106 protein-coding genes (2 of these 106 cut by a window edge) are annotated in these 114,043 nt (G+C 59.0%); 49 read left to right on the top strand and 57 right to left on the bottom strand.

Annotated features, from left to right (window positions below; genetic code table 11):
* The 6 genes from dut to argA form a co-directional block, all read left to right on the top strand.
* On the top strand, positions 1-71 hold the 3' portion of the coding sequence (dut, locus tag QPL98_RS07335; protein WP_014422832.1) for a dUTP diphosphatase. Its footprint begins 391 nt before the window's first position; the window shows 71 of its 462 coding nt (coding positions 392-462); its start codon lies beyond the left edge, outside the window; the stop codon is at positions 69-71.
* 96 nt (positions 72-167) lie between these two features.
* On the top strand, positions 168-2,813 hold the full coding sequence (locus QPL98_RS07330) for a phosphomannomutase/phosphoglucomutase (RefSeq protein WP_303292990.1): 2,646 nt from the start codon (positions 168-170) through the stop codon (positions 2,811-2,813).
* Positions 2,814-2,847: 34 nt separating this feature from the next.
* Positions 2,848-3,744, top strand: coding sequence for an acetylglutamate kinase (argB, locus tag QPL98_RS07325; RefSeq protein WP_014422830.1), 897 nt, complete (start codon positions 2,848-2,850; stop codon positions 3,742-3,744).
* 23 nt (positions 3,745-3,767) lie between these two features.
* A complete protein-coding gene (locus QPL98_RS07320) occupies positions 3,768-5,009 on the top strand; it encodes an acetylornithine deacetylase (protein WP_303292989.1) in 1,242 nt (413 codons plus the stop codon).
* A gap of 21 nt (positions 5,010-5,030) precedes the next feature.
* On the top strand, positions 5,031-6,194 hold the full coding sequence (gene argE / locus QPL98_RS07315) for an acetylornithine deacetylase (RefSeq protein ID WP_303292988.1): 1,164 nt from the start codon (positions 5,031-5,033) through the stop codon (positions 6,192-6,194).
* Between the two features lie 84 nt (positions 6,195-6,278).
* The gene (argA, locus tag QPL98_RS07310; protein WP_303292987.1) at positions 6,279-7,592 is read left to right on the top strand and encodes an amino-acid N-acetyltransferase; all 1,314 of its coding nucleotides are present in this window, start codon (positions 6,279-6,281) and stop codon (positions 7,590-7,592) included.
* Here argA and QPL98_RS07305 read toward each other — a convergent pair.
* Positions 7,560-8,630 carry an aminopeptidase gene (locus tag QPL98_RS07305; protein WP_303292986.1) on the bottom strand — a complete coding sequence of 357 codons (1,071 nt, stop codon included), beginning with the start codon at positions 8,628-8,630 and terminating at the stop codon, positions 7,560-7,562. The genes argA and QPL98_RS07305 overlap by 33 nt on opposite strands.
* A 186-nt stretch (positions 8,631-8,816) precedes the next feature.
* Here QPL98_RS07305 and QPL98_RS07300 point away from each other — a divergent pair, with 186 nt between their 5' ends.
* Entirely contained in the window at positions 8,817-12,566 is a 3,750-nt protein-coding gene (locus tag QPL98_RS07300) for a DUF1631 family protein (RefSeq protein ID WP_303292985.1), read from the top strand.
* Positions 12,567-12,592: 26 nt separating this feature from the next.
* Entirely contained in the window at positions 12,593-13,459 is an 867-nt protein-coding gene (locus tag QPL98_RS07295) for a phosphoribulokinase (protein ID WP_303292984.1), read from the top strand.
* Here QPL98_RS07295 and QPL98_RS07290 read toward each other — a convergent pair whose 3' ends face one another.
* The 3 genes from QPL98_RS07290 to QPL98_RS07280 form a co-directional block, all read right to left on the bottom strand.
* Positions 13,460-14,314: a pirin family protein gene (locus tag QPL98_RS07290; protein WP_023012049.1), complete on the bottom strand. Its 855-nt coding sequence runs from the start codon at positions 14,312-14,314 to the stop codon at positions 13,460-13,462. It abuts the gene before it with no gap.
* A 149-nt stretch (positions 14,315-14,463) separates the two neighbouring features.
* Positions 14,464-15,255: an adenosylmethionine decarboxylase gene (gene speD / locus QPL98_RS07285; RefSeq protein ID WP_011786962.1), complete on the bottom strand. Its 792-nt coding sequence runs from the start codon at positions 15,253-15,255 to the stop codon at positions 14,464-14,466.
* A 233-nt stretch (positions 15,256-15,488) separates the two neighbouring features.
* Positions 15,489-15,911, bottom strand: a complete 423-nt coding sequence (locus tag QPL98_RS07280) for an OsmC family protein (RefSeq protein ID WP_011786961.1) — start codon at positions 15,909-15,911, stop codon at positions 15,489-15,491.
* Positions 15,912-16,160: 249 nt separating this feature from the next.
* Between QPL98_RS07280 and crp the strand changes: the two genes are divergently transcribed.
* Positions 16,161-16,802, top strand: a complete 642-nt coding sequence (gene crp, locus QPL98_RS07275) for a cAMP-activated global transcriptional regulator CRP (protein WP_007153756.1) — start codon at positions 16,161-16,163, stop codon at positions 16,800-16,802.
* 269 nt (positions 16,803-17,071) lie between these two features.
* Positions 17,072-17,980: a vWA domain-containing protein gene (locus QPL98_RS07270; RefSeq protein WP_199452976.1), complete on the top strand. Its 909-nt coding sequence runs from the start codon at positions 17,072-17,074 to the stop codon at positions 17,978-17,980.
* An 89-nt stretch (positions 17,981-18,069) separates the two neighbouring features.
* On the opposite strand, the gene QPL98_RS07265 is transcribed toward QPL98_RS07270, so the two are convergent.
* The 7 genes from QPL98_RS07265 to QPL98_RS07235 form a co-directional block, all read right to left on the bottom strand.
* Complete coding sequence (locus QPL98_RS07265) at positions 18,070-18,951, bottom strand: alpha/beta fold hydrolase (RefSeq protein WP_303292983.1); 882 nt, start codon at positions 18,949-18,951, stop codon at positions 18,070-18,072.
* Positions 18,952-19,048: 97 nt separating this feature from the next.
* On the bottom strand, positions 19,049-20,128 hold the full coding sequence (gene modC / locus QPL98_RS07260; protein WP_303292982.1) for a molybdenum ABC transporter ATP-binding protein: 1,080 nt from the start codon (positions 20,126-20,128) through the stop codon (positions 19,049-19,051).
* Positions 20,125-20,805: a molybdate ABC transporter permease subunit gene (gene modB / locus QPL98_RS07255; RefSeq protein WP_022993172.1), complete on the bottom strand. Its 681-nt coding sequence runs from the start codon at positions 20,803-20,805 to the stop codon at positions 20,125-20,127. Before modB ends, modC begins: the two co-directional genes overlap by 4 nt.
* On the bottom strand, positions 20,805-21,572 hold the full coding sequence (gene modA / locus QPL98_RS07250; protein ID WP_303292981.1) for a molybdate ABC transporter substrate-binding protein: 768 nt from the start codon (positions 21,570-21,572) through the stop codon (positions 20,805-20,807). The genes modB and modA overlap by 1 nt, the downstream gene beginning before the upstream one ends.
* 9 nt (positions 21,573-21,581) lie before the next feature.
* Positions 21,582-22,535, bottom strand: coding sequence for an alpha/beta hydrolase (locus tag QPL98_RS07245; RefSeq protein WP_303292980.1), 954 nt, complete (start codon positions 22,533-22,535; stop codon positions 21,582-21,584).
* Positions 22,501-23,484: a sterol desaturase family protein gene (locus tag QPL98_RS07240; protein WP_153740232.1), complete on the bottom strand. Its 984-nt coding sequence runs from the start codon at positions 23,482-23,484 to the stop codon at positions 22,501-22,503. Before QPL98_RS07240 ends, QPL98_RS07245 begins: the two co-directional genes overlap by 35 nt.
* A 111-nt stretch (positions 23,485-23,595) precedes the next feature.
* Positions 23,596-24,333 carry a glutathione S-transferase family protein gene (locus QPL98_RS07235; RefSeq protein ID WP_023009512.1) on the bottom strand — a complete coding sequence of 246 codons (738 nt, stop codon included), beginning with the start codon at positions 24,331-24,333 and terminating at the stop codon, positions 23,596-23,598.
* 109 nt (positions 24,334-24,442) lie between these two features.
* On the opposite strand from QPL98_RS07235, the gene QPL98_RS07230 reads away from it, so the two are divergent.
* On the top strand, positions 24,443-24,880 hold the full coding sequence (locus tag QPL98_RS07230; RefSeq protein ID WP_011786952.1) for an META domain-containing protein: 438 nt from the start codon (positions 24,443-24,445) through the stop codon (positions 24,878-24,880).
* Positions 24,881-25,009: 129 nt separating this feature from the next.
* Positions 25,010-25,987 (top strand): META domain-containing protein, encoded by a 978-nt coding sequence (locus QPL98_RS07225; RefSeq protein ID WP_303292979.1) that lies wholly within the window; start codon positions 25,010-25,012, stop codon positions 25,985-25,987.
* Here QPL98_RS07225 and QPL98_RS07220 read toward each other — a convergent pair.
* Complete coding sequence (locus tag QPL98_RS07220) at positions 25,963-26,796, bottom strand: ABC transporter substrate-binding protein (protein ID WP_114433714.1); 834 nt, start codon at positions 26,794-26,796, stop codon at positions 25,963-25,965. The genes QPL98_RS07225 and QPL98_RS07220 overlap by 25 nt on opposite strands.
* Before the next feature lie 144 nt (positions 26,797-26,940).
* Here QPL98_RS07220 and QPL98_RS07215 point away from each other — a divergent pair, with 144 nt between their 5' ends.
* The 5 genes from QPL98_RS07215 (at position 26,941) to QPL98_RS07195 (ending at position 30,734) form a co-directional block, all read left to right on the top strand.
* A complete protein-coding gene (locus QPL98_RS07215) occupies positions 26,941-28,041 on the top strand; it encodes a M14 family zinc carboxypeptidase (protein ID WP_273031181.1) in 1,101 nt (366 codons plus the stop codon).
* Position 28,042: 1 nt separating this feature from the next.
* Positions 28,043-28,780, top strand: coding sequence for an alpha/beta fold hydrolase (locus QPL98_RS07210; protein ID WP_273031183.1), 738 nt, complete (start codon positions 28,043-28,045; stop codon positions 28,778-28,780).
* 77 nt (positions 28,781-28,857) lie between these two features.
* Positions 28,858-29,475 carry a glutathione S-transferase family protein gene (locus tag QPL98_RS07205; protein WP_286893535.1) on the top strand — a complete coding sequence of 206 codons (618 nt, stop codon included), beginning with the start codon at positions 28,858-28,860 and terminating at the stop codon, positions 29,473-29,475.
* Between the two features lie 112 nt (positions 29,476-29,587).
* Positions 29,588-30,202 carry a DUF4202 domain-containing protein gene (locus tag QPL98_RS07200; RefSeq protein WP_121207791.1) on the top strand — a complete coding sequence of 205 codons (615 nt, stop codon included), beginning with the start codon at positions 29,588-29,590 and terminating at the stop codon, positions 30,200-30,202.
* 253 nt (positions 30,203-30,455) lie between these two features.
* Positions 30,456-30,734, top strand: coding sequence for a DUF2218 domain-containing protein (locus QPL98_RS07195; protein WP_303292978.1), 279 nt, complete (start codon positions 30,456-30,458; stop codon positions 30,732-30,734).
* 136 nt (positions 30,735-30,870) lie between these two features.
* On the opposite strand, the gene trpC is transcribed toward QPL98_RS07195, so the two are convergent.
* The 6 genes from trpC to rpe form a co-directional block, all read right to left on the bottom strand.
* Positions 30,871-31,683, bottom strand: a complete 813-nt coding sequence (trpC, locus tag QPL98_RS07190; protein ID WP_303292977.1) for an indole-3-glycerol phosphate synthase TrpC — start codon at positions 31,681-31,683, stop codon at positions 30,871-30,873.
* Positions 31,684-31,845: 162 nt separating this feature from the next.
* Positions 31,846-32,874 carry an anthranilate phosphoribosyltransferase gene (gene trpD, locus QPL98_RS07185; protein WP_303292976.1) on the bottom strand — a complete coding sequence of 343 codons (1,029 nt, stop codon included), beginning with the start codon at positions 32,872-32,874 and terminating at the stop codon, positions 31,846-31,848.
* A gap of 17 nt (positions 32,875-32,891) precedes the next feature.
* On the bottom strand, positions 32,892-33,470 hold the full coding sequence (locus QPL98_RS07180) for an aminodeoxychorismate/anthranilate synthase component II (RefSeq protein WP_014422791.1): 579 nt from the start codon (positions 33,468-33,470) through the stop codon (positions 32,892-32,894).
* Positions 33,471-33,486: 16 nt separating this feature from the next.
* On the bottom strand, positions 33,487-34,974 hold the full coding sequence (gene trpE / locus QPL98_RS07175; protein ID WP_303292975.1) for an anthranilate synthase component I: 1,488 nt from the start codon (positions 34,972-34,974) through the stop codon (positions 33,487-33,489).
* 236 nt (positions 34,975-35,210) lie between these two features.
* On the bottom strand, positions 35,211-35,900 hold the full coding sequence (locus QPL98_RS07170; RefSeq protein ID WP_303292974.1) for a phosphoglycolate phosphatase: 690 nt from the start codon (positions 35,898-35,900) through the stop codon (positions 35,211-35,213).
* A complete protein-coding gene (gene rpe, locus QPL98_RS07165) occupies positions 35,897-36,583 on the bottom strand; it encodes a ribulose-phosphate 3-epimerase (RefSeq protein WP_303292973.1) in 687 nt (228 codons plus the stop codon). The genes QPL98_RS07170 and rpe overlap by 4 nt, the downstream gene beginning before the upstream one ends.
* A gap of 98 nt (positions 36,584-36,681) precedes the next feature.
* Here rpe and QPL98_RS07160 point away from each other — a divergent pair, with 98 nt between their 5' ends.
* On the top strand, positions 36,682-37,647 hold the full coding sequence (locus QPL98_RS07160; RefSeq protein WP_303292972.1) for a DUF3530 family protein: 966 nt from the start codon (positions 36,682-36,684) through the stop codon (positions 37,645-37,647).
* Here the strand turns inward: QPL98_RS07160 and QPL98_RS07155 are convergent.
* The 3 genes from QPL98_RS07155 to QPL98_RS07145 are packed head-to-tail and all read right to left on the bottom strand — an operon-like array spanning position 37,644 to position 40,125.
* The gene (locus QPL98_RS07155; protein WP_303293017.1) at positions 37,644-38,399 is read right to left on the bottom strand and encodes a DnaJ domain-containing protein; all 756 of its coding nucleotides are present in this window, start codon (positions 38,397-38,399) and stop codon (positions 37,644-37,646) included. The genes QPL98_RS07160 and QPL98_RS07155 overlap by 4 nt on opposite strands.
* Positions 38,396-39,082, bottom strand: coding sequence for an N-acetylmuramate alpha-1-phosphate uridylyltransferase MurU (gene murU, locus QPL98_RS07150; protein ID WP_303292971.1), 687 nt, complete (start codon positions 39,080-39,082; stop codon positions 38,396-38,398). Before murU ends, QPL98_RS07155 begins: the two co-directional genes overlap by 4 nt.
* 2 nt (positions 39,083-39,084) lie before the next feature.
* Positions 39,085-40,125 (bottom strand): aminoglycoside phosphotransferase family protein, encoded by a 1,041-nt coding sequence (locus QPL98_RS07145; protein WP_303292970.1) that lies wholly within the window; start codon positions 40,123-40,125, stop codon positions 39,085-39,087.
* 238 nt (positions 40,126-40,363) lie between these two features.
* Between QPL98_RS07145 and QPL98_RS07140 the strand changes: the two genes are divergently transcribed.
* The 9 genes from QPL98_RS07140 to slmA all read left to right on the top strand — a co-directional run bounded on the left by QPL98_RS07140 (position 40,364) and on the right by slmA (position 48,862).
* Positions 40,364-42,697, top strand: coding sequence for an LPS-assembly protein LptD (locus QPL98_RS07140; protein WP_303293016.1), 2,334 nt, complete (start codon positions 40,364-40,366; stop codon positions 42,695-42,697).
* A 62-nt stretch (positions 42,698-42,759) separates the two neighbouring features.
* Complete coding sequence (locus QPL98_RS07135) at positions 42,760-44,103, top strand: peptidylprolyl isomerase (RefSeq protein ID WP_031210318.1); 1,344 nt, start codon at positions 42,760-42,762, stop codon at positions 44,101-44,103.
* Positions 44,100-45,110: a 4-hydroxythreonine-4-phosphate dehydrogenase PdxA gene (pdxA, locus tag QPL98_RS07130; RefSeq protein WP_222179566.1), complete on the top strand. Its 1,011-nt coding sequence runs from the start codon at positions 44,100-44,102 to the stop codon at positions 45,108-45,110. Before QPL98_RS07135 ends, pdxA begins: the two co-directional genes overlap by 4 nt.
* Complete coding sequence (rsmA, locus tag QPL98_RS07125; protein ID WP_023009542.1) at positions 45,107-45,937, top strand: 16S rRNA (adenine(1518)-N(6)/adenine(1519)-N(6))-dimethyltransferase RsmA; 831 nt, start codon at positions 45,107-45,109, stop codon at positions 45,935-45,937. The genes pdxA and rsmA overlap by 4 nt, the downstream gene beginning before the upstream one ends.
* Complete coding sequence (locus tag QPL98_RS07120) at positions 45,930-46,733, top strand: symmetrical bis(5'-nucleosyl)-tetraphosphatase (RefSeq protein WP_199451550.1); 804 nt, start codon at positions 45,930-45,932, stop codon at positions 46,731-46,733. Before rsmA ends, QPL98_RS07120 begins: the two co-directional genes overlap by 8 nt.
* Complete coding sequence (locus tag QPL98_RS07115) at positions 46,720-47,118, top strand: DUF423 domain-containing protein (RefSeq protein WP_278351076.1); 399 nt, start codon at positions 46,720-46,722, stop codon at positions 47,116-47,118. Before QPL98_RS07120 ends, QPL98_RS07115 begins: the two co-directional genes overlap by 14 nt.
* 17 nt (positions 47,119-47,135) lie before the next feature.
* Positions 47,136-47,336 carry a sulfur carrier protein ThiS gene (thiS, locus tag QPL98_RS07110; protein WP_031210319.1) on the top strand — a complete coding sequence of 67 codons (201 nt, stop codon included), beginning with the start codon at positions 47,136-47,138 and terminating at the stop codon, positions 47,334-47,336.
* Between the two features lie 59 nt (positions 47,337-47,395).
* Positions 47,396-48,205, top strand: coding sequence for a thiazole synthase (locus QPL98_RS07105; protein WP_199451552.1), 810 nt, complete (start codon positions 47,396-47,398; stop codon positions 48,203-48,205).
* Between the two features lie 69 nt (positions 48,206-48,274).
* Entirely contained in the window at positions 48,275-48,862 is a 588-nt protein-coding gene (gene slmA, locus QPL98_RS07100) for a nucleoid occlusion factor SlmA (RefSeq protein ID WP_023009546.1), read from the top strand.
* A gap of 142 nt (positions 48,863-49,004) precedes the next feature.
* Here the strand turns inward: slmA and QPL98_RS07095 are convergent, their stop codons facing one another.
* The 3 genes from QPL98_RS07095 to QPL98_RS07085 form a co-directional block, all read right to left on the bottom strand.
* Positions 49,005-49,829, bottom strand: coding sequence for an inositol monophosphatase family protein (locus QPL98_RS07095; RefSeq protein ID WP_303292969.1), 825 nt, complete (start codon positions 49,827-49,829; stop codon positions 49,005-49,007).
* 52 nt (positions 49,830-49,881) lie between these two features.
* Complete coding sequence (locus QPL98_RS07090) at positions 49,882-51,177, bottom strand: pyridoxal phosphate-dependent aminotransferase (protein WP_022993136.1); 1,296 nt, start codon at positions 51,175-51,177, stop codon at positions 49,882-49,884.
* Between the two features lie 124 nt (positions 51,178-51,301).
* The gene (locus tag QPL98_RS07085) at positions 51,302-52,621 is read right to left on the bottom strand and encodes a substrate-binding domain-containing protein (protein ID WP_303292968.1); all 1,320 of its coding nucleotides are present in this window, start codon (positions 52,619-52,621) and stop codon (positions 51,302-51,304) included.
* A 206-nt stretch (positions 52,622-52,827) separates the two neighbouring features.
* On the opposite strand from QPL98_RS07085, the gene QPL98_RS07080 reads away from it, so the two are divergent.
* A complete protein-coding gene (locus tag QPL98_RS07080) occupies positions 52,828-53,487 on the top strand; it encodes a response regulator transcription factor (RefSeq protein WP_303292967.1) in 660 nt (219 codons plus the stop codon).
* Here QPL98_RS07080 and QPL98_RS07075 read toward each other — a convergent pair.
* From QPL98_RS07075 to QPL98_RS07055, 5 genes are all read right to left on the bottom strand, one after another.
* Entirely contained in the window at positions 53,420-54,802 is a 1,383-nt protein-coding gene (locus QPL98_RS07075) for a sensor histidine kinase KdpD (RefSeq protein ID WP_303292966.1), read from the bottom strand. The genes QPL98_RS07080 and QPL98_RS07075 overlap by 68 nt on opposite strands.
* A 79-nt stretch (positions 54,803-54,881) precedes the next feature.
* Positions 54,882-55,964 carry a lipase secretion chaperone gene (locus QPL98_RS07070; protein WP_303292965.1) on the bottom strand — a complete coding sequence of 361 codons (1,083 nt, stop codon included), beginning with the start codon at positions 55,962-55,964 and terminating at the stop codon, positions 54,882-54,884.
* Between the two features lie 7 nt (positions 55,965-55,971).
* Complete coding sequence (locus QPL98_RS07065) at positions 55,972-56,898, bottom strand: triacylglycerol lipase (RefSeq protein ID WP_222179560.1); 927 nt, start codon at positions 56,896-56,898, stop codon at positions 55,972-55,974.
* A 111-nt stretch (positions 56,899-57,009) separates the two neighbouring features.
* On the bottom strand, positions 57,010-57,321 hold the full coding sequence (locus QPL98_RS07060; RefSeq protein WP_023009553.1) for a DUF3301 domain-containing protein: 312 nt from the start codon (positions 57,319-57,321) through the stop codon (positions 57,010-57,012).
* 69 nt (positions 57,322-57,390) lie between these two features.
* Entirely contained in the window at positions 57,391-57,738 is a 348-nt protein-coding gene (locus tag QPL98_RS07055) for a hypothetical protein (RefSeq protein ID WP_303292964.1), read from the bottom strand.
* Between QPL98_RS07055 and QPL98_RS07050 the strand changes: the two genes are divergently transcribed.
* The gene (locus tag QPL98_RS07050; RefSeq protein ID WP_303292963.1) at positions 57,733-57,981 is read left to right on the top strand and encodes an EAL domain-containing protein; all 249 of its coding nucleotides are present in this window, start codon (positions 57,733-57,735) and stop codon (positions 57,979-57,981) included. The two genes, QPL98_RS07055 and QPL98_RS07050, sit on opposite strands and share 6 nt — an antisense overlap.
* A gap of 118 nt (positions 57,982-58,099) precedes the next feature.
* The gene (locus QPL98_RS07045; protein ID WP_303292962.1) at positions 58,100-59,065 is read left to right on the top strand and encodes a helix-turn-helix domain-containing protein; all 966 of its coding nucleotides are present in this window, start codon (positions 58,100-58,102) and stop codon (positions 59,063-59,065) included.
* A 53-nt stretch (positions 59,066-59,118) separates the two neighbouring features.
* Here the strand turns inward: QPL98_RS07045 and QPL98_RS07040 are convergent, their stop codons facing one another.
* Both QPL98_RS07040 and QPL98_RS07035 read right to left on the bottom strand, forming a co-directional pair.
* Entirely contained in the window at positions 59,119-62,208 is a 3,090-nt protein-coding gene (locus tag QPL98_RS07040) for an efflux RND transporter permease subunit (RefSeq protein WP_303292961.1), read from the bottom strand.
* The gene (locus tag QPL98_RS07035) at positions 62,208-63,305 is read right to left on the bottom strand and encodes an efflux RND transporter periplasmic adaptor subunit (RefSeq protein ID WP_022993128.1); all 1,098 of its coding nucleotides are present in this window, start codon (positions 63,303-63,305) and stop codon (positions 62,208-62,210) included. The genes QPL98_RS07040 and QPL98_RS07035 overlap by 1 nt, the downstream gene beginning before the upstream one ends.
* A gap of 285 nt (positions 63,306-63,590) precedes the next feature.
* Between QPL98_RS07035 and QPL98_RS07030 the strand changes: the two genes are divergently transcribed.
* Complete coding sequence (locus QPL98_RS07030) at positions 63,591-64,097, top strand: DnaJ domain-containing protein (protein WP_183577329.1); 507 nt, start codon at positions 63,591-63,593, stop codon at positions 64,095-64,097.
* Here the strand turns inward: QPL98_RS07030 and QPL98_RS07025 are convergent, their stop codons facing one another.
* On the bottom strand, positions 64,098-64,892 hold the full coding sequence (locus tag QPL98_RS07025; RefSeq protein ID WP_199453995.1) for a secretin N-terminal domain-containing protein: 795 nt from the start codon (positions 64,890-64,892) through the stop codon (positions 64,098-64,100). It abuts the gene before it with no gap.
* Positions 64,893-65,257: 365 nt separating this feature from the next.
* Between QPL98_RS07025 and QPL98_RS07020 the strand changes: the two genes are divergently transcribed.
* Positions 65,258-66,310 carry a 3-deoxy-7-phosphoheptulonate synthase gene (locus QPL98_RS07020; protein ID WP_199453997.1) on the top strand — a complete coding sequence of 351 codons (1,053 nt, stop codon included), beginning with the start codon at positions 65,258-65,260 and terminating at the stop codon, positions 66,308-66,310.
* Here the strand turns inward: QPL98_RS07020 and QPL98_RS07015 are convergent.
* Positions 66,255-66,926 (bottom strand): LysE family translocator, encoded by a 672-nt coding sequence (locus tag QPL98_RS07015; RefSeq protein WP_011786900.1) that lies wholly within the window; start codon positions 66,924-66,926, stop codon positions 66,255-66,257. The two genes, QPL98_RS07020 and QPL98_RS07015, sit on opposite strands and share 56 nt — an antisense overlap.
* A 181-nt stretch (positions 66,927-67,107) precedes the next feature.
* On the opposite strand from QPL98_RS07015, the gene QPL98_RS07010 reads away from it, so the two are divergent.
* On the top strand, positions 67,108-68,547 hold the full coding sequence (locus QPL98_RS07010; protein ID WP_153740193.1) for a dihydrolipoyl dehydrogenase: 1,440 nt from the start codon (positions 67,108-67,110) through the stop codon (positions 68,545-68,547).
* Positions 68,548-68,580: 33 nt separating this feature from the next.
* Here the strand turns inward: QPL98_RS07010 and QPL98_RS07005 are convergent, their stop codons facing one another.
* Positions 68,581-68,847 carry a DUF2061 domain-containing protein gene (locus tag QPL98_RS07005; protein WP_153740192.1) on the bottom strand — a complete coding sequence of 89 codons (267 nt, stop codon included), beginning with the start codon at positions 68,845-68,847 and terminating at the stop codon, positions 68,581-68,583.
* A gap of 227 nt (positions 68,848-69,074) precedes the next feature.
* Between QPL98_RS07005 and QPL98_RS07000 the strand changes: the two genes are divergently transcribed.
* From QPL98_RS07000 to QPL98_RS06985, 4 genes are all read left to right on the top strand, one after another.
* Positions 69,075-69,548, top strand: a complete 474-nt coding sequence (locus QPL98_RS07000) for a Dps family protein (protein ID WP_014422762.1) — start codon at positions 69,075-69,077, stop codon at positions 69,546-69,548.
* Between the two features lie 157 nt (positions 69,549-69,705).
* Positions 69,706-71,574: a choice-of-anchor I family protein gene (locus QPL98_RS06995; protein ID WP_199453999.1), complete on the top strand. Its 1,869-nt coding sequence runs from the start codon at positions 69,706-69,708 to the stop codon at positions 71,572-71,574.
* A gap of 177 nt (positions 71,575-71,751) precedes the next feature.
* Positions 71,752-72,378, top strand: coding sequence for a DUF2057 domain-containing protein (locus tag QPL98_RS06990; RefSeq protein WP_303292960.1), 627 nt, complete (start codon positions 71,752-71,754; stop codon positions 72,376-72,378).
* A gap of 85 nt (positions 72,379-72,463) precedes the next feature.
* Positions 72,464-73,357, top strand: a complete 894-nt coding sequence (locus tag QPL98_RS06985; protein ID WP_227548866.1) for a porin — start codon at positions 72,464-72,466, stop codon at positions 73,355-73,357.
* A 93-nt stretch (positions 73,358-73,450) separates the two neighbouring features.
* On the opposite strand, the gene QPL98_RS06980 is transcribed toward QPL98_RS06985, so the two are convergent.
* The 7 genes from QPL98_RS06980 to QPL98_RS06950 all read right to left on the bottom strand — a co-directional run bounded on the left by QPL98_RS06980 (position 73,451) and on the right by QPL98_RS06950 (position 80,828).
* The gene (locus QPL98_RS06980) at positions 73,451-74,575 is read right to left on the bottom strand and encodes an NAD(P)/FAD-dependent oxidoreductase (protein ID WP_153740492.1); all 1,125 of its coding nucleotides are present in this window, start codon (positions 74,573-74,575) and stop codon (positions 73,451-73,453) included.
* Positions 74,575-75,891: a cyclopropane-fatty-acyl-phospholipid synthase family protein gene (locus QPL98_RS06975; RefSeq protein WP_023009563.1), complete on the bottom strand. Its 1,317-nt coding sequence runs from the start codon at positions 75,889-75,891 to the stop codon at positions 74,575-74,577. Before QPL98_RS06975 ends, QPL98_RS06980 begins: the two co-directional genes overlap by 1 nt.
* A gap of 194 nt (positions 75,892-76,085) precedes the next feature.
* The gene (locus QPL98_RS06970) at positions 76,086-77,384 is read right to left on the bottom strand and encodes a TRAP transporter large permease subunit (RefSeq protein WP_011786891.1); all 1,299 of its coding nucleotides are present in this window, start codon (positions 77,382-77,384) and stop codon (positions 76,086-76,088) included.
* Positions 77,381-77,926: a TRAP transporter small permease subunit gene (locus tag QPL98_RS06965; protein ID WP_023009564.1), complete on the bottom strand. Its 546-nt coding sequence runs from the start codon at positions 77,924-77,926 to the stop codon at positions 77,381-77,383. The genes QPL98_RS06970 and QPL98_RS06965 overlap by 4 nt, the downstream gene beginning before the upstream one ends.
* A 104-nt stretch (positions 77,927-78,030) precedes the next feature.
* Entirely contained in the window at positions 78,031-79,107 is a 1,077-nt protein-coding gene (locus QPL98_RS06960) for a TRAP transporter substrate-binding protein (RefSeq protein WP_011786889.1), read from the bottom strand.
* 139 nt (positions 79,108-79,246) lie between these two features.
* Positions 79,247-79,705, bottom strand: coding sequence for an ATPase (locus QPL98_RS06955; protein ID WP_153740493.1), 459 nt, complete (start codon positions 79,703-79,705; stop codon positions 79,247-79,249).
* A 52-nt stretch (positions 79,706-79,757) separates the two neighbouring features.
* Positions 79,758-80,828 carry an acyltransferase gene (locus tag QPL98_RS06950; protein ID WP_022993117.1) on the bottom strand — a complete coding sequence of 357 codons (1,071 nt, stop codon included), beginning with the start codon at positions 80,826-80,828 and terminating at the stop codon, positions 79,758-79,760.
* 178 nt (positions 80,829-81,006) lie between these two features.
* On the opposite strand from QPL98_RS06950, the gene QPL98_RS06945 reads away from it, so the two are divergent.
* On the top strand, positions 81,007-82,074 hold the full coding sequence (locus QPL98_RS06945) for a beta-N-acetylglucosaminidase domain-containing protein (RefSeq protein ID WP_303292959.1): 1,068 nt from the start codon (positions 81,007-81,009) through the stop codon (positions 82,072-82,074).
* A gap of 14 nt (positions 82,075-82,088) precedes the next feature.
* Here QPL98_RS06945 and QPL98_RS06940 read toward each other — a convergent pair whose 3' ends face one another.
* From QPL98_RS06940 to QPL98_RS06930, 3 genes are all read right to left on the bottom strand, one after another.
* Positions 82,089-82,799: an SIMPL domain-containing protein gene (locus QPL98_RS06940; RefSeq protein WP_153740495.1), complete on the bottom strand. Its 711-nt coding sequence runs from the start codon at positions 82,797-82,799 to the stop codon at positions 82,089-82,091.
* 95 nt (positions 82,800-82,894) lie between these two features.
* Positions 82,895-83,827, bottom strand: a complete 933-nt coding sequence (locus QPL98_RS06935) for a ChaN family lipoprotein (RefSeq protein WP_153740496.1) — start codon at positions 83,825-83,827, stop codon at positions 82,895-82,897.
* Positions 83,828-83,918: 91 nt separating this feature from the next.
* The gene (locus QPL98_RS06930) at positions 83,919-84,101 is read right to left on the bottom strand and encodes a CopG family transcriptional regulator (RefSeq protein WP_303292958.1); all 183 of its coding nucleotides are present in this window, start codon (positions 84,099-84,101) and stop codon (positions 83,919-83,921) included.
* Positions 84,102-84,227: 126 nt separating this feature from the next.
* On the opposite strand from QPL98_RS06930, the gene dauA reads away from it, so the two are divergent.
* Both dauA and QPL98_RS06920 read left to right on the top strand, forming a co-directional pair.
* Positions 84,228-85,964 (top strand): C4-dicarboxylic acid transporter DauA, encoded by a 1,737-nt coding sequence (gene dauA, locus QPL98_RS06925; RefSeq protein ID WP_286714485.1) that lies wholly within the window; start codon positions 84,228-84,230, stop codon positions 85,962-85,964.
* A 162-nt stretch (positions 85,965-86,126) separates the two neighbouring features.
* A complete protein-coding gene (locus QPL98_RS06920) occupies positions 86,127-88,085 on the top strand; it encodes an ion channel DMI1 (RefSeq protein WP_303292957.1) in 1,959 nt (652 codons plus the stop codon).
* 10 nt (positions 88,086-88,095) lie between these two features.
* On the opposite strand, the gene QPL98_RS06915 is transcribed toward QPL98_RS06920, so the two are convergent.
* The 3 genes from QPL98_RS06915 to QPL98_RS06905 are packed head-to-tail and all read right to left on the bottom strand — an operon-like array spanning position 88,096 to position 90,334.
* Positions 88,096-88,485 (bottom strand): CBS domain-containing protein, encoded by a 390-nt coding sequence (locus QPL98_RS06915; RefSeq protein WP_022993110.1) that lies wholly within the window; start codon positions 88,483-88,485, stop codon positions 88,096-88,098.
* 14 nt (positions 88,486-88,499) lie between these two features.
* Positions 88,500-88,850 (bottom strand): transcriptional regulator, encoded by a 351-nt coding sequence (locus tag QPL98_RS06910; RefSeq protein ID WP_286714487.1) that lies wholly within the window; start codon positions 88,848-88,850, stop codon positions 88,500-88,502.
* Positions 88,847-90,334: a DUF1538 domain-containing protein gene (locus QPL98_RS06905; RefSeq protein ID WP_113879192.1), complete on the bottom strand. Its 1,488-nt coding sequence runs from the start codon at positions 90,332-90,334 to the stop codon at positions 88,847-88,849. Before QPL98_RS06905 ends, QPL98_RS06910 begins: the two co-directional genes overlap by 4 nt.
* Positions 90,335-90,645: 311 nt before the next feature.
* Between QPL98_RS06905 and QPL98_RS06900 the strand changes: the two genes are divergently transcribed.
* From QPL98_RS06900 to QPL98_RS06880, 5 genes are all read left to right on the top strand, one after another.
* A complete protein-coding gene (locus QPL98_RS06900; protein ID WP_286714488.1) occupies positions 90,646-92,238 on the top strand; it encodes an isocitrate lyase in 1,593 nt (530 codons plus the stop codon).
* Positions 92,239-92,622: 384 nt separating this feature from the next.
* A complete protein-coding gene (locus tag QPL98_RS06895) occupies positions 92,623-93,798 on the top strand; it encodes a hypothetical protein (protein ID WP_303292956.1) in 1,176 nt (391 codons plus the stop codon).
* 52 nt (positions 93,799-93,850) lie between these two features.
* Positions 93,851-94,189: a hypothetical protein gene (locus QPL98_RS06890; protein ID WP_011786875.1), complete on the top strand. Its 339-nt coding sequence runs from the start codon at positions 93,851-93,853 to the stop codon at positions 94,187-94,189.
* Positions 94,190-94,204: 15 nt separating this feature from the next.
* Entirely contained in the window at positions 94,205-94,990 is a 786-nt protein-coding gene (locus QPL98_RS06885) for a C39 family peptidase (RefSeq protein WP_303292955.1), read from the top strand.
* 4 nt (positions 94,991-94,994) lie between these two features.
* Entirely contained in the window at positions 94,995-95,459 is a 465-nt protein-coding gene (locus QPL98_RS06880) for a hypothetical protein (protein ID WP_303292954.1), read from the top strand.
* 6 nt (positions 95,460-95,465) lie between these two features.
* Here QPL98_RS06880 and QPL98_RS06875 read toward each other — a convergent pair whose 3' ends face one another.
* Both QPL98_RS06875 and QPL98_RS06870 read right to left on the bottom strand, forming a co-directional pair.
* Positions 95,466-96,527 (bottom strand): transporter, encoded by a 1,062-nt coding sequence (locus tag QPL98_RS06875; protein WP_303292953.1) that lies wholly within the window; start codon positions 96,525-96,527, stop codon positions 95,466-95,468.
* Complete coding sequence (locus tag QPL98_RS06870; protein WP_303292952.1) at positions 96,524-97,906, bottom strand: sigma-54 dependent transcriptional regulator; 1,383 nt, start codon at positions 97,904-97,906, stop codon at positions 96,524-96,526. Before QPL98_RS06870 ends, QPL98_RS06875 begins: the two co-directional genes overlap by 4 nt.
* Before the next feature lie 261 nt (positions 97,907-98,167).
* Here QPL98_RS06870 and QPL98_RS06865 point away from each other — a divergent pair, with 261 nt between their 5' ends.
* Positions 98,168-99,982 carry an SLC13 family permease gene (locus tag QPL98_RS06865; RefSeq protein WP_303292951.1) on the top strand — a complete coding sequence of 605 codons (1,815 nt, stop codon included), beginning with the start codon at positions 98,168-98,170 and terminating at the stop codon, positions 99,980-99,982.
* 7 nt (positions 99,983-99,989) lie between these two features.
* On the opposite strand, the gene QPL98_RS06860 is transcribed toward QPL98_RS06865, so the two are convergent.
* Entirely contained in the window at positions 99,990-100,598 is a 609-nt protein-coding gene (locus tag QPL98_RS06860; RefSeq protein WP_014422725.1) for a TetR family transcriptional regulator, read from the bottom strand.
* A 220-nt stretch (positions 100,599-100,818) separates the two neighbouring features.
* On the opposite strand from QPL98_RS06860, the gene QPL98_RS06855 reads away from it, so the two are divergent.
* The 3 genes from QPL98_RS06855 (at position 100,819) to senA (ending at position 106,734) form a co-directional block, all read left to right on the top strand.
* Positions 100,819-101,994: an efflux RND transporter periplasmic adaptor subunit gene (locus QPL98_RS06855; RefSeq protein ID WP_022993105.1), complete on the top strand. Its 1,176-nt coding sequence runs from the start codon at positions 100,819-100,821 to the stop codon at positions 101,992-101,994.
* Positions 101,994-105,104, top strand: coding sequence for an efflux RND transporter permease subunit (locus QPL98_RS06850; protein ID WP_303292950.1), 3,111 nt, complete (start codon positions 101,994-101,996; stop codon positions 105,102-105,104). The genes QPL98_RS06855 and QPL98_RS06850 overlap by 1 nt, the downstream gene beginning before the upstream one ends.
* A 295-nt stretch (positions 105,105-105,399) precedes the next feature.
* Positions 105,400-106,734 (top strand): selenoneine synthase SenA, encoded by a 1,335-nt coding sequence (senA, locus tag QPL98_RS06845; RefSeq protein ID WP_288589560.1) that lies wholly within the window; start codon positions 105,400-105,402, stop codon positions 106,732-106,734.
* Here the strand turns inward: senA and QPL98_RS06840 are convergent.
* From QPL98_RS06840 to QPL98_RS06810, 7 genes are all read right to left on the bottom strand, one after another.
* Complete coding sequence (locus QPL98_RS06840) at positions 106,704-108,275, bottom strand: cation:proton antiporter family protein (RefSeq protein WP_286714496.1); 1,572 nt, start codon at positions 108,273-108,275, stop codon at positions 106,704-106,706. The two genes, senA and QPL98_RS06840, sit on opposite strands and share 31 nt — an antisense overlap.
* Positions 108,276-108,353: 78 nt before the next feature.
* A complete protein-coding gene (locus tag QPL98_RS06835) occupies positions 108,354-109,289 on the bottom strand; it encodes an alpha/beta fold hydrolase (protein WP_199454041.1) in 936 nt (311 codons plus the stop codon).
* A gap of 103 nt (positions 109,290-109,392) precedes the next feature.
* Complete coding sequence (purD, locus tag QPL98_RS06830) at positions 109,393-110,679, bottom strand: phosphoribosylamine--glycine ligase (RefSeq protein ID WP_303292949.1); 1,287 nt, start codon at positions 110,677-110,679, stop codon at positions 109,393-109,395.
* A 22-nt stretch (positions 110,680-110,701) separates the two neighbouring features.
* Positions 110,702-112,282 (bottom strand): bifunctional phosphoribosylaminoimidazolecarboxamide formyltransferase/IMP cyclohydrolase, encoded by a 1,581-nt coding sequence (gene purH / locus QPL98_RS06825; RefSeq protein ID WP_303292948.1) that lies wholly within the window; start codon positions 112,280-112,282, stop codon positions 110,702-110,704.
* A gap of 104 nt (positions 112,283-112,386) precedes the next feature.
* Complete coding sequence (fis, locus tag QPL98_RS06820) at positions 112,387-112,704, bottom strand: DNA-binding transcriptional regulator Fis (RefSeq protein WP_011786861.1); 318 nt, start codon at positions 112,702-112,704, stop codon at positions 112,387-112,389.
* On the bottom strand, positions 112,701-113,696 hold the full coding sequence (gene dusB / locus QPL98_RS06815) for a tRNA dihydrouridine synthase DusB (RefSeq protein ID WP_228285643.1): 996 nt from the start codon (positions 113,694-113,696) through the stop codon (positions 112,701-112,703). Before dusB ends, fis begins: the two co-directional genes overlap by 4 nt.
* Before the next feature lie 211 nt (positions 113,697-113,907).
* A protein-coding gene (locus QPL98_RS06810) for a DUF3426 domain-containing protein (protein ID WP_199454049.1) crosses the window boundary here: on the bottom strand, positions 113,908-114,043 show its 3' end. 1,130 nt of this gene lie beyond the right edge of the window; 136 of the gene's 1,266 nt are visible here — the last part of the coding sequence; the start codon falls outside the window, past its right edge — the gene reads right to left on this strand; the stop codon is at positions 113,908-113,910.

The following is a 114,043-nucleotide window of genomic DNA, read 5'->3' as shown; positions in this document are numbered from 1 at the left end:
TCGAGATTGTGACCGAATTTGATGCCAGTGACCGGGGTGAAGGTGGCTTTGGCTCCACCGGGAGCCACTGAGTCGGGCATCTTTACCTGGCAGCGAGATAACTGGCCGGCGTCTATACTCAGCGGATACAGACCTATCCGGGAAAGAAAATAACTGCGGGATGCATTATGAAATTCGCCAAGAAAAAAACCAACGCGTCTTCCGGTGATGAGCAGCCGGACAAGAAACCCGGAAAGAAACAGAAACCGTCCAAAACGTCAAAAGAAGCCGCTGGCTCCGGTTTAAAGAAACTCGGATCGGTCGGGTTGAACCAATCGCTGGTGGTGCTGGTGGCCGGCGTGGTCGCGGTGGTGCTGGCCCACTTTCTGGTGGTGGTGCCCGCGGGGGAGGCCCGCTATGAGGCGGCCAGCGCCATGGAGGTAGACACTGCGCAACGTCGCCTGAATCAGTCACTGACGGCGCTGCAGGAACAGGTTCGGGCGGTGGCGAACCAGCGTTACGCTGCCCTTGCTCTGGCCGAGCGGTCTGATCTGGCCAATCTCGCCGGACAATTGCAAACGGCGCTGCCCGGTTCCGCTCAGGTGTTTGTCTTCCCTTACCGGGAAGTGCCCCGGACCGGTAACGGCGATACCCTGCTGGGATTTGCGGGCCTGGAACTGGCCCGGCGGGCAGAAAATGGACAGAACCTGTTGCCGGATGCCTTCCCCCGCGACAATCAGTGGTATCTGCAATTTGCCGCGGCAGTGCGTCATCCCACCAGCAATGCCGTGGTTGGTAGCGTGCTGGCGGTTTTTGAAGCCTCCCACATACGGCCAATGCTGGCCGTGAGCAACCCGCAACTCGGGGGCCAGCTGTCACTGGTCCAATCCGTGTCCGGCGCTTCACGAACGGTGGCCAGCGCCGGTAACGGCGGCGGCCCTGAGCTGTCTCGCACCCTGATCAACCCGGACTGGTCCGTCCGTTACCAACCGGCTTCGGCACCGGTGGCGCCGGTAAGCACCATTCTCCTGGCGATTCTGGTGGGGGTGCCTGCGCTGGTGGCGGCTGTTCTGGTCTGGATGCTTCTTGGCAACGCTCAGCGTGGAATACGTCAGGATGTGACAGCGCTCATTCAGTGGGCCCACAAGGTGTTCGGAGGCGAGCGGATGAAACTGCCGGCTCTGCGCTGGGATATGGTGGCGTCCACCGGAGAAGTGCTGTTCCGTCTGTCCCAGATGGTTGAGAAGCGGGTGGCCAAGGCCGCGGAGTCGGCTGCGCCCAAAGCGGCTCCTGCCCGCCGCAAGGCAGCGACGGCGGAGGATGAACCACTCTTTCAGGACAAGGACATGCCGGACATTGACATGCTCGATGGTGACGAGGATGTGCTCGGCTTTGGTGGCTCCGAGGATTCCCTGTTCGACGAGGACATTCCTGAAGTGGCTGAGGCCGAGGTGCCTGCGGTTCAGATCAACCCGGAAATCTTCCGCGCCTATGACATCCGGGGCATCGTTGGTCAGAGCCTTTCGGCAGGGGTGGTTGAAGTCATTGGTCGCGCGATCGGCTCGGAAGCGACCGAGCGTGGTGTCACAGATATCTGTATTGGCTACGATGGCCGTCATTCCAGCCCGGAACTGGCTGATGCGCTGGGGCGGGGCATCATGGCGACCGGTTGCAACATCATTCACCTGGGCGCCATCCCCACGCCGGTGCTGTACTTTGCAACCCATCACCTGCAGACCGGTTCTGGCGTTATGGTGACCGGTAGCCACAACCCGGCCAACTATAACGGCCTGAAGATCATGCTGGGGGGAGAGACTCTGTCTGGTGAAGCTATCCAGAAGCTGCACCAGCGCATCCAGACCGCCGACCTTGTCAGCGGGCAGGGGGAGCAATCCCGGGACGACGTGCGCCGCGCCTATCTGGACCGTATCGTCGGTGATATTGCTGTGGCCGCGCCGCTGAAAGTGGTGGTGGATGCCGGTAATGGCATTGCCGGAGAGCTGGGCCCCATGCTGGTTGAGGAACTGGGCTGTGAAGTCACACCACTGTATTGTGAAGTGGACGGTGATTTCCCGAATCATCACCCGGACCCCGGCAAACCCGCGAACCTGCAGGATCTGATTGCCAAGGTTAAGGAGACTGGCGCCGATATCGGGCTGGCCTTTGATGGCGACGGCGATCGCCTGGGCGTGGTCACCAATACCGGCAAGATCATCTGGCCGGATCGTCTGCTGATGCTCTTTGCCAGGGATGTAGTGTCCCGCAATCCCGGCGCGGATGTGCTCTATGACGTGAAGTGCAGCCGCCGGCTGGCCAGCGTGATCTCGGAGGCCGGAGGGCGCCCGATCATGTGGAAAACCGGCCATTCCCTGATGAAAGCGAAAATGAAGGAAACCGGAGCCCTGCTGGCCGGCGAAATGAGCGGACACATTTTCTTCGGCGAACGCTGGTACGGCTTTGACGATGGCCTTTACTCGGCTGCCCGGCTGCTGGAAATCCTGGGTATTGAGGATCGTCACTCCGATGAAGTCTTTGAAGACTTCCCCGAGGATATCAGTACCCCTGAGCTGAATGTCGAGGTGACCGAGAGCGACAAGTTCGCCATCATTGAACGGCTAGGTCAGCAGGCGGATTTTGGTGACGGCAATATCAGTACCATTGATGGCATTCGGGTAGATTATGCCGATGGCTGGGGGCTATGCCGTGCGTCCAATACCACGCCGGTTCTGGTTCTGCGCTTCGAAGCCGAAACCGAACAGGCACTGGAACGGATCAAATCCGTGTTCCGGGAGCAACTGCAGAAAGCGGCACCAGACCTCGTGGCGGAATTCTGAAACCCATTACTGTCGTAAGGATTAACACAACATCATGGCGCTGGATCGTGAAACAGCAATGCAGGTGGCCTCGGTACTGAGCCGGGGCCTGCCCTATATCCAACGGTTTACCGGCAAAACGGTCGTGATCAAATACGGCGGCAACGCCATGGAGAACGAAGACCTGAAAAGCAGTTTCGCCCGGGACGTGGTGCTGATGAAACTGGTGGGGATCAACCCCATCGTGGTTCATGGCGGCGGCCCCCAGATCGGGGAGCTGCTGGAGCGCCTGAATATCCAGTCCCGCTTCGTTAACGGCATGCGCGTTACCGATGCCGAGACCATGGATGTGGTTGAAATGGTGCTCGGCGGCCAGGTGAACAAAGAAATCGTTTCCCTGATCAATGCCCACGGCGGCACCGCGGTGGGCCTGACCGGTAAGGATGCCAATCTGATCCGGGCCCGGAAGCTGGAAGTGGTCAATCGCTCGCCGGAGCTTGAGCGACCTGAAATCATCGATATTGGCCATGTTGGCGAGGTCGCAAGCGTCAACGTGGATGTTATCGACATGCTGACCCGCAGCAACGTGATCCCGGTTATCGCGCCCATCGGTGTCGGGCCGGATGGCGCTTCCTACAACATCAATGCGGACCTGGTAGCCGGCAAGGTGGCAGAAGCCATGAAGGCGGAAAAGCTGATTCTGCTGACCAATGTCTCCGGCCTCAAGAGCAAGGAGGACAAAGTGCTGACCGGCCTGACCGCCCAGCAGGTGAACGATCTGATTGAAGACGGCACCATCCATGGCGGTATGTTGCCAAAAATCCGCTGTGCCCTGAGTGCGGTGGAAAACGGCGTGCGCACCTCCCACATCATCGACGGACGTGTGGCCCACGCCTGCCTGCTGGAAATCTTCACCGACGAGGGTGTCGGTACGCTGATTTCCCGTAACTGATACTTCTGGCCGGGAGTTACCGGATGAAACGCCTGCTGTCATTTCTCGTTATCACAGGAATAGTGGCCTTCGCCGGCTTTAAAGCTGGCGTCTGGTGGCTGACGGACCAGCGTCTGGCAGAGGCGCGCACGGCATTATCGGAATACGGTGTACTTGAGCGGGGTAGCATCAGCTCCTCCGTGGATGGTCGGGTCATACTCCGGCAGGCGCACTGGGAGGATTTCCGGCTCACACAGCCACTGCAGATGGGCCTGATGGAGCTGGAAACCGGTTCTCCGGTCACCCTGGTGACCACACTGATGAGCCCTGAGCGTTTGCCGGCCAGTTGGCGGCTGTCCGTTGAGCGCGCCAGCATCATGCTGGAACCCACCATGTTCCGGAACTGGGTGACGGCGGCACCGGATGAAACCAGTCAGGCCCCCCTCGGCAATCTGTCCTGTGCGCCGGATCCCCGGCAGCAGCTGGGCAGTGGGGATTTGATGCGTATGGGGATTCCTGATATCCGGGGCGACATGATGCTGGAGCAGAGTCCCGATGCGCTGCGTTTTGAACTGAATACCCGTGAAACCGGAAGCCTGGAGCTGGTGTGGCCAGACGCCAGACTGACCATGGGCAATCTGGCCGAACCAGCCTCGATGGGTGCCGGACCACTGCAGCTGACCGTTCGCGACGCGGGCTTGATGCGCCGGCTCTCTGCCTACTGTGCTCGCGAGACCGGGCTGGAGGTCAGCGACTGGGCAGGGCGGGGCGTTGCGGCGCTGGAGGAAGGGTTGCAGGCTCGGGGCCTGGAAGCCAGCCCGCAGTTGCTGGCACTGTATCGGCAATGGCTGACCGAAGGGGGCGAGCTGACCATGATGCTTGCACCCGGCTCTGAAACCTTTGGGCTGCCCGTACGCACTGATTCGGAAAACGGCGCCGGCCTGAGTGTATCCTATAACGGTGCCACCGTGCCGGATGTGTACCTGACCGAAATGCAACGGGTGGAACCAGCATTGCCTGCGCAGGCAATGGAGCCTGTGGTACCGCCGGAAGACCCGGATTTTGAGCAGTGGTACCCTGATAGTGTTGAGAACGCCAATACCTGGCTTGGCCGGCGCGTAAGGGTTACGCTCTCGAATGAAAACCAGGTTGAGGGGCGACTGGTCAGCGTTGGCGAGCGGGATATGGAAATCGCCCGCACAGTGGCCGGGGGCGAAGTGGCGTACCCCATTCTGATTCGTGCCATTACACAATTTGAAGTCTGGCGCCGGGGCCGCCCGGAATAGCGCCGGGACGGGAGGCAATAAGTGACTGCAAGCGCAAGCACAGGGGTGCCGGGTATCAGGGACATGCTGACCCGGCTGATTTCATTGCCATCCATCAGCAGTGCCTCGCCGGAGTGGGATCACAGTAACGAAGGTGTGGTCCGCCTGCTGGCAGAGTGGCTCGAACCCTTGGGGTTTACCGTCGAGATCATGGAAGTGCCGGGCATGCCCGGCAAGTTCAATCTGATCGCCACTCTGGGTAGCGGTCCGGGTGGACTGGTACTCTCAGGCCATACCGACACCGTACCGTTTGACGACAAACGCTGGCAAAGTGATCCGTTCAGTCTCACGGAAAAGGACAACCGCTGGTACGGTCTGGGCACCTGCGACATGAAGGGCTTTTTCCCGCTGGCCATTGAAGCCGCCAAAGCCTTTGCCGGCGAGCCCCTGCAGCAGCCGCTGATTATCCTGGCCACTGCTGACGAAGAAAGCTCGATGAATGGCGCCCGGGCACTGGCAGAAGCCGGCAAACCGAAAGCCCGTTACGCGGTGATCGGCGAGCCCACTAATCTCAAACCAGTGCGCATGCACAAGGGCATCATGATGGAAAGGTTGCGGTTTGACGGGCAATCGGGCCATTCCTCCAACCCGGCCCTGGGCCGCAACGCGCTGGAAGGCATGCACGAGGCGCTCGGCGAACTTCTGGCCCTGCGCAGCGAATGGCAGGAAAAGTACCGCAATCCCAACTTCGAGGTACAGGTGCCCACCCTGAACCTGGGCTGTATCCACGGTGGTGACAATCCCAACCGCATCTGCGCCCAATGCGAATTGCACTTCGACCTGCGCCCGCTGCCGGGCATGAACATGGACACCCTGCGCCAGGCGATTCTTGACCGGATGCAGCCTCTGGCCGAGCGGCGGGAACTCAAACTCACGTTTGCCCCCCTGTTTGACGGCGTACCGCCGTTTGAAACCCCGGCCGACGCCGCTCTGGTCAAAGCCTGTGAGAAACTCACGGGCCACACGGCACACGCCGTTGCTTTTGCCACGGAGGCACCCTGGCTGCAGCAACTGGGGCTGGAGACCCTGGTGATGGGGCCAGGTTCGATCGACCAGGCGCACCAGCCGGACGAGTTTCTTGAACTGTCCCAGTTGCAGCCGACGGTGGATATCCTCAAGGGATTGATCAAAAGGTTCTGTCTTTGAGTAGACTGACGGTAAGGCGGGCGGAAAACCGTCCCGGCATTCTCCATTCTTGGCAAGCATTATCAGGGTATAAGGAATAAAGGTTTGAAATCAAACGACTGGCTGCACGGATTCCGCCATTCCTCTCCGTACATCAACGCCCATCGCGGCCGAACCGTCGTCCTGACCATGCCCGGGGATGCCATCGAGCACCGCAATTTTATCAACATCATCCACGACATCGCTTTGCTCGGCAGCCTTGGCGTCAAGTTGGTGGTGGCGTTCGGTGGCCGCCCCCAGATTCAGTCGCGGCTGGATGACGCCGGCCTGGAATCCTCCTTCGCACGGGGCCTGCGTATTACCCCCGATAACCACCTGCCGATGGTTATGGAAGCCATTGGCGGGCTAAGGGCCTACCTGGAAAGCCAGCTCTCCATGGGGCTGGTGAACTCACCCATGCACAACGCCCGGATCCGGGTCAGCAGCGGCAATTACGTCACCGCCAAACCGGTTGGCGTGCTGGACGGCATAGATTTTGGCTACACCGGCCGTGTTCGCCGCGTTGATACCCGCGGCATAGAGCAATTGCTGGAGCTGGGGCATATTGTCCTGCTGCCGCCGATGGGCTATTCGCCCACCGGCGATGCCTTCAATCTTTCCTATGAGGATGTCGGCAGCCAGGTGGCCGCGGCGCTGCAGGCGGAGAAACTGATTGTCTTCATCGACGACGAAGGCCTGCTCGAAGAAGACGGCAGCCTGATACGCGAACTGTCCGCCCGTCAGGCGTCCGAGCGCTTGAACGACAATGCCGTGACCGGTCACGACGCGGCCTTGCTCAAGGCCGCCTGCGATGCCTGTGTCAAAGGCGTTCGGCGCGCCCACATCATCAGTTATGTAGAAGACGGCGCCCTGCTGGAGGAGCTGTTTACCCGCGATGGTTCCGGCACCCTGGTCAGTGGTGATAACTACGAACAGATCCGCCAGGCGCGGGTAGAAGATATCGGGGGTATTCTGGAGCTGATTCAGCCGCTGGAAGAGCAGGGCGTGCTGGTTCGCCGCTCCCGGGAAATGCTGGAAACCGAAATCGACCGGTTTGTGGTGGCGGAGCGGGACGGCACCATTGTCGGCTGCGCCGCGCTGTACCATTATCCGGAGGAGGGCGCCGGGGAGTTGTCCTGTTTTGCGGTCGATCCCTCCTACCGCCGTGCCGGCCGTGGTGACGAGATTCTCGCCATGGTTGAAAAGCTGGCCCGGGGCCAGGGCGTCCACAAACTGTTCGTTCTGACCACCCAAACCGAACACTGGTTCCGGGAACGCGGTTTCCTGCCTACCGCCGTGCAGGATCTGCCGGGGCCAAAGTTGGCCTCATATAACACCCAGCGTAATTCAAAGGTGTTCTACAAACCGCTCTGCCAGTAATTCCAGCTGTGCAGTGCGACTGTCCGCCGGCTGTCGGGAAAGCTCCTCGACAGCCTGGTAAAAATCGCGGAAGCGGTAGTCCAGCTCTTTCAGCATCTGCCGGAAGGCGGGAACATGCTGATTGTATTGCCGGAACAATGCCAGCTGTGCATTATTCAGCTGCACCGGCGGCGGGCCGAATGGCCCCGGCTCTTCATAATGATCGGCCAGGTTGGCGTAGTTCCGGGCCAGCTCGTCGAGCAGTTGGGCCTTGTGCGCACGCAGCATGGATTTGTCCATATGGTTCTGGCTGGCATAAAGCTGCTGCAGTTTCTCGCTGGTATCCTCGACCAGCGCCAGAGCCTGTCTTCGGTGCTGCAGTCGTGCCAGAGCACCGTCAAAACCTTCCAATGCCCCTTGCTGCTGCAGCCAGAGCCGAAGCCCCTCCAGTTCCACGGCGGTGGCAAAACTTTCGTTAAAGGCGGTATCACCGTTGATATAGAGAACTCGGTGGGCTAGCTCATGGAACATCAGGGCAACCATACGGTCATCCGTCAGAGAGGTGAACCCGGTATGCAACGGATCATCGAACCAGCCCAGGGTGGAGTAGGCGGTAACAGCGCCGATAAAGGTATCGTAATCGCGCTCCTGGAAGGCCGTCTGTTCCTGCCGGGCATCGGCCAGGCGGAAGTACCCGCGATAGGACTGGCAGCCCACAAACGGATAACACCACTGGTGGGGGGTAAGCGAAAACTCCGGCACGGCGACCAGATTCACCACCACCCATGGTCGGCCCAGTGCCACGTATTCACTGTAGGCATCGTCCACGGGTAAAGCCAGTTCCTGAGCCGCAAACGCCCGCGCCTGCGCTGCCAGCTCAAGCTGTCGACGAAGTTCCGGGTCGGTTTCCGGTGCCGTGATCACCTGGTTGAGGGGCCTGGCCTTCATCATCAGGGACACATGGCCGCCGATGGCCTGGCCATAGTAGCCAATGGTCGTACAGCCGATCAGGGGTGTTACCAGTAGCAAAAGGAGATAGATCTGACTAAGCTGTCTCATGAATCATCATATTATGATGTTGTGGGTATTAGGCTGTACAATTCCTTACTCGCCGACGGCTGTCACAGATTTTTAACCGACCGCCACAGGCCTTATCATAACAGCTGGAACCTAAACCCACTCAGGGACGTTGGCCGGATTTCTGCATCCGGCAACATGCCGGCTTTGTAACTGGTCAGGTAGTTAATGGATCCGAGAGAGCGTCGCAGCAGCCCCCGGCAGCCGATCAAACTTGCCGCTCAAATAGATGCCGGTAATGGTGAGGCGTGGCCCTGTCAGATTGCTGATTTCTGTGCCGAAGGCATGTTCATTCGTTATTCGGGTGAAACCTCAGGCAAAATCGAACGGGCCTTTGCTCGCGGCGGTGTTACCGAACTGGTGGTTCGGTTCCGGGGTCTTGAGGGCAATCGTCGATACGAACTTCATGTCAGCCCGGTTCGGCGCATTGACGGTGCTATGGGCGTGCATTTTACCCGCCCGGATTCCGATGCCTTCAATGCCATGCTCCAGTTGTGTGGCAGCTCCGGTGATCAGTCCCGGTCATCACTTCGCGCCCCCAGCGAGCGCGTTCAGTTTGTTCTTCACCAGTGTGCCAGAACGGTTACGCGGTTTATTGAACCACTGATGGATGCCTGTTTTGTGCAGACGGTGGACGCCCTGCATGTTGCTGCCCAGAAAGCCCCCAATGATCAGCTTGCCAATGAGTTGATGGATGCCTCCGGCCAGATTCAGGGGCGCCAGCGGGTGCTCTGGCATTACATGAGTCGCAGTCTGGAGTCACCGTTAAAACCGGAGCCGAAAGGTGCGCCCGGTTCAGTGTTGTCGGTGGTGGACAAAAACGAGTTTGAGGACTGGCTTGCAATTAGGGTGATGGTTACCCGTGCAGATACCCAGTACCGTGGCGACTTGATGCAGCTCAAGCTGAGGCTGGACAAGCTAGGTATCGCCAATCGCACCGGCCATCATAATCCCCTTGGCCCCGCCCTGGTGTGTGAAGCCTTCCATAACGCCCTTGCCCAGCTGAAAGTCAGCCGGGACGTTGAAAAGGTCTGCCTGAAGACGTTTGAACAGACGGTGATCAAACAGCTGGAGCCGCTGTATCGCGAGTTGAACAATATCCTGATCCGGCATGGCGTGTTGCCGGATCTGGACCTGTCCCGCTATCTGAGCGAGCAGGCGCCGGCCAGGAAGGAGCCGCCGGCCGAGGCGCTGAAGCCGGAGCCCGAAACAGCTCTGGAAAAAACGCAGCCTGAGGCGCCGGAAAGCAAGCCCGGGCAAGCGGCCCGTGGCCTGAAAAGCCGGGTAGCCGGAGAGTTCCGGGAGTACGCTCGCGCAGCCCAGACCGCCTTTGCCACGGTGAGGAACCTGCTGACAACACTGCAGGCCAGTCGTGTGGAGAATGGTGAGCCGGCGCCAGAGCCGTTTGCGGCCAATGCCCGTCCGCTGTCTCAGGGTGAACTGCACCGGGAATTGCAGGAGCTGCAGTTGCGCGCTGCGGCCCCGGAAGAGCCGGCTGTGCCTTTGCGGGACCGTGTAGTCGAAAAGATACGTCAAACTGGTGACATCCGGCTCAATGCTGAGCAGCAGGAAACGCTGGACGTTGTCGATCGGTTTTTCCGGAGCGTGGTCGAAAGCCCCAAGCTCAGTGACTACGCCCAGAGCCGCATGCGTCAGCTGGAAGTGCCGGTGCTGAAAGTGGTGATGCGTGATCCAGAATTCTTTGAGGACCAGGACAGCCCGGTTCGTGGTGTGATGAACCGCCTGGCACAACTGGGCGTAAAGGGTGGCCGGCTGAACCCGGTGGTGCAGCGCCGGGTGGATGAGCTGATTCACCGCATTGCTACCGAGTTCGAACAGGATACCGGTGTTTTCGAGCAGACCGTGGGTGAGCTGGACACCCTGATAGACCGCCAGAACCTGGTGTATCGCCGCAACGTCGAGCGGGTAACCGCTGCCGCTGAAGGTGCCCAGAAAGTGGCCGAATCCAAAACCGCCGTGGCCAGCGCGCTGGAAAGCAAACTGGCCGGCCGCAAGGTCCCCAGGGCCTTGGTCAGCCTGCTCGATGGCGGCTGGCGCGACCTGTTGTCGCTGACCTGGATTCGCCAGGGACCAGACAGTCAGCTATGGCAGGATTACCTGGCAGTGATCGATTCGTTGATGGCCTTTGCCGAGGACCCGGACAGCAGCATTAACCTGCCCGAACTGTTACGGCTGATTCAGGATGGTCTGGCGTCGATCTCCAGCAACCATATGCCGTCCTCCCAGATCCGGGATGAATTGAAACAGTTCCTGGTGCGTCGCCCTGACAAGGCGCCGGAAATGGTTGAAATGCCTGCGGTTAGTGATGCTCGCCCGGACAAACAGGTGCGCAGTGAACGGGAGCAACGGAGCCTGCAGCGCTGGATCAACCGGGCCCAGCATTTGCGCACTGGCGACTGGCTGCGGGATCAGACCAAGGCGGAAGACCCTCAGTATATACGCCTGGTATGGATTGCCCGTGGCTTCAGCCGGTTTGTCTTCGTTAACCACCAGGGTATGCGGGTGGTTGAGCTGGAGCTGGAGGCACTGGCCAGACAAATGCGCAAAGGCATCATCGTACCGGACAATCAGTATGACCGGCCGCTGGTAGACGAGAGTATCGACCGCATGGTTCGCAACGTCTATGACCAGCTGTCCTGGGCATCCACCCATGATGAACTGACCCGGCTTTTGAACCGCCGGGAATTCGAGCGCATGCTGGAGCAGCAACTGGCCCGCCGGGAAGACAGTCGTGCATTGCTGCAACTGGACCTGCGCGGGTTCCGATTGCTGAATGACACAGCGGGCTACCAGGCCGGGGATGAAACCCTGAAACGGGTGGCGGAGCTCATCTGTCGGCATGTGGGCGACGGCATGCCGGTGGCTCGTCCCGGGGGCAATGAATTTGCCATGCTGGTGCCTGAAGAACAGGGGCCGGAAATTGCCAAGGCACTGCTGGAAGCCATTGCAGCGGAACCCTTTGAGTACGGTGGTCGGCGTTACACATTAAATGCCAATGTTGGCCTGGCGCCGGAACTGCCCGCGCTGATCAGCGCCGAAAAATGGCTGAAAGCCGCCGAGCAGGCGCTCAATTCCGCTCGCGACAAGGGCCCGGGACGTTTCTCGATCTACACGCTCGACGCAGACGACCAGGCCCGGCAGGAACAGATTGCGGCCCGTGTGGCCGGCCTGAGTAACCCGGACGAAGAGCGCATGCTGCTGCGTTGCCAGAAAATCATTCCTCTGCATGCCAACACCCGAATGGCGGCCCAGTATGAAATTCTGATCAGCATGTACGACGACAGCGGGCAGCTGATTACCGGCCAGGATTTTGTCCGCATGGCCGAGCGCTATGACCGCATGCAGGCAGTGGATCGCTGGGTGGTGGGGCACATGCTGGACTGGCTGCGGGACCAGTCTCCGGATCCGCGCCATGTGGGTGGTGTCTGCATCAACCTGTCCGGCTATTCGTTGAACGACCAGTCACTGCTGGAATTCATTTACGAAAAGCTCAGTGAGAAGGATGCACCGATTGAGCGTCTCTGGTTCGAGCTGACGGAAGCCTCTGCCATTCATGATCTGCAATCGGTGGCGGATTTCATGCTGGAAATGAAAGAGCTTGGCTGCCGGTTCTGCCTGGGTAACTTTGGCAGCGGGCCCAGCTCCTTCCAGTTCATGCGATCGTTGCCGGTAGATCTGATCAAGATCGACAGTGCCTTTACCGGCCAGCTGGCAGCCAACCAGACGGATCAGGCCATGGTCAGATCCATGGTGGATATGGCGCATTATATGGAACGGGAAGTGATTGCCTCTCAGGTTGAATCCCGTGAGGTTCTGGATATGCTGAGGCAACTGGGCGTGGATTACGCTCAGGGTTTTGTGGTTGAGAAGCCCCGACTGCTGACCAGTCTTGTCTGACGCACATCCGGGAACCTGAGCTTTTTATGTCCAGACGCCATCCGATTATTGCCGTTACCGGATCTTCCGGGGCAGGTACTACCACAACCGGGCAGATCTTCAGCCGCATGTTTGCCAGTGAGGGCATCGATGCCGCCATGGTCAGTGGCGACAGCTTTCATCGGTATACCCGGGAACAAATGGCCCGACTTGCCGCCAAGGGGCAGTTTGGTGAACGCAACCACTTTGCCCTGGCAGCGAATCATATCGATAGGCTGGAGGCTCTGTTCTATGACTACAGCCATACCGGCAATGGCCGATACCGGCAGTACGTTCATGACGAAGACCGTGACCTGATCGCCGCTGGCTACAAACCCGGAACCTTCACCCCCTGGGGCCCGTTACCTGCGGATACCGATGCCCTGTTCTACGAGGGGCTTCACGGCGGGGTGGTGAGCGACAACTACAATATTGCCCAGTACGTTGACTTGTTGATTGGTGTGGTACCCATTGTCAATCTGGAGTGGATCCAGAAAATCCATCGGGACACCCATCAGCGGGGCTACAGCCAGGATGCCGTGGTTCAGACCATCATCAATCGGATGGACGATTACGTGCACGACATCGTGCCGCAGTTCTCTCACACCCACATCAACTTCCAGCGAATTCCGCTGGTGGACACCTCCAACCCCTTCGTTGCCCGGGATGTGCCCAGTGAAGACGAGAGCATGGTGGTGATTCACTTTCGGGAAACGACGGATGTGGATTTCCCGTGGTTACTGCAGGCCATTCCCCAGAGCAGCCTTTCCCGTCACGATACCCTGGTGATTCCGGGGCCGAAAATGGCCCTGGCCATGGACCTGATTATCCGGCCCATGGTCCAGAGCCTGATGGCCGGCAAAACCTTTGCCTGATCAGACCGTCAGGGTGCCATCGCGGTAGTCGGCCAGCGCCTGCTCAATCTCAGCAGGTGTGTTCATCACAAACGGACCATACTGGACAACTGGCTCGCCGATGGGCCGGCCTGCAATCAGTAGCAGCTGTGCCCCGGCCTCTCCGGCCTCAATCAGAACTTCGTCCCCCTGCTCCAGAATGTTTGCCGAGGACAGTGCCAGAGCCTGGTTCCGGTCTTCGCTTACCAGGCTTGCGCCACCTTCATACAGGTAAACCAGGGCATTGAGCGCCTGGGGGACGGGCAGCGATACCCTCGCTCCGGATTCCAGGTGGACATCGGCATACAGAGGCTCCGTGCTGCCGCCGGTGACTGCACCGGTGACGGAACCGCCGCCGATCTCCAGTTCACCGGCAATGACCCGGACGGATACGCCCTGCTGGCGCGCCACCGGAATCTCCTCTGGCTGAATGTCCCGGTAACCGGCGGCCTTCATTTTTTCGGCGGCAGGCAGGTTGAGCCAGAGCTGGAAGCCCCGCATGACCCCGGATTCCTGCTGTGGCATTTCCGAATGCACGATGCCCCGGCCCGCGGTCATCCATTGCACCCCGCCGTTGCGAAGGTTGCCTCGATTCCCCAGGTGATCCTCATGCAGCATGTGCCCTTCAATCATATAGGTGACGGTTTCAAAGCCCCGATGCGGGTGGGCCGGAAAGCCGGCAATGTAATCCTGTGGCTGGTCAGAGCCGAACTCATCCAGCATCAGAAATGGGTCCATTCGCACGGATTGGCGCTGGCCCAGTGAGCGTTTGATGCGAACTCCGGCGCCATCGGATGTGGCCAGTGCGGGAATGGTCTGTTTCAGGGAGCGAAGCATGATCCCGTCCTCCTCTCGGTTATTGATGGGTCTATTTAACCGGGGTAGCAGAAGGGATGAAAACGCAGAATTCTGGCAGGGGAGGTCAAAAAAACTGACGAAGGCACCAGAAGGTGACGACGGTAGCCCCGTCGTCACCCCCGGAGCGATTATTCCACGTTGCGGGAGTAGAAGATTTCCAGCATTTCCCGGCGCAGGCGATCCTCGATGGACTGGGCTTCTGCCGGGTCCAGATCGCCGGCGTTCACTCCGAACACATAGTTGTCCAGATTGAACTCCTTGAGCATCATCTTGGTGTGGAACAGGTTTTCCTGATACACGTTGACGTCGATCATCTGATACGCGTTCTGGGTATCCTCGGTCAGGTAGTTCTGGATCGAGTTGATGTCGTGATCGATGTAATGCTTGGTACCGTCCACGTCACGGGTGAAACCGCGTACGCGGTAGTCAACGGTAACCACATCCGAGTCGAAGCTGTGAATCAGGTAGTTCAGTACCTTTAGCGGTGAAATCAGACCGCAGGTGGACACGTCGATATCGGCCCGGAAGGTGCTCACGCCATCATGGGGATGGCTTTCCGGATAGGTGTGCACCGTCACGTGGCTCTTGTCCAGATGCGCCACAATGGTATCCGGCAGCGGACCAGGGGACTCTTCGTTATTGGCTTCGCTGTCGGACAGTTCGTGCTCGGCGATCAGCATGGTGACGGACGCACCATGAGGCTCGTAATCCTGGCGGGCAATGTTGAGAACATTGGCACCGATGATCTTGACCACGTCGGTCAGAATCTGGGTCAGACGCTCGGCGTTGTACATCTCGTCGATGTAATCAATATAGGCTTCGCGTTGTTCTTCGGTCTGCGCGTAACAGATGTCGTAGATGTTGAAGCTCAGGGATTTGGTCAGGTTGTTGAAACCGTGCAGCTGGAGTTTGGTTTCCATGCTCAGCCCCTCCGGGAAATGGAGATGAATGATCACAGGGAGAGGAACTCTCCCTGCCGAGGCCGCCACCGACTACTGACCGGGTGAATGGAGCTGTTCACCTTTTGCGCAGACCGGCGGAGAAAGTTGCGTATTATGCATACCGCAGGTGTCATTGAATAGTATTTGCAATGACATTTTTTATAACGGAAAGCCGCGGTTGCAGGGCGCTGGCCGGAATCTGCCCTGCCGTTCTAGCTGGCGGCCTGAATCTCGAAGCTGTGCGTGATCTCGACACCGGCTTTGCCCAGCATGATCGAGGCTGAACAGTACTTGTCGGCAGACAGGCTGACTGCGCGCTCCACCTGCTTTTCCTTCAGGTTGTTTCCGCTAACCACAAAATGAAGATGAATGCGGGTGAACACAGCCGGCACCTCATCAGCGCGTTCGGCATCCAGCTCGCAGTGGCAGGCGGTCACGTCCTGGCGGCTTTTCTTCAGGATGCTCATCACATCGAAGGAGGAGCAGCCGCCCACGCCCATCAGCAGCAACTCCATCGGGCGCGGACCCAGATTCTCGCCACCGTGATCCGGGGGGCCGTCCAGTTGAACGCTGTGGCCACTGCCACTGGTTGCTTTGAAGCTGGCATTGCCTGTCCAGTCGACGGTTGCTTTCATCGGAGTTACCCCTGGTGCCTGAATGAATGGGCAGGATGCTAGCACAGTTAACTCCCTGCGGCATGATGTGGTTGGGACCAAAGCGGTATTGCCTTCAGATACATCCTGTATCCGCTTTTGAGTTGCCCAGAAGTTACCTTCTTGTTATAAGTTGCGTGGCATATCAGTAAAACCCCTAACCCGCACGGACAGGCGGGGATATAAAAACGATCAGGAATCGCCAGACTCTGAGGAGGCATGTCTCGCATTATGGCTACCATTGTCAAGCCGGTTGAGCAGAAGACCAAACACCTGGATTACTTCCTTTCCCAATGCCATCGCCGGCGTTACCCAGCCAAAAGCACCATCATCTATGCGGGTGATAAAAGCGATTCCCTGTTCTACATCGTCAAGGGCTCGGTCACTGTCATTATTGAAGACGACGATGGTCGTGAAATGATCATGGCGTACCTTAATGCCGGTGATTTCTTCGGCGAGATGGGGCTGTTCGACAACATGGATTCCCGGAGTGCCTGGGTCAAGGCCAAGACTGAGTGCGAAGTGGCAGAAATCAGCTACACCAAGTTCCGGGAAATCGCTCAGCAGGATCCGCGGGTGTTGTACTTTATTGGTGAACAGATGGCCTCGCGCCTGCGCCAGACTACCCGTAAGGTAGGGGACCTGGCGTTCCTTGATGTCACTGGCCGGGTTGCCAGAACACTGCTGGATCTGTGCAAAGAGCCGGATGCCATGACTCACCCGGACGGCATGCAGATCAAGATTACCCGTCAGGAAATTGGACGCATTGTTGGTTGCTCCCGGGAGATGGTCGGTCGGGTTCTGAAAACTCTTGAAGATCAAGGTCTGGTGCGGGTCAAGGGTAAAACCATGGTGGTTTACGGTACCCGCTGATTGCTCTCTCCCTCCCTGTAATCTCTGCATAAAACGGTGCTCCGCTGTTGACGGGCACCGCTTTTTCCCAGCATCTCCGTCGGTATATTTGCCGTTTTCTGCTCCGTTACCTTCTCAGCTTTGATGGTGTCGAAGCACTTTACAGTTGTGCGCAGACACATTAAGTGTGTGGTTTCTAACTAACTGAAATATAATCATCTTTTGAATTCTGGCAGGAATCGCGCAGGGACGGTTGAGTCACACATTGACTCACAAAAAGGAGTTTAACCATGAAAAGAAAATGGATTGCCGGCACTGCTGGCCTGGCCGCAGCCGCCCTGATGAGTTCCGCTTCTGTTGCCGCGCCGATTACGGCAGATGTTGTGTTTCTGGTCGATGAATCCGGCTCCATGGGTGGAGAGCACGCCTGGCTCAGCAATATGATTGCAAGCCTTGAGAGTGGTCTGGTCGGTGAGGGCGTTGGCTCTTCGGTGAGCAACCGGTACTCGCTGGTTGGTTTCGGGGGCAGGTCATCCAGCAACCATCTGGATCCCCATGCCCATGATATGGATTCAGTAACGGCGGGCACTCAGGAGTGGGGCAGTTCCACCGATTTTGCTGCTGCAACGTCGACGCTGGTTACCAACGGTGGCACGGAAGACGGCTGGAGCGCGCTGGACTGGGCACTGAATAAACTGAGCTATCGCGCGGATGCCGCAGTTAACTTCGTGCTGGTTACCGACGAGGATCGTGACAACACCAATGGTAACCTTACTAAAGAGGGTTTGCTGGCGGGTCTGGGCAGCAAGAACGCCCTGCTCAACGTGGTAGTAAACAACCGCTTTGGTTGTGGTGGGTCCTCTACCAATGCCATTGGTATCGACAGCGATGATAACGGTTTTCTGACCGATGGTTTGGGTGGTTTCACCAAGTGTGAAGGCGCTGGCAACATCGGTAGTGGTAACGGAACCACTGGCAGCGACTACGTCGATCTGGCCCTGAATTCCGGCGGTGCCGCCTGGAACCTGAACATTCTCCGTTCCGGTGGTACTAACGCAGATTCGTTCACCGCATCGTTTGTTGACACCAAGGTACAGGAAATTACCGAGCAGCCTCCGGTTTCTGTGCCGGAGCCCGGTACCCTGGCCCTGCTGGGTCTGGGTCTGACTGGCCTGGCATTCCGCCGCAAGAAAGCCTGATCGTTCGATTGAGGCTTGCAGTAACAAGGGCGCCCTCCGGGCGCCCTTGTTGTTTTTGTAAATGTTATCATCAGGGGCTTTGAAGTCCGCTAAGCGTTATTCCCAACAAACGTTGATACAGACTGACAGATGGCGTCGGGCTCGGTCAGTGGCGCCCAGTGCGGGGCATCCAGTTCCTGCAGCGTGAGCTTACCGGTCCAGTGCACCAGGTGTTCGGTCAGGTGGCGGCCGACGTAGGCGTCCCGCGTGGGAATGATCACCTGAACGGGGCAGCGGGTGTGCCGGGGCCTTGGGCGCAGCAGCCTGGGCAGGAAGTTTGCCCGATAGAGCTTCACACCATATTGTCCGTCTGCTTTCTGCCAGGGGCTGAAACGGGCGTCTTCAACCTGTTCCTGTGTCTTCAGATAGTTCGGCCAGACTTTGTCAAGCCCGGCTTTCCAGATCATTTCCGGTAGCAGCGGCAGCTGGAACAGGAAAACATACCAGGAGCTCGCCAACTGACGCAGTACTTTGGTGGTGCCTCCGTTCGCAGGTGAGCCTATCTGATTGCGAATCCAGAAGCCGACATGATCCAGGCAGGGGCCGGAAATGGAGGTGTAGGAGCGAATACGCTGCTGAAGATCGGGGTCCGTCACTGATTCCCAGCTCTGGATGGAGCCCCAGTCGTGGGCAACCAGATGAAATGACCGGTCGGGGACAATGGCGTTGACGACTGCTTGCAGATCTTTTGCCAGCAGCGCCAGGCGATAGTCCCGGGTGCGAGCTGGCTTGTCGGAGCGGCCGGCACCGCGGACATCGTAACGAATCACCAGATACTCCTGGCTGAGTGTGGCCGTGACCTTGTCCCAGACACTGTGGTTGTCGGGGTAGCCGTGTACCAGAACAATGGGCGTTGCCTCGGGGTTGCCCTCCGCAACGGCGTAGAGAAGAAGGTCTCCACTGGTCACCCAGTGTTCACGTTTGGTCGGCATGTCTCTGCTCCCGGCATGGTGTGTTCAAACGCCAGAGTAGCGGTATCACTGGTCACACTCTGTGGCCGAAGGGGCCAGAAGTCGTGCCTGAAGATATTCAGTCCACCAGGGCAACCGATTTGATCTGGAGCCACACCGGCTGGCCGGGGGTGAGTGACAGCTGGGCCGCGGAGCGGCTGGTGAGCCGGGACAGGAACGGGGTATTGCCGGCCAGCAGTCGCACCAGGGTGGTGCCGGGGGTGACATCTGTTTCGACGCGATCCACCCGTGCCGGCAGCAGATTCTGAATGCTCTGGTCCCGGTGCTCCGTCAACGCGATGCTCACATCTCTTGCCAGTACCTGTATGCGGGCTGGGTCGCCGGGCCGGAAGCGCGGATCCTGTCGCAGCCACAGGCTGCCACCGTCAAAGCTGAAACGGGCGAGATGCCACTGGTCATCCAGTGTGTCCAGTGTTGCCTGAACGAGCACGCCAGCATCTTCCTCCAGCCGAAACGGCTGGTCTACCCGGGCCAGGGTCTCTTGCAGTGGTCCTTGTGCGATAACACGCCCCTTGTCCATCATTACAATATGGTTGGCCAGGCGCGCCACTTCGCTGGTGGAGTGGGAAACGTAGAGCATCGGAGTCGCCAGGTGGTCTCGCAAGCGCTCAAGGTAGGGCAGTATCTCCTGCTTTGAGTTCTGATCCAGTGCCGACAGAGGTTCATCCATCAGCAGCAGTCGAGGGCTGGTGAGTATGGCCCGGGCAATGGCTACCCGTTGCCGTTCGCCACCGGACAGTCCGGCTGGCATACGCTCAAGAAGGTGGGCCAGCCCGAGCCAGGAGACGGCATCATCAAACCGGATCTGGCGTTGCTGGGCTGGAACCCGGCGTTGCCCGAACGTCAGGTTTCGGCGTACTGACAGGTGGGGAAAAAGATGCGTTTCCTGGAACACATAGGCCAGGGGCCTCTGATGAACCGGCCTGAACAGGTTGTCTTTCTGCCAGGGCGTGCCCAATACGGAAAGCTGTCCGTGAGCCTGCTGCAGCCCGGCGATGCAGCGGAGCAGCGTGGTTTTGCCGCATCCGGAGTGACCGAATAAAGCGGTAATCCCGTTGCCGGGTAGCTTCAGGTCGACATCCAGTTCAAATCCGGGAAAGCGGCAGATAAAACGTGCCTCGATGGCTGTGGGATTCATCGCAGGGCCCCCGCCCGGGCCCTGCCATTGAGGACGTACAGGGTCACCAGGACGATGAAGGAAAACGCCACCATGCCCGCAGCCAACCAGTGGGCCTGGGTGTACTCCAGGGATTCCACGTGATCGTAGATGGCCACCGACAGCACTTTGGTCTCGCCCGGGATATTGCCGCCAATCATCAGGATGACGCCGAACTCGCCGATTGTATGGGCGAAGGTCAACACGCTGGCGGTGATGAAGCCGTTGCGGGCCAGCGGAATCACCACAAAGAAAAACCGGTCCCAGGGCCCCGCCCGGAGGGTGGCGGCGGTCTCCAGAAAGCCTTCACGGATACTTTCGAAAGCATTCTGCAGGGGTTGCACGGTAAAGGGCAGGGAATAGATAACCGAGGCCACTACCAGGCCCTCAAAGGTGAACGGTAGTAAACCCAGGCCAAGACGTTCTGTCAGTTGGCCGACCCAGCCATTCGGGCCAAGCAGTAGCAGAAGATAGAATCCGAGCACCGTGGGCGGCAGGACCAATGGCAAGGCGACGACCGCAGCAATCGGTTGGCGCAGCCAGTGGCGGGACCGGGCCAGCCACCAGGCGATCGGGGTTCCTACCAGCAGCAGTACCAGGGTTGTCAGTGAAGCCAGCTTCAGCGTCAGCCAGACCGGCTGCCAATAGGTTTCCAGCATCAGTCCGCCGTGTCGTATCCGTAGTCCTGAATAATCGCAGCAGCCTCCGGAGATTGCAGGAAGGCGAGCCAGTCTCTGGCGGCGGCATTGTCGGCACCGCGCTTCAGAAGAATCGCCTGCTGGTCGATGGGGGCGTAATAGGCTTGCGGAATCCTCCAGAGTGTTCCGTCCTGATTCGGCCAGGCTTTGACTTGAGCCAGCGCCACGAGCCCGGCCTGGGCATTGCCGCTGGCAATGAACTGAAAAGTCTGGGCGATGGAGTCGCCACGGACCAGTTTGGGCTGTAGCGGTGACCAGAGTTCCAGGTGTTCCAGAACCTGCTGTGCGGCCAAGCCATAGGGGGCAGTTTTAGGATTCGCGATGGCCAGCCGCGAGAACGGCTGTTCGCTCAGGTAGGCGATGGGAGAGATAAAGGCCGCGGTCTCAGGGCTCCAGAGCACAAGCTTGCCCCTGGCATAGGTAAAGCGAGAACCGGGAACGGCCATCCCGTCGGATTCCAGTAACTGGGGGCGTTGGGCATCGGCCGCCATGAACACATCAAATGGAGCGCCGTTGCGAATCTGGGCGTAGAGTTTACCCGTGGAGCCGAAACTGGCGGTGACCCGGTGACCGGTTGAGGCCTTGAATGTCTCCACCAGACTGGCGGTGGTGTCGGTGAAATTGGCAGCGACGGCGAGGGTCAGATTCCCCGCATAAGCGTTGCTCAGGGGCAGAAGCAGCCAGATTGCCAGCAAACGGAAAAAACGCCAGCAGGTACGGCGGCTCATAGCGATTCCTTATGGTAGTGACTGGGCCAGTGGCAGGTCGCCGGCCTCCGAGCGAGCGGGCGACTGAATACGGCATAAGGTTAGCACGTATTGCCACACTTCCATGCGATTGGTTTCATTGAGCATCTCATGGCGCCCGCCGTTGAACAACCGCAGCGTTACCTGTTCGATGCCCGACTCCCGGATGGTCTGAAAATGCTGGCGGACGCCTTTCCCCATCTCGCCCACGGCATCGGCGGTGCCGGACAGCAAGTGTACCGGCAGATCCCGATGCCAGGTTGCCGGCCTGATGCTCAGCATACCGCCAATGAAGTCCTGCCAGAGCCCCACGGTGCAATCGAAACCACAGGAAGGATCGGCTTCGTAGCGATCTACCTGCTCGACATCACGGCTCAGCCAGTCGCTGCCGGTGCGGTTGGGGCGGAAAGCACGGTTAAACTGGCCGAAGGTCATCCTGCCAATCAGCTGGCTGCGGTGGCGCCGGCCACGGACGCCGGCAATCAGGTTAACCAGCAGCCGCGAGGCCAGCAGTTGGGGCCGGTGGATGCGGTTGGTGGCACTGAGGATCAGGGCGTTGATACGGTCGCCGTATTGCTGGGCATAACTCTGAGCAATGAACGAGCCCATGCTGTGGCCGAGCAGATTTACTGGCAGGCCTGGATGCTGCTTGCGGGCAGTCTCTACCACTTGCGTCAGGTCGTCCACCACCCTTTGCCATCCGTTCTGATCAGCATAGTGCCCCTGGTGTTCGGCCGGGCAGTGGGGGCCATGGCCCCGGTGGTGATAAGTGATGACAAGAATGTTGTGAGCCCCGAGCCAGCGGACCAGCTCCTGGTAGCGATCACCGTGCTCCGCCATGCCATGGCTGATCACCAGAATGGCAACTGGCTGTGCCGGCAGGTATTGCCGTCCGGCAATGGTGTGGCCATCAGGGGTATTCAGCGTCAGAGGGTGTTCGGTCATGGTTTCGGCCCGCATCCTTGTTGTTCTGAGGTGCCGGGCGCTGCCACTCCGGCGGATTCCATAAATGCTGAAGACGGGACAATAAGCTGCCGGGGCGGGCCATGTCGCGGAACATGTCCACATATTCGTGGGTCCAGAGCACAATCAGGTTATTGGAATGAATCTGCCGGGTAATGCCGTATTCCGGTGGGTTGCTGTCGCTCTCCGGGACAAAGGTTCCGAACAGGCGATCCCAGATAATCAGTGTGCCACCGTAATTGCGGTCGATGTATTCCGGATTGCGGCCATGGTGTACCCGGTGATGGCTCGGGGTGTTGAAAAGGAATTCGACCCAGGCCGGCAGGTGCCCCACCAGCGTGGTATGCACGAAAAACTGGTACACCAGGGAGAAAGCATAGGCGATGCCGATCCACACCGGGTTGAAACCGATCAGCGCCATGGGCAAATAGAAAATCCACATGCCGTTGAAAATGTTGGTGGCATTCTGGCGCATGGCGGTGGAGAAATTCATGCGTTCGGACGAATGATGGACTACATGGGCGGCCCAGAACCAGCGCATGCGGTGGCTGGCACGGTGCATCCAGTAGAAACAGAAATCCACGCCGAGAAAGGTCAGAAATCCGGTCGCCCAGTTCAGCTCCAGTTCCAGCAAGCGATAGTGATAGCAGAGCGCGTAGACGGGAAAGGCGATCAGGCCGGCAAAAAGTAGCTCCGTAACCTGGTAGCCGGCACCGAGGGCGAAGTTGCGAATAGCCTCCGGCACGTTCATCAACCGTGGGTCATGCCGTATCTTCAGGTATTCCCACAAGGTAACTGCAATGAACACGGGGGTGGCGATGACGAAAATCAGCTGTCGTTCGTCAAGAGCCAGCCAGGGGGCCAGGAACTGCCAGAGGCTGATCAGCCCGCTGTCTTCCAGCACTGTCCGCATCATGTCGATCAACACCATGGCTGCTCCCCAAATTATTTTTGTTGGGAGTCATCATCGCACAGCGTCGGCTAAAGGCGATGTCCTATTGCGCCAGGGTTGCTGGCCTATTCCGCCACCGCCTGGCCAGCGTCACCGGTTCTGGCGATACACCGCGGCGATGGGATCGATGGCAGTCTGCCATTCGGATAGCCAGGCCTGCACAGGCTTCGGAACCCTGCCCGGCTTTGGCCATGGCACCGGGTACTCGGGCGGCTGGAACAACGGCGCCAGCAGCGAGCAGGCAGTGAGATCGGCGCGGGTAAACTGATCGCCTACCAGGAACGGACGTTGCTGATAGATCTCGGCCAGTTCTTTAACCAGAGCCTCGAGGGTTGCCTGTGAGGTATCGGCGGTTTTCTGGTTGATCTTCATCCACTTGCGCATGATCTCATCAACCCGGCTGAAGGCCAGGCTGAGCAGGATACGATTATAGAATGGTGTGCCCGCTGCCAGCATGGGTACCACTATTTTCGGGCGTTGCAGAAAATAGTGGTACACCCAGGTGCGCAGAGCGGGGCCGGCCTGTTCGTCCAGCTTCTGTTCCCATTCAAGAACCCTGGCCTGAAGGTCTGGATCCGCCGGCAATAAGGGCTTGTCTGGAAAGACCTTGTCGAGGTAATCCAGGATATGTCCGGAGCCCTGGATGATCTGGCCGTCGTGTTCGAGTACCGGTACAGACGACTCGGCCCCGGTCAGTTTGCGAATGGTGTTTACATGCTGGCCCGGGAGCAGGTTGACGGTCTGATAGTTGATGCCCTTGTAGTCCAGGGCCCAACGCGCCTTTTCGCAGTAGTGCGAAATGCAGAACTGATAGAGTTTGATCGCCATGGTGTTGCTCCGGATGTCTGGTAACTCAAGATTAACCTTTCTGTATGCGAATTCCCAAGACGGCAGGCGTAGAATGTAATGGTTATCTCACTATCTATCAGGGGGTTATATGAGTCTTGCAAAGAATGTCATGGCGATGTTGCTGATTACCGGGTCGCTCTGGGGCTGCTCCCTCAATGCCGAGAAAGAGGGTGGAAAGCCCGGGTCGCTGGCCGGTAGCCAGTGGTTGGTGGAAGAGATTGATGGTGAGCCGGTGCTTGAGGGTAGTGAGGTTACCATCGGGTTCACCGATGAAGGGCGGGTGTTTGGCTCATCGTCCTGCAACCGTTACAACGGAGGCTGGCACATTCAGGGTCAAGAACTGGTGTTTTCCCAGATGGCCGCGACGCGAATGGCCTGCCCCGAGACCCTGATGCAGCAGGAAAACCGGTTTCTGAAACTGCTGGGCGACGTTCACGGGTATCAGTTCGCCGCAGATGGCCGTCTGGTGCTTGAGACCGGGCAGGGCGTTACCATCCTGGCCTCGCCAGCCGCTGAACAGGAGTAGTTCCGGTCGCCTTGGCGATGACGTGACACAGATACGCTTCTGCCTCAGCGCTTTGCCTCGATCGTGGTGAATCCAGGATGGAATCTCTACAATGGCGACTTGTAGTCTGGAACAACAGAGGATGTGTTCATGTTTTTGCGACAAGGTGTATCGCTGTCTGTCGTGGTTCTTGCGGGTGCACTGATCAGTGCCTGTGTCTCCAGCCCGACGAAAACGGGCCTGTCGGAGTTTGGCCGTTACCAGTGTGGCCAGCTCGAAGTTACGGTCACCAGCTCCGGTGACGACGAACTGGTAGGGCTGGAATACCTGAATCGCCGGGTTCTGCTCAAGCCGGCCGAGAGCGCCTCCGGCGCCTTGTTTGTCGCGCCCGGCGACCCGGATACCCGGTTCTGGAGCAAGGGGGAGCGGGCAACGCTGAGCCTGCGTGGCGAGACGCTTCCCGAGTGCCTGGAGCCGGGCGCCATTGAATCCTCGTTTCGTGGGATAGGCACGGAACCGTTCTGGTCTGTTGTTATCGAGAATGGCCAGATGCGGCTGACCCGTCCTTACGACCAGCAAGTTACCGAAGATATCCGCCTGAACGAGATTCTTGCCAATCGCCACGGTCGCGCCTATGAAGCCACGCTGGGTGACGAGCGGACGGAGGTGCGGATCGCTCATCAGTTGTGTGAAGACCAGATGGCTGGCGCTCAGTATCCGGCTCAGGTTCGTTTGACACTCGGCGATGAGACATTTGAGGGTTGTGGCGGGGATCGTCAGCGGCTGTTCCGGGGTGCCGAATGGGCGGTGGAAGACCTTGCCGGTGCCGGCATTATTGACCGCTCCAGAATGACCCTGAGGTTTCTGGCGGACAACCGGGTAGCTGGCCGGGCTTCCTGTAATCGCTATACGGGAAGTTACAACCTGACGGGAGAAGGGTTGTCCTTCAGTCTTCAGGCCACCACCATGATGGCCTGTGCGCCGGCATTGATGAATCAGGAAAGGCGTTTCCTGGAGCTGCTGGAAGAGGTAACGGATGGCCGGATCGGCCGGCATGGTGAATTGCTGCTGCAAACACCCGCTGGCAATACCATCAAGGCTTTTCAGTCCGAGGTGGAAAGCCCGTAGGACGCCTTGATCACGTCCAGGCGGCCAGTTTCAGCCAGCCTGGCCAGACCCGCATCCAGCAGTCTGGCCAGTTCCCCCGATCTTGGATTCCCGGCCGAGAAGGCAATGTAGACGGGGGCCTGGTGGGCGATCCCGGCCAGTCTTGGAGGTGGATATCCGGAATGCTCCCGCAAAAACCAGCTCATGACCGCCTGGTCTTCGGCGAAGGTATCGGTGCGTTCCTGTGCCAGAAGTCTGAGAGCTCGCCCGAGGGGCGCTGCTCCGGAGATGACCCACACTCGTTCGGGGTCATCGGTATAGTCTGCAATATATCGATCCAGCTCCGGAGAGTAGGAGTAACCGTTGATCACCAGCAGGGTTTTTCCGTTAAGCGACTCCAGACCCCGGTATTGCCATTGACTCTCCGGATGCGTGTACAAGCCGATACGGGCAGTGCCCATGGGGCGCTCCGGAAAGACAAAGTCCGGGGCGTCGCCTTTCAGGGCGCCGATAACGCCATCAATCCGGTTCTCCCGGGCCAGGCTCAGGGAGCGGGCCCAGCCATAGTTTCTGTACTCAACGTCAAAGCCCGATGCGGCAAAAATCTCCCGCGCAATATCCACCATATAACCTTCCTCCGGCGCACCAGCCCGGCAGTTATGGGGGCACCAGGGGTCGGCGGCGAGAATGATCCGGTGTTGATCAGGGTGGGGGGCAGGTTGCTGGCGCGTGGCGCTTTCCGTGGCTTCATGTCGTCCTGGTTCTGTAGCCTCATCGGGTGAGCAGGCGGCCATCAACAGGGCCAGGATGAGCAACGGGAATCTGGGCATGAGCGAACCGGGTCACGGTAATCTGCGAAGGTGCATTTTCATAGTATACCCTTGCATACTATTTGCAATAACAGGTTCGGCACTGTCAACGGACTGAAGCATTCCTGGCGCACACTGTCAGCAGCCGTTGCCAGAGAGCCTGAAATGACCGAACTGAAAGCATTGACGCCCCACGCGGTGATACCAGCGGAGCAAGCCCGCCGGGACAAAGGCCAGAAACGAAGGCTTCGCACTTTCCTGCCGGAGCTGATCCAGCTCGAGCGGCTGCTGGCGGAGGCGCCGGAAGGTGTCTCCAGTTCCGTGCTGTCCCGGGTGAGCGTTCGCGATCTTGAACTGCCGGTCTATCGGGTCGATCTGGGTACCGATCGCAAGGATGCGCCCGTTGTTATGCTCATTGGCGGAGTTCATGGGCTTGAGCGTATCGGCACGCAGGTGGTGATGGCGTGGCTGTCTTCTTTTCTGGCACGCCTGGCCTGGGATGACAGCGTACGGGCGCTTCTGGAGCGGGTGCATATCACGCTTCTGCCCATGCTGAACCCGGGCGGCATGTACCTGAACCAGCGCAGCAATCCGAAGGGGGTTGATCTGATGCGTAATGCGCCGATTACGGCCCAGGATCGCAGTGCCTTCCTGTTGGGAGGGCAGCGGCTTTCACCACGCTTGCCCTGGTATACCGGTGATCCCGAACAGGGGATGGAAGCCGAGAACCTGGCCCTCGAGTCGGTGATCCGGGAACTGCTCCCGGGCCGTCCATTCAGCCTGGCGCTGGATTGTCACTCCGGGTTTGGCTGGCAGGATCAGATCTGGTTTCCCTACGCCTATCGCCGCCGGCCCATGCGCCGTATTGGCTCGGTCATGGCGCTCAAGCTGATCTGGGAACAGGCCTACCCCAATCACACGTACCGGTTTGAGCCGCAATCTGCCCACTATCTGACCCATGGTGATCTATGGGACTACTTTTACAAACAGGTTAACCGAACCAGCGACGGAGTTTTCCTGCCGCTCACCCTGGAAATGGGATCCTGGCGCTGGATTCGTAAACGCCCGCGTCAGCTGTTTCGGCTGGAAGGCTTCTTCAACCCACTGGTTCCGCACCGACACCAACGGGTGTTGCGCAGTCACATGCCGTGGATTGATTTCCTGTTGAACGCCGCTGCCAGTCATGAGAACTGGTTGCCGGGGTCGGATGAAGAGTCCATGCTGAGGGAAGCTGCCATTATGCACTGGTACAGGGATAGCCGATGACATGCACTGGATCCTTCTGAGAGGCCTCACCCGGGAGCAGGGCCACTGGGGCGATTTCCCGGCACAGCTTCGCTCGGCCTTTCCGGAACACCGGTTCCACACCATTGATCTGCCGGGCACCGGCACACTGTTCCGCGAGGATTCTCCCGGCACTATCCCTGAGATTCGCAGGCGCGTCTGTGAGCAGGTCAATCATATACCCAGGCCGTTCAGCCTGTTGGCGCTGTCCATGGGTGGTATGGTGGCCCTTGACTGGGCGCAGCATGCGGAACCCGGGGAGTTGCAGCACCTGGTTCTGGTCAACACCAGTTCCGGTTTCAGTCCGTTCTGGAAACGCATGCGCCCGCTGGCCTGGCCGCGCGTCACTCAGCTGCTGGCACGTCGCGAGCTGTTTCACCGGGAACGGGATATTCTGCGACTGACGTCCAATCGAGAGATTCCACTGTCGGTGTGCAAAGCCTGGTACAGCATCCAGCGCCAGCGCCCGGTCAACTATTATACGGCGTTCAATCAGTTGCAGGCGGCGGCCCGGTTTCAGCCCTTGCCCGAGCGGCCCATGGCAGATGCCCTGCTGCTTGCCAGTAAGGGTGACCGTATTGTGCACTGGCATTGCAGCGCCGAACTGGAACGACGCTGGTGCTGGACGCTTCGGCTGCATCCGGATGCCGGGCACGATCTGCCGCTGGATGAACCCGACTGGATCATTCGGCAGATCAAAAACTGGTTGCCCGGCCAATAGCGGTTGCTTGACGCAACTGTTTTTTGCGGTCACGCTCATTGGCGTCAATTCAACGAGTGAACGGAGCCAATAACAAGATGAAACTCTTCGAAACCCGAACTGCCCCTAACCCACGCCGAGTGCGCATGTTCCTGGCCGAGAAAGGCTTGCTGGACCAGGTTGAACTGGTGCAGGTGGATATTGAAAAAGGGGAGAACCTGAGCCCGGAATTTGTTGCCCGCAACCCGATGAAGAAAGTGCCGGTACTGGAACTGGACGACAGCACCTGCATTGCCGAAACCATGGCCATCTGCCGCTATTTTGAAGAAAGCTATCCGGACACGCCCAGCTTGTTGGGTGAATCGGCGCTGGAGAAAGCCCAGGTGGAGCAGTGGCTGCGCTGGATCGAATTCTATTTCATGATGCCCACCGGCATGTGCTTTCAGCACACCACCGGCTATTTCAAGGACCGGATGAATCCCATCAAGGAGTGGGGGGAAGAGTGCGGCCAGGGCGTCGAGAAATTCATGCATTTCCTGAACAAGCAGCTCGAGGGCAGGGAATATCTTTGCTGTGACCGGTTCACCGCGGCCGACATCAATGCCTTCACCACCGTGGCCTTCGCCCGGGTGGTCAATATCCGCATCAAACCGGAACAGGAACACCTGCAGGCCTGGTTCGACCGGATCAAGGCTCGGCCTTCGGCGCAGGCCTGACGTTTGCCGGTGACCTGAAGTCCAGCCGGCTGATAGTATCGCTTGATGGGATGGCGCGCCCTGTTCACACGGGGGCGCCAGGAGCGAGCCGTGCGACTTGAAGGACTGAATGATGAGCAACAGTGCCAACCTTGAATGTGCGATCAATGCCATCGACCAGGCAAACCAGCAGGATCCCAACCGTGAGGAAATAGGCGGTGAATCCCTTCCCAGGGAATACGCCTACAGCCTGCACATGACCCGCTGGCTGTTTGAACTGGAGCCGGAACCTTCCGAGCGCATGCAGATTGCCTGTCGGGCCCAGCATATCGAGCGCTGGACCATGCCCCGCAGTGACTATGGTGAGGGCCGCAAGAATTACTATCAATGGCGTCAGGCCTGCGGCCGCATGCATGGTCGCCGGGCAGCGGAGATCATGGCGGCTTGCGGCTACCCGAAAGCGGAGTGCGAACGGGTCGAAACTATTCTGACCAAGCGTAAATTGCGGGAAGACGAAGACACCCAGTTGCTGGAAGATGTGGCTTGTATGGTGTTTCTGGAGCGCTATTTTGCGCAATTCTTTGAAGACAACCCGGATTACGACAAAGAAAAATGGCTGCGCATTGTGCGCCGGACCTGGGGGAAAATGACACCCCGTGGCCACAGTGCGGCCCTGAAGCTGGCCGAGGGCATGCCCGCCCATCTGTTGGCTTTGCTGCAGGAGGCGCTTGCCGCACCCGCTGAGTGAATCCTGCACTTGAGCTACTGCCACTAGTTGCATATGATATGCATTATCATTTTTCAGGGGTTGCAAACCATGGCGCCCCGGGGCCAACGCGGCACGTGATGCCACCAGCCGGACCGGCGCCATTGCTCTGGTGGCCAGAACCTATGGTATCGAGGCCCGCATCGAGCGATGCTCCCGGGAACACCCCATTGTGCTGGCGGATCGTCCGCTGTCCGCAAGTGTTAATTGACCCATTGATGTCGAGGAAACTGCCATGCCAACCATGAACGCCCAAGTGGCCACCACCGATCCCGGTCGCCTGATCAATCGCCTGTGCAAACACTTTCGCCACAAGATTGAGGCTGAGTGGAGCGAGACCGATGGCAGGCTGACTTTCTCCATCGTTGAATGCCGGCTCGAAGCAGCAGACGGTAAGTTGCTTATGCGGTGCCAGTCACCCACCGAGACGGAGCTGGAGGAGCTGGGCCAGGTGGTAGCTTCTCACCTCATCCGCTTTGCCGGCGATGAGGTGGATGAGGTTCATTGGAGTTAGACGGACGACGGGATCAGTTTTGTCGGACGAAAACGCAAAAACAGCGCCACGGCCAGAAGGGGCCGGCCAGTATCGGGTTGTCGGAATCCTTGCCGGTCTCTGCGTCCATACTTGCCTCACCCGTTTATCCTGTGAATCAGCCGAACAGCTCCTGCAGTTTCTCACCCGGATCTGGCGCGCGCATGAACGACTCACCCACCAGAAACCCGTAAATGCCCCGGCTGGTCATGGCCTCAACATCTGAACGGGTCATGATCCCGCTCTCGGTAATGGTCAGTCGGTTTTCGGCAATCCGGTGGTGCAGTTCAAAGGTGGTGTCCAGCGACACTTCAAAGTTGTGCAGATTGCGGTTGTTGATGCCTACCAGCGGCGTGCTTAGGGTAAGCGCATCGTCCAGTTCCTCGCCATCATGCACCTCCACCAGCACATCCAGCCCGATCTCGTGGGCGATGCCTTCCAGCTCCTGCATCTGGTCCTTGGTCAGGCAGGCGGCAATCAGCAGAATGCAGTCGGCGCCAATGGCCCGGCTTTCGTACACCTGGTAGGGCGCTACGATGAAGTCCTTGCGGATCACCGGCAGGCTGCAGGCCGCGCGGGCGGCTTTCAGGTAGTCTTCGTGGCCATGGAAGAAATCTCTGTCAGTCAGCACGGACAAGCAGGCCGCACCGCCTTGTTCGTAGCTTTCGGCGATGCGTTCCGGTTCAAAGGGATCTCGCAGGATGCCTTTGCTGGGTGACGCCTTCTTGATCTCGGCAATGACCGCTGGCCGCTGAGCTTCGATGCGGGTGCGCAGGGCATTGGCGAATCCACGCGCAGGAGCTTGGTCGCCGGCCATGGCTTTCAGGTCTGCAATTGAAACCCTGGGCTTGCGCTCATCAATTTCTTCCCATTTCCGGTTAACGATTTTACGCAGGATGGTGGGAGTTTTATCCAAATGTCTGTCAGTCATAGCTGGCCCGTATAAAGTTTGCGAGAGCTGGTGAGGGAGCCTTTCCAAAACTGTCTTCAGCCACGGATGGCTGAAGTCAAGCCCTACAGGGACGTACTCGTGGGCGTGTTTTGGAAAGGCTCCCTCACTAGCTCGTCCGGCTCCATCAAAAATAGGCCGGAATTAGAAACACTGAGAAAAATCGGCCAGCTCCGACATCTTGCCAGCCGCCAAACCGGAACCCATGGCATCGAGTGCCAAATCGACGCCTTCTTTGGCCGTCTTGGCCAGGCCGGCGACATAAATGGCCGCGCCGGCGTTCAGCGCGATCATGTCGCGGGCTTTTTCGGTGGTTTCGTCGTGGTTGCGACCGAAAGCGGCCTTGATGAGTTTCAGGGATTCGTCGGAGGAATCCACCGTCAGGCCCACCAGCGACTGGCTCTTGAGGCCCAGGTCTTCCGGCGTCAGGTCGTATTCGGTGATTTCGCCATCCTTCAGTTCGGCAACATGGGTGACAGTGGCCAGGCTGATTTCATCCAGGCCGTCCTTCGAGCAGACCACCATAATGTGTTCTGCGCCCAAACGTTGCATCACTTCTGCCATCGGGCGGCAAAGTTCCCGGGTGAACACACCGATCAGCTGGCGAGTGACGCCGGCCGGGTTGGTCATCGGGCCAAGGATATTGAAGATGGTCCGGCAGCCCAGCTCCCGGCGCGGTCCGATAGCATGTTTCATGGCGCCATGGTGGGCCGGGGCGAACATGAAGCCGACGCCGATCTGTTCTACGCAGCGGGCCACTTCTTCCGGTTTCATGTCCAGGTTGATGCCGGCCTTTTCGATCAGGTCGGCGCTGCCGCTCTTGGACGATACGCCCCGGTTGCCGTGCTTGGCGACGAAGCCGCCGGCTGCGGCCACCACGAAGGCTGAGGCAGAGGAGACGTTGAACAGATTGGCGCCATCGCCCCCGGTGCCGACGATATCCACCAGCGGGCTGGCGTTGATGCTGACCTTGGTGGCCAGTTCACGCATCACTTCGGTGGCGCCGGTGATTTCGTCGATGGTTTCGCTTTTCAGGCGCAGGCCCATCAGGAAGGCGCCGATCTGGGCGTCGGTGGCTTCGCCGTTCATCACAATGCGCATTACATCCTTCATCTCGTCCCGGGACAGATCCAGGTTGGAGGCAATGCGGTTCAGTGCTTGTTTCATGTCCATGGGTCGTCGGCCTCTTGTTATGTTCTCAGGAAGTTGCGCAGCAGTTCGTGGCCCTGTTCGGTCATGATCGACTCGGGGTGGAACTGCACGCCTTCGATGGGCAGGGTCTTGTGGCGTACGCCCATGATTTCTTCAACGGAGCCGTCGTCGTTGCGGGTCCAGGCGGTCACTTCCAGGCAGTCGGGCAGAGTGTTCTTGTCGATCACCAGGCTGTGGTAACGGGTGGCCTGCAAGGGATTGTTCAGGCCCCGGAACACTCCCACGTCGTTGTGGTACACCGCCGACACCTTGCCATGCATCACCTTGCCGGCCCGGATGATGTCGCCGCCGTACACCTGGCCGATGGACTGGTGGCCCAGGCAGATGCCCAGGATAGGCAGTTTGCCGGCGAAATGACGAATGGCGTCCATGGAGATGCCCGCTTCGTTGGGCGTGCAGGGGCCCGGGGAAATCACCAGCCGTTCGGGCTTCAGGGCTTCAATCTGCTCAATGGTGATTTCGTCGTTCCGGTATACCTGCACATCGGCACCCAGCTCCGCCAGGTACTGCACCACGTTGTAGGTGAAGGAATCGTAGTTATCGATCATCAGCAACATAATCTGTTCCTCCGCCTCAATGGTCGTAGTCGTTGTAGGTCATGGCCACGGCACGGAAAATCGCGCGGCCTTTGTTCATGGTTTCTTTCCATTCGAGGCGGGGAATGGAGTCTGCCACCACGCCGGCGCCGGCCTGGATGTGCAGGGTGTTGTCCTTGATCACCGCAGTGCGGATAGCGATGGCGGTGTCCATGTTGCCGTTGAACGACAGGTAGCCCACGGCGCCGCCGTAGACGCCACGCTTCACCGGTTCCAGTTCGTCGATGATTTCCATGGCGCGGATTTTCGGGGCGCCACTCAGGGTGCCCGCTGGCAGGGTGGCGCGCAGCACGTCCAGGCAACTGGTGCCCTGTTTCAGGCGGCCGGTGACATTGGAAACAATGTGCATGACGTGGGAATAGCGCTCCACGATCATCTTGTCGGTGAGCTTCACGGTGCCGGTTTCCGATACCCTGCCGGCGTCGTTGCGGCCCAGGTCGATCAGCATCAGGTGCTCGGCGATTTCTTTGGGGTCGGCCAGCAGTTCTTTTTCCAGGGCCTTGTCCTCGGCATCGGTGGCGCCGCGTTTGCGGGTGCCGGCGATGGGCCGGACAGTGACTTCCTCATCTTCCACCCGGGCCAGGATTTCCGGAGATGACCCGACAATGTGGAAATCGCCCAGGTCCAGGAAGTACATGTACGGCGATGGGTTGAGCACGCGCAGCGAACGGTAGAGGTTCAGGGGTGGTGCCTCGAAAGGAATCGACATGCGCTGGGAGATAACGGTCTGCATCACGTCGCCGTCCAGTACGTAGCCCTTGATCTTGTCCACCGCCGCTTCGAATTTGTCCTGGCTGAAGCCGGAGATGAAATCGCTTTCGTCCACCACCTTGCCGCGCAGATGTTCCGGGGTGCGCGGGGCGTTGGCAGTCTGGCGGTGTAGCCGGTTTTCCAATTCGTCGATGCGGGCCTGTGCCGTTTGGTAGGCACCGTCAAGTGATGGGTCGGCGTGCACAATCAGGTGCAGCTTGCCGCGCAGGTTGTCGAACACCACGATTTCATTGGAGACCATCAGCAGAATGTCCGGAGTACCGATCTTGTCGGGCGGGCAACTGTTGCGCAGGCGCTTTTCGATGTAGCGCACGGTGTCGTAGCCGAAATAGCCCACCAGGCCACCATTGAACCGGGGCAGCTCGGGCAGGTCCGGGGCGTTGAACCGCTTCTGGTAGTCGTCCACGAAAGCAAGGGGATCGTCCACCTCGGCCTGCTCGACCACTTCGCCGTTGCGGCTGACCTCAATGCGGTGGTCGAAGACTTTCAGCACTTCCTGGCCGGGTAAGCCAATGATTGAATATCGGCCCCATTTCTCGCCACCCTGTACCGATTCGAACAGGTAGGAGTATGGCCCGCTGGCCAGTTTCAGATAGGTGCTGAGGGGAGTGTCGAGATCCGCCAGAACTTCGCGGTACACAGGGATACGGTTATAGCCGGCTTCAGCGAGCTCGTGGAATTGCTCGGGTGTCATGGTTCGGTTTCCTGAAATCTGATCTGCGTTTTGTCAGAACGGTGTTACACCGCTGTGACCGGTGGTGCGGGCAAGCAGGCATGCGCCATCAGCCCCGGGGCTTGCTCAGCCGGTGCGCCATCGCCACCATCGTGTTGCGCGGGTTGTCAGGATGCCTCGCGCTGCAGTCAGATTCAGTCCCTGCACGGCAGGAATCTCCCGAATTGATGTGTTCAAAATAAAACGTCCTTGCGAGATTACAAAAGCTCGGCCAGCGAATCAACAACAGCATCTGCACCGAGACTGTCAACGGAGCCGCCAAAGTTATAGCCATACCTGACGGCGACGCAGGGGATGCCTGCTGCCAGGGCTGCATTGACGTCTGCCTTCGAGTCCCCGACCATCACCGTGGTGCCCCGTGTGCCGCCCAGTTTTTCCATGGCGTGCAGCAAGGGCGCCGGGTCCGGTTTTTTCACTGCCAGGGTATCGCCACCGACCGAGAGGTCGAACCACTGATCCAGACCGGTTTTTTCCAGCAAGGGCTGAACAAACTGGTCAGGTTTGTTAGTGACCACGGCCATCCGGCAGCCCAGTTGCCTCAGGTGGTCCAGGCAGTCATGGACGCCGGGAAATACCTCTGAATGCCGGCCATTCAACTGGCCGTAGGCGTGATAGAAAATGGTCAGGGCGTCGTTGAACAGCGCCTCATCTTTAGCGGTGGCAGGTTCCCAATCGGTTTTTCCGGCCAGGGCCCGGCGCACCAGAACCTGGGCGCCGTTGCCAACCCAGGTGCGCACCTTGTCCAGGCCTGCCGGGCTACGCCCCAGGTGCTCCAGCATCTGGTCCACGGCGGCGGCCAGATCCGGTGCACTGTCCACCAGCGTACCGTCCAGATCAAACAGGGCGACGCCCGGCCAGCGGGCGTTGAACAGGCCTTTCAGGCTCATCCGCCGATTACCTTGCGAGCCTGCTCCAGTTCCTCGCGCATGGCGTCGATGGTGGCCTTGTAATCGGGAGTGTTGAATATGGCAGAGCCGGCCACGAAGGTGTCGGCGCCGGCTTCGGCGATTTCCCGGATGTTGTCGGTTTTCACACCGCCATCGATTTCAAGTCGAATGTTGTAGTTGCTGGCATCAATCTTCTTGCGGGCTTCCTTGAGCTTGTCGAGGGTGCCCGGGATGAACTTCTGGCCACCGAAGCCCGGGTTCACTGACATCAGCAGCACCATGTCGAGCTTGTCCATCACGTAGTCCATGTAGCTCAGCGGGGTAGCCGGGTTAAACACCAGCCCGGCCTTGCAGCCGCCGTCGCGGATCAGTTGCAGGGAACGGTCGATGTGGTTACTGGCTTCCGGGTGAAAGGTGATGTAGCTGGCGCCGGCGTCAATAAACATGCGGATCAGGTCATCCACCGGAGACACCATCAGGTGCACGTCGATGGTGGCGGTCACGCCGTGCTTGCGCAGGGCCTCGCACACCATGGGCCCAATGGTGAGATTGGGGACATAATGATTGTCCATCACATCGAAGTGCACCACGTCGGCACCAGCAGCCAGAACGTTATCGACTTCTTCTCCCAGGCGGGCGAAATCGGCGGAGAGGATGGATGGGGCAATCAGATATGGATTCATCGGGGCTCTCTCGGTGTGGTGAATTATCAGCCTCTGGGCAACCCTGCTAGTCTATCAGTTTGCCGGTGATTTTCGCAGCGGGATAGGTGCATTGGCTCATGGGGTTGAAAGCAATCAGGTTACTTTGTCTGTTCTTGATCAGCGGCTGGCTGAACGCCGTTGTGGCCCAGGATGAGGCGAAGGGGGGTGAGGAAGCGGAACCCGCGACCAAGGTTAATCCGGCGTCAAGATCGGGTTTTTCAACGGGGTTGGGCGAATGGGCGCTGGCACGGCGTTACCCGGAGCAGGCTGTCTGGCTGGATCTTGACGAGGAAGGGCGGGCGCTGGGGCTGTTCCTGCCCGAATACGTTACGCCGGCAACCGGGGCTTTACTGATACTGGCCGACGAAGGCCAGACGGCCGATGAGGGTGTGCTGGGATCGTTGCGGGTGGCGCTGGCGGAGCGGGGTCTTGCGGTGATGACGGTTGGCCTCGGGCTGCCGCCGGAGGCGATACGCCGACATCGCATGGATGTCATGGCGCCTGGCCTGGATGATGACGCCGGACAGAACCCGGATCAGGGCGGGAATACACCGGATTCGGTCATGATTGATGTCGCTGAGGAACCGCCTCTTGATGACCTGACCGCAGATTATCGAAATTCGGTTCGTACAATTCTGTCCGCCGGGGTAGCCGCGTTGCAGCAGCGTGGCTATGAACGTGTGGGCGTGCTGGGCATTGGCTGGTCTGCTGACTATGTCACGGACTGGGCGGCGGACGCCGCTGCCGTGTCCGCGGTGGTCTGGCTGGCCCCCCGGTTCTCGGCCCGGCAGGCCGTTACCTTGCCCTCGTTGTTGAAGGAGCGAAACGGAGGGCAGGGATGGCCGGTGCTGGATCTGCATGGTTCCGGTGGTCGCTCCGGGGCAGAGGGCCGGGCGCGGGCGGCGGCGTTTGCTCGCGCGGATGTGACCGGTTACGACCGTCAGCCCTTGGCCCTCAATCAACCGCTCCGGGCTGAAGATGGAGTGCGGGTTGCCAGCCGGGTCAGTGCCTGGCTGAAAAAACGGTCGGCCAGCGGGGATTAAAGTGCCCGATGCCTCTGGCGGATCAGTTCCCAGGCCTGTTGAAAGCGTAACAACCGGTCCTTTGCCATCGCCACTTCCGAAGGCGTCAGTTTCTGCTGCGCCAGTTTGTCCGGGTGACAGGCGGAAACCTGTTTGCGGTAAGCGCGTTTGATGGTTTCCAGCGAATCACGTCGGGTCACACCCAGAATCTGGCAAGCCTGCTCGTAGGTCGCCGGCTTTTGCGGCGGCGCGGCAGTGCGAATCCACACTTTACTGGCGTAGCTTTCGAAAATGTCATCGCTGATGACCACGGGCAATCCCATATGGCTAATGGCGTCTTCGCAGCGGTAGCGCCGGGCCTTTCCGGGCTGACCCAGGATTTGTGCACCATGGCACAGGCAAATGGCCGTTTTCAGGGCCGGCGCCGGCCAGAGCAGCAAGGCCAGGCGCAGCATCAGGCCCTGGCGCAGGGGCAGATGGTCAGTGTCCTTGCCCTTGCGAAACTGTTCGATGGCTTTGCGGCGTTGCCTGGCCGACAGGGCCAGGGCTTTCATCAGGGCTTCGGCATAATGAATGTCCGGTTCCCGGACCCGGCCATCGGCCTTGGCAATGTAACCCAGAAAAAAGAACAGTGGCTTTCGACACCAGCGCGGCAGGTGCGCGCGCTCCATCAGGGTGCTGGCCTGATGCCCGCAACTGGTCAGTTCCTGCAGCAGTTCCCGGAACGACGACTCCATTCTCGCCGGGAGGGCTGGTGGATTGCTCTGGCTCATGATGTCCGGGCCCTTTCGTGCAGCCACTGGTCCAGGCTCTGCAATCGTTCTGGTGTGCCGACATCGATCCAGTGGCCGTTATGATGCAGGCCGATGACCCGGTTGCAGGCCATGGCTCTGCGCAGCACCGGGCCAAGTTTGCCGGCGGCATCGTCCAGTTCATCAAACAGGCGCCGGTGCAGCAGGCTGATGCCGGAGAAGGTGAGTTTGTCGGGTCCTTCACAGCTCAGAAAACCGTCTCCCTGTAAATGAAAATCCCCCTCCGGGTGGTGGGGTGGATTTGAAACCATCACCAGCAGGGCATCGGCATTGGTCGGGGCCCGGAGCTGGCTGAAATCGAAATCGCTCCAGATGTCACCGTTGACCACCAGGAACCAGTCGTCGCCCGCGTCGGTCAGCAGAGGCAGGGCCCGGATGATGCCACCGGCGGTTTCAAGCGGTTCACCCTCTGCAGAGTAGCGAATGCTGACACCAAAGGCCTCGCCATCCCCCAGCCGGGCTTCAATCTGTTCCCCCAGCCAGGCATGGTTGATCACAATGTCGCTGAAACCGGCGTCGCGCAGGCGCTCAATATGATGAACGATCAGGGGCTGCCCCCCGGCTGACAGCAACGGCTTGGGGGTGGTCAGGGTCAGCGGGCGCATACGCTCGCCTTTGCCCGCGGCGAGAATCATAGCCTTCATTGTCAGCGAACTCCCGGCTCCGGCAGCGGGCCAATGCGTTGTTCGATGGCCGGAATCACGGTGCTGCAGAGCCACTCGTGAAAATGCCGGAAGGCCGGTTGCCGGGCGCTGGCATCTCGCAGATAACTGACGGTGCGGGGAATGTCAGCCAGGTAGCCGGTCTTGCCGTCGCGAATGGCGAGGCGGGCAAAAATGCCAGCGGCTTTCAGATGGCGCTGCATGCCCATGAGCTCAAACCACTGCCGGAAAGTATCTGCATCAGCGCGGTGCAAACCGGCCTGCTGGCTGGCGTTACGAAAATGCTCCAGCCAGCTTGCCAGGCGGTCTTCCGGCCAGCGCACGTAGCAGTCTTTAAGCAGGGAGACGGCGTCATAGGTGATGGGGCCGCGTACGGCATCCTGAAAATCGATCACGCCGGGAACCGTCTGGCTATCACGGACCAGAAGATTGCGGGAGTGGTAGTCACGGTGCACGGTGACTTCCGGCTGCGCCAGAGCACTTTCACGGAGCAGGCCGAAGGCGGTGTCCAGCAGCGCACGTTCCTGGTTGTCGAGTTCCAGACCCAGGTGTTTTTCCAGCAGCCAGTCCGGGAATAGTGCCATCTCCCGGTCGAGCAGGGCTTGATCATAGGCGGGCAGTGGGTAGTCTGCCGGGTCGTCCAGCCCGGCAATACGCGCCAGTTCGTCCAGTGCGGCCCGATACAGGGTGTCCGCATCGCCCTGTTCCAGTGCCGTTAACATCAACAGATCGCCCAGGTCTTCCAGTAACAGAAAACCCTGCTCAAGATCCTCGGCGGCAATGGCGGGCACGGCGATACCGTGTTGATGCCAGTATCGGGCGATAGCCACAAACGGAACGCAGTCTTCGTGCTCCGGTGGAGCATCCATCACAATGAAGGGGACGGGTTGCTCGTCTGGCACGTCTTTCCAGACCCGGAAGTACCGTCGAAAACTGGCGTCGCCGGAAACCGGTGTCGGGCTGGCGGCCGAGAAGCCGGGAATTTGCCTGACCCAGCGGGTCAGCAACTGCAAACGGTTATCCATGGTCAGATCAGCATTCCTGGATCGGTGGATGATGGCCGGCGCGTTAACCGGGCACTCTCTGCACCGGAGTATAAAGAGGGTAAAACGGAATTGCAGCGGGCTTTCCGTTAACAAGCCTTGAGGGCGCGTGTAAACTAGGTGCCCTTACGCCCAGCCATCATTCAAATGGAACAGGAATTTCGTCAACGTGCCCAGCCATTGCTCCTCCCTGTTGTGCGCCAGGTTCCGGCTTTCAAGCCTGGCCGTCATCGTGGCATTGGCAGCGAGTGGCGTACGTGCTGAGGAGCTGGGTAGCAGCCCCAGCGCCGCCGAGATTGACTGGCGCCCGCGCAGTGAATTGCCGCCAGAAGTGGCCGAACGGCTGCCGGTGTTCTGCGAGGGCGGTTATCTGCCTGGCACGGTTGGCGGCGATGGCGCTGTGGTGCCGGGCGTGGGTATCGATGGTTCAGCGCCACTGGAAGCCAGTGCCCTGAACGCCCGCTATGAACTGAATAGCGAACTTTACCTGCAGGGAGATGTGCGCCTGCGCCAGGGTCCGTTCCAAGCGACCGGCGCGGAGGCACGATACAACCAGCAGTCCGGCGAATTGCGGCTGCAAGGGCCGCTGGTCAGCCGAGGTGAAGGCTTTCTGCTGACCGGGCAGGAAGCGAACTACTCTACCCAGTCCGGGCAACTGGATATCAACACGGCCACGTTTCTCCTGCACGAGTCGGAACTCAGGGGCGAGGCATCATCCCTGTCCAGGGTCAGTGAAAGCCAGGTGGTTATCTCCGATGGCATGATCACTACCTGTGGTCCGGGCCAGAACGACTGGTCGATTGTGGCATCGGACATCGAGCTGGATCAGGCGGAAGGTTTTGGTACTGCACGGCACGTGCGGCTGGAAGTGCTGGATGCGCCGGTATTCTACTGGCCTTACATTACCTTCCCGATTGATGACCGCCGCAAGACCGGTTTCCTGTATCCCCAGTTTGGCTCGTCCAGCGCCGGTAGCGGGGCTTATCTGGCCTTGCCGTACTATCTGAATCTGGCACCCCATTATGATGCCACCCTCACACCGCAGTATATTCAAGGTCGCGGCCTGTTCACGGAAGTGGAGGGGCGCTACCTCAGTCGGTATGGCGAATCGGTGCTGCAGCTGGGGTATATCGACAATGATTCTGCTTTTCGGGATGAAAATCCGGGTGAAAATGGCGAGCGCTGGGCTCTTGATTTCACCACCCGGGCGGCATTTGGCGGAGGCTGGAGCGGCTACGGCGATTACTCGGTGATTTCAGATGAGGATTATCTGAGCGATCTGAATCGCAGTCTCGAAATAGACCAGGCGACGCATCTTCAGCGTCGGGGTGGTGTTCGTTACTACGGAGCCAATCAGTACTTTGAAACGTACCTGAACGGCTACCAGACCATCCCTGACCGTATTGCCGACGTTGATAAGCCCTATGCCCAGTTGCCGGAAGTGATCTACGGTGGCTCGCTGGAAGCCGGCTGGCTGGAAGCGAACCTGGAAAGCCAGTACACCTGGTTCTACCGGGACAATGAGAACCTTACCGGCCTGGACAAGGCCAACGGCCAGCGGTTACGGGCGATTCCCGAACTGGCGTTGCCCATGAGGGCGCTCTGGGGCTTCAGTCGTCCCTCGGTCAGCCTCGACTACACCCGCTACGAGCTGGATGACTACACCCTGGGTGACGCCGGCTTTGACCGCACCGTGCCGGTGTTCGAGTGGGACAATGGTTTGTACTTTGATCGTCGATCCAGCCTGTTTGACGTACCCTACAACCAGACCCTGGAGCCCCGGCTGTATTACGCCTGGGCCGATGCCGAATCCGATCAGAACTATATCCCGGATTTTGATACCGGCATCCGCAGTTTCCGCTTTGACCAGCTGTTCCGGCGGGACCGGTTTACCGGCGGGGATCGGGTCGGTGACGCCAACCAGTTGACGGTGGCGCTCACCAGTCGTTTCAATGACCTCCTGACCGGGGCGGAGCGGGCTCGGGTGAGTGTTGGCCAGGTGCGCTATTTCGAAGATCGTGAAGTGGATCTGTTTGGCGAGGGCGCATCCGACCGGAGCCGCTCACCGCTGGCGGGCGAGTTGGTGCTGAACCCCATCGACAATCTGGAGCTTCGTTCTTCCCTGCTGTGGGATCACGAAACCCGGAAAACCGAAGAGGGCCGCAGCCAGCTGATTTTCCACTCCGAGGATTATCGTTACCTGGCGACACTCGGACATACCTACAGCCGGCCGGATGAGCTGGAACAAACCGACATTGGAACGGTCTTTCCGGTAACGGACCAGGTCAGTGCCATTGGTCGCTGGGTCTGGGATTCTCAGCTCGACCGAACTGTGGGCACCCTTGCCGGTCTGGAATATAACAACTGCTGCTGGAGTTTTCAGGTGGTGCACCAGAACTACCTGACTGATGACGAAGAACTGGACACCCGCTTGCTGTTCCGGATTGAACTGAAAGGTCTGGGCGGCAGTGGCGGTGCATCCGACAACATCGCGGACGCCATCTACGGCTACGACGAGCGCGAGCGCCGGAGGTTTGGAAACCCGCGCCGTTGAACGAACCCGAATCTGCAGGCCGACCCGGCTGCGATCACGATTTTACAAACCAAGAGGTGATTATGAAGGCGACTGTCCGCCACGGACTGACAATTCTGCTGACACTGGCCATGGTGGTGTTGTCAGTGACTGCTCAGGCCGAACGAAAACTGCTGGACCGTGTGGTTGCGATCGTGGATGACGAGGTGATCCTCCAGAGTGAGCTGGACGCCCGTATCAATACCATTGTCGGTCGCCTGAGCGCGCAGGGCACTGGTCTGCCGCCCCGGGAACTGCTTGAGCAGCGGGTACTGGACCAACTGATTCAGGAATCCCTGCAGCTGCAGATGGCCGACCAGATGGGCATGCGCATCAGCGACAACGAGCTGAACGAGACCCTGGCCAATATTGCCCGCAGCAACGGCATGACCCTGGCCGAATTCGAAGGCCAGCTGGCGGAAGAAGGGGTGACCTATCAGCAGGCCCGGGAGCAGATCCGCAATGAAATGCTGACCAGCCGGGTGCAGCAGCGTCGCGTAGGTAACCGGGTACGCGTTACCGACCGGGAAGTGGAAAACTATCTCCAGGCCCAGCAAGCCAACGGCAGTACCGATGCCGAATACCGTCTGGCCTATATCTTTATCGAAGTTGACGACCCGGCCAGCGAAGCGTCGGTGGATGAGGCCCGGGAGACAGCACAGGCCTTGCGCCAGCAGATTGCCAACGGTCGGGACTTCCGGGAAGTAGCGGTTGCCGAATCCGATGCCAGCAACGCCCTGGAAGGGGGCGACATGGGCTGGCGATCTGAAAGCCAGTTGCCCTCACTGGTCGCACCGGTGGTACCGGATCTGGAAGTTGGTGAGCCTTCGCAGGTGCTGGAAAACAACAGTGGTTTTCATCTGGTGATGGTGATGGACAAGCGCGGCGGTGAGCAGCAGCAATTCATCCAGCAGCACCGGGTCCGGCATATCTTGGTACGGCCTTCCGAAGCGGTGACCGATGTGCAGGCGGAGCAGCGCATTCGCGAGATCTACCAGCAGTTGCAGGATGGCGCCGACTTTGCCGATCTGGCCCGTGAACGCTCGGACGATCCGGTCTCCGGCTCGGACGGGGGTAATCTGGGCTGGGTAAGCCCGGGCCAGATGGTGCCCGCTTTTGAAGAAGCCATGAATCAGGCGCAGGTGGGCGAATATTTCGGGCCTTTCCGGTCCCAGTTTGGCTGGCACATCCTGCAGGTGGAGGAGCGCCGGCGCCAGGACGTGACCGAACAGAATCGCGAGTCCCAGGCTCGTCAGGCCATCTACATGCGGAAATTCGAGCTGGAATTGCAGAACTGGCTGCGTGAGATTCGGGACGAAGCCTTTGTTGAGTTCAAGGGTGAATATGCCGATATGAACCCGGAGAGCGAGGAAGCAGACCCGTCATGAGCACACCGGTGATCCTGGCACTCACTGCCGGCGAACCGGCCGGTATCGGCCCGGAACTGTGCCTGCAACTGGCAACCGGGAGCCGGGACGCCGGCCTGGTGGTGATTGCCAGCCGCGAACTGCTACGGGACAGGGCCAGCCAGCTCGGACTCCAGGTTGAGCTGCATGACTGGCAACCAGGTGTGGCGGCAGCAACCCGGGCGGGTCATTTGTCGGTACGGCATGTTGAAGGTTGTGGTTCCACGGTGGCCGGCCGGCTTGATCAGGGTAACAGTCAGTACGTGCTGGACACCCTGACCATCGCCGCCCGGGGTTGCCTGAATGGCGATTTCGACGGCATGGTGACTGCACCTGTGCACAAGGGCGTTATCAACGAAGCCGGCATCGTCTTCAGTGGCCACACCGAATTCCTGCAGGAGCTGTGTGGCGTAGAACGGGTGGTGATGATGCTGGCCACGGAAGAACTCCGGGTGGCATTGGTAACCACCCACTTACCCCTGAAAGACGTTTCTGCGGCCATTACACCGGACCGGCTGACTCAGGTGACGCGTATTCTGAACGCGGACCTGAAAGCCTTTTTTGGTATTGATCAGCCGCGCATTCTGGTGGCTGGCCTGAATCCCCACGCCGGTGAAGGGGGCCATCTGGGCCGGGAAGAAATCGAGGTGATTGAGCCGACCCTCGAACAGCTGCGGGCCGAGGGAATTCAACTGACCGGGCCGTTGCCGGCAGACACCCTGTTCACCCCGCACTGGCTCGACAATGCCGATGCGGTACTGGCCATGTATCACGATCAGGGTCTGCCGGTACTTAAATTCCAGGGCTTTGGCCGGGCCGTTAATATCACGCTGGGCTTGCCCATTGTCCGTACCTCGGTTGACCATGGCACTGCCCTGGACCTGGCTGGTACCGGCAAGGCCGATGCTGGCAGCCTGCATACCGCTATCCGTGTGGGCGAGCAGATGGCCCGCTGCCGTAAAGCCGCACGGGCCGGAGAACTCTCATGAGCAACAAACACGGGCATCAGGCCCGTAAACGGTTTGGTCAGAACTTCCTGCATGATCCGGGCGTGATAGAACGCATCGTGCGCGCGATCAATCCCAAGCCGGAAGACTCGATTGTTGAAATCGGCCCCGGTCTGGGGGCTATTACCGAAGAAATCCTGGCCATCAATCCTCGTTTGCAGGTGGTCGAGCTGGACCGTGACCTGATTCCGGTGCTGCGCACCAAGTTCTTCAACTACCCGGAATTCCGGATACACGAGGCCGACGCCCTCAGTTTCGATTTCAGCCAGTTAGTGAGTGACCGGCCTCTGCGCATTGTCGGCAACCTGCCCTATAACATCTCCACCCCGCTGATTTTTCATCTGCTGTCCCAGAGCGGTGTGGTGCAGGACATGCACTTCATGTTGCAGAAAGAAGTGGTGCAGCGGCTGGCGGCGGTACCGGGTGACAACAATTACGGCCGCCTGGGTATCATGGCCCAGTATTTCTGCAAGGTGCAGCCGCTGTTTGAAGTAGGCCCTGGCGCTTTCCGCCCGGCCCCGAAAGTGGACTCCGCCATTGTCCGCCTGGTGCCCCACAAGGAACTGCCCTATCCCGCGAAAGACCTGAAAACGCTGCAGGCAGTGGTGCGCACCGCCTTCAATGCCCGCCGCAAAACCCTGCGCAAGGCGCTGGCGGCGATGGTAACCGTGGAACAGCTGCAGTCCCTTGGCATCAACGATGGCCTGCGCCCGGAAAATCTGGGCCTGGCCGACTATGTCAGGATTGCGGATTTGCTGGCAGACACTGGTAAGCTGCCGGCAGAGGACAACGAGGTAAGTGATGACTGACTACGCCATTGGCGATATTCAGGGTTGCTACGACCGCCTGCGGGACGTGCTGGCAAAAGTCGATTTTTCGCCCTCCCGTGATCGGCTCTGGGTGGCCGGTGATCTGATTAACCGCGGGCCGTCATCGCTGGAAACCCTGCGCTACATCGAAAGCCTGGGCGATGCCGCTGTGGTGGTATTGGGCAACCACGACCTGCACCTGCTGGCAGTCGCGCTTGGCGGCCACAGCCCGAAGCGCAAGGATACCCTGCATGACATTCTGGACGCACCCGATCACGACCGGCTGATCCAGTGGCTGCGCCAGCAGCATCTTTGCGTGCACGACGCCGGCCGAAACCTGGTGATGGCCCATGCTGGCCTGCCGCACATCTGGAGTGTGGAGCAGGCCGTGGCCTGTGCTCGGGAAGTGGAAGCAGTGATCCGGGGCGACCAGGCGGGCGAATATTTCAGCCAAATGTATGGCAATCAGCCTGAAGCCTGGTGTGATACCCTCACCGGTATGGATCGCTGGCGAGTGATTACCAACTATTTTACCCGCATGCGCTTTATTGCCAGCGATGGCCGTCTGGAGCTGGCCACCAAAGAGTCGGCCGATCGGGCGCCTGAGGGCTTTGCCCCCTGGTTTACCTATCCCCGTCAGGACGATGTGAAAGTGGTGTTTGGCCACTGGGCTGCCCTGGAAGGCAACACCGGCAGCGACCGGTTTATCGGGCTGGACACCGGCTGTGTATGGGGCGGAGCCCTGACCATGATGAATCTCGATACCGGAGAGAAAATTCACTGTGATTGCGGCTGACCCCGGAGCCCGGATTGTACGCTGGGCACTTGTCGCCGGTGCAGTCGCCGGCCTGCTGGCCGTTATGGCCGGCGCTTTCGGTGCTCATGGTCTGCGCCATGTGGTGTCTGAACGCGGCCTTGAGGTGTTCCAGACGGCTGTCAGCTACCAGATGTACCATGCCCTGGCCTTGCTGGCCGGGAGCCTGATGCCGGCGCTGGGCCTGCCGCGAAAGCTGCTGACCCTGGCCTGTGGCTTCTGGCTTGCCGGTATGCTGTTGTTCAGTGGCAGTCTCTACCTGCTGGCTCTGACAGGAATCCATTGGCTGGGCCCGGTGACACCGGTGGGCGGCGTCTGTTTTATGGTGGGCTGGGCGTTGCTCATTGTCGCAGCCCTGAAGAAGTAACGGAGGCAATGGTAAGCATGTTGGTACAGGTGAATGGCGAGGCAATGGAACTTCCGAGCGGAGCGACCATTGCCGCCCTGATAGAACAACTCACCCTGACCGGAAAGCGCCTGGCGGTGGAGGTAAACGAAGACATTGTGCCCCGCAGCCAGCACCCGCAGTTCACCCTGAATGAGGGTGACCGGGTGGAAGTGGTCCACGCCATCGGTGGCGGTTGATACCTCACCAGAGCCAGGCTTTTCCCGCTCTTACTTTATCCAGATAACTCAGGCAGGTTATGACAGAGACACCAGAAATTCAGCTCCCCGAAGACAAACCCCTGGAAATCGCCGGCAAGGTGTATCAGTCCCGCTTGCTGGTGGGCACGGGCAAATACCACGACCTGATGGAAACCGGCCACGCCATCGAGGCCAGCGGCGCCGAGATCGTGACTGTGGCGGTACGCCGTACCAACCTGGGCCAGAACCCGGATGAACCCAATCTGCTGGACGTGATTTCCCCGGAAAGCTACACCATCCTGCCCAATACCGCCGGCTGCTACACCGCCAAAGATGCGGTCCGCACCTGCAAGCTGGCCCGGGAACTGCTGGATGGGCACGATCTGGTCAAACTGGAAGTGCTGGGCGAACACAAGACCCTGTACCCCAACATGCCGGAAACCCTGGTCGCGGCCGAAGAGCTGATCAAGGATGGCTTCAAGGTGATGGTGTACTGCTCGGACGACCCTCTGCTGGCCATGCGCCTGGAAGAAATGGGCTGCGTGGCCATCATGCCTCTGGGGGCGCCGATTGGCTCCGGCCTGGGTATCCAGAACCGCTACAACATCCGGCTGATTGTCGAGAACGCCAAGGTGCCGGTGCTGGTGGATGCGGGTGTTGGTACGGCCTCGGATGCCACTATCGCCATGGAGCTGGGCTGTGACGGCGTGCTGATGAACACCGCTATCGCCCAGGCCAAAGACCCGATCAGAATGGCTAATGCCATGCGCCTGGCCATCGAATCCGGCCGTGAAGCCTACCTGTCCGGTCGTATGCCCAAGAAGCTGTATGCCAGTGCCTCGTCACCGATCGACGGCACTTTTTTCTGAAAAGTCCCTCCCTTGAAGGGGAGGGCATATAAAACCAAAACCAGAATTTCAGAGCGCTGTAGTCCTGTCATGACCAACCAGAAACCCAGTCGCCGGGAGTCTATTCTCCAGGCGCTAGTCGAGCTGTTGCAAAGCGATCCCGGTGCCCGAATCACCACGGCCGGCCTGGCCAAAACCGTGGGCGTTACCGAAGCGGCCCTGTACCGGCATTTTCCCAGCAAGCGCAAAATGTTCGAGGCGCTGATCGAATTTGCCGAGGAGGCGGTGTTTTCCCGTTGCCAGGTGATTCTGCAGGAACAGGAGGACGTGCGCGTGCGCCTGCAGCAGCTGTCGCATCTGGTGCTGGTGTTTGCCGAGCGTAATCCTGGCCTGTGTTGCGTGCTGACTGGCGATGCGCTGATGGGGGAGGATGAATCCCTGAGAAAGCGGGCATCCCAGTTCTTTGAACGGCTGGAAACCCAGATTCGCCAGACCCTGAAAGAAGGCGAAATCCGCCAGGGACTGCGGCCCAGAACCACGGCTGCCCGTGGTGCGGACTTTGTCATGGTGTTCGTGGAAGGCCGGATTCAGCGCTTTGTACGGTCTTCGTTTTCGCGCTTGCCGACGAGTGATTTCGACGAGGCCTGGGGGCTGGTGTCTGAGGCGGTCTGGGGTTGAGCCGTGGAGTTTCGTTCACCTAGCCTTCCAGTGGACTGCCTGTTGTGACTGGGGTTTACCCTCGTAGCGGTTTCGGGAAAGGGATCCCAGCCCATGCCTAACTCCAAAATATCAGGCTAGGTGTTGGCGATATTATCCAACCTTACTCGTATCCGGAAGCAGTCCGCAGAATTGAGCGCACTGGCGCCCACACGGCCGGCGCCGAGATGAGAATATCCCGTCCATAGAGATCCGCCGGATAGCCTTCCGGTACTTCCCCAAAATGGCCTACCGTAGCGCCGGCTTCTTTGGCGATCAGGCGGGCGGCGGCGAAGTCCCAGGGGCTGACGTTTTCGTAGTAGATGTCCAGCCGGCCACAGGCCACCCAGCAGATATCCAGAGCGGCCGATCCGATCCGGCGCAGGTCTCGGCACTGATGAATCATGGCGTCCAGTCGGCGTACCAGTGGCTCCAGGTTGTCCTTGGTGTACGGAAAACCGGTGGCGAACAGCGATTGCCTGGGCTTGGTCGCTCCGCTGTGGCGGATTGGCTGGTTGTTCAGGGTTGCGCCTTCGCTTTCGGTAGCCCGGAAGGTCTCGCCGGGAAACGGCGCGTGCACAACGCCCACCCGCACTTTGCCCTTCTCGGCGTAGGCGATGGACACCGCAACCTGGGGATGGCCGTAAGCGTAGTTCACCGTGCCGTCGATGGGATCGACTATCCACAATGGCGTTTCCAGCTCTTCCGCCTGGGACAGATCCGGCATGGTTTCCTCAGAGAGGATGCGGTGGTGGGGGAAGCGTTCGCGGATGGTGCCGGTGATGAACTCGTCGGCCATCACGTCGGCGTGGGTGACCAGTTCGGTCTGGTGTTTGTAGTCGGTGCGCAGGGTGTTTTCTTCCCGCTCGTGGCGGATCAATTCGCCGGCTTCGCGGGCCAGGGCTTCGGTGAAATCGGCGATTTCCTGGAGAGAAACTGAGTCAGACATGGCACCCCCGCGGTTTCTGAAACTGTGAGGGTGCCAGTCTAGCACGGCAGGCTTACAGGCTGTTCAGCCACTTCTCCATTTTATCCATGGCCAGCACCAGTCTTGGGCAGGCCTGCTGGATATAGCTGTCATCCAGCTCCTGGTCGGCGTAATCGCCACCGGCCAGGTTCAGGGCCGCGGCACCGTCGAAATCTACAAACGCCAGGCGGGCGCCCAGGTGATCCGGCACGAAGCCGAAATCACTGGAGGGTAGGATGGCGACGCCGGTATTCTCCAGCAGGGCGGTGCAGAAGGCCTGGGAAGTCTTGATGTCCTTGCGGGCCAATTGGTCGCGGAAACCGGAGAAGTCCGGGAACAGGTAGAACGCACCTTCGGGCTTCTGAACCACAGCGCCCATGTCGGTCAGACGGCGATGCATGTATTCACCCACCACTTTCAGCACCCGGCGCGACTGAACCAGATATTCCTCAATATCCTCACCACCATTGAAAGCAGCAATGGCAGCGTGCTGGATGGGGGCGCTGGTCGCCGTGTAGGTTTCGCTGGCGATGATCGCCATGGCGTCCTGCAGTGGCCTCAGCTCGGGCGGGAAGATAAAGGTACCCAGGCGCCAGCCGCCGGCGCCGGCCCACTTGGACAGGCCGGTGCTGATGATGGTGCCTTCCGGGTAGTAGCGGGCAATGGACTTGTGCTTGCCCTCAAAGTGCACTTCTCCGTAGATCTCGTCTGAGAGCAGGATCAGCTTGTACTTGCGGGCCACGTTGGCGATGGCCAGCAGCTGATCGTCGGTGTAGGTGCATCCGGTCGGGTTGGACGGGTAGTTGAGAATCAGGATACGCGGGCGTGACGGGTCGTCCCGGCAGATGATGTCCAGTTCCTCGGCGGTCAGCTGCCAATTGTTCTCGGCGTGGGTCGGCAGCCAGTGTACCGAACGGCCGATGATGCGGGCCTGGGGCGCATAAGACACCCAGCTCGGGCGCGGTATCAGCAGGTCGCCGTAGTAGGCCAGCTGCAGCATGAACAGCAGCTCTTTGGAGCCCGGGCCGATCAGCACGTCTTCCCAGGTACAGCGCATGCGCTCGCTGCGGTTGATGTAGCCGGCGATGGCTTCACGCAGGCCCTTCAGACCTTTGACCGGCAGATAATCTTTTTCGTGGGCGTGCTCCTTGAGGGCGTCGACCACGCGATCCGGTACCGGGAACGGCGACTGCCCCAGCCCCAGTTTGATGATGTCCTTGCCTTCGGAACGGAGCTGGTTACTGAGCTCGTTGATGCGCAGGGTTGCGGAGGGCTGGATGCCCCGTACGTTCAGGTTAATCGCGTAACGGTGGTCGTTTTTGATGTCCATTGTCCCGGTCTGTTGGTTGGAGGGTGACAACGGCAGTATAGGAAACCCAAACATATCTGTGACGGGGGTGCGGATAGGGGATTGCCGAAGTCTGCAGGCAGACTTTGGTCGAATCCCCGGCTGGTCAGGGGTTCTTGATCCAGACTTCTACCCGGCCATTGCGCTGGTTTCCCTTGCCGCCAACGGGCATATAGTGGCCATAACCTGTGTAGGCGACGTTCGCCACACCTGCCTGGCCCAGTGCCTTGCGCACCGACAGTGCTCTCAGCTCGGAAATCATCTGGGCCCGAAGCTCGTGGCTCTGGGCATCAGCGAATCCGATGAGCAGCAGATCATCGGATTCGCGATTGTGCTGTTGCAGGTAATGCTTCACCCGTAGCAGATCCCGCTGGGCCTTGTTGTCGAGCTTGGTGCGGCCTTCGGCAAAGCGGAAATTGACGGTCAGGCGCTGGTAATTGCTGGTCAGTCGCCGGAAGCTCTCTGGTACGGAGGTGTCGAATTCCGGTTTTACCGCGATCGGATTCTGGGAAATAAATCCGGATTCGGCCACCAGGTTCTGGCCGTCCTCATCCAGGGCGTAGTTGATCAAGCCTTTGGCAAAGACCGGCGTTTTCTCCCCCATGGTGTACATGAACAGTCGGCGGGACAACGGATAGTCTTCGCTGGCAACCGTGAGCTGATTCGGTTTCAGGGCCGGGGCATTGCCCTCGGAAATCGCCAGCAGTTTGCTGTTGCGAACCGAGGCCAGACCGGAGAAGCCGATACCGCCGGGATCCCGGGACACGTCATCGGACAGCTGATCGTTGGATTCGTAGCGTTTGGCGGATTCGTCCAGGCGGTAGCTTTTACCCAGAACCAGGGATTTGAAGGTATCCCAGGTGCCGGAACGATCATCCCGGGCGTAGAGCCGTATTGGCCGCTCCGGTCCGCCAAGTTCTGACCAGTTACGAATCTGGCCAGCGAAAATGCGCCCGAGCGTATCGATACTCATGGCATTGACAGGGTTGTTGGGGTGCACCAGTACGGCAAGGCCATCAATAGCGATGACATGTTCACTTTCAAGGGCCGTCAGGTCGGCCTTCTGGCGAACCTGTTCCGCCTCAGCGGCTTTGACCGGTCGGGAGGATGCCCAGATCTGCGCCTGACCGCTGGCCAGGGTGCGGAAGCCGGTGCTGGAGCCGTGGGCGGCCACCAGAACACTGATGGGACCCTGTTCGGTCTCGGTCAGCAGAATCTGCTCGTTCTCGGTGCCCGTGGCCCGGCGACTGACCGACCCATGACCCTGCTGTGCCAGATAGCCGCTTACCAGCATGGGTGCCAGTGTGGCGCCGACGGTGTTGGAGCCGTGAATTTCCAGCTCATGGGCGTTGGCGCTGGCACAGAGACTGGCGCTTGCAAGCAGTGCCAGCCAGTGGCCGGCGGTCTTCCTTGTGAAATCAGGCATCGTGTTGAAAACCTTTTCAGATCAGATGGTTGTGATGCCGGAAGGATGCTTCAGAAATATGACATTTATGTTTCAGGCAAGATCAGATGGCGCGAAAGGTTCAATACTTTTGTAAGAAAGTGTTAAGCAGGCCGCTGAGGCGCCGGGCTTGCTGGCTTATAGTGGGGTGTCCGCAGTAACAAAAACAAACACAGCGGGGCACTATCATGCATTTGACATCGCTCCGGCAAGGCTCATCTTCGGCAGAACATCATCGAACCACAGCCTTTGAGAAGGTTTTGCTGGTCGATGACCACGCCCTGTTTGCTCAGGCGCTGGCGGGCCTGATCCGGCAGGAGGAACTGGCGCTCTCGGTGGTCACAGTTGGCACACTGGAGGCCGCGGCCGAGCATCTGGTGCATGGCGCCGGGGTCGATCTGGTATTGCTGGATCTGGCGCTTAACGGCGAAGCCGGCCTGTCCTTGCTGCCGCGCCTGGCCGGATTGAAAAACACTCCGCCGGTAGTGATCATTTCCAGCAGTGAGGACGAAAGCACCGTCCGGGCCGTGCGAACGGCCGGGGCGGCTGGATTCCTGGCCAAATCGGCCGGGCGTGCGGCGTTGGTTCGTATGATGCAATCGGTACGACGGGGACAGGGCTATTTCCCCGGGGGCATGGCGCCCCTGGTTTCGGAAGCCCCGTTAACGCCGCGTCAGCTCGAAGTGCTGACGCTTCTCGCCCAGGGGTTTCCCAACAAACGCATCTGCCAGAGCCTGGGCCTGACCGAACACACGGTCAAAACTCACCTGAAAGCGATCTTCACCCACCTGGGGGTACACAATCGGACCGAATGCGTGAATCGGGCCCGGGCCCTGGGCTGGTTGTAACGGCAACCGGCAGTGCCACCCAGAATATGGCGCCCTGGCCCGAAGACGATTCGGTTCCACATTGCCCGCCCATGAGCCGGGAGAACTCGCGCACGATGGTCAGACCCAGCCCGAGCCCCGCCTGGTGGCCGGCACCGGCACGAATGTAGGGGTCGAAGACCTGTGTGTGCAGGCTTTCCGGCAGCCCGCACCCATCATCGCACACCCGGATGCGGGCCCAGTTCCCGGTGGTGACCGTGCGGATCTGAATGCGCCGGCCACCACTGTGGTCGGCGGCATTGACGACCAGATTCTGCAACACTCTCAACAGCAGGCTGGGATCGGCGGACAGGGCCAACCCAGGCTCTGCAGGGACAATGTCGAGGCTGATTCCGCGCCTGGAAAGGGTATCCGACAGCAGATCCTGAAGTTCCTGCAACGTATGGTTCAGCCGCACAGGCTGTATCTCGGGCTGAATCATTCCCTCATTCAGTCGGGCGCTGTCGAACACCGTGCCCAGCAGATTGCGGAGCTGGCCTACGGTATCCCGAAGCTGATTCAGAACCTCAGGGTGTTCGCGCTCAGGTTGCAGTGTTTCCAGAGTCAGGTCGATGACATTCAGGGGCTGGCGAAGATCGTGGCTGGCCGCGGTAATCAGCTCGGTTTTCCGACGGCTTTCGTCCCTGGCGGACTGGTGTAACAGATCCAGTAACTGGCGGTCGAGAAAGTGGGCCCGGTGACGGTACTCGCTGATCCAGGCGCCCACCATACCGATGACATTCGCCGTCATCAGAAAAAACAGATTGGTGAGGGTGGCTGTGGCGGGGTTGCCGGCCCAGAGCTCGGCCAGCAGGTAGGCCCACACCAGAACAAAGGACGCTACCGAGGCGGAAAAAAACGGCAGTCCCATGGCAAAGTACCCGAACATCAGCATGAGTATCATGCCCTCATAAGGCAGAGGGTAGCTGTGCCAGCGGGCGGCCAGGATAATGGCAATGACGCTCAGGCCTCCGGCGATATAGGCAAACACATACAGCCGCTCGAAGTGGTGGTCGTCGGGGGTTTCCCGGTGGGCTAGCCAGAGAATCACGGCGATGACCGGGCAGGTAATGGACAGTCTGATTCCGGCCGTGAGACGGGCCAGTTCGGCTGGCAGGGTCATCAGGTCCACCAGGGCGTACACCAGAAAGAGCAGCAGACCAGCGATGGACGCCAGTCTCGCCCGTTGGCGGATTAACGCAGAACGCGCTTTGCGGTAGTCGGCTTCCAGTGCCGGCACAAAACGCAGGGTCAGGAATCCTCTGGCCTGTTGCTGTTGGATTTGTTCGGCCGTCATGGTCGGGATATCCACGGAACACAAGCTCCGATTCTAGAACGCTCTGGCTCAGGATTTCGGGAGCCAGAGCACAGAGTGGTCAGCTTTGGTTCAGCATTCTGAGTCGGGCCCAGGTTCGGCTCTGTTCATCGGGGAAGTATTGCTCCAGCAGGGCATCTTTGTGTTTCTGGCGGTCTGCTCCGGCCAGGCCTTCCAGATCTTCGGCATCGAAGGCCTGCTCGAACTCGGAAAACTGCTGGTCAAAACTTTCACGCTGTTTGAGGTAGCTGACGACACCCTCGGCACTTTCCGGGTCCATGCCCAGCTCCAGCAGTTTCTGGCCGGCCGCTTCCGGTGATTCGGTGCTCTCCAGGGCAGACAGTCGGGCCTGATGCTCGCGGGTTTCGCTGTGCAGCCGTTGCTCGGTTGCCCGAAGCGACTCCGGCAGCTGTTTTCGGTGCCATTCAATCAGTGCCTGTTTGCCCTGATCAGACAGGTCTTCTCTTTGCTGAATGCTCATGGCCGCCAGGGTGTATTCGCTGTAGGCCTCTTCCTCGCCGAAAAACGCCTGGTGTGCGTCCGGGCTGAAGGTTGAACGGCGCAGTTGTTTCAGGTTGCCCAGGGCGTCGCCGAGGGCCGTCAGTTGATAGCCTGGGTCATGCTGCCGGCTCGGGTCCAGTTCCGTCTGCATCAGCTGTAACGCAGCCTGCTTGTAAGCCAGGTACTGGTCGAGCAGAACCAGGGCATCGCTGGCGGCGGGTTCCGGCAAATAGTTGCGGGCCAATGAACGGATCTGACCGATGGCGGCCTCCGGTGAGACTTCGCCTACGGCGCTCAGAAAGTAATCGAAGAAGTCCCGGACACCAAGGTCCAGAATCAGCTGGCCGTTGCTGTCAGCCTTGAGGGCGCCGTCGATATCTGTGCCGGCAAGGGAGCGGGCGAAGCTCGGATCCGGAAGTGCAGTGGGTGTCCGGTGTGGCGGCTCCGCGGTTGACGGAACGGAGTCTGGTGTCTCGGTGACTGCCGGTGGCGTGAGTGCAGGTGCACTGGCAAAGGTCTCCGCCGGGTCTGGCCTGGGTTCTGAATCTGGTGCCTGCCAGTACCAGAAGCCGCTGCTGGCCATAATGGCCAGCAGGGCAACGGGAAGCAGCCACCGCAGTTTCCGGGTGGACTGGTGCTTCATAACGACCTCACAGACCGCGGTTTTTCAGACGGTTGGCCTGGCTGCGGTAGAGTGAGACCGGGTTGGTCCAGAGAGAACGGGCGCCCAGCAGATGGTTGATGGCATCGACGTGGTTCATGTCGTAGTGGGTGCCGATGACATTGCCCATCATGGTGGCGCAGACGCCGACCAGACCATCATTGGGCTCGCTGCCAAAGGCCAGGGAGGTCACGCCCAGGAACGGATCGGTAATGTCGAACACGTTGGTCCATACGGCGCGTCCGGTCCAGGAGAAAAACTTGATCTTCTGGCCGCTGATCCAGACATCTTCGCTGGTACCCGCGCAGGCATTACGATTAACCCCTTTCCAACCCAGGGCGTTGTTCAGGCTGGTGGTGCCCGGAGTGGTCAGGGTTTCCAGGGCGGCAATACCATCCTGGGGGTTGCTGGCTCCGGACAGGGCATTAATCAGCCCGCCCAGGGCGTTGGCAATGGCGTCGGCGCCCCCTTCAACATAGCTGCCGGGAGGGATGATGCCCCGGATAACGTCAGCGACTTTGGAGCCTTTGTTCACGCCGTCAATCGACGTGACCGACGCGATCTTGTGGGGAATCAGGGCCGCTGCCACCCGGGAGGTGGGGGCACCCTGACTGTGCGCCATCAGATTGACCTTGCTGTGGCCCAGGCTGTTGACGTAATTGGCCAGTTGCTGGCCACGCTGTTCGCTGCTGTTCACGAAGGACACGCTGGCGGTATAGACCTTTGCGCCACTGCGTTCAAGGTTCCAGGGAATGGTGTGGAAGTAGTTGATCAGACCGCCAAGAGTGTTGAAGCCGGTTACACCGTGTACCAGCACAATCGGATGACGGGTCTGGGTGTAGCTGGCGTGGCTCAGTACCGAGAACACCAGCATGAGAATTCCGGCCACAAGCCGGATGGGCATGGCAAAACGCATAGATGACTCCTGTTGTTTTTGTTGGTTGTCGACATGCAACAGGGAGTATCACGGACGAACACAGGTGCCGGTAATCGCCCATTTGGGTGAGGCGGCTCCAGTGACAGTCGGTCAGAATCGGTGCGGTTCAAGTTCGGTGTGGATGATGCTCTGGCCAAGCATGATGATACGGCCGGTGTAACGCTCTTCGCCGGTGGTGGTGAAGTCGAACAGGAAACGCCGCCACACTCGCAGTTTTCCGTTCTGATCGCGCTTGAACCAGAGTCCGCGAAGATAAACGGCGTCGTCCAGCAGCATTACGTCCATGGATTTGCAGTACCGGTGAGCAGCCTGCAAGACAAAGTCTTTGATGGCTTTGGCTCGCCACCAGTACCAGATGGCGAAACCGGCGACAAACAGCCAGAAGAGGGTTGCTAGGGTCAAGGCACGGATAATCCTGTTGGTGATTGCGACAGGGGTGGAGGCTCCACCCCGGCGAACCGCCAGACTACCCTATTGTGCCGGCTCGGGAAATCGCCGGGTCGATGCCTGGGCGCCCTTGTTGGGGAGTTTGCCGCACAGCATCTGCAGGAAATGACTGGTCAGCAACTGCGCCTGGTCAACATTGGATCCCAGTTGCTCGGACTCCTGGCGGGCGCTTTCGCTACTCTGAACCGATTGATTGCCCAGGTGCAGCAGATGTTCGGCCTGGCGTTCCCGGACGCTCTGGGCCAGTTCTTCAAAGGCCCGGGTGATCCGCTCAATATCGCTTTGCTGGCTGCGGATACTCGCTACCGAACTGGAAACCCACTCCATGGTGCGCTGCTTGCGGCCATGCAGTTTGCCGATGTTGGCGTGCATGCGCTACCTGTGAATGTGCTCAAGATCGATCAGCAGTTTGTTCAGCGGCTGGGGCAAGATGGCAGGGATTCGCGGATTGTATCCGCCATTCTGGCCATCGCGGAGGCGCTGAGACTGGAGGTGGTAGCGGAGGGGATCGAGACCGAGATTCAGAAGCGCAAGCTCCAGGAATTGAACTGTCACCGTGGCCAAGGCTATCTGATGGCCCGGCCATCCCCCCTGAATCAGCTGCAACTGGATTGATGAACATCAATTAACCGGCAAACTCCGTCCCGTTTCTCGCCTTTTTGCAAGATTTGGCTAGGGGTTTGCGGCTTGCTGGCTTAAAACATCAGGCTCACTCACTGCCTGTTCACGCTGTATGCGCAATCTCACTGCCAAACCGGATCTGGATGCCTACCTTCGACTCAATCGCGCTGCAGCCAGCGAATGGCAGGCGGCTATCCGTGAGTTGCTGGCCTGCGATGACGTTGGTCTCACTCTTGAGCGGCCGCAAACGGTTGCTGGCTCGCTGTCTTCCCTGAGTGTTGACCGTGGGGTCGTGTGTGCCCTGGATCTGGCCCAGGATGCCGAGGTGCATCTGTGCGGACTGCCCGGGACATTGCTGGTGGTGCCGGTATCGGGGCAGTGCGATGTATTGGTGAATAGCGATTGCAGGCAGCCGGCTTTCCCGATGGCCGCTATCACCTCCAGCCAGGCAATTTCCGTGCGCGCCTGCGGGCAGTCCCGGCTGATTTTGTTAAACCCGGAACAATGGTGCGGCAGCGCCAGGCCAGGGCAGGGGGTGTTAGCCTGGATGGCGGAACGGGTGAATCACTTTCTGTTGCGCTCCAACTTCTTCCAGGATCACAACGATGCCTGCGCTGCTGCCGATAGCCTGTTTGACGAACTGGACAACATCGCCCGAGAGGGTGGTTGTGAACCCAGCGAAACGCCCCCAGAGCTCGATCGCCGGCTTCTCCGGGTTATCGACAAAATCCGCATGGAGCCCGCCTGGGAGTTTGATTTGCAGGAACTGGCCAATCATTCCGGGGTTAGCGAGCGCAATCTGTATTATCTGATGAAGCGGGAAACCGGCATGACCCCCTACCGTTTCTACCAGCGCTGTCGGTTGATCCGGGTTCGGCGCAGGCTGGTGGATTGCCAGTGTGATGTGCCCCATATTTCCTGGTACGCCGCCGATGAGGGATTTTCACATCTGGGGCGGTTTGCTGCGCTGTATCGCGAACACTTCGGTGAGTTGCCCAGTGAGACCGTCCAGTGGCGCCGCCATCTGCAGACGGGAGAGGCAGCGTTGGAAGCGCCGGACAGGATCGTTGCTTCCTGACAAAAAAGCCCGACATGATGCCATGCCGGGCTTTTTTGTGTTGCTGTGCGGGGTTAGTGGTTGCCCGCCGGCACCTGTGACGACTCTTCGTCGTTGCCGTATTCATCGGCTGCCGAGCCATGGTGGTCACGGGCCAGCAGAATGTAGAATGCCGGCAGTACAAACACCGTGAACAAGGTACCAATGCCCAGGCCAGCACTGATGGTCAGGCCGATAGCGAACCGGCTTTCCGCACCCGGGCCGATGGCAATCAGCAGAGGCACCATGGCGAAGATCAATGCCAGAGAGGTCATGATAATCGGGCGCAAGCGGATAGCCGCCGCCTCGATGACTGCATCGACCTTGTTCAAGCCCCTCTCTTTCTGCAACTGATTGGCGAATTCCACAATCAGGATACCGTTCTTGGAGACCACCCCGATCAGCGTAATCAGCCCCACCTGTGTGTAGATGTTCATGGTGGCAAAGCCCAGTACGATGAACGCCATGGCCCCGGCTACCGACATGGGAACCGATACCAGAATGATGATCGGGTCGCGCCAGCTTTCAAACTGCGCGGCCAGGACTAGATAGATCACCAGCAATGACAGGAAGAAGGTCACCATCAGAGCGCTGCCCTGGGTGGCCAATTGGCGGGTTTCCCCGGTGTAGTCGTAGCTGAAACCCTGAGGGAAGACGTCGCTGGCGGTTTGCTCCATAAACTCCATGGCGGTGCCTGCCGCCACGCCCGGCATCACCACGCCCTCCAGGGTCAGCGAGTTTTGCTGGTTGAACTGAGTGCGGTTCGACGGCTCCACTTCCTCGGTAAAGCTCACGACGCTGGACAGCGGCACCAGTTCGCCGTTGCCGGCACGGATGTAGTAGTCCTGCAGGGCTTCCTTGCTCGGGCGGAACTGATCATCCACCTGCGGAATCACTTGGTACGAACGGCCTTCCATGTTGAAGCGGTTGATGTAGCCGCCACTGAGCATGCTGGCCAGGGACTGCCCAACATCCTGCATTGACAGGCCCAGATCGGCCACGCGATCACGATCAACATTAATGCGGGTAACCGGCTTGTCGAAGTTGATGGACTTCTTCAGGAACATGAAGTTACCGCTCTGCATGGCCTTGCCCAGGATTTCATCCGCCACCTGGTCCAGCTGTTCATAGCTGCCGCCGGTGGTGATGACAAACTGGAACGGCAGGCCGCCGCCGGAGCCGGGCAGGGACGGCCGGGGGAATACCGCGGTCTGCAGCCCGGTGACCTTTTTCAGTTCAGCATCCAGCTTGGGCTGAACCTCGAACTGGGTAATCTCCCGCTCGCTCCAGGGCGCCAGCTTGAAGCCACCGAAGACGGCGTTGGGGCTGGTGATGCCCAGAATCATGAAGTCTTCGCTGTAACCCGGCACCTCAGACATCCGGTTCTGCACTTCCTGACCGTGGTCGTACAGGTAGTCCAGGGTGGAGGTCTCGGGCCCCAGGCCTTGATAGAACAGGATGCCCTGGTCTTCGGTGGGGGCCAGTTCGTTCTGACTCATCATCAACATGAAGTAGATGGATCCAAGTACCACAAAGGCGAAGAACACCACGACGGACTTGGTTTGCATCAATGACGCCAGCGCTGCCTTGTAACCGTTTGCCAGACCGTTGAAGCTCTTTTCGACAACCTTTTCAAAGCGGCCCGGGTCGCCGTGGGGTTTGAGTACCTTGGCAGACAGCATGGGTGACAGGGTCAGTGCAACAATACCGGAAATGACCACGGTGCCGGCCAGGGTGAAGGCAAACTCGGTAAACAGTGAGCCTACGAGACCTCCCATAAAGCCGATGGGCGCATAAACCGCAACCAGGGTGGTGGTCATGGCGATGATTGGGGTCGCCATTTCCCGGGCACCGTTGATGGCAGCATCGAACCGGGATTCGCCCTGTTCAATATGCCGGTGCACGTTTTCCACCATGATGATGGCATCATCTACCACCAGGCCGATGGCCAGCACCATAGACAGGAGCGTCAGCAGGTTCAGGGAGAAGCCGAACATCAGCATGACAAAGGCGCCACCGATCAGGGACAGCGGAACCGCTACAGATGGCACCACTGAGGCTCGAACCGAACCCAGGCACAGGAAAACCACCACCAGTACGATGATCATGGCTTCCAGCAAGGTCTGGATAACCTCGTTGATGGAATCGTCGATAAAGTCGGAAGCGTCGTAGGCCAGGCGCACATTCAGGCCGCTGGGTAACTGACTCTCGATATCCGGCAGTTCTGCCTTGACCAGTTCAGCCACCGTCAGCGGGTTGGCTCCTGGTGCCAGCTCAATGGCCACATAGGTGGCTGGTTGGCCTTTGTACAGCGCCAGGCTGTCGTAGGTCTGGGAGCCCAGCTCCACCCGGGCAATGTCCTGCAGGCGGATCAGAGTGCCGTTTGACTGTTTAACCACCAGGTTCCGGAAGGCGTCCGGGTCGGCGATGTCGGTGTCGCTGGTCAGGCTGACCTCGGTGTACTTGCCGCGGGTCTTACCCACCGCGGCCTGATAGTTGTTGGCCCGCAATTTGGCAGCCACCTCGACCGGGGTCATATCCACGGCGGCGAGACGCTCCGGGTCCAGCCAGATACGCAGGGCAAACGTCCGGCCCAGCAGTTCAGCCTTGCCCACGCCGGCCAGCGCCTGCAGCTTGGGCTGCACCACCCGGGTCAGATAATCGGTAATCTGGGGGACATCCAGCTCGGTGCTGTAAAAGGCAATGTACATCAGTGCCGTGCTGTCGCCGGTTGTAGAGGTAATCACCGGGTCCTCGGCTTCCGCCGGTAACACGTTGCGCTGGCTGGCCACCTTGGCCTGGATCTCTGCCAGGGCATCGTTGGCGTCGTAGTTCAGGATCATCTTGGCCTGAATGGTCGATACGCTCTGGGAACTGGTGGACGTCAGGTAATCAATGCCGCTGGCTTCCGCAATGGCCTGCTGCAGCGGAGTCGTGATAAAGCCCTTGATCAGGTCCGAACTGGCGCCGGGGTAAGCCGTGGAGACGGTCACCGTGGTGCTTTCCAGCTCCGGATACTGCCGGATTTCCATCTCCATGGCGGCCCGCGCGCCGATCAACAGGATCAGCAGGCTGACCACCGTGGCGAGAACCGGCCGGTGGACAAAAATGTCGGTGAATTTCATTACTCAGACGCCTCCTGGCCGGACTCGTCCTGGATTTCAACACGCTGGCCCGCGCGCAGCCTCAGCAGGCCCTTGGCGACGACCGTTTCGCCTTCTTCCAGACCGGAAAGCACGGCTGAGCGGCCATCACGGACTTCGCCCGTGGTGACGGTGCGGCGGCTGACAATCAGTTCACCGTTGTCGTTTTCTTCAACCACATACACGAAATTGCCGTAGGTGTTGTAGGAAATGGCGGTGCGCGGCAGGGTAACCACTTCATTGTCCCGGGGCTGACCGGTCTGAATGGTGGCAAACATGCCGGGGCGCAGCAGGTTTTCTTCATTATCCAGGGTGGCGCGTATACGCACGGTACGGGTTTCCGGGTTTACCGAGGTGTTGATAGCGCTCACCTCACCCTCGAAGGACTGGTCCGGCACAGCAGCGACCGTCACGGATACCGGGTAGCCCTGATCCACGTCCGGCAGAAATTTCTCGGACAGGGTGTAGTCCACATAGATAGGGTTCAGCATGTTGATCTCGACGATCGGTGTGCCGGTGGCAACGTACTGACCCTGATCCACCATGCGGATACCCAGCTTGCCGTCGAAGGGCGCGCGAATCACCTTCTTGTTGAGCTGAGCTTCGGCCTCGTTGACACGGGCTCGGGCGGCATCGAAATTGGCCTTGGCCTCATCATACTGGGACTGAGACACGGCCCGCTTCGGCAGCAGATCCGAAACCCGCTTGAATTCCTGTTCTGCCAGTTGGGCTTCTGCCCGCCGTGTGCGCAGCGCTGCTTCGTCGATGGCGGCATCCAGGCGCACCAGAACATCGCCCTTGTTGACGGTATCGCCGGACTCAAAGCCAATGCTCTCAATCACACCGGGCACTTCGTTGGCCACTTCGATGCCGTTGATAGCAGTGATGCTGCCGACAGCCTTGATCGCCGGCTGCCAGTTTTCGGTAGTTGCTTTGGTCACAGAAATGATGGCTGGCGGCTGTGGCTGGGACATCATTTCTTTCATCTGGCCGAACTGGTAGAACTTGTAACCAAAGATTCCACCCAGCACGACGCCGAGAAAAAGGAGAACGATGACGAAACGGGAAGCAGTGCGCATAAGTCTGTTCCTGGGAGTGAATTTCCTGAATCTGATAAAGTCGCCCGGAAGGGAAGGCTGACAGCTGTCCTTGCAAATCAGGGCACGGGGACAATGTAATAGAGCATCAGTTCAATTTAACGAATAGGATGCTACAAAAGCTGTTTCTATTTGTCACCCGTTTGCATTCAACAAACAGTATAAATACTGCGGACAGGTTACGCTGGTGTGTCCGGGGTGGATTATAGTATCCGGGCGTATTTCGGACTCCCGCTTTTCGACAGCAGGAATACAGGACTAACATCGATGCAACTGATTCTCGGCCTGGCCCTGGCTGCCGCTGTATTTGTGATCCTGAAAAAATGGGGCGCGCTGTCGCCGGAAGGGCAGAAGGCGGCAATCTGGAAAGTCATTCTGGTGGCTGGCGGTGCGCTGTTGCTGTTCATGGTGCTGACGGGCCGGGTGCATGTGATCACGGCCGGTATTGCCGCTCTTATTCCCCTGTTGAGAAAGGTGCCGGCACTACTGCGTTATGCGCCGATGTTTCGCAAGGCCATGGGCGATTCATCCGGTAATGACTCGACGCGCCATGCAAATGCCGGGGGCGATCGGGCTGCCACCCGGGGGCCAATGAGCACGCAGGAAGCCTGCGATATTCTGGGAGTTAACCCCGGTTGCTCCCGTGAGGAGGTGACCGCTGCCCACCGCAAACTGATGTTGAAGGTGCACCCGGACCGCGGCGGCAACGATTACCTGGCCGCCAAGCTCAATGAGGCCCGAGATGTCTTGCTGGGCAAGCGTAATCAGGCCTGATCAGGGCAGAATTTCCACTTTGACGTCGATGGACAGGTTTTCTGCACGCTTGCCGTTCACACGGTAGGTGATGCCTTGCTGCTCCTGATTCATGGAGGTGCGAGTTCCTCCGAGGCTGACCCATTGGCCCGGCTCGACCCGCCGGATGGTCATCAGGGCTTCGGTTTCGTAGCCGGGCAGTGCGGCGGGGTCTTCCTCAAAGGACACGATACTCAGCTCTACCGCCTGGCTCGAGATGGCCTGGGGGCTTACGACAAAGCCGCTTCGGGTTTCGACCTGCTGCAGTATGGCGGCGGGGTTGCGCCCACCCTTAACGGCAAATGGCAAGGTTCGCACATTGCCGGAGGTAATGTGGGCTGACTGGCCATCCTGCACGATCAACTGACGTTCACGGGTTGAATTGGTGCTGATGGTGCGGCGTTCGACGCTGGCGCCGGCCGAGCCGTTCGAGAGGCTGACGCCGCCTCCGGATTGTTTGCCGCCGATGTCCTGACGGTAGCGTACGCTGATCCTCATCTGTACCGGCGGCACATCCATCGATTGCACCAGTGTTCCGATTTCGTCCAGCAGTGCGGGTTCGCCACGGACCACCAGTTGTTGTCCGCGTGCCGTCACCGTAACCGGCGACTGTTGGTAAAGTTCGCGAATCTGTAGCGCAATGTCGTCGGCCGTTCGGTTGTTCAGCTCATAGACCCTGGCTTCTGATTGTGCCCAAACGACGGTGGAAGCCGTTAACATCGCAAGAAACAGGGCAGGTATCAGCCAGAGAACGGAGCGGTGCTCGGTGTTTCGCATGCAGGCCTCCAGAGCCATGACGGCCATGCCCGCATTAAATAATCCGTTTTGCGGGTTGCCATCGTTAAAACCGTAGGTATATAGTGAAAAGCATGAAGACCTTACACGCAGCCTGTCAATTGAATGTTCTGAAAGCTTTCGGTGAAAAACTGAAGGCCGCAGGCTCTGCTGTGTATTTTTGGTGGTTTGGTTATGGCTTTTATTTTAGCCAGAGCCCGGGCCGCCCATAAGATCTTCATCGACCGAATACAACGAGGAAGGCAGCCCGGCAAGCAACCCAGGCTGCCACCGGACTCCGAAAAGCCCCGACTGGTAGCCCAGCCGGGGCTTTTTTGATTCTGACACAGGGAAACGGGAACACAGACATGAACATGCCGCTGAAATCTGAAACACTGGATGCGCAAGCCTCAAGCGCCTGCCAGCACCGCCAGGAAGCGAGACTGCCTACCGCCGCCGAGTTGCGCCAGCAGTTTCCTGCCGATGAGCAACAGGTGCGGGCCATTGCCGGTTACCGTGATCAGATCCGCGCCGTGCTGCACGGTCAGGACGACCGCACCCTGATCGTGATGGGCCCCTGCTCCATTCACGACGAGCAGGCTGCCCTGGATTACGCCACCCGCCTGAAAGTACTGTCAGACGAAGTCAGTGACCGTTTCCTGATTGTCATGCGCGCCTACCTGGAGAAACCCCGTACCACGGTGGGCTGGAAAGGCCTTCTGTACGATCCGGAACGCACCGGTCAGGGCGATCTGAAACAGGGCCTGGAGCGTTCTCGCAAGTTGTTGCTGGCGTTGTCCGAGCTCGGCCTGCCGCTCGCCACCGAAGCCCTGAGCCCGTTCATGATGGATTACCTGGGGGACCTGGTAAGCTGGACCGCGATCGGCGCCCGTACCACCGAATCCCAGATTCACCGGGAAATGGTCAGCGGCCTGCCCATGCCTACCGGGTTCAAGAACGGCACCGATGGTGGCATTACCGTGGCCAGCCACGCCATGAAGTCGGCCTCGCACCCGCACCACCACATGGGGATCTCCCATAGCGGCGCACCGGTGATGATTTCCACCGCCGGCAATCCGGATACTCATCTGGTTCTGCGCGGTGGCCGGGGTGTGACCAACTACGATGAACTGAGCATTGCCAAAGCGGTGGCAGAGCTGGAAAAAGCCGGCGTATCAACGGCGGTGATGGTGGACTGCAGCCATGATAACGCCTGCAAGCAGGCTGAGCGGCAGGTGGACATCGCCCGGGAAGTGATGGCGCAGAAGCGTAACGGCAATCGGCACATCAAGGGCCTGATGCTGGAAAGCTTCCTGGAATTCGGCCGCCAGGACGACGGCAAAGAGCTGGTCTACGGGTGCTCGATTACCGATCCATGCCTGGGCTGGGAACAGACGGAGACTCTGATCCGCTCACTGTAGACAGCAGCAGTTGCCCGGCCAGCAATACCAGAATGCCCCCCATGGTCCGGTCGAGCCAGTGTCCGAACCGGTTGAACCCCCGGCGGACACGGGGGTGGGTAAAGAACACCGCTACCATGGCAAACCACAGGCCGGTGGCCAGGGCCATATAGATGCCGTATCCGGCCTGCAGCAGAACCGGCGTGCCTGGATTGATGATGACGGAGAACAGGGACACGAAAAACAGGGTGGCCTTGGGATTGAGGGCGTTGGTTAAAAAACCGAGCCGGAACGCCGCCCAGCCAGTCTGGGCCTGCCCGCCGTTCGCTTGCACGTGAATGGCTCCGGGTTTGGCCCGCAGGCAGTGCCAGGCGATATAGAGCAGATACACGGCCCCAATCACTTTCAGCACGGTAAACAGCATTACCGATTGCTGGATGATCAGCCCGATACCCAGCAGCGAATAGCCCACATGCAGCAGAATGCCGATGCCAATGCCCATGGCGGTCAGCAGGGCATTGCGCCGGGCCTGGGTCAGTGCCTGGCGCAGCATGACTGCAAAATCCGGCCCGGGGCTGGCCACCGCCAAAAGGTGCACCAGGGCAACGGTCAGAAACTCCAGCCAGTAATTCTGCACATTCATTCTCCCGCGTGTTTGCAATTGTGCTTGGGTTGTTGCGCCTGCAGCCAGTAACCACAGGGATTTTTTCTGTGATTCCCCTGTCAGCGGATAATAAGCTTTCTATACTTTACCGAAAGGCTCCTTAAGTTTAATAGCCCAAACCACCTGAAATTTCAGTCAGTCTCCAGGAGGCAGGATGGACAAGCGAGAAGTGGATGTAGCGGTTATCGGTGCGGGTACGGCGGGAATGGTCGCCTATCAGCGCGCCCGCAGGGCCACCGACCGGATTGTGTTGATTGAGGGTGATCAATACGGCACCACCTGTGCCCGGGTAGGGTGCATGCCCAGCAAGTTGCTGATTGCCGCCGCGGAAAGGGCCCATCAGGTGAGGCAGGCGGAAGCGTTCGGTGTGCTTCCGGGCGATGTGCGCATTGATGGTCCGGCTGTGATGGCGCGAGTGCGTGAAGAGCGCGATCGCTTTGTGGCACCGGTGGTGCGGTCCATGGAATCGCTGCCGCAGGAACACCGGTTGATGGGGCATGCCCGATTTGTTGACAGTCATCGTCTTGTCGTGGGTGATCATACCGAGGTCACCGCGGGCCGGATTGTTATTGCCACCGGCTCCCGCCCCAACATCCCGGGCATTCTGAAAGAAGCGAAAGACCGACTGGTGGTCAACGATGACGTGTTCGACTGGCGGGATCTGCCGTCTTCGGTGGCGGTGTTCGGCCCGGGAGTGATTGGGGTCGAATTAGGTCAGGCATTGAGCCGGCTGGGCGTAAAGGTCCGCATGTTTGGCGTCAGCGGCGGCATTGGCGGTATTCAGGATGAGAAGGTGAGGGAGTATGCGCTGGACACCTTCCGTGAAGAGTTTGCCATCAGCCCGAAAGCCGATACCCGGCGTGTTGAACGCATCGAGGAGGGGGTTCGCATCAGCTGGAGCGAGGGCGGCAAGGAGCATCAGCAAACCTTTGATTATCTGTTGGCAGCCACCGGGCGGAGACCCAACATTGATCACCTGGATATCCAGAATGCCGGCATCGAACTGGATGAACGGGGCATGCCGGAGTTTGACCCCTTCACCCTGCGCTGCGGTGACAGCCATATCTTCATTGCCGGTGATGTGAACAACGACCGCCCCCTGCTGCACGAGGCGGCAGACGAAGGCCGGATTGCCGGCGACAATGCAGGGGCCTGGCCGGAAGTCCGAACCGGCCGCAGAAAAACTCCCATGGCGGTGGTGTTCACCGAGCCCCAGATTGCCTCGGTGGGGCTGAACATTCATCAGGTGGATGAGCGTTGCCAGGGCTGCTTTGCGGTTGGTGAGGTGTCGTTTGAGGATCAGGGTCGCAGCAAGGTTATTGGCAAGAATCGGGGGCTGCTCCGGGTCTACGGCGAGCACGGCAGCGGCCTGTTCATGGGGGCCCAGATGTTCGGGCCTGCTGCAGAGCACCTTGCCCACTTGCTGGCGTGGTGCGTGCAAAAGCGAATGACCGTGAGCGAAATGCTGGAGATGCCGTTCTACCATCCGGTGATTGAGGAGGGGCTGCGAACCGCAATAAAAGACCTGAGCAAGAAACTCCGGATAGGCCCTGAGCCAGGGGAGGGTTGCATGGATTGCGGGCCGGGTGTGTAGCTTTACCCTCCGTCTTTGACAGAGGGCAAGTCATTAAAGCGTGTTTTGCGCTAGATTCATGGCATTGGCGGTTGTATTCCGCTGATGCCGTGCCCATATCTTCTCATGGAAGAAGTAAGCAACGGTGTTAATGGCCGGTTCGACCATCGCGATCAGGCTGCCGATCAGAATGTCCCCGGTCAGCAGGAACGCGACGGTAAAAGCCACCGTAAAGTGGGTAATCGCGAAGGTGATCGTTTTCAGAAACGACGGGTCGCCCTTCGAGCTGTGATTGTGAACAAACAGTTTCAGGGTACTCATGGAATCAACTCCGCGTGATGAATGCCTATAACCCCATTTAAGGACAAACGAGAATTGTTTCCAAATAGAAAGTGACATTTTTCTCGATAGGGTTCAGCTATGATTTTAGGGTTGGTGGTATAAGTTTCTGCTATGAGCGATATTGAATACCCAAACTTTCGTTCTGACACTGAGCTGTCATACAGTAGCTGTTAGATGACACCCCAAAACGAATCAGGAGGTTCAACATGGGCAAGAATTTTATTGGTCTCGACACAGACAAAACCCAGAAGCTGGCAGATGCACTGAACGAACTGCTCTCCAACTACCAGATTTTCTACATGAATGTGCGTGGCTATCACTGGAACATCAAGGGTGACAATTTCTTTGAGCTGCATGCCAAATTTGAAGAACTCTACGATGACCTGCTGCTCAAGATTGATGAAATTGCCGAGCGGGTTCTCACCCTGGGCCATCGTCCTGCACACGCCTACAGCACCTACATTGAAAAGTCCGAAGTGCCGGAGCGCAAGGACGTATCTGATGGCAAAGAAGCGGTGGGTAACATCGTCGAGAGTTTCGGTAAGCTCATCGCCAAGCAGCGTGGCCTGCTGAACCTGGCCGGTGAAGCAGAAGATGAAGGTACCGTGGCACTGATGAGTGACTACATCTCTCAGCAGGAAAAAACGGTATGGATGTACCGGAGCTACTTGGGCCAGTAAGTTCCGGCTGATGCTCCGACTTTTCCCCGGCCCGGCATCGGGCCGGGGAGTTGTCACAGAAACGTCACTGCACTGTCACTTTCCTTTCCCGCGTTCGTCACGTCTGTCGCCTAGCCTTCTTTGCTCTTGCATCATTAAATAAGCAAAGGAGCCCGCTGTGCCCAAGACATCGCACCCATTTCAACTGTCATTGCTCGTTCTCGCTGTGAGCGCCGTGCTGGTATCCGGCTGTAATTCCTCGGACAACGATGATGATCTGGCGCCGGAAGCTCAGGTCACTGGCCTGACGCTCGAATTCGCCGGTCGATACAGCACCGGACAGTTTGATGAGTCTGCTGCGGAAATCACGGCGTTTGACCCTGCCAGTCGCAGGGCGTTTGTGGTTAATGCCTTGTCCGGGGCTGTGGATGTGCTGGATATGAGCGACCCGGTCAATCCAGCCAAAATCGACACGCTGACAGTTGCTGACATTGCCGCTGATGCGGTGGTTAACAGTGTGGCGGTGGCAAACGGGCTCGTTGCGGTTGCTGTTGAATCGAATCCGAAAACTGACCCCGGTTATGTTGCGGTATTTGGAGCTGCAGACCTGCAGTTGCGTGACAGTATCCAGGTAGGTGCGCAGCCGGATATGGTTACCTTTACGCCGGATGGGCAATATGTCCTGGCAGCAAACGAAGGCGAGCCAAGCGATGATTACCAGATCGATCCGGAAGGGTCGATCAGTGTGGTTGATGTTTCCAATCCGGGGAATCTCACGGTACGGACAGCCGATTTTCTGGCCTTCAACAGCCAGGATGGCGCCCTGAAGGCATCGGGTGTTCGCATATACGGCCCGGGGGCCACCGTAGCCCAGGATCTGGAACCGGAATATATCACCGTCAGTGCCGACAGCCGCACTGCCTGGGTCTCTTTGCAGGAAAACAACGCCCTGGCGAAGCTGGATATCGGCGCGGCAACGGTCACCGGTATTTTACCCCTGGGGTTCAAGGATTACGGTGTTGAGGGGCAGGGTATTGATGCCTCGGACGATGACGGCGTCATCAATATCCAGAGATGGCCGGGTGTGGTGGGTATCTATCATCCCGATGCCATCGACAGTTACCAGGCAAATGGTGAAACCTTTATCGTGACGGCCAATGAGGGGGATGCCAGGGCCTGGGGTGAAGATAACGCCGACTACTGGAATGGCGACAGTTCCAGGGGCTTTGTCGAAGAGTTGCGGGTGAAACACCTGGTACATCCGGATGGTTTTGCCCGTCGGGTTGGTGACGACATGCCGGCGCAACTGACTGCACTGGCTGAAGGTGCGCTGTTGAATCCATCAGTCTTCGATTACTGCGGTGCCACAGCCGGTGCAGCCAATGCCTGTCGCGATGATGACCAGTTGGGAAGACTCAACATCAGTTGGGTGCAGGGTTACCGGGTTGCTGAAAATGGTGCTCCTGTCATGTTCAACGCGTCGGGTGCAGAAGACCCGGACGGCACGCTTCTGATGTACGACCAGCTGTACTCCTACGGCACGCGTTCTCTGGCGATCTGGAATGAGGACGGTGAGCTGGTATGGGACTCCGGTGATACGATCGAGCAGTTCCTTGCCAGTGAAGAGTGCCGTCTGGGTACGGATCGCTCTATTCCCTGCTCAGACCACTTCAACTCCGCCCATGACGAGGGCATGGCATTTGATTCCCGGTCTGACGCTAAAGGTCCGGAACCTGAAGCCGTGACCGTGGCGACGTTCGACAATAAAACCTTTGCCTTCCTGGGCCTGGAGCGCATGGGGGGTATTCTGGTCTACGACGTAACGGACCCCGCCAGTCCGGTTCAGGTGGATTACCTGAACACCCGTGACGACTGGACCACTGTCGACACGGCTTCAGTGCTCGAAACCGCAGGCGATCTGGGTGTAGAGAGCATCACAGTGGTATCCAGTGATGATTCGCCGTCCGGCGAGCCGTTGCTTATCACCGGCAACGAGGTTAGCGGTACCACGGCGATCTACCGAGTGAAACTTGAGCTGACTGATTAATTCAGCTCCCTGAACAAGAAGCCCCGTCTTTATGGCGGGGCTTTTTTGTTTATTAGAGAAAAAGAGTGTCCTGAGGAATGTGTCATATAACCGAAACATATTATTAACAGTCCGTTAATAAATTCCCTCCATAGTGTCGTCTCAAGATTGCTGCCAACCACCGATTGGAAACAAAGCGTGACGAGACTTATCTGGCCAACCTGTTTGCTTGCCACCTTGATGCCGTTGCCGGCTCTGGCAGACGTTGAGCTCACTCTGGGGCCCTGTGTGAAAGTGCAAGCCGTTCAGGGTAGCGAGCAGACCGCCGGCTCTGGCGAGTCAGTGACCCTCGCTGATGGTACCCAGCAGTTGGTGGTGGAGTGCACCGCTGAAATCGGCCGTGAAAAGGTGCTGGAAACCAGCGATGCCTTCGTGGTCCGTTTCGAGGCTGCTGAGACCGCGCTGACCCTGAGCGCTCCGGAAATCGAGTCGCGTAATCAAATGGACAGCTTCAATCATCAGGGTAACTGGCAGCTGACTGATCGCCAGGGCCGTGAGGTGGCGTTTACCGCCGATGTGCTCGAGAAAGAGGGCTTTCAGCTGGTGCGGGACTATGCCCGTGAGCTGGCGGCCTATAACCGTTCCGGCGCCAAAGCGGCAGTAGCTGCTCCGGGGCTGATAACCAACCAGGACGGGTTGTTGCTGGATTCGCACGTCGATCCGGATCAGGAAATGGTCAGCAGGATGCTGCGCTACTGGTATCTGAAAGCTGACGAACAAACTCGAAAAGAGTGGGACAGCTGGGTTGATTCCAGCAACCAATAAACACCAAACCAAACTGAACGTGGAGTTCCAAAAATGAAGAAGCTTCTTCTGGCTGTTGCTGTGTCTACTGTTGCCGCAGCATTCTGTGAATGCTGCGACTGTTTACGAGAAAGATGGTTTTACCTACAAACTGAACGGTGACTTCCAGATTCAGTTCCGTCAGGCCACTGGCTTTGATGAGCGTGCCGAGGTTGAGTACGACGATATGGAGCTGAAAAACTACGTAGCCTACGATCTGGGCAATGACCTGACTGCGTTTGGTCGTCTGGATGTGGGTTACAAAAAAGCGGCGGAAGGCAGTCAGGACGCCAGCAACCTGGAAGAGGCTTATGTCGGTCTGAAGTACGGCGTTGCCTCCTTCTCTTTCGGTAAGCAGGACTTCGCCGGTGACGAATTCGGTATTGAAGAAGCCTACGAAGTCGAGACCATTGATGAAGACCGGTTTGATGGCGTAGAAACAGCGGGTGACGATACGATTCGTGTCGACATCGAGCTGGAAAACGTCTATATCGCCGCTTCTCACGAAATGGATGCTGCGGATCAGGACGGTGAATACTACGATCTCTTCGTTGCTACTGAACTGGCAGGTCTGGAACTGGCAGCGGCTTACCAGCAGTCCCGAGCGGCTGGCGCGGCTGAATCTGCGGACACCTGGGGTGTGAGCGCTTCCTACGATTTCGGCTTCATGAACCTGGCCGCTGATTACAGCTCCACCGACGAAGACGACTTCGAAACCACCCAGTACAACCTGGCGGCTGTGTTTGCTGTTGCTGCCACCACCGACGTCGCACTCGGTATGGGCAACAAGGAAGAAGATGACGCGGACGACATTACCGAATGGTACGCCAACGTAACCTACAAGTTCCCGGCTGCCAAGAACGTCAGCGTGTTCGCCGAAATCGCCCAGAGCGACCTTGAAGATGCGTCTGGCGACGACGCCGACATGGGCTTCCTGGCCGGTATGCGCGTGAAGTTCTAAGCTCGCTCGTTACATGCGCCAGCCTGGTATCGAGCTACAGGTCAGTGCAGACGTGAAATCAAGGCCGGGCCTCAGCGCCCGGCCTTGGTGTATCTAAACCGCGACCTCCAGTGGCGGCACCTCCTGATGCAAGAACCACTTCTCCGTGACCACCTTGCGGGTAAACCAGTGTGAGCGCATCAAGGTGCTGGCGATGGGCTGTTTCAGCCAGTCCGGCACCTCAAAGCCGGGCTCCTGGTCCGTGGCCCGGGTTCCGAAGCGTTCGGCAATGCGTTCACCATAGCTTTGCAGCGAGAGCGCGGAATAATCCGTGGCGGCCTTGATAACATTGGCCGCCATCAGTGCCGATTCGATGGCGGGACGAATGCCCTCGCCACTCTGGGTATAGGCCAGGCCGGCCGCATCGCCAATCAGCAACACGCCGTCATCCACCAGTGGTCGGTTGGCATGGGCATACAGCAGATAGGCGTGACCTTTGAAGCGGCCTGGCAGGTCTGAAGGAATGCGGCCCGACTGTTTCATTTCCTCGACAAAAGCTTCCAGATGATCAGATAACCGGTGGTTGTCCTCACGGCCCAGGCCGATGTTCAGATAGCTGCCTTTCCGGAAAACCCAGGCGTAGCCCTTGAGATCCCGGCAGAACCAGAGCTCTGGCGTGTCGCCGCGGGCTTCGCAGGCGCGGGCCTGCTCTGGCGTCATCTCGAACTCAACTTCCTTGGCGGCCACCACGGTTTCATGCTTGCCCGGGCCGTCGCCCAACAGCCGTGCCACCGGGCAGAAATGGCCCCCGGCACCCACCAGCAGCGGCGCCTGCCATTGATCGTTGATCACCCAGTTGCCGTTGTTCCGGTTGATGGACTTTACCGCGGTTGCCAGTTGCTTTTCACACTCGGCACGGTCCAGCAGGTAGTCGTCGAATTCGCAGCGACGAATACCGTAGCTGACAATATCCCCGTGGTCGTTCTCCACCGCACTTTGCCCCATCATGCCGATCCGGAACCGGCGAATGGGTTGCAGTGTCCGGCCGACGGAATACTTCCCCGGATCAATGTCCAGGCTGGCCATCACTGCCGGCGTAACCCAGCCGGCGCAGGTCTTGTCCCGGGGGAAGGCTTGCTTGTCGATGATCAGTACCCGTTTGCCGGAGTCCTCCAGAGCCCGGGCCAGGGTTGAGCCGGCAGGGCCGGCCCCCACGATAATGATGTCGTAGTATTCCATCAGACCCCCTCTGGCGTGGCTGGAAACGTGTAGAGTTCCTGCCGGCTCTGGGGCAGCTGGTTATTGTCGCCGTGGGTGAACACCACCTGGAACAACTGCAAAGAACCGGCCCGGAACGCGGCGATGGAACCGGCCAGATACAGTCGCCAGGCCCGGGTGAAATGTTCGTCGTACATCTCGGTGACCTGGTCCTGGTTGGCGGTGAAATTGTCCATCCAGTGGGTCAGGGTCTGAGCGTAATGCAGCCGCAGGTTTTCCACATCCAGTACCGAGAAATCGCTGTGCTCGCAGATTTCCATGAACTCGCCAATGCTGGGCGGATAGGCGCCGGGGAAAATCCGCTTCTCGATCCAGGCGTTCATCAGCATGGGCCGGTTGCGGCCGATGCTGTGGAGCAAGGCAATACCATTCGGCTTCAGGGAGCGTTTGATCAGTTCCGACAGAGCGGGGTAATTGTCCTTGCCCACGTGTTCGAGCATGCCAATAGAAACGAACGCGTCATACTGGCCCTCAATATTGCGGTAGTCGTCTTCGACATAGGTAACCAGGTTGTCCAGGCCTTGTCGCTCTGCTTCAGCCCGGGCGTAGGCCAGCTGTTCCCGTGAGATATTGTAGGAATGCACCTTCACTCCGTAATGACGGGCCATATATCGGGCCAGCCCGCCCCACCCGCAGCCGGCTTCGACCACGGTCATGCCCGGTTTCAGCCGAAGTTTGCGGCAAACGTGTTCCAGTTTGGCCAGTTGCGCCTGTTCCAGGGTGTTGTCGGCCTGCTCGTAATAGGCGCAGGTGTACTGCATTTCGGCCTCATCCAGCCACAGTTGGTAAAACGCGTTGCCCAGGTCGTAGTGGTGGTGAATGTTCTCCTTGGCCTCGGAGATGCCGGTGGCACGCGGGTTGTGGTTGCGCCACAGGGCGTCCAGCCAGCGTGGCCATTTCTGGCGGGCGGCATGGACGGCCCGGTACAGGCTCTCCATCAGATCTGGAAGATCGCCGTCGATTTCCAGTCGACCGGCGGCATACAGGTCACCAAAGGCCAGATTGGGGTTGGCCACCAGGGAGTAGAGAGCCTTGTGGTCGGTCAGGTGCAGGGTGAAGCGGGCGTCCTGAACTTCCGGTTCTATGACATCGCCGTTCCAGAGCCGGAAACGAATGGGGGGAGAGCCGGCCATACGCATCAGTTTATGGATCAGCCAGCGTTCATAACTGTGGGGTTCGCGATCGGATTGACCGCGCTCCAGGGGCAGGCTGAGGACGTGTGCCCGGTGTTCCTCCTTGTCCGGTAACTCCGGTTTATGAGCGGTACTCTGTGCCATGGAATGCTCTCTCCTCTGATTCGTTATGGTCCGTGCAATCCCGAAAACTGAACTGAGAGTCGCGGCTTTTTGACTCAGTATAGAAAATGATCAGGTTTTGTCAGGTCGGCGGACTGAAGACTGAGGGGCAGAGCGGGTGGATGGGCGGAGCCGGCATTGGCCGGCTCCGCCAGAGTTGCAGGGTTATTCGGGGGTCAGTAGGTGGCGCTCATGCCGAACCATTCCGGGAAGATGACGATCAGCGCCAGCACCAGAATCTGGATCAGAATGAACGGAATAATACCCTTGTAGATATCCGTGGTTCGGACTTCCGGTGGTGCCACCCCTTTGAGGTAGAACAGCGAAAACCCGAATGGTGGTGTCAGGAAGCTGGTTTGCAGGTTCATGGCAATCAGGATGGCGAACCAGAGCATGTTGATGCCCATGGCCTCGGCCACCGGTGCCAGAATGGGCACGATGATGAAGGAAATCTCCACGAAATCGATGAAGAAGCCCAGCACCAGAATGACCACCATGGCCAGGATAATGAAGCCCCATTGTTCGCCGGGCAGCATCATCAGCCACTCCTCCAGCAGATAATCGCCGCCGGTATAGCTGAACACCATGGAGAAGGCAGTCGCGCCGATCAGGATTGCGAACACCATGGCGGTCACGCTGACGGTGTCTTTGGCGGCATCCCAGACCATTTTGAACGAGAACTGGCGGTAGATGATCGCCAGAACCACGGCGCCAACACCGCCCAGTGCGGAGGATTCCGTGGGAGTGGCGATGCCGGTGAAGATGGAGCCCAGCACGATCACGATCAACGCCAGTGGCGGAATAATTGCGAGCAGGGCATCCCGGATTTCCTTGCCCCGGCTGACCGATTCATCCTGGGCCGGCATGGCCGGTGCGGTTTCCGGCTTGAAACGGGTCAGAATCAGAATGTAGACAATGTACAGGCCAATCAGTACCACGCCGGGCATGACCGCAGCCTTGAACAGATCACCCACGGGCAGGCCAAGGACGTCACCCAGAATGATCAGGATGATCGACGGCGGCACAATCTGGCCCAGGGTGCCCGAGGCGCAGATGGTGCCGGTGGCCAGGCGCTTGTCGTACTTGTGTGCGAGCATGACCGGAAGTGAAATCAGGCCCATGGCAACCACGCTGGCGCCGACAACGCCGGTGGAGGCAGCCAGCAGGGCACCGACCAGAATGGTGGAAATGGCAAGGCCGCCGGGCAACCCGCCAAACAGCCGACCCATGGAGGTCAGCAGTTGTTCAGCCAGCCTGGTGCGTTGCAGTACCACACCCATGAAGATGAACAGAGGCACTGCCATCAATACGGTGTTCTGCATCACGCTCATGATCCGGAAGGGCATGAAGGCAAAGAGATCCATGCCCTCGGCGTAGATACCGAAAAACAGCGCCACGCCGCCGAAGGTGAAGGCCACCGGAAAACCGAACATCAGCATGACCAGCGCCACGCCGAACATAATCATACCGATCATGCCAGACCTCCTGCGCTGTGCTCACCTTCGTATTGCTTGTCACCGGCCATCACCCGGATGGCGTAGGTCACCATGTTCAAGCCGGCCGTTCCCATAAAGAAAGCACTGACCGGAATCACGGATTTGATCACCCAGCGATGGGGTAGGCCACCGGGGTCGCCGCTGCCTTCGCCCATCTGGTACGCATCCATCGCGTAGCTGTAGCCATAGGTGGCAATCAGGTAGGCGAACGGAATAACAAAAAGAACGGCGCCTATCAGGTTAATCCAGGCTTTGCGCTTCTGGCTCCAGTTGGTGTAGAACACGTCCACACGGACATGACCATCGGTGCGGAGGGCATAGGGAATGCCAAGCAGGAAGACGACTGAATAAAGGTGCCATTCCATTTCCTGCATGGCGATGGACACATCGTTGAAAGCATAACGTGCGACGACGTCATAGAAGACGTTGGCGGCCATCAGGATCATGGCCACACAGGCGATCCAGCCGCAAAGTTTGGAGAGCCAGGCCAGGCCCTCGTCCAGTCGGATAATCCAGCGCATCGAACTTCTTCCTCCGCATCGCGGAATTTCTGAATGTTGGAAATGAAAAAGCCGGGATCACTTGGAAGAGCGATCCCGGCTCTGATTCGTCATAAACGAATAGTTTACTCGACTTCGGCCATGGTGTTGAGGTAAGCCCGCTCCGAAATGTCGGTGTAAGCGCGGCTCTGCTCCAGATAATTGTGCTGGGATTCAATGATCTTCGCAGCCATCTCACTTTCTGCCGCGGCCTCTTTCAACAGCTTCTCGTTGGCCTCGTACATGGCCTGGAAAATGTCATCCGGGAAACGCTTGATCTGTACGTTCGGATACTCTTCCTTGATGTTTGCCCAGGCTTCGGCGTTGGCGTGCTGGGAGTGAACCAGCATGTCATAGGAAGCGGTGCGCATGGCTACCCGCATGATTTCCTGAAGGTCTGCCGGCAGGCGATCCCAAACGCGCTTGTTGATCAGGAACTGCAGCTCGGTTGCCGGTTCGTGCCAGCCGGTGTAGTAGTAGTCAGCAATCTGCTGGAAACCAAGACGCAAATCCAGCGCCGGGCCTACCCACTCAACGGCATCAATCGTATTACGCTCCAGAGCGGTGTAGAGCTCGCCCGGGGCGATGTTAGTGGGGTTAACACCCACTTCTGCGAAGACTTCGCCGGCAAAGCCGGGAATACGCATTTTCAGACCCTTGAGGTCATCCAGGGATTTGATTTCCTTGCGGAACCAGCCGCCCATCTGTACGCCGGTGTTGCCGCCAGGGAACGACAGCATGTTGTGGGGCTCATACACTTCCTGCATCAGCTCCATACCGCCACCGTGGTAGAACCACGCATACTGTTCCATGGCATTCATGCCAAATGGCATGCTGGTGAAGAACAGGGTTTCCGGCACCTTGCCCTTCCAGTAATAGGAGGCGGAGTGGCCCATGTCGTACTGACCGGCCTTGACCATGTCGAATACGCCCAGTGGGGCCTTGTGCTTGTTGGCTGAGTCGATGCGGACGGTCAGTCGGCCATCAGACATCTTGTTAACGGTTTCAGCGAAGCGTTTGGTGGTGTCACCAAAAATGGGGAAGTTCGGGCCCCAGGTTTCTGCCAGTCGCAGGGTGAACTTGTCTTGGGCAAGCGCCTGGGTGGCGGCAAAGGTAGTTGCCACAGCCAGCACAGCCGCGGAAAGAACAGAACGGATCTTCATTGCTCTTCTAACCTCTTGTCATTGTTGTAGTAGAGCCCGGCCCCTCGTGGGGTCCGGAACTCAAGAGTGTAGTTCAGATTAGCAACTATGGCGGGTGGGCTGCAGCAAAAAATTGCCGGACTACGACATTGGTCTAACGTTAAACGTCGTTCATTCGACCGATCTGGCTGGCCAGGCGCATGGCCTCATGCTCCTCCAGGGATTTCAGATCCTCCAGCAGGGATTTGGCCTCGGGAATCTCGGCTTTGCCGATGAGGGCGTCGTACAGGTCCATCACCTGGTCGTGGAAATCAAAGATCTCCCGGGCAATACCGTCAAAATCCAGATCGTTATAGCGGGTATCGCAGGTGCGGTTCTTCTCGATGGGTTTATGCACGCCATAATCGTACAGGCGGGTGGTCATGGCTTTCGGGTCGGCCTGTTTCTCGTACTCGGCAACAGCCTGTTCCAGCAGTGCCTCGTGGGAACTGATGTAATCGAGCAAGGCGCTAGCGCGTTCGTTCTGATTTTTCTGGGCGGATTCGTGCAGGCACCGGGCCAGGTGGGCGTGGAGCTGGCGTGTCCAGTCAATCAGGTCTGCGAAGGTTTTGATTTCCATGGCGTCTTACTCTTGTCAGGCAATGGGTTTCAGGTTTTTTGTTGTGTTCAGTCTAGTCAAGATTTTCCGCTTTTTTCGGCACCGGGGCGTTGATCAACGTCAGACCGGTATCCGGTACGGCACGTTTCCGCCACTGCCGGAACCAGCGCAGAGCGGGTTTTTCGATACCGTAATGCAGGGCTGCCGCCAGACCAATGGCAACGGCCAGTGCCATCATCACACCAAGTTGGCCGGGTAGTCCGGCTTTGTAAGCCAGATCAATCACGCCATAACCAATGTTCTGGTGCACCAGGTACAGGGTGTATGAAATGCTGCCCAGCCAGAGCAGTCCCGGCCGGGCCAGAACGTTGAGGTAGCCGGCGACAGCCAGCCCGAAAACGCCATAACAGCCGAGCACAAAGAGGTTGAACGGTGCCTTGTAAGCGAGCAGACAGTGGCTGATGGTTAGTGTCAATAGCGCAAGATCCGCGACCGGCAAGCGGTTGTGGCGGTGCCAGCGGTAGATCAGCATGCCGCTGATAAACAGGGGCGCGTAGCGGGTAAACAACAGGTCTTTGATCAGGAATTCCAGCCCGTCGGGAATGGCCTTCCACCAGATCACCGCCGCGTAGCTGGCCAGAGTCCAGGCCCAGAGTACTGGCCGCATGCGCTGCCAGCTCCCCAGCCCGTAGAACAACAAGGCAATCCAGACGTAGAACGTGGCTTCAATCACCAGGCTCCAGTAGGCGCCATCGACATGGGGATGGCCCAGGTATTCGTGCAGCAGAGTGATGTTCAGTAGCGCCGAGCCGGGGCTCACCATGCGGTCAGCTGGCCCCATCAGTTGAACGGCAATCCAGGTCAATACAATGCCGGCCCAGAGTGCAGGCAGCAGGCGGAAGGCCCGGGCCAGTCCGAACCAGCTAGCGCTGCGGGTGCGCTCCAGGGTCATGAAGATGACAAAGCCGCTGAGGATGAAGAACAGGTGAACCCCGTAGCGCCCGAAACCGAGGGTGTCCGGCGTGCTGAAACTGTGGCCGTAGAGTTTGTCGTAGTAGGGGAGGTAGTGGAACAGCACCACACCCAGGGCCGCGATGCCTCGAAGCGCGTCCAGTGCGGGCAGTCGGTCTTGACCATTGGGCATGAAAGTTGTGCTCCTGAAAACTCAACATTTTACCGGATCGTTTATTCTAGGCAGGTTGTGACAGTAGCGGCTAGGATCTAATCATACGGTATGCTTGCTGAGATCTGACGATCCCGTCATCAAGGCGGCTGGTCCGGTATAGTACTCGCTTGGGTGGCAGACAGGGAGCAACAGGTTTATGACGGTGGAACTGGGAATTATTGAAGGATTTTACGGCCCCCTGTGGACCTGGTCCGAACGGCGCCAACTGGTCAATACCCTGCTTGCCCATGGTTACGGCTTCTATCTGTATGCCCCCAAGGCCGATCCTTACCTGCGTCGTCGCTGGCAGGAGCCGCACCCTCCGGAGCAGGCTGAGGCAATGGCGGACTTTGCCAGATTCTGCCGGCGTGAAGGTGTGCGGTTTGGTATCGGGCTGAGCCCGTTCGAAATCTTCAATAACTTCGATGAGGCGGCCCGGGAGGCCCTGGCGAAGAAACTGAAAATGCTGGATCGCCTCGGTATCCAGGAGCTGGCTATCCTGTTTGATGACATGCACCCGGACACCCCGGACCTGGCCCGCACCCAGGCTCAGATCGTGGACTGGGTAAAAGCCAACACCAGTGCCGGCAAACTTAGCGTATGCCCCACCTACTACTCCGATGACCCGGTGCTGGACCGGGTGTTCGGGCAGCGGCCGGCGGACTATCTGGAAACCCTGGGGGCGGAACTGGACCGTGAAGTGAGAATTTTCTGGACCGGGGAAGAGGTCTGTTCCCGTGAAGTTGCTCCGGGCCATCTCAAACGTGTCAGCAAGTTGCTGGGGCGCAAGCCACTGCTCTGGGATAATTACCCGGTGAATGATGGCGACCGCATGTCCCGGCATCTGCATCTGCGTGGTTTTACCGGTCGCCCTGCCGGCAATGCCGCCTACCTTTCCGGCCACGCCATCAATCCGGCACTGCAGCCGGTGCTGACCACCATCCCGGCGATCACGCTGGCGGAATGCTACCGCCAGGGGCCGGATTACCAGTATGGTCAGGCGTTTTTGCATGCTGCGCGGGAAGTGCTTGGGCTGGAGCTTGCGGGGCAGTTGCATAAGGATCTACTGACCCTGCAGGACACCGGGCTGGCACGCATCAGCGATGAGAAAAAGCAGGCATTGATGCACACCTACGACGCGTTTGATCACCCGGCGGCTCACGAGATCCTGCGCTGGCTGGCCGGAGACTATCAGGTGACCGACGAAATGGTGGCCACCCAGTAGGCACCTGTTTTCTGTTACTCCAGATAGTAATCGAAGGTGGATACCACCCGCACGGTTTTCACCGGCTGTTGTTGCTCCGACACGCCCGGTGCCTGATCCCTTGCCAGAATCTGGAACACACCCTGATTGGCCCGGCGCAGGCTGCCAAGTTTGGCCTCGGCATCCCGAGCGAACTGTTGGGCGGATTCACGGGCCGCCGTGGTGGCCTCGGCGATCATGGCCGGTTTGATATCGTTCAGGCCGTTGAACAGGTAAGTGGGGCCGCTCGGGCCGTAGTCTGAGGACAACACTACGCCGGAATCCACCAGCTCGCTGACGTTCTGTGCCGCCTGTCGGATGCGATCGATATCGGTGCTGCGCACCATCAGGGTCTGATTGATGATGTACTGTTGCTCGCTGTTATTGCCGGCGTATGGATTGGCGCGAGTGTCGGTCACGTCCAGACGTTGGAGCTCAACCGCTGACTGGTCAATGGCCTGCAGTTTCAGGAACGCCATGATGGCTTCCCGGCTGCTTCGGGCTTTGTTCTGTGCTTCGTCCAGCGTGCTACCGGTGGCAACAAAGCGGATGGGCCAGAGCGCCAGGTCTGCCTGCACTTCCCGTTCGGCCATGCCCTTGACCGTTACGTAGCGATCGGCCGTGCGCAGCCCCATCAAGCCCTGGCTCAACAGGGAAGCAGCAACAATGGCGCACAGGCCGATAATCAGGGCAGAGACAACTTTCATGGCTTACTCCTTGCGGTTCGGAAAACGTCCTGATGTCTGCGCAGGTTAACGGGAACCGGGGCTGCTGGGAAGGCGCGCCTTACGCGCCACTTTGGTCACTCGCAGCGGGTGTCTGAATGGCGGCTGAAGCGTTTCTGCATGGCGCTGCGCTGGCGTTCCGCATCCCGGTATTCCGGAGGCAGGGGCAGAATAAAGTAAAGGTAGTCACCCTTGTGACGGTTTGCTGCCACCGGCATCGCCTGTTCCGGGGGCGACCATTCAACCGGTGAGAGCACTGCAATGCTCAGCTCTGGTGCCCGTTGCTCAAGGACCGCAACGGTACCGAGCCGCTGTTCGCTGTGGAAGGTGCCGGTGGTGTGCAAAACCTGATGTCCGGGGTGTTCATTCAGTGCAGTCAGTATCCGCTCGGCCATGGTGTTGTCCCGCAACAGCTGGGCCTGATAGGTGCTCAGCAGGCGCCCGGCCAGTTCTGTCTGTTCTGCACCGTGGCTGCCGGCAATGGCGTCGACGAATTTGTCACGGTAGTCCGGGGTATCCAGGAAGGCCTGTGCGGGCAGGGCGGCGCGTTGCGCGTCTGGCAGGCGTTGAAGATAGTCCATCCCCTCACGGCCGACACAGCGCACGATATCCGCCGGGGCGTTAGCCGCGACAACCGGCAGCTGGTGTTCTCGGGCAAATTCCACCAGGGGCCGGTAGGAGGCTTTGTAGTTCTCCCAGGCGTCCGCGTCTTCGATCATTTCCGTTTCACCGGTTTGTCCGGCCAGGTAGGCGTCAAGGGCGTCCTGGTGGTTCAGGTTGAACTGCTCCATGGACAGGATCTGCCGGGGGTTGTGCCGGTACAGCGCCTGTTGAAGGCGGGCCTGTAAAAGGTGCGAGGCATGGTGGCCGTGGTATTCCCCCGTCACCACCACATCGGTGTTTGCCAGTTGCCGGGCCAGCTCTGCGACCGTGAGGATATCACCGGTGTCGGCGTCGACGATCACGGCATCGTACTGGCTGACGGGTGCAGGCCGGTTTTCTGTGCGCATGACCGTGCACCCTGTGAAGGCGAAAACGGTTACAAGCGTCAGGACAAGGCGGGTGGCGTAAGCTTTCATATCCGATTGTACGTTGCCGGAGTCAGTCGGTTTTCTGGGCGCTGCTCTCGCGCCAGTCTGGCCCGAGCCGCTCTTCCACATATTCACGAATGAACTGACGAACCTTCTGGGAGGGAGTCACGTCCTCCTGCTTGCAAAGGGCCTCGAAAACTTTCTTCTTTTCAGGGTCAATCAACAGGGTCAGCCGGGCAGTTCGGTTTTCCATGGTGTTTCTGGTTCTCAACAGGTTCAGCGAAGATGGTTACAGATGGCATGTTAATCATATTAACATTGAGTGTACAGATGATGAGCATATAATGTAACCAAATGCCTGGCCTGAGAGAGTCTGTTCATGCCCCATCGCGCCCATCTCTTTTCTCTTCGTACCGCTCACGCCGTTCGCGAGGCCTGCGTTGATGAACCCTACAGCAGCGGGCGCTTTTTCAAGGACCTGATGGCTGGCGCCACGGTTGGCATCATTGCCATTCCGCTGGCGATGGCGCTGGCGATTGCCTCCGGGGTTGCGCCGCAGTATGGCCTTTATACCGCTATCATAGCCGGTTTTCTGATTGCCCTGTTTGGCGGCAGCCGCTACAGCATTTCCGGACCAACGGCCGCTTTTGTCGTGATTCTCTATCCGATCGCCCAGAGCTATGGCCTGGGTGGCTTGCTGCTGGCTACGCTGATGTCCGGTGTGTTGCTGGTGATTATGGCGGTGATGCGCCTGGGCCGCTTTATTGAGTATATCCCCGAATCCGTCACTCTGGGATTCACCGGTGGCATTGCCGTGGTGATTGCCACCTTGCAGGTAAAAGACTTCTTCGGGCTCTCCATTGACGCTATGCCAGAGCATTACTGGGACAAGCTGGCGGTCCTGGGTCAGCAACTGCCGGCGCTGGATGGACTGAGTACGCTGGTGGCGGTGGTTACCCTGGCGGTGATGCTGCTCTGGCCAAGGCTGAGAACCCCGGTGCCGCCTCATCTGCCAGCAGTGATTGTTGGCAGTCTTCTGGCATTGTGGTTGAACGCTGGTGGCGCGGCGATTGAGACCGTGGGGTCACGCTTCAGCTACCTGCTTCCCGATGGCAGTACCGGCGCCGGCATACCGCCGTTTTTACCGGAATTCGCCTGGCCCTGGCAGCAGGCCGGGGCCGACGGACGCCCCCTCGGCCTGTCCTGGGACCTGTTCCGGGAGCTGATTCCGGCCGCCTTCGCCATCGCCATGCTGGGGGCCATCGAATCCCTGCTCTGTGCCGTGGTGCTGGATGGCATGACCGGTAAACGCCACAGTGCCAACAGCGAGCTGATGGGGCAGGGCATTGGCAATATTGTGGTGCCGTTCTTTGGCGGTATCACGGCCACCGCCGCTATTGCCCGGTCGGCCGCCAATTACCGGGCCGGCGCTGAATCGCCGGTGGCTGCGATGATTCATGCGCTGGTGGTGCTGCTGGCGCTGGTCTCCCTGGCCGGCATTCTTGCCTATCTGCCCATGCCGGCCATGGCCGCGTTGCTGGTGATGGTGGCCTGGAACATGAGTGAGGCGCCGAAAGCCGTGCACCTGCTGAGAACCGCGCCTCGCAGCGACATCCTGGTTTTCCTGACCTGCTTCGGCCTGACCGTGGCCCTGGACATGGTAATTGCCATCACCACCGGGGTGTTACTGGCCGCTGTGCTGTTCATGCGTGAAATGGCACAAATGACCAGGGTGACTGACATTACCGGCAACAAACGGGTGCAGCAGGTTGGAGTGCCGGAGGGCTGGCAGGTGTTCAAGATCAATGGTCCGCTTTTTTTCGCGGCCGCTGACCGCATCTTCGGCGAGCTGGCAGACTTGTCCCAGCAGGCTAAGGGCCTGGTGTTGTACATGGACGGAGTGACCATCCTCGACGCTGGCGGCCTGGCGGCGCTGAATAAACTGATCGCCAGTTGCCGGAAAACCGGTACCCGCCTTGTATTTGCTGACTTGCAGTTCCAGCCATTGAGAACCCTGGCCCGGGCCGGCGTAAAACCGGAGCCCGGCGTGAGCTATTTCTACCCGACTCTGGAGGCGGCGCTGGCTGAGTTGTCAGAGATGGACTGGCAGACCTAAAAAAAACAGGCAGTTGGCATAACACGCCAGTGATCAACACAAGAACGCCTGAAGGCCGCATCATGTCAGGGCTAACCTTCCGGGACTGTTTGAACTATCCTAGGCGACAGAATCAGAAACCGGCAAACCGTTTGCCGCGGGAACGACGCTATAAGGGACCGAATGCTGCCATTTCGAATTGTTGATCGGATCAAGTTCATCGTGGAGCGCCAGCTGGTCAAGGGGGCTGGCTTTCAGTTGCTGGTGGTCGGTTGCTTTATTGCGCTGATCTCGCTGATTGGCGGTCTGCTGGTGGTGCTGCCCCAGGCCGGCGAGTTTGAAAGTCCCGGGCACGCCATCTGGTGGGCGTTTTTGCGCTTGACCGATCCGGGTTACCTGGGAGATGACGTGGGCACCTGGCAACGCATTGTCTCCACCCTGCTGACGATAATGGGCTACGTGGTGTTCATGGGTACCCTGGTGGCCATTCTCACCCGTTGGCTGATTGCCAAGATGGAAGATCTGGAGCGTGGCCTCACCCCGGTGACGTTGAAGAACCATATCGTCGTGCTGGGCTGGACCGCCCAGACGCCGCCGCTGGTAGCGGAGTTATTTGGTTCGTCTGGGCGTATGGCCCGGTTTCTGGAGAAGCATGACGCCCAGAAACTGCGGCTGGTTCTTTTGGCGGAAGAGGCCAGTGTCGAGCATTTGCACGAACTGATCAGGGAGCCTGGTATTGGCCGGCGAGCCCGGGAAGTGATTCTGCGTAGCGGCTCTGCCATTCAGCCGGAAGCGTTGCATCGGGTTGCCTGTCTGGATGCGGCGGCGGTGATTGTGCCCAGCCAGGTGCACGAGGGCGGCTCGCTGATAACCTCCGATGTTGAAACCGTGAAGGCGCTGTTGTCCATCGCCGCCCAGGCCAGGCACTACAACGCCCGGCTGCCCTTTGTGGTGGCTGAAATTCAGGACATGCGTAAACTGCCCGTTATCGAGCGGGCCTACCCCGGGGCCGTGGAAGTGGTGGCCGGTGATGCCACCATCAGCAGGTTGATGGTTCAGAACGTCATCCACCCGAACCTTTCCGAGGTCTACAACGAGTTGCTGACCGCCGGTGAAGGCAACGAGATTTTCGTGCGTGGGGGAGAAACCGCTGAAGGCCTGACCTTGGCAGAGCTGGCAAGCCAGCGGCCCAATGCCATCGTTCTGGGGCTGTTGCATCCCAACCCGAACGGGGGGTGGCAGGTTAATCTTCTGGCAGATTCCAGTACGGTCATCCGTAATGAAGACCGGGTGGTACTGCTGGCACGGGATTATGAGCATACGGCGGCAGACCCCAAGGTCGGGGTATTGCCAGCCATTGGGCGTAACCGAAATCCGCTCCGGGCTCAGTCGGTCCCGGGTGTCCACAGGGTGCTGGTACTGGGCTGGAACCGCAGGGTGCCGACCATGGCGGCCGAGTTTGCCAGCTATGGCAGTCGGGTTTTTGAACTCGATCTGGTGTCGGCGATTCCGTTGGATGACCGGAATCGGGAAATGCAGCGTTACGGCGTTGACCTGTCGAAAGTAAACGGCCGCCTGCTGGAAGCCGACTACATGGTGGAAGAGGACCTTCGGCGCCTTGATCCAGCCGGATACGACACAGTGATGTTGCTCAGCAGCGATCGAGTTGGCTCCGGAGAGGAAGCCGATGCCCGTGCCATGGTGGGCTATCTCCAGTTGGAAGATGTTCTGTCGGCCGCCCCCAGGCGACCGCAGGTCATTATGGAACTGAGTGACCCGGATAACCGCCATCTGTTGTATGGCCACAAGAGCGAGATGCTGATCAGCCCGATGATTCTCAGTCATGTGTTGGCTCAGGTGGCGTTGCGGCGGGAACTGAGGGTGGTGCTGGATGAATTGTTCACGGAGGGTGGGGCAGAAATCCAGTTCCGGAAGCCTCACGACTACCCGTTGCCGGCCAGCGCGGATTTCCAGGTGTTGGAGAAGATTGTGGCGGAGCGCGGGGAAATTGCCCTGGGCGTTTATCGGGCCGAAGCGGATGAACGCGGGCGCCATTTACAACTGAATCCGCCCCGGAACCAGTACCTGGATCTGCGCGATGGCGATCAGCTGTTGGTGCTTTGTCTGGGCGCTGAGCGTTGAGCCGGCGTCTCTAGTCGACGGTCTCCAGCAGTGCCTGCATGATGTCGTCCATGACCACGAACCCGGAAATGTCGTTGTCACACAGCACCAGCAGGCGCTTGACCCTGTATTCGGTCATCAGTCTGGCCGCGTATTTCAGAGCCAGGTTCTCACCTACGCTGATCACCGGTTTGGCACACACATCGTAGACGTTCAGCAAATCGATGTCGCCGTCCTCCGAGATAACTGACTTGAGAATATTGGTATAGGTAATCAGGCCCCAGGCATCGTGCTCATTCTGGCGTTCGACCACCAGGGATTTGACATTGTGGCGCTTCATCAGGGAAAGCGCCTCGCGAATGGTGGCGAAGGGCGAAATCCTGATGATGTCGGTCACCATCACGTCTTTGACCAGTTTCATTATCTGCGCTCCGTTTACAGAGAGTCTTTCACGTGTTGTTCAAATTTCTCCACCTGGGCCATGTCGATGCCGCCCAGGTGTTCCAGTGGTACGGTAAAGATCATACCCTGGGAATCTTTGCCATCCGGCATGATGACTTTCTGGATGGCTTTCAGCACATCAAGCGACAGCCCCTTCTCCAGGACCATCAGCAGCACGCTCTGGCTGCCGTCGTAGGTCAGGCCGAAGAACGTTTTTTTCGCGGTATTGCTGATGCCCCGGCCGGACATCACAGTGATTCCTCCGGCACCGCAATCCCGGGCAGCATCAATACACTCCTGCTCCAGGTCTTCAGGAACGATGGCCACCAGTGCCGAGAATTTCATGGTGTCTCCTTACGTGGTTCTGCAAGATACTGGGATGCGATGGCGTAGGCCATCACCGTTACGATAGGAAAGATTGAAGCAAAGGCAATCAGCCCGAAGCCGTCGATGAGAATGCTGCGTCCGTCGATACTGCTGGCCAGGCCAATGCCCAGGGCGGTAACCAGAGGGACGGTTACTTCCGACGTGGTGACCCCACCCAGATCATAGGCCAGCGCGATGATGTAGCGGGGCGCAATCAGGGTCAGGCCGACGACCAGAATATAGCCGCCCATGATGTAGTAGTGAATGGAGTCGCCGGTGATGATCCGGTGAACGCCGATAGTGATGCCGACGGCTACCCCGACCGCCACCAGTATGCGAATGACATTGCCGTTCAGGGTTCCCCCGGCGGCTTCTTCCGCCTGTCTGCCGATGGCGATCAGCGCCGGTTCCGCCATGGTCGTGGCAAAGCCGATCATCAGTGCAAAGAGGTATACGTAAAGATAGTTGTCTCTGGCCGTCAGTTGTTCGGCCATGCTGGTACCAATCGGAAACAACCCCATCTTGAGACCGATCACAAAGGCATAAAGCCCCAGAATCACCAAGGTAAAACCAAAGATGACCTTGCGTGGATTGGGAAGTTTGCGGCGCAGTACCAGATACTGAAAGAAGAGCACCGTAATGATGATGGGCAGAACATCCCGAATCATGGTGACCAGGTCCAGCAGTGCGCCGACCACGCCGGAAGGCTTGGTTTCTCCGACATCTGGTGAGAGCGGGACACCCTCGGCTTCGGCAGAACCTGAGTACACCAACATGCCGTAAACCTGCACGGTAACCATCGGTACCATCACCGCCAGTGCGACCAGTCCGAAACCGTCAATCAGCGGGTTCCGGCCTCGGATCGACGCAGCCAGACCTATGCCCAACGCGGCAATCAGCGGCACGGTCACAACATTGGTGGTGACACCGCCGGAATCGTAGGCCAGACCGACGATTTCTTCGGGTGCAAACCAGGTGACGATCACCACGATGATGTAGCCGACAATCATGAACCAGTGTATCGGGTAGCCGAAAATGGTCCGGAAAACGCCGAGGGCCACCACGCAACCCACGGATAGTGCTACCAGTACCCGGAGTGTCAGGCTGTCGATTCGCCCCCCGCTGATGGTTTGTGCCTGCTCGGCCACGGCAATCAGGGCTGGCTCGGCAATTACCGCAGAGAAGCCCATGGCAAAGCCGAAGGCCAGGAGAATGACCAGGGAACCGCGCCGGGCAAACTGATTCGACAGGCTCTTTCCGAGCGGGAAGATGCTAAGCTCGAGCCCTTGCAGAAACAGGGCAACACCGATGGCAACCACAAACAGGCCGGCAACCATGCTGAACAGGTTCTCTGGCACCTGCTGGAGAATGGCGATCTGAAAGAACGCCACCACGATCACAATGGGAAGCAGGTTCTTCAGTGCGTGCAGGAGTGAATGATTGAAGGCGCGGACGTAGAACACAGAATGCCCCTGTAGCCCGTGGGTGAGGGAGGTTGGTGATCTGGGTCAAGTGCCTGAATCATAGCACGCTGTAGTCTGTCCGAAATGACCCGCCTCAATAATAGGCCTTCAGCCTGTCAACAGGGATCCTGTGTATTCATTTAAAAAATGCCGAAAATACACCATATAAATTTCAATTATAAATTCGAAAGCACTAAAGTTACGCCCAACGTCACCACCAGCCCGGTTCACCTGGCCGGTGGCTGGCTCCGGAAGCTGCCGGCAGCAGCGTTCCGAACCTTTTGAACACAAACGTAGAAAGGATAGAGATCATGCCTTACGCACAAGACGTCGACCAAATCGCTTCCATTCTGAAGCAGAACCCGACCTGGAACGCCATCAACCCGAAGCACGCGGCCCGCATGCGCGCCCAGAACAAGTTCAAGACTGGTCTGGACATCGCCAAGTACACCGCCAAGATCATGCGTGAAGACATGGCTGCTTACGATGCCGATTCTTCCAAGTACACTCAGTCTCTGGGTTGCTGGCACGGTTTCATCGGCCAGCAGAAGATGATCTCCATCAAGAAGCACTTCGGTACCACCAAGCGTCGTTACCTGTACCTGTCTGGCTGGATGGTTGCCGCCCTGCGTTCCGAGTTCGGCCCGCTGCCTGACCAGTCCATGCACGAGAAGACTGCGGTTTCTGGCCTGATCGAAGAGCTGTACACCTTCCTGCGTCAGGCCGATGCCTGGGAACTGAACCACCTGTTCCGCGCTCTGGATGAGGCCGAGAAAGCTGGTGACACCGCTAAGGCCAAGGAAATCGAGCAGCAGATCGACAACCACGAAACCCACGTTGTGCCCATCATTGCGGACATCGACGCTGGTTTCGGTAACGCCGAAGCCACCTACCTGCTGGCCAAGCAGATGATCGAAGCCGGTGCTTGCTGTATCCAGATCGAAAACCAGGTTTCTGACGAGAAGCAGTGTGGTCACCAGGACGGTAAAGTAACCGTTCCGCACGCTGACTTCCTGTCCAAGATCAACGCGGTTCGCCTGGCGTTCCTGGAACTGGGTGTGGATGACGGTGTGATCGTTGCCCGTACTGACTCCCTGGGTGCTGGCCTGACCAAGCAGATCGCGGTAACCAACGAGCCGGGTGACCTGGGCGACCAGTACAACAGCTTCCTGGACGGCGAGTACATCGACGACGCTTCCCAGATCGAGAACGGCGACGTTGTGATCAAGTCCAACGGCAAGCTGCTGAAGCCGAAGCGTCTGGCCTCTGGCCTGTTCTGCTTCAAGCCGGGTTCTGGCGAAGACCGTGTTGTTCTGGACTGCATCACCAGCCTGCAGAACGGCGCTGACATGCTGTGGATCGAAACCGAGAAGCCGCACGTTGGCCAGATCGCTGGCATGGTTAACCGCATCAAGGAAGTGGTGCCCGACGCCAAGCTGGTTTACAACAACAGCCCGTCCTTCAACTGGACTCTGAACTTCCGTCAGCAGGTATTCGACGCATGGAAGGAAGAAGGCAAGGACGTTTCTGCCTACGACCGCGCCAATCTGATGAGCGCCGAGTACGACAACACCGAGCTGGGTCAGCTGGCCGACGAGTGGTGCCGTAACTTCCAGCGTGATGCGTCCCGTGAAGCCGGTGTATTCCACCACCTGATCACTCTGCCGACGTACCACACTGCGGCTCTGTCTACCGACAACCTGGCCAAAGGCTACTTCGGTGACGAAGGCATGCTGGCTTACGTTGCTGGCGTACAGCGTCAGGAAATCCGTCAGGGTATCGCTACTGTGAAGCACCAGGACATGGCCGGTTCCAACATCGGTGATGACCACAAAGAGTTCTTCGCTGGTGAAGCGGCTCTGAAGGCCGGTGGTAAAGACAACACCATGAACCAGTTCGGTTAATCGACCGGTTCAGATTGTCCGGCAGGCACCCGCAGGTGCCTGCCAGCTACCAGAAACCCCGCATGGCTCGCGCCCTGCGGGGTTTTGTTTTTTAACACTGGCGGATTTTTCCAGGTTGCTGATATTGGGGGACAAAAGCGAAATGGCTGATATGTAGCCACCGTTTGCTGTTTCACCAGCGCAACAGTTCGTCAATTCACGGTTGTTTTCTGGCGCCTTTGAAATTCAAATTTCCCAATAGTTTTCAATGTCCTGAGCAATTTTCTTGGCTTCTGGCACGGGAATCGCTCTTGTCTCCGGGCGGGTCTGGACCTTGGCTTACCCGAATGCTGGCGGGTTGGGTTGGACCCCTTTAAGCCAATACCATCAAAAGGACATGACATCATGAATACCAAGAAAAATCTGCTAGCCGCTGCCATCGCCATGAGCATGGGTATTTCCGGATTTGCACTGGCTGACCAGGGTGGGGACGGTGACCCCAACAACAATGCCAATGACAATTCCGCTGCCAATACCAACTATTCCGGTAACGCGGATTCTGGCAACGACAACTCCACCAACAACTCCGATAACTCGGACAGCTCCGATAACTCCAACAATTCAGACAACAGCACCGATGTGGCGGACTCTTTCAAGATCGCCGACAGCGGAAACAACATGTCTGATAACTCGAATAATTCGGACAACTCCAATAACTCCGATAATTCGAACAACTCGGATAATTCCGATAATTCGGACAGCAGCACCAACGTGAACGACGCCTTCAAGATTGCCGACAGCGGCAATACCGATGCGTCTGACAACTCCGATAATTCGGATAACTCGGATAATTCCGACAGTTCGGATAACAGCACCAGTGTCAACGACGCCTTCAAGATTGCCGACAGTGGCAATACTGATGCATCAGACAACTCCGATAACTCGGATAACTCTGACAACAGCACCAGTGTCAACGACTCCTTCAAGGTTGCTGATAGTGGCAATGACATGTCCGACAACTCGGATAACTCCGATAATTCGGACAACTCAGATAACTCTGACAACTCCGATAACAGCACCAACGTGAACGATGCCTTCAAGATTGCCGACAGCGGCAACACCGATGCATCGGACAACTCGGATAATTCCGACAATTCGGACAACTCAGATAACTCTGACAACTCCGATAATTCCGACAACAGCACCAACGTAAACGATTCGTTCAAGATCGCGGACAGTGGCAACAGTGACAGTTCTGATAACTCCACCAATGCCACCGATTCCTACAACAGTGACAGCAGTGACAACTCAGACAACAGCACCACCACGCTGAACCTGTCGTTGGAAGTGTTCATGAACGATGCAGAGCTTAATGGCTCGGTCTCTGGCACCAATGTCACCTATGGCAGCGCCAACGGTGAAGGTTCCTACGTGGATACCCGCACTGGTAACGAGATCAGTGGTGGCTCCGCTAACTTCACCGGGGTCGGGGCATTTGCCCAGAATGCCGGCGTTGGCAGCGTAACCCAGGCCAATGTAAGCGTAATGTCCAACCTGAGTACCGGTGGTGGCAGCAACTGAGACAGGTCGGGCTGCCCGGTCAGGGCAGCCCGGTTTAGTCGGGAGATGTGTCATGGCCAGATTCATCAACAGGATGCTGATGGCTGCGCTGGTGTCTGTGGCGTCTGCAAGCTGGGCCGGGGATTGGCCTGATGCGGAGCCAATGAGTGCTGATCAGTTGGAGGCTGCCAGCGGGCGACAGGGAATTCCGCTCCAGTGGCAACTCAATGAGTCAGAACAGAACGCTCTGGTCTCTGGCAATGTGTTGTCTGGCCCGGTCAAGACGGGAGACAACCGTATCAGTGATCAGGCTTTCGGCAACATGAGCGGCATTGCCACCGTCATCCAGAACACCGGCAACCAGGTGGTCATTCAGGACAGCACGCAAATCAATATTCTCATCAACCATTGAGGAGGGGCGGCCGCCATGGCTACCAATCGCATCGGGAACCGTCAGGGACGCAGCCGTCAGGCGCTGTCGGCAACTCCCGTAGCACCCAGGTGTGGCGGCCTTTCCCACTGGCCGCTTTTCAGGTGTTGTCTGGCCGGTGTGCTGGCCGGAATGTTGTCAACAGCCGGTCACGCCGGCACCGTGCTGGTTCCCGGGCCTGCCGGGGATGTTCCGGTGTCTGTCACCAGTTTTCAGAATCAGCGATTTTCGGCCGTGTTCCAGCAGGAATACGATTTCAGCTGTGGCTCGGCGGCACTGGCATCGCTGTTGTCTTTTCACTACGGTGATGAGGTCAGTGAGCAGGAAGTGTTTGAAGGCATGTGGACTCTGGCGGATCAGGACAAAGTCCGTCAGCAGGGCTTTTCCATGCTGGATATGAAACGTTATCTGGAGTCAGAGGGTTATCTGGCGGACGGATTTCGCATGCCGCTGGCCGGTCTCAGGGACCAGGTTCGCGTGCCGGTGATTGCCCTGGTAACGCTGGGTGGCTACCGGCATTTTGTGGTGGTCAAGGGCATCAGTGATCAGGAAGTGCTGGTGGGCGATCCGGCCCGGGGGCTTAAAGCCTACAGTTGGGCAGAATTCCACGAGCATTGGGATGGCTCCGCCTTCGTGATACGCAGCCATCTCGATATGGGGCGAGCCAGTTTTCTGGACCGGGACGACTGGCCGGGTCTGGCCCGGGCGCCTCTGTTCAAGGGCCTCGGCTCGCCGGCACTGGGCCATACGCTGCCATACTGGCCCAGCACACAGGAGTGGTAAGGCCATGGTTAAACGATACGCTTTTCTGATCTCCCTGAGTCTGCTAGCCGGGCCGGTTCACGCTGATCTGCGGTTACCGGTCACCAGTCTGGCGGATGCCGAGCTGGATCAGCTCCGGGGCGGCTTTGTGATGAACAATCTGGAGATCTCCATCGGCCTTGAGCAGGTACTGGCCGTGAACGGTCAGACCCTGGTGGTGAACCGCCTGACCATTCCGAATCTGAATGATCCCATGGCCGCAGACAGACTCAGTACCCAGTTGGCATCCATTCAGGGAGCCTGGGAGAGCGGAGCAGGGCAACTGGCGCTTGATACCGCAGTGGCCGGCTCGGGCGGCTGGATGACGGTCATCCAGAACAGCCTGAACGGAACCACCATCCAGAACATCCGGCAACTGAATATTGAACTGAACAACCTCGGTGGCGCCTATCGGTTGCCTCGGGATTTCAGTCTGCCCATGTTGCCGTGATCAGCCTCAGAGATTGATCGGCAGCTTGAGGGTGATCTCGCTGTTTGGAGCATTGTCGGTGACTCCCACCGCCACGGTGAGGCTCATGGTGGTTGAGGGCGATAGCCGGTGCGACAGCCCAAAGGACAAGGACCCCACCTGAATTCGGTCGAAGTTGGACGAGAACAGGTCGTTGCCATGTTCAAAGGTGGTTTTGCGAATGACCGAATGATCGTAGCCCAGGCTGAACGAAGTGCGTTCGTTAAATGCAAAGCCCATTCCGAAGCCGAATCGCACCACGTCACCGGGGTCGACGGTGCCGCCGTTTTCAAAGCCCTGCTCTTCCTTGATGGTCCAGGCGTAGCTCAGGTTTCCGAACAGAACTGCCGGGTCGCTCGGGTAGATAAAGGAAAGTCCCGGTTCCACCGCCCAGAAGCCTGAACCGGTGGGGCGGTTGGCCAGCTCTACCCCGATGGGGTTGCCGCTGCTGTCGGTAATGATTCGCTGGTCGACATCGTAGGGGCCTTCGCCGGTGGGCGCCCGGGCCCGGAAAGTACCGATCAGATAAGGCCAGCCATCGAGGCCATCGTTGAGCTGGTAACGTATCGATAACTCGGCATCACCGATGCCATCACCGGACGATTCCCGGACGGTATCGACTGGCGTTCCCTGAAACACTTCCCGTTCCCGAAGGTCTTCCCGAATGCTCAGGTAGGGCACCCGCAGGCTGCCTTCCAGCCGGCTGGTGAAGCCGTATTTCAGGGACAGCGCGCTGACAAAGATATCGCGCTGGATCTCGGAGATATTGATCAAACCCACCAACAGGGCCGGAATGACTGTGTACCCCTCAACCGCCACGCGGGTGGCGTTACTGTGGGCATGGGAAAACGATGGCTCGATGGTAAATCGCCCGGGCCGGGTGACGATACCCCGGTCTGCGGTAATGGAGGCAATGGTAGTTGCGCTGTCCTGGGCCGCAGCTTCCCGCTGCTCGGCGGTGCCGGTGGTGCGTTCATCCGGGGCAGGGGGGGCGGCCAGGGCGAGCGGGGTGAGGCATAGGCTGAAGCTGAACAGGGCCAGACGTTTCATGACAGATCTCCATGATCGCGTTTCTTGGAAAGGCCGTGGTTCGATGGTGGTTGCAGCTGGTGTTTTTCCAGCAGTCGGTAAAACGAGACTCGGGAAATATTCAGAAGCCTCGCGGCCGCCGAGACGTTGTGATGCGTCAGGGCGAGGCTGGTCGCGATGGCCTCCTGGTCCGCCCGGGCTCTGTATGCCTCCAGGCTGAACTGATCGATGTGTGTGGGTAATTTGACCGGGGGCAAGCCCAGGTCTTCGGGCTGGATGCTTAATTGCCGGGCAAGCAGGACGGCTTGCCGAAGCCGGTTCTGCAGTTCCCGCAGATTACCCGGCCAGGAATGTGCGGCCATGGCCAGCAAGGTGGCGTTGCCAAGCCGGTAGTGTTCTCCCTCCGATGTGCCCAGGGCCCGTTGGGCCAGATATGGCAGGTCTTCCAGACGGTCTCTGAGCGGTGGCAGGGTTACCGTGAGGTTGCCAAGCCGATAGAACACGTCGCTTCTGAAGCTGCCCTCTGCGACTTTCTGGTCCAGTTGGGTATTACAGGTGGCGATCACCCGCACATCGACTTGCACGGCATGATTCGAGCCCACGGGTTCGATTGTGCCTTCCTCCAGGAAGCGCAGGATGGCAGATTGCTGCATAAGGCCAAGCTCATCGGCACCCAATAGCACCAGGGAGCCGCCGTTGGCGGCTTCGATACGGCCTTTTCTGGATTTCAGTGCGTGCGTGAAGGCACCGCGCTCATGGCCGAACAGTTCGCTCTGGGTCAGGGGCTCGGGTAGCGCGGCGCAGTTGATGACCGCTATGGGGCCATGGTGGCGCGGCGAGTGTTCATGGATAAACCGGGCTGCTGCCTCCTTGCCGGTGCCGTTTTCCCCGTAGACGATGACGGGTTCCTGAGTTGCGGCAAAGCGTCGCAACAGGCTGCGGGCCTGACGAATAGCCGGTGACGGACCATCCAGTACATAGTCCTGGTAACTGAGCAGTTCCGGGCCAGTCAGGTTCGCGCTCAGGGCGTGCATGCCCCACATATGGCCAAGGCTATTGATCAGTCGTTGATGATCCAGTGGAAGAGTGTGGTAATCCTGGCAGTAGTCGCGGATCAGGCGGCACACCATCGCGTTGTTCAGTTGCTGTCGCCCGACCACCGCCAACCAGGTGGTTACCGGTAGCATTTCCAGCCAGCCTTTGGTGTTTTCCAGGGTGGGTGGGCCCTGGTCGGCGAGAACACAGACCCCAACGGGTTTGCCCAGGTAGTCGGGCATTGGGAGCACGGGGGCATGCTGACTATTGATGACCGTCATCTGCCAGCCAGGAAGGTTGGGCAGCTGTGTGTTTTCAGCATCAGGGGCCGCCGACAACCAGACAAGCGGTCGTTTCTGTTCCATAGCTTTGCTCCGGCAAAGGGACTGAACAACCGACAACGCTGTATTCGAAAACGAGAGGGGACTGCTGCGGGAACTGCTATAGTCGACCACGACCCTGTGACCTGCCTGGGCTTCCATGCAGGTAATGTCTCAGCTGATCGATAGCAGGTTTTGCACCAGAATCGGGTAATCCCGTTAATACAGATGCTTGCTAATGGTTCCCGAGCTGGCGCGGGCTCGATCTGTAAAACTTATTGACGGTTATGGAGGAAGTCGAGGGGCATGGTAGCGGATCAATGGATTGTATTTGCCGTTCTGCTTGTCACCCTGGCAGCGTTTATCTGGAACCGGTTGCGGTTTGATGTTGTCGCCATGCTGGCGCTGCTGGCGGTTGCCATTGCGGGACTGGTGCCGGTTGACAGTGTATTCGCCGGTTTCGGGCACCCGGCCGTGATTACGGTGGCGGCGGTGCTGGTTATCAGCCAGGGGCTGGTTAACGGTGGTGTGGTAGACGAGGTGGCGCGGCTGCTGGCCCGGGTGGGGAACAATGCCGTGATTCAGGTGCTGACCCTGACCCTCGTGGTGGCCGTGTGTTCGGCATTTATCAACAATGTGGGGGCACTGGCGCTTCTGATGCCGGTCGCCATCTGGATGTCCCGGGAAGCCGGGCGTTCGCCTTCACTGCTGCTCATGCCTCTGGCGTTCGGGTCGCTGCTGGGCGGCACCATTACGCTGATCGGTACCCCGCCCAACATCATCATTGCCAGCTATCGAGAGGCGGGCACCTTCGGGCTATTTGACTTTGCGCCGGTGGGGCTGGCCATTAGCCTGGCGGGTATCGTCTTTATCGGATTGATCGGCTGGCGTCTGACACCGAAACGGGAGGACCCGGCCGCCGGCGAGAAACTGTTCAGCGTGGGCGATTACCTGACGGAGCTGAAACTGACCGAAGGTTCTGACTATGCCGGTAGCACCCTGCACAACCTGCTGACGGCCGGAGACAGCCAGAACAATCTGGTGGTCTTGTCGTTGATCCGCGATGACAAAACAACGCCGGCGCCCTCAACCTTTACCATTCTGCGTGAAAACGATGTCCTGCTGGTGGAAGCCGATACCGAGAGTCTGGGCGAGTTTCTGGAGATCACCGGTCTGACGTTGGCTTCGGGCGCGCCGAACGAGGAAGAAAAGGATGGCACCGGAGGCAAAGGGCGTCGGCAACAGGCGGAGGATGAGCTGGTTGCCGGCGATGCCCGCTTGATCGAGGCGGTTGTGACGCCCGGTTCACAGCTGGTCGGCCGTACCGCAAACCGTCTGAATCTTCGGGAGCGCTACAGTGTCAACGTCGTGGCCGTCGCCCGGCAGGGCCACCGTCTCAAACAGCGGCTGGCGGATATCCGTTTTCGTTCCGGTGATATCCTGCTGGTGCAGGGCTTCGAGGAGACGCTTCCGGCTAATCTGAGGACGCTGGGCTGTCTGCCGCTGGCTGAACGGGGGCTGGCGTTTGGCCGGGAGAAACGCCTCGGACTGGCCGGTGGGCTGTTTGCCGTTGCCATCCTCGTTATTATCGCCGGCTGGGTGACGCCTCCCGTTGCGCTGGTGGCGTGTGCGGTCGCCATGGTGCTGGCCGGACTGCTGGAAGCCAGTGATGCCTACAAGGCCATCGACTGGTCGGTGGTGGTATTGCTGGCGGCGATGATTCCGGTGGGGCAGGCCCTGGAGACCACCGGCGGCGCCGATCTTATCGCCCGTCAGATTCTGGCCATCGGTGAGGGACAGGCGCCCTGGCTGGTGCTGTCGATTATTCTGATTGGCACCATGTTGTTATCCAATGTGGTGAACAATGCCGCGGCGGCCATTCTGGTCGCACCCATTGCCCTGGGTGTTGCTGGTCAGTTGGGGCTGTCGTCGGACGCAACGCTGATGGCCGTCGCCATTGGCGCATCCTGCGCGTTTCTGACCCCGATAGGGCATCAATCCAATGCTCTGGTCATAGAACCCGCGGGTTACCGGTTCGGCGATTATTGGCGCCTGGGGTTGCCACTGTCTGTGGTGGTCACCGCCACGGCGGTGCCGGTTATTCTCTGGGTATGGGGCTGACTGGAGCTCAGGCTTCCGGCTCACCCAGCAGACCACTGAAAACGGTTTCCACCAGTATCGGTGCAACCTCGGCCAGCGGAAGGCGCTCAGGTTTGGCCAGCCAGTCGAAAAACAGTCCCAGCATCTGGGTATGCACCAGATAGCCCGCCAGTTCCGGGCTCAGGCCCGGACGCAGTTTTTTCGCGTTTTCAGGACTGCGGAAAATGTCGGTCACAAAGGCAATTCCCTCTTCCGCGAGCTCCCGGTGTTTGTTCAGCGCCTGATCAGATTCGTTGCGGTGGAAGAGGATGTAGTACACCCGGAAGTACTGTTCGTCTTCGGCCAGCTTGCTGAGAGCGATAACGCAGAGATGCTTCAGGTTGGTCAGGCTGTCCTGGCTGATGGCCGCTTCATCGAGCATTTCGCCGAGCGGCGCGCGAACCCGCTCCAGCATGGCATCCAAGATGTCCTGCTTGTTGCGGAAGTGCCAGTAGACCGCGCCCCGGGTTACACCGGCGGTACGGGCAATTTCTTCCAGCGATGCCCGGGCAACGCCTTTCTCCATGAACATGCTCTCGGCGGCATCGAGCAGGGATTCGCGGGTGGCTTCCGCCTCGGCTTTTGTCTTTCTCGCCATGATGAAGTCTTCCGGTGGTGTGTTGCGCCGGCTTTGTCCCGGCCCGTCAGGGTATGAACCGCTTGCGGGAACTACGTAAGTATACCTGAAGACAGTTTACATACATACACGGATGAATGTATCTTGCCTGATCTTACCGATTGCCACTCCGGGCTGGCTGGCCCGGACACATTTACATAATTGATGACACGATCTGTTTCGGTGTTCAGGAGAGCGCGCCATGCCCGTTGAAATGTCTCATCGCCCTAACGCCCGCAAGGGGCTGCTTTTTGCTGGTTTGTCGACACTGCTGATGCTAACGGGGTGCAGCGGTCAGGATGGTGAAGGCCAGCAGGCCGGCGCGGGCGGGATGCCTCCGGCGGCGGTTGTGGTGCAACAGGCGACGCTGGCCGATGTCACGGTGAGGCAGGATTACGCCGGCCGTGCCCGGGGTGCCCGGGAGGTGGAAGTCCGGGCTCGCATCAGCGGCATTCTGGAACAGCGGCTATACGAAGAAGGCCAGATGGTGCGGGAAGGTGATGCCTTGTTCCGCATAGATCGCAAGCCCGCAGCGGCGGCACTGCAGCGAGCCCGGGCCCAGCGCCAGGTTGCCGAAGCGGATGTTCAGCAAGCGGAGCGGGAATGGAACCGTATTTCCTCCTTGTTTGAGCGTAACGCCGTCAGTGAACGGGATCGGGATTCAGCCCAGTCTGCACTGGAACTGGCCCGGGCCAACCTGGCGGTGGCCAATGCCGGCGTGGCCCAGGCTGAACTGGATCTCGGCTACACCGATGTCACGGCGCCAATCAGCGGCGTGACCAGTCTGGAGGATTTTCCGGAGGGTAGCCTGATCGATACCGGCACCCTGCTGACCACTATTGTTCAGCTCGATCCCGTTCACGTTCGCTTTGCGCTGCCGGAAAACGACGCCAACATTCGCCGTGCTGCCCGTGAGGGCATGGTAAGAACAGATCAGGAACAGAATGTCTCGGCGCGCCTGGTTCTGGCGGACGGCAGCGAATACGACCTGGATGGACGCATCGACTTTACCGCTTCAACCCTCGACCCCCGCACCGGCACGGTGTCCGCCCGAGCTGTGTTCCCGAATCCGGAGCAAGTGATTGTACCGGGACAGTTTGTCCGGGTGCGGGTGGAACTGCAGAGTTTTGACGATGTGATAACGGTGCCTGAGAGGGCGGTAACCCAGGGGCAGAATGGCCCTGTGGTCTATGTGGTTGATGACGACAGCAAAGCCCGGGTCCGGGAGGTGGAGCTTGGGCCGGTGAGTGATGGCCGGCAGATCCTCCTGAGCGGCCTGGATGAGGGTGATCGTTATATTGTCAGTGGCCTGGTGAACCTCCGTGATGGCGCCGCCGTTAACGTCACCAATCCGGATAGCCCGGAGGAGGCCAACTGATGCTGAGAACATTCATCGACCGGCCGATTTTCGCCTCGGTTATCTCGATCATCATTACCCTCGGTGGTGCGCTGGCCCTGCTGGGTTTGCCGGTAGAACAGTACCCCAACGTGGTGCCGCCTCAGGTGGTGGTGGACGGCCGCTTCCCGGGAGCCAGTGCAGATGTGATTTCCGATTCGGTGGTGGCACCGCTTGAGCAGGAAATCAACGGCGTGGACGACATGATCTACATGGAGTCCAGTGCGACCGACTCCGGCAGCTTTCGAGTGACGGTGTCGTTTGAAATCGGCACCGATCCGGACCAGGCTACGATCAACGTCAACAACCGTGTGCAGCAGGCTTTGGCCCGGTTGCCCCAGACCGTCCGGGACCAGGGTCTGAAGGTGGAATCCCGTTCCACCTCAATCCTGCAGGTGATTACCCTGTCCTCACCGGACAACTCCATGGACGTGGTGGAGATTTCCAACTACGCGCTGCTGAACGTGCTGGATGAGCTGGTACGCCTGCCCGGCATCGGGGACGCCTCGCTGTTTGGCGCCCAGGATTACTCCATGCGTATCTGGCTGCGCCCGGACAAACTGGCGCAGTTTGAGCTGACACCGGCGGATGTGGCTGGCGCCCTGCGGGCCCAGAATGCCCAGTTTGCCGCTGGCCGGATAGGGGCAGAGCCGGCGCCGGAAGGCCAGGCGTTCACCTTCAGCGTGTCCGCTCCGGGCCGGCTCACCAGCCCGGAAGAATTTGGCGAAGTGATTCTTCGCAGTGATGATCAGGGCGCGTCGTTGCGCCTGAAAGATGTGGCACGGATAGAGCTGGGCGCCCAGAACTATGATTTCGCCGCCATCTACAACGGCGGAGCCACGGTGCCGATGGGTGTGTATCTGCAGCCGGGCGCCAATGCGCTGGATGCTGCGGAAGCGGTGAACGAAGCCATGAAGGAAATTGCCGACCGTTTCCCGGAAGGCCTCGAATACAATGTACCCTACGACACCACCCGCTTCATTGATATCTCCATTCAGGAGGTGATCTCGACTTTCATCGTTGCGGTTCTGCTGGTGGTTGTGGTGACTTTCCTGTTCCTGCAGCATTTCAATGCCACGCTGATTCCATTGATCGCGATTCCGGTATCCCTGGTGGGCACGTTTGCCGGCATGCAGGCCATGGGGTTCTCGGTCAACCTGCTGACCCTGTTTGGCTTGATACTGGCCATCGGTGTGGTGGTGGATAACGCCATCATCATCATGGAGAACGCAGAACGGCTGATCAAGGAAGAGGGCATGTCGCCCTACAATGCCGCCGTGACCACGGTCAGCCAGGTATCCGGAGCCGTGGTGGCGTCCACCCTGGTGCTGGTGGCGGTGTTTGCACCGGTTGCGTTCCTGGGTGGGCTCAGTGGTGAACTCTATCGGCAGTTTGCTATCACCATTGCCGTATCTGTGGTGATCTCCGGTGTCGTCGCCCTGACGCTGACGCCTGCCATGTGCGCCCTGTTGCTCGGCCATGAAGGCAAACAGCTCACCGTATTCCGCTGGTTCGATGCCGGTTTCGACAAGCTCACCAACGGTTTTTCGGCGGTTGTGGACTGGCTACTGCGCCACGCCGTGATCGGCGTACTGCTGTTCGCAGCCATGATCGGTGGCACCGTTTTCCTGCTCAACAAGATGCCGTCCGGGCTGGTCCCCCAGGAGGACCAGGGCTTTGTGCTGACGGCTTATTCATTGCCGGCCACCTCATCTCTCAGCCGCACCGAAGCCACCCGGGACGAGCTGGCGCAGAACATGCTGCAGCTGCCTGAGGTGAAAGATGTCGTCGCCTTTGCCGGTTTTGACATTATTTCCAGTGCCTTGCGCACCAACAGCGGTGTCGCGTTCGTAACGCTGGAGGACTGGGCTGAGCGGGAAGACGAAGGCCAGGGCGCGGCCGATATTGCCAACAAGATTATGGGTATCGGGTTTGGTATGCCCGAAGCCTTTGTCATTGCCTTTACCCCGCCGCCGATCCAGGGGCTGTCGACCACCGGCGGTGTGGAAGGTTACATCCAGGCCCGTGGTGGCCGCACACCAGCCGAGATCAAGGCGATGGCGGACCGGTTCACTCAGGCTGCCAACCAGCGCCCGGAACTGACCAACGTCCGGGTGACCCTGGATACCGGCATTCCCCGCTATCAGGCGATTGTTGACCGGGAAAAAGCCCAGGCGGCAGGTGTGCCGGTTGATCAGATATTCACCACCATGCAGAGCACGTTTGGCGGCCTGTATGTGAACGACTTTACCCTGCAGGGGCGGAACTGGCAGGTGACACTGCAGTCTGAAGGCGAATTCCGAAGCCACCCGGATGACCTGCGCAAGGTGTTTGTGCGTTCCTCCTATGGGGAGATGATTCCCCTGAGCTCACTCGTGGAGCTGGAGCGGGTGAGCGGACCGGACATCCTGAACCGCTTTAACGTCTACCCCGCGGCCAAACTGCTTGCGGACCCGACGCCGGGCCACACCACGGGCGAAGCCCTGACCGCGCTGCAGGAAGTCGCCAATCAGCAGTTTGACCGAAACACGTTGCTGGGCTGGACCGGTGAAGCCTATCAGCTGCAGGACTCTGCGGACTCCGGCACCCTCGCCTTTGGCATGGGGCTGCTGCTGGTGTTTCTGATCCTCGCCGCCCAATACGAGCGCTGGGGTCTGCCGGTGGCAGTGGCTACCGCGGTGCCCTTCGGGGTATTCGGGGCGGCACTGGCCTCGCTGTTGCGTGGCTTCCCCAACGACATCTACTTCCAGGTAGGGTTGCTGGTGCTGATTGGCCTGGCGGCGAAAAACGCGATTCTGATCGTTGAGTTCGCCGCCCAGAACCGGCAAACGGGCATGAGTTCGTTCGAGGCCGCCAGCACCGCAGCCCGTCAGCGCTTCCGGGCGATCATGATGACCGCGCTGACGTTCATCGTGGGTTCCCTGCCGCTGGCATTCAGTACCGGCGCGGGTGCCGTGAGCCGGCAGGAAATCGGTACCGTGGTGGTTGGCGGCATGCTGGTGGCCAGTACCCTGGCCCTGTTCTTCGTGCCCTTGTTCTACAAGCTGATCGAAGACCTGGCGGACTGGCGGCGCAAACGCAAAGCCGCCTGATCGCAGTTTTTGCGCCCTGCTTGCCAACTGCGAGTGAGCTGAATCGGGGCAGGCTATCGTCGTCATAAAGAGATAACCGTCGTCGGTGACTACCGGCGGCGGTTTTTTGTTTGATACTCTCGTCTATCTAAGACGTATGAAGAGCAAGTTCCGAGAGGCTTTCCAAAAATTTGTGGAGCCATGGATGGCGGAACATAAGCGACACATGGATGTGCCGGCAGGAGCGCTTTTTGGAAAGCCTCTCGGAACTTGCTCCTGCACCGAGGTTTCAGGCTGAGAGAGATAAGGTCTAACCATGAACAAAAAAGAGCTTCTGGATGAACTGGAACAGGCTCGCGTCCGCACCGAGAGCCTGATTGTGTCGTTACCGGAAGACAAGCTCGAGGTCCCGTATCATCCGGGTGTGAATCCGCCACTCTGGGAAATGGGCCACTCAGCGTTTTTCTACGAGGTCTTTGTCTTCAACCTGTTGGACGGAACACCGAGCTACGATCCCTCCATGGATGACCTTTGGGATTCATTCCATGTCGATCACAAGGATCGCTGGCGCCGTGATCTGTTTCCCGGCCGGGAGGCCACGCTTCAGTATTTCAATACCATCTACGACCGGGTCGCGGAGCGGATTCAGTCCCGGGAGCTCACTGACCGGGAGCTGTACCTGTACCGCTACGCCATCTACCACCAGAACATGCACATCGAGTCGCTCATCTGGTGTCGGCAGACAGTCGGCTATCCGGCGCCTTTGGATTACAAAGGTGATCGGCCTGCTCCGGGCGAGTCGATCAGCGGTGATGCTCAGATCCCGGCCGGTCGCTGGGTTATTGGCATGCCCGGTGAGTCGCAACAGTACGCGACCGAAGACTTTGCCTTTGATGCCGAGAAGCCCCGTTTTGAGGTAGAGCTGCCGGCGTTTGCCATCAGTCGCACGCTGGTGAGCAACCGGGAATTCCAGGCGTTTGTAGACGATGATGGTTACAGGCGTCCCGAACTCTGGTCGTTCGGCGGCCGCAAGTGGCTGGAAACCGAGCAGGACGTCAGTCTGGTCCATGGGGTAAACGAGCCAATGATGCGGTTGCCCCGGCATCCGCTGTATTGGCGCTGGCATGACGAACAGTGGCAGGAGCGGGTGTTTGATCGCTGGCTGCCGTTGCAGCCAGACGCCCCGGTTAGCCATGTCAGCTACTGGGAGGCGGAAGCCTTCTGTACCTGGGCCGGGCGGCGGTTGCCGACCGAGTATGAATGGGACGTGGCGGCGCTGGGCAATAAACCCGGTGAGCCGTTCAGGCGTTTTCCGTGGGGTAATGAGTCACCGGATGCTGTGCGGGCGGATATGGATGCCCGGACCATGGCTCGCAACCCGGTGTCGGATTACCCGGCCGGCGATAGCCCGTTTGGCTGCCGGCAGATGGTGGGTTCGGTGTGGGAATGGACCAGCAACGAGTTCCTGCCCTATGACGGCTTCAAGGTAGATATGTACCCGTTCATGTCGACCCTGCAGTTTGCCACGCACAAAGTCACCAAGGGCGGCAGCTGTGCCACCTCATCCAACCTGATCCGTGGCACCTACCGGCAGGCGTATCTGCCGTTTCGCAGTGATGTTTACACCGGGTTCCGCACCTGCGCCGCCTGAATTCCTGATTTGTCCATAAGGTGACTTGCCAGGGCCACGCCGGTCTCACTCATCGTGAGGTAGGCATCATTGGCGCCGGCTTCGCGAATTTTTAAGGCTTCATCGGCATACATGGTGTGCGCCACGATATAGCCCTCGAAGCCGAGCTTGCGCAGCATCCGCGCGGCGATAAGCTTGCCTTCGATGTCACTCATTGCCAGTACCACCGAGTTGAGTTCCGGCATGTGCAGACCTTCCCAAAAGGTGGTGTCTTCGGCGTCTGCAAAGACGACATTGCGCCCATCTTTCTGGTGTTTCTCGGTTTTGGCAGGGTCTGAGTCGATCCCCATGATTCGCGTTTCATGGGGCGCAAGCCAATCGTAAGCCGCAGTGCCTGTTCGCCCCATGCCCATCACCAGAACCCGTGTAGTACCCAGCGAGATAGGTTGCTCATCAGGATGACGTTTCTGACTCTCGAAACGAACCAGCTTGTGGGCAACATGCTCGTAAATACTGTGGGAAAACCGGTTGAGCGGCGCCGAAAATACAAACGACAGGGAAACCGATATCGCCAGCGGAACCAGCCATTCTGGCAGGGCAACACTGGCGACAATGAGCCCGAATTCACTGTAGTTTGTGAGTGACAGCGAGGTGAGGAAGCTACTGCGAGCCCGCAGGCGGAAAGCCAGCAGCAGGAAGTAGAACAGGATGCCTTTGAGTGGCAAGAGCAAGGCTGCTACTGCCGCAAAGATCAGAGCCTGCTGGTCTGGCAGGCCGTCAATGCCGATCTGCAGGAAAAAACCGACCAGGAAGATTTCTTTCACGCTCCAAAGGGACTTGGCCAGTTCCTGGGAACGGGGGTGGTTGGCCAGCATGGCACCGAACACCAATGCACCCAATTCCGAGCTCAGACCCACGGCCTCAAACCCAAGGCCACCAACCACCAGGGCCAGCAGAAGCCCGAGCAGTACCAGCAGTTCGTCGTGCCCGCTGGCATCCAGCAGCCTGTAAAGCAGCGGCCGGAGCAACGGAAGGCCGAATACAATGACAGCCCATTCTGAGGGTGTTTTGCCGGCCGCGAGACTCATCACCACCAGTGCAATCAGATCCTGCATAATCAATATGCCAATAGCGACCCGGCCGTGGAAGGCTCTGAGTTCCCGTTTGCTTTCCAGTACCTTGGCGGCCAGTACGGTGCTGGAAAAGGACAGGGCGATCGCCAGCATCAGGGCCGTTGTCCAGTCCAGGTCAAAAAGCAGGTAGAGGCCGGGGGCAAACACCACACAGGTAATCGCGAAGTGGAGCAGACTGCCGCCGATGACTTCCGGGCTGACAATGGAGCGTAGCTTCAGCTTCAGGCCGACTGTAAACAAGAGCAGCAAAACGCCAAGATGAGCAATGTGGGCCAGTACATCGGTGGGCTCTGCAGTGATGCTGGTAGTTGCGCTGAGGCCGCTGAGCACAAAGCCGGCGGCCAGATAGCCAACCAGCGGAGGCAAACCGATTCCCTTGACGAGAAGGCCGATAACAAAGGCAAAACTTATCCAGATGGCTTCAGGCATGGGCGAATCTTCTGACGACGGAATCCAAAGCTCTGAAGCCTACCTTTTTTTCGGGCCTAGCTGTAGTGGCGAATGGTTTCAGGGCTGCCGGTCGGCAAGAAAGTCCCGGAACAAGGCTGCCGACTGCTCCGGCGCTTCCACCATTGGCGCGTGGCCGATCTCGTCTAGAATCGCCTTGCGCGCGTTCGGGATGGCCTCGACAAAGACATCGGCGTTGCGGTAGTCAATCACCCGGTCCAGCTTGCCCCAGACCACCAGAACCGGCGCCTGGATGTTGGTGATGGCGTTGCGGAAATCCGGCTCGAAGCCTGTGTCGCGGATGGCCCGGAAAATGACTTCGTTGACTTCCCGGTTGGCGATGGCCTTTTCTTCCATCACATCAAAGATCGGCCAGGGCACGAAAGGGCGTTTTTCCAGAGCGAAGTCCAGCAGGCGGTCGAAATCGCCTTCCCGTTTCGGGATGAGCGGGTTGTCGCCATCCATGACCAGGTCCACCAGCTCACTTTCATATTCGAAGATACCGGCAGGGTCGAACAGTACGGCTGTGTGAACCTGTTCTGGATGGGTGGCAGCGTAGAGGGCAGTGATGGCACCGCCCATGGAGTTGCCCATCATGTGGAAGCGTTCCACCCCGAGTTCCTTCAGTATCTGGTGGACGTAATCTACCTGATCCTCAAAACGGTAGCCGATGTCCAGGGGTTTACTGCTGTCGCCATGGCCTGGCAGATCGAGGGCATAGATGTTGAACTCACCCTGGAACTCTTTGGCCAGACGGGTCCAGTTATCCTTGTTGGCGCCGAAGCCGTGGATCAGAACCAGAGTGTCGCCATCGACCGGTTCTTCACTGCGAAGATAGGCAATGTCCAGATCGCCAACGGTGACCTGTGCGGCCTTCAGGCCGGCGCTTGAGCGTTCCCAGTCTATGGCGTTTTCGTAGATGCTCTGGCGGGAGCAGGCGCTGACCAGCAGGGTAACGGTCAGCAGCAGGAACAGCTTCAGGTGAGTACGGCGCACAGGGAACTCCTTTTCGTTATGACTATTATTGAATGCCAACACTAACCCATAAAAAAGCCCGGTCAATGACCGGGCTGACGCTGTTACTCGACGAGCCGGAGCCTCAGCTCTGCTCCCGGGCAATGGCCCGGTAGGCAATGTCGTTGCGGTAGAACATGCCGTTCCAGCTGATTTTCTTTGCCAGCTCATAGGCCCGTTGCTGGGCTTCGGTGACGGTGTTACCCAGAGCGGTAGCGCAGAGCACGCGGCCCCCGGCAGTGACTACGTCGTCGCCGTTGAGTTTGGTGCCGGCGTGGAAGACCTTCTCACCTTCTGTTTCGCCGTCCGGCAGGCCGGAGATGGCATCGCCCTTGTCGTAGCTGCCGGGATAGCCACCGGCAGCGAGTACGATGCCGACAGAGGCGCGTTCATCCCACTCGGAATCGCACGCGTCCAGCTTGCCATCCACGGCGGCCTGGCACAGTTCCAGCAGGTCGGACTTCATGCGCAGCATGATCGGCTGGGTTTCCGGATCGCCAAAGCGGCAGTTGAACTCAATGACCTTGGGTGCACCGCTGGTATCGATCATCAGGCCGGCGTACAGGAAACCCTTGTACGGGTGGCCTTCCGCCGCCATGCCGTTGACCGTGGGGTAGATCACCTCGTCCATGATCCGCTGGTGCACATCGGCAGTGACCACCGGGGCGGGAGAATAAGCTCCCATGCCACCGGTGTTGGGGCCGGTGTCGCCGTCGCCTACGCGCTTGTGGTCCTGGGACGTGGCCATGGCCAGTACGTTCTTGCCGTCGACCATCACGATGAAGGAGGCTTCTTCGCCGTCCAGAAACTCTTCCACCACCACGCGGCTGCCGGCATCGCCAAAGGCATTGCCCGCCAGCATATCGCGGATGGCATCTTCGGCTTCTTCCAGGGTCATGGCCACGATCACGCCTTTACCGGCAGCCAGGCCATCGGCCTTGACCACAATCGGCGCACCTTTTTCACGCACGTAGGCGAGGGCCTCGTCGACATCGGTGAAATTGGCGTAGTCGGCGGTGGGAATCTTCTGGCGGGCCAGGAAGTCCTTGGTGAAGGCCTTGGAGCCTTCCAGCTGGGCGGCGCCAGCGCTGGGACCGAAGATGCGCAGGCCGCGGGCTTCAAATTTGTCCACCACGCCGGCCACCAGCGGGGCTTCCGGGCCAACGATGGTCAGGCCTACGTTGTTCTGCTCGGCGAAGTTGGCCAGGCCGTCCAGGTCCATCACGTCCAGGTTGACGTTTTCCAGATTCGGTTCCCGGGCGGTGCCGGCGTTACCCGGGGCGACAAACACTTTATCCGCTTGCGGTGACTGGGCGGCTTTCCACGCCAGGGCGTGCTCACGTCCGCCACTGCCAATAACCAGAATGTTCATGTGTTACTCCTGAGTTCTTTGATCAGTGACGGAAATGGCGCATGCCGGTGAAGACCATGGCGATGCCATGCTCGTTGGCGGCATCGATCACTTCCTGGTCGCGCATGGAGCCGCCTGGCTGAATCACGGCGGTAATGCCGGCTTCGGCCGCGGCATCGATGCCGTCACGGAACGGGAAGAATGCATCCGAGGCCATGACGGAACCCTTCACTTCCAGGTTTTCGTCGGCGGCTTTGATGCCTGCAATCTTGGCGCTGTAGACGCGGCTCATCTGGCCGGCGCCGACGCCGATGGTGCGACCGGCTTTGGCATAGACAATAGCGTTGGATTTCACGTACTTGGCCACTTCCCAGGCGAACAGCAGGTCGTTCAGTTCCTGCTCGGTGGGCTGGCGTTCGGTGACCACTTTCACGTCTTCCATGGCCACCATGCCCAGGTCGCGATCCTGCACCAGCAGGCCGCCGGTGACGCGCTTGTAGTCCATGGTCTGGGCGCGTTCACCGTCGAATTCGCCGCAGGCCAGCAGGCGTACGTTCTTCTTGGCGGCAACAATCTCGACTGCTTCCGGCGCAACGCTCGGGGCGATAATCACTTCCACGAACTGGCGATCCACAATGGCCTTGGCGGTCGCCGCATCCAGTTCACGGTTGAAGGCGATGATGCCGCCAAAGGCCGACGTCGGGTCGGTGGCAAAGGCCAGGTCATAGGCCTGCAGTATGTCGGTACCGATGGCCACGCCACAGGGGTTGGCGTGCTTGACGATGACACAGGCCGGGTCTGCGAAGGGTTTCACACATTCCAGCGCCGCATCGGTGTCGGCGACGTTGTTGTAGCTCAGTTCCTTGCCCTGAAGCTGTTTGGCGGTGGCGATACAGGCTTCCTTCGGGTGGCGCTCGGCGTAGAAGGCAGCGCGCTGATGCGGGTTTTCGCCATAGCGCATATCCTGAACCTTCACGAACTGGGCGTTGAAGGTGCGGGGGAAGTCGGCGTTGTCGTTATCCGGGGTACGCCCGCCCAGATAGTTGGCAATGGCACCGTCGTAGCCGGCGGTGTGCTCGAAGGCTTTCACGGCCAGGTCGAAGCGGGTGCTGTAGGTCAGCTCGCCGTCGTTGTCCGCCAGTTCTTTCAGAACGCGGTTGTAGTCGGAGGCGTTCACGACAATGGCAACATCGTTGTGGTTCTTGGCGGCGGAACGAACCATGGTGGGGCCGCCGATGTCGATGTTTTCAATGGCGGTGGCCAGGTCGCAGTCCGGGTTGGCCACGGTGTCCTCGAACGGGTACAGGTTCACCACCACCATGTCGATGGGATTGATTCCGTGCTCAGCCATGACGGCATCGTCGGTGCCACGCCGGCCCAGAATGCCGCCGTGGATTTTCGGGTGCAGGGTTTTGACCCGGCCATCCATCATTTCCGGGAAACCGGTGTAATCGGACACTTCGGTGACCGGTACCTTGTTTTGCTTGAGCAGGCGGAAGGTTCCGCCGGTGGAGAGCAGCTCGACGCCGCGTTCGGTGAGGGCACGGCCGAAATCGACGATGCCGGTTTTATCACTCACGCTGATCAGGGCGCGACGGACGGGGGTGTTTGCCTGGTTTGCCATGGGTCACTTTCTTCGCTGGTCAGATAAGCCGGATTGTAAGCCTGGGTGCAAATAACAAGGGCCTCGCGAACGCATCCGGGAGGCCCTTGTGGGGTCAGGTCTGATTATAGCAGACCGTATTGCTTGAGTTTCTTGCGCAGGGTGCCGCGATTCAGCCCGAGCATGGTGGAGGCCTTGGTCTGGTTGTTGCGGGTGTATTTCATCACCTGCTCCAGCAGCGGGGCTTCCACTTCTGACAGTACCAGTTGGTACACGTCGGTAACCGGCGCGCCATCGAGTTGCTCAAAGTAGTTCTTCAGGGCAACTTCTACGCTGTCACGCAGAGTGACGCTGTTGCCGCTGTGGTTTACCGTGTGCAACTGATGCAGATCATCGTTGGCCGGGGTGCTTAGGGATTGATTTGCCAAAGTCTCAGCGGTCATGCTGCGAATACCTCTCCATTTCGTAAGCCTGCAAAATACTGTGCGATGCTGTCTTTCTGCTCCAGCGCATCATCGATGGCGTTGAAGCGTTGTCGGAACTGTTTGCTGTCATCATGGGACTGCAGATACCAGCCCACGTGTTTTCTGGCGATACGCACGCCCATCAATTCGCCGTAGAAACGGTGCAGTTCTTCCAGGTGCCCGGCCAGAATGCGCTCTACTTCATCCATGGGCGGTTGGGGCAAGTGTTCTCCGGTTTCCAGATAATGAAGAATCTCCCGGAAAATCCAGGGCCGGCCCTGGGCACCCCGGCCAATCAGCAAGCCGTCGGCACCGGTATGGCTGAGTACCTGCCTGGCCTTCTCCGGCGTGGTAATGTCGCCGTTGGCGAACACCGGTATGCCAACGCTGGCCTTGACCTCTGCGATGGTGTCGTACTCCGCGTCGCCGTTGTATTTGTCTGCGCGGGTACGGCCGTGTACGGCCAGAGCCTGAATGCCGGCATCTTCCGCCATCCTGGCGATGACCGGAGCATTGCGATTGTCTCTGTCCCAGCCGGTTCGCATTTTCAGGGTCACCGGCACATCCACCGCCTTCACCACGGCTTCCAGAATTTCCCGCACCAGCTTCTCGTCTTTCATCAGGGCCGAACCGGCGGCCTTGTTGCAGACTTTCTTGGCCGGACACCCCATGTTGATGTCGATGATCTGAGCACCGAATTCAGCGTTTTGCCGGGCTGCATCGGCCAGCATCTCGGGGTCGCCGCCGGCGATCTGGACCGATCTGGGTTCCGGTTCGCCTTCGTGATTCAGGCGAGTCCGGGATTTACGCGTATGCCAGAGCTTGCTGTCCGCTATGACCATTTCCGATATCGCCAGCCCGGCCCCCATTCGTCGGCATAAAAGCCGGAAAGGGCGATCGGTTACACCGGCCATGGGTGCAACAATCAGCGGGTTGGGCAGGGTGTACGGTCCGATTTTTGCCGTTGGCAGCATGATCTGAGTCCGTGTCACAGCGGGTTAAGCAAAATTCGGCTGGAGCGGTTGTTCAATTTCTGACCGCTCCGGTCTCCGAAGGGCGGTAATGATACCGCCGGGGGCAAGCTGATTGAAGGGGCGAAAGCGTTAAAAAATTGATTATTTTTCGCGCTTTCTGGTTGACTTTTGCGCTGTCAACTGTCGGCCCGAAGGCTATTGATTCGCATCAAGGCGCCCAGGGACGAAAGCTCAGGTTGTAATTGACGGCATCCCGTCCGGGGTCGCGTATCCGGATGGCGATCCGCACCGGCGTCTCTACCGGCATGCTGGCAAGTTCTGCGGCCTCACCGGCCAGGTACTCT

Source organism: Marinobacter sp. ST-43 (genome assembly GCF_030541085.1).
In the GTDB taxonomy this organism is placed as follows: domain Bacteria; phylum Pseudomonadota; class Gammaproteobacteria; order Pseudomonadales; family Oleiphilaceae; genus Marinobacter; species Marinobacter nauticus.
Note: the sequence above shows the minus strand (reverse complement) of the source record. Positions and strands in the feature narration are given on the sequence as shown.

Coding starts and splice junctions, on each gene's coding strand:
- QPL98_RS07330 (WP_303292990.1), top strand. CDS start 168: ATGAAATTCGCCAAGAAAAAAACCAACGCGTCTTCCGGTGATGAGCAG.
- argB (WP_014422830.1), top strand. CDS start 2,848: ATGGCGCTGGATCGTGAAACAGCAATGCAGGTGGCCTCGGTACTGAGC.
- QPL98_RS07320 (WP_303292989.1), top strand. CDS start 3,768: ATGAAACGCCTGCTGTCATTTCTCGTTATCACAGGAATAGTGGCCTTC.
- QPL98_RS07305 (WP_303292986.1), bottom strand. CDS start 8,630: ATGAGACAGCTTAGTCAGATCTATCTCCTTTTGCTACTGGTAACACCC.
- QPL98_RS07300 (WP_303292985.1), top strand. CDS start 8,817: ATGGATCCGAGAGAGCGTCGCAGCAGCCCCCGGCAGCCGATCAAACTT.
- QPL98_RS07295 (WP_303292984.1), top strand. CDS start 12,593: ATGTCCAGACGCCATCCGATTATTGCCGTTACCGGATCTTCCGGGGCA.
- QPL98_RS07290 (WP_023012049.1), bottom strand. CDS start 14,314: ATGCTTCGCTCCCTGAAACAGACCATTCCCGCACTGGCCACATCCGAT.
- speD (WP_011786962.1), bottom strand. CDS start 15,255: ATGGAAACCAAACTCCAGCTGCACGGTTTCAACAACCTGACCAAATCC.
- QPL98_RS07280 (WP_011786961.1), bottom strand. CDS start 15,911: ATGAAAGCAACCGTCGACTGGACAGGCAATGCCAGCTTCAAAGCAACC.
- crp (WP_007153756.1), top strand. CDS start 16,161: ATGGCTACCATTGTCAAGCCGGTTGAGCAGAAGACCAAACACCTGGAT.
- QPL98_RS07270 (WP_199452976.1), top strand. CDS start 17,072: ATGAAAAGAAAATGGATTGCCGGCACTGCTGGCCTGGCCGCAGCCGCC.
- QPL98_RS07265 (WP_303292983.1), bottom strand. CDS start 18,951: ATGCCGACCAAACGTGAACACTGGGTGACCAGTGGAGACCTTCTTCTC.
- modC (WP_303292982.1), bottom strand. CDS start 20,128: ATGAATCCCACAGCCATCGAGGCACGTTTTATCTGCCGCTTTCCCGGA.
- modB (WP_022993172.1), bottom strand. CDS start 20,805: ATGCTGGAAACCTATTGGCAGCCGGTCTGGCTGACGCTGAAGCTGGCT.
- modA (WP_303292981.1), bottom strand. CDS start 21,572: ATGAGCCGCCGTACCTGCTGGCGTTTTTTCCGTTTGCTGGCAATCTGG.
- QPL98_RS07245 (WP_303292980.1), bottom strand. CDS start 22,535: ATGACCGAACACCCTCTGACGCTGAATACCCCTGATGGCCACACCATT.
- QPL98_RS07240 (WP_153740232.1), bottom strand. CDS start 23,484: ATGGTGTTGATCGACATGATGCGGACAGTGCTGGAAGACAGCGGGCTG.
- QPL98_RS07235 (WP_023009512.1), bottom strand. CDS start 24,333: ATGGCGATCAAACTCTATCAGTTCTGCATTTCGCACTACTGCGAAAAG.
- QPL98_RS07230 (WP_011786952.1), top strand. CDS start 24,443: ATGAGTCTTGCAAAGAATGTCATGGCGATGTTGCTGATTACCGGGTCG.
- QPL98_RS07225 (WP_303292979.1), top strand. CDS start 25,010: ATGTTTTTGCGACAAGGTGTATCGCTGTCTGTCGTGGTTCTTGCGGGT.
- QPL98_RS07220 (WP_114433714.1), bottom strand. CDS start 26,796: ATGCCCAGATTCCCGTTGCTCATCCTGGCCCTGTTGATGGCCGCCTGC.
- QPL98_RS07215 (WP_273031181.1), top strand. CDS start 26,941: ATGACCGAACTGAAAGCATTGACGCCCCACGCGGTGATACCAGCGGAG.
- QPL98_RS07210 (WP_273031183.1), top strand. CDS start 28,043: ATGCACTGGATCCTTCTGAGAGGCCTCACCCGGGAGCAGGGCCACTGG.
- QPL98_RS07205 (WP_286893535.1), top strand. CDS start 28,858: ATGAAACTCTTCGAAACCCGAACTGCCCCTAACCCACGCCGAGTGCGC.
- QPL98_RS07200 (WP_121207791.1), top strand. CDS start 29,588: ATGAGCAACAGTGCCAACCTTGAATGTGCGATCAATGCCATCGACCAG.
- QPL98_RS07195 (WP_303292978.1), top strand. CDS start 30,456: ATGCCAACCATGAACGCCCAAGTGGCCACCACCGATCCCGGTCGCCTG.
- trpC (WP_303292977.1), bottom strand. CDS start 31,683: ATGACTGACAGACATTTGGATAAAACTCCCACCATCCTGCGTAAAATC.
- trpD (WP_303292976.1), bottom strand. CDS start 32,874: ATGGACATGAAACAAGCACTGAACCGCATTGCCTCCAACCTGGATCTG.
- QPL98_RS07180 (WP_014422791.1), bottom strand. CDS start 33,470: ATGTTGCTGATGATCGATAACTACGATTCCTTCACCTACAACGTGGTG.
- trpE (WP_303292975.1), bottom strand. CDS start 34,974: ATGACACCCGAGCAATTCCACGAGCTCGCTGAAGCCGGCTATAACCGT.
- QPL98_RS07170 (WP_303292974.1), bottom strand. CDS start 35,900: ATGAGCCTGAAAGGCCTGTTCAACGCCCGCTGGCCGGGCGTCGCCCTG.
- rpe (WP_303292973.1), bottom strand. CDS start 36,583: ATGAATCCATATCTGATTGCCCCATCCATCCTCTCCGCCGATTTCGCC.
- QPL98_RS07160 (WP_303292972.1), top strand. CDS start 36,682: ATGGGGTTGAAAGCAATCAGGTTACTTTGTCTGTTCTTGATCAGCGGC.
- QPL98_RS07155 (WP_303293017.1), bottom strand. CDS start 38,399: ATGAGCCAGAGCAATCCACCAGCCCTCCCGGCGAGAATGGAGTCGTCG.
- murU (WP_303292971.1), bottom strand. CDS start 39,082: ATGAAGGCTATGATTCTCGCCGCGGGCAAAGGCGAGCGTATGCGCCCG.
- QPL98_RS07145 (WP_303292970.1), bottom strand. CDS start 40,125: ATGGATAACCGTTTGCAGTTGCTGACCCGCTGGGTCAGGCAAATTCCC.
- QPL98_RS07135 (WP_031210318.1), top strand. CDS start 42,760: ATGAAGGCGACTGTCCGCCACGGACTGACAATTCTGCTGACACTGGCC.
- pdxA (WP_222179566.1), top strand. CDS start 44,100: ATGAGCACACCGGTGATCCTGGCACTCACTGCCGGCGAACCGGCCGGT.
- rsmA (WP_023009542.1), top strand. CDS start 45,107: ATGAGCAACAAACACGGGCATCAGGCCCGTAAACGGTTTGGTCAGAAC.
- QPL98_RS07120 (WP_199451550.1), top strand. CDS start 45,930: ATGACTGACTACGCCATTGGCGATATTCAGGGTTGCTACGACCGCCTG.
- thiS (WP_031210319.1), top strand. CDS start 47,136: ATGTTGGTACAGGTGAATGGCGAGGCAATGGAACTTCCGAGCGGAGCG.
- QPL98_RS07105 (WP_199451552.1), top strand. CDS start 47,396: ATGACAGAGACACCAGAAATTCAGCTCCCCGAAGACAAACCCCTGGAA.
- slmA (WP_023009546.1), top strand. CDS start 48,275: ATGACCAACCAGAAACCCAGTCGCCGGGAGTCTATTCTCCAGGCGCTA.
- QPL98_RS07095 (WP_303292969.1), bottom strand. CDS start 49,829: ATGTCTGACTCAGTTTCTCTCCAGGAAATCGCCGATTTCACCGAAGCC.
- QPL98_RS07090 (WP_022993136.1), bottom strand. CDS start 51,177: ATGGACATCAAAAACGACCACCGTTACGCGATTAACCTGAACGTACGG.
- QPL98_RS07085 (WP_303292968.1), bottom strand. CDS start 52,621: ATGCCTGATTTCACAAGGAAGACCGCCGGCCACTGGCTGGCACTGCTT.
- QPL98_RS07080 (WP_303292967.1), top strand. CDS start 52,828: ATGCATTTGACATCGCTCCGGCAAGGCTCATCTTCGGCAGAACATCAT.
- QPL98_RS07075 (WP_303292966.1), bottom strand. CDS start 54,802: ATGACGGCCGAACAAATCCAACAGCAACAGGCCAGAGGATTCCTGACC.
- QPL98_RS07070 (WP_303292965.1), bottom strand. CDS start 55,964: ATGAAGCACCAGTCCACCCGGAAACTGCGGTGGCTGCTTCCCGTTGCC.
- QPL98_RS07065 (WP_222179560.1), bottom strand. CDS start 56,898: ATGCGTTTTGCCATGCCCATCCGGCTTGTGGCCGGAATTCTCATGCTG.
- QPL98_RS07055 (WP_303292964.1), bottom strand. CDS start 57,738: ATGCACGCCAACATCGGCAAACTGCATGGCCGCAAGCAGCGCACCATG.
- QPL98_RS07045 (WP_303292962.1), top strand. CDS start 58,100: ATGCGCAATCTCACTGCCAAACCGGATCTGGATGCCTACCTTCGACTC.
- QPL98_RS07040 (WP_303292961.1), bottom strand. CDS start 62,208: ATGAAATTCACCGACATTTTTGTCCACCGGCCGGTTCTCGCCACGGTG.
- QPL98_RS07035 (WP_022993128.1), bottom strand. CDS start 63,305: ATGCGCACTGCTTCCCGTTTCGTCATCGTTCTCCTTTTTCTCGGCGTC.
- QPL98_RS07030 (WP_183577329.1), top strand. CDS start 63,591: ATGCAACTGATTCTCGGCCTGGCCCTGGCTGCCGCTGTATTTGTGATC.
- QPL98_RS07025 (WP_199453995.1), bottom strand. CDS start 64,892: ATGCGAAACACCGAGCACCGCTCCGTTCTCTGGCTGATACCTGCCCTG.
- QPL98_RS07020 (WP_199453997.1), top strand. CDS start 65,258: ATGAACATGCCGCTGAAATCTGAAACACTGGATGCGCAAGCCTCAAGC.
- QPL98_RS07010 (WP_153740193.1), top strand. CDS start 67,108: ATGGACAAGCGAGAAGTGGATGTAGCGGTTATCGGTGCGGGTACGGCG.
- QPL98_RS07005 (WP_153740192.1), bottom strand. CDS start 68,847: ATGAGTACCCTGAAACTGTTTGTTCACAATCACAGCTCGAAGGGCGAC.
- QPL98_RS07000 (WP_014422762.1), top strand. CDS start 69,075: ATGGGCAAGAATTTTATTGGTCTCGACACAGACAAAACCCAGAAGCTG.
- QPL98_RS06980 (WP_153740492.1), bottom strand. CDS start 74,575: ATGGAATACTACGACATCATTATCGTGGGGGCCGGCCCTGCCGGCTCA.
- QPL98_RS06975 (WP_023009563.1), bottom strand. CDS start 75,891: ATGGCACAGAGTACCGCTCATAAACCGGAGTTACCGGACAAGGAGGAA.
- QPL98_RS06970 (WP_011786891.1), bottom strand. CDS start 77,384: ATGATCGGTATGATTATGTTCGGCGTGGCGCTGGTCATGCTGATGTTC.
- QPL98_RS06965 (WP_023009564.1), bottom strand. CDS start 77,926: ATGCGCTGGATTATCCGACTGGACGAGGGCCTGGCCTGGCTCTCCAAA.
- QPL98_RS06960 (WP_011786889.1), bottom strand. CDS start 79,107: ATGAAGATCCGTTCTGTTCTTTCCGCGGCTGTGCTGGCTGTGGCAACT.
- QPL98_RS06955 (WP_153740493.1), bottom strand. CDS start 79,705: ATGGAAATCAAAACCTTCGCAGACCTGATTGACTGGACACGCCAGCTC.
- QPL98_RS06950 (WP_022993117.1), bottom strand. CDS start 80,828: ATGCCCAATGGTCAAGACCGACTGCCCGCACTGGACGCGCTTCGAGGC.
- QPL98_RS06945 (WP_303292959.1), top strand. CDS start 81,007: ATGACGGTGGAACTGGGAATTATTGAAGGATTTTACGGCCCCCTGTGG.
- QPL98_RS06940 (WP_153740495.1), bottom strand. CDS start 82,799: ATGAAAGTTGTCTCTGCCCTGATTATCGGCCTGTGCGCCATTGTTGCT.
- QPL98_RS06935 (WP_153740496.1), bottom strand. CDS start 83,827: ATGCGCACAGAAAACCGGCCTGCACCCGTCAGCCAGTACGATGCCGTG.
- QPL98_RS06930 (WP_303292958.1), bottom strand. CDS start 84,101: ATGGAAAACCGAACTGCCCGGCTGACCCTGTTGATTGACCCTGAAAAG.
- dauA (WP_286714485.1), top strand. CDS start 84,228: ATGCCCCATCGCGCCCATCTCTTTTCTCTTCGTACCGCTCACGCCGTT.
- QPL98_RS06920 (WP_303292957.1), top strand. CDS start 86,127: ATGCTGCCATTTCGAATTGTTGATCGGATCAAGTTCATCGTGGAGCGC.
- QPL98_RS06915 (WP_022993110.1), bottom strand. CDS start 88,485: ATGAAACTGGTCAAAGACGTGATGGTGACCGACATCATCAGGATTTCG.
- QPL98_RS06910 (WP_286714487.1), bottom strand. CDS start 88,850: ATGAAATTCTCGGCACTGGTGGCCATCGTTCCTGAAGACCTGGAGCAG.
- QPL98_RS06900 (WP_286714488.1), top strand. CDS start 90,646: ATGCCTTACGCACAAGACGTCGACCAAATCGCTTCCATTCTGAAGCAG.
- QPL98_RS06895 (WP_303292956.1), top strand. CDS start 92,623: ATGAATACCAAGAAAAATCTGCTAGCCGCTGCCATCGCCATGAGCATG.
- QPL98_RS06890 (WP_011786875.1), top strand. CDS start 93,851: ATGGCCAGATTCATCAACAGGATGCTGATGGCTGCGCTGGTGTCTGTG.
- QPL98_RS06885 (WP_303292955.1), top strand. CDS start 94,205: ATGGCTACCAATCGCATCGGGAACCGTCAGGGACGCAGCCGTCAGGCG.
- QPL98_RS06880 (WP_303292954.1), top strand. CDS start 94,995: ATGGTTAAACGATACGCTTTTCTGATCTCCCTGAGTCTGCTAGCCGGG.
- QPL98_RS06875 (WP_303292953.1), bottom strand. CDS start 96,527: ATGAAACGTCTGGCCCTGTTCAGCTTCAGCCTATGCCTCACCCCGCTC.
- QPL98_RS06870 (WP_303292952.1), bottom strand. CDS start 97,906: ATGGAACAGAAACGACCGCTTGTCTGGTTGTCGGCGGCCCCTGATGCT.
- QPL98_RS06865 (WP_303292951.1), top strand. CDS start 98,168: ATGGTAGCGGATCAATGGATTGTATTTGCCGTTCTGCTTGTCACCCTG.
- QPL98_RS06860 (WP_014422725.1), bottom strand. CDS start 100,598: ATGGCGAGAAAGACAAAAGCCGAGGCGGAAGCCACCCGCGAATCCCTG.
- QPL98_RS06855 (WP_022993105.1), top strand. CDS start 100,819: ATGCCCGTTGAAATGTCTCATCGCCCTAACGCCCGCAAGGGGCTGCTT.
- QPL98_RS06850 (WP_303292950.1), top strand. CDS start 101,994: ATGCTGAGAACATTCATCGACCGGCCGATTTTCGCCTCGGTTATCTCG.
- senA (WP_288589560.1), top strand. CDS start 105,400: ATGAACAAAAAAGAGCTTCTGGATGAACTGGAACAGGCTCGCGTCCGC.
- QPL98_RS06840 (WP_286714496.1), bottom strand. CDS start 108,275: ATGCCTGAAGCCATCTGGATAAGTTTTGCCTTTGTTATCGGCCTTCTC.
- purD (WP_303292949.1), bottom strand. CDS start 110,679: ATGAACATTCTGGTTATTGGCAGTGGCGGACGTGAGCACGCCCTGGCG.
- purH (WP_303292948.1), bottom strand. CDS start 112,282: ATGGCAAACCAGGCAAACACCCCCGTCCGTCGCGCCCTGATCAGCGTG.
- fis (WP_011786861.1), bottom strand. CDS start 112,704: ATGACCGCTGAGACTTTGGCAAATCAATCCCTAAGCACCCCGGCCAAC.